Genomic DNA, 115343 nt, shown 5'->3' on the forward strand with positions numbered 1-115343 from the left:
ATTTACCGTTCGTAACCCGGGAGACAGTGGATTCGTGCATGTCGATCTCTTCGGCAATGTCTCGCAGTGTCAGAGGTTTCAGATAGCGCACACCCAGTTCGAAGAAGCGTTCCTGCTTTTTGACGAGCGCCGTTGATACTTTCAAAATGGTTTTTGCACGCTGGTCCAGCGCTTTGACGAGCCAATTGGCGTTTGAAACACATTCAGAGACAAACGACTTGGCTTCTTTATTGCCGCTGACACCTGACAGTTCTGCCATATATTGCGAGTTTACAAGAACCTTTGGCAACGTGTCTGAATTCAGTTCAACGGTCCACAAACCTGCTCGGCTTTTGGTCACAAAAATATCCGGCACAACAGGTTGTATGTCGCCAGAAGAGTAGGCGGTACCGGGCTTGGGGTTTAATTCCCGGATTTCCCGGATCATGTCGGCCAAGTCTTCACTATCGACACCGCAGACACGTTTCAGAGCAGCCATATCGCGTTTGGCAAGCAGGTCCAGATTGTCCAGAAGGGCTGCAATCGCCGGGTCGTAGCGGTTAAGTTCTTTTAACTGTAAGGCCAGACATTCGCTAAGCGACCGTGCGAAAACACCTGTTGGCTCCAGTGTTTGAAGGGTTTCCAGTACGTGCGCAACCTGATCCAGTGGGCAGTCAAGACGATCTGCGATCGCGGCTACTTCCTCTTCGGGGACATAACCAGCCTCGTCAACAAGGTCAATGATGTGGGTTGCAATCAGCCGGTCTGCCGCGACGGTAATTTGCATGGCCATCTGGCGTGTCAGAAAGTCATGCAGATTTTCTTCACTTTCCAGCGTTTGGTCCAGCCCGCGGTCATCCCCGCTGTAGCTGCCGCCACTACCACTTACAGCGCCCGCGCCGGATAAGCTCAGGGAAGAACTGGATGGTCCCTCAGTTTCCACCTGGTCAGAGACAGCATCATTATTGAAGACGTTATCATCCAGGCTGGTGTCAAGCGCAGAATTATCCCCAGCGCCGGTGTCCATGGATGACGCCATACTGGTATCGGCCGCGATCAGACCGTCATTACTGCTTTCATCCGAGCTACCTTCGTAAAAGCCGTCATCGCTTGCGGTGCCGCCCGCTTCGCCGCGGTCAGCTTCGATCCCGCCATCACTGGCGTTGGGGTCGCCAACTTCCAGAAGGGGGTTTTTCTCAACTTCCTGAGAAACATAATCGGCAAGTTCAAGATTGTTTAATTGCAGCAGTTTAATCGCCTGCTGCAGTTGCGGCGTCATGACCAACTGTTGGCTTTGTCGTAAGTCCAGTCTTGGGGTCAAGGCCATCAGATTACATCCTACAAACTAAACTTTTCACCAAGATATACGCGCCGCACATCCGGGTCGGTCAGAACTTCGTCGGGCGTTCCTTCAAACAGGACATGCCCATCATAAATGATGTAGGTGCGGTCGATGATATCCAGTGTTTCGCGTACGTTGTGATCTGTGATCAAAACCCCAATACCCCTGTCCTTCAGGTGTGCCGTAAGGTCCCGAATGTCCGCAATGGCGATAGGGTCAATCCCTGCAAATGGTTCATCAAGAAGCACAAACGATGGCCGTGCAGCGAGCGCGCGTGCAATTTCGCAGCGGCGGCGTTCCCCGCCCGACAGGGCAAGGGCAGGGGTATGACGCAGATGGGTGATGGAGAATTCTTCAAGAAGCTCATCCAGCATTTCATTCCGCCGATTGCTGTTACCTTCCACCACCTCGAGAACCGCACGGATATTCTCGGATACTGTCATGCCGCGGAAAATAGATGTTTCCTGCGGCAAATATCCAATACCAAGGCGTGCGCGCCTGTACATTGGCAGATGGGTGATGTCAGCACCGTCCAGAATAACCCGGCCATGGTCGGGTGCAATAAGCCCGGTAATGCTGTAAAAACAAGTGGTTTTCCCGGCTCCATTTGGCCCTAAAAGCCCGACAACTTCGCCCCGGTTAAGGCGCAGAGAGACATCAGCGATGACCACACGTCCGTTGTAGGATTTACCCAAGTCATCAATAATAAGCCCTTGATCAGTCATTCTTTTTATATCGTCCTTCGAGCATTGCTGATCGCATTTCCGGAAACCGGTTTACCCTATTAAACAGGGGAATATGTTAACAGTTTCCTAAATTGGCGCAATTCATGCATAAAATAAAACATACTCCACCGGCGCATACCAGCAGAAAGCGACATAGCTTTGTAAATTTGTTGGTGTTGAAGGTTAGTCGTTCGGTGTGTCCGGTACCTTGAATGTGCCGGTTACGCGGCCATCATCATCCGGGTTGCCGTCCAGTTTTGTCAAACCGCTTACAAGATCAAGTTCCAGCCGTTCCCCTTCAAGGCTTGAACCCTTGCGGCTTAGTTTAACGGCACCACCCATAGTGACCAGACGGCGGGAGACGTCATATACGCTCCACTCACTTGAAACGGATTCCGTCTCTGACGTCAGTTTGACATTACCACGGGCGTCCAGTCGTTCAATCGTCGGATTGTCCGTACCGTCTGAAGTGTCATAGTAAACGGTTAGCGTGTCAGCCGCGAAGGTCATTTTGCCCTGCGAAACAATGACGGTTCCCTTGAAAATCGCCTGTCCGGTCTTTTGTTTAACTTCCAGACGCTCGGCAGAAATATCAATAGGTTGTTCGGTGTCGTGCCCCTTCAGGACAGATTGCCCAAAGGCCGAAGCCGAGACGGCCAAACTGACGACAAGCGCGCATAAAGTTTTTCTAAGCATACCCATTTTCTGTTTATGATCCTTCTTGACCGGGTGTGGTATTTTGCTGTCTTTTCGGGGTAATCTGAATGTGGACCCCACCATCAAAGATACCCTCGCGTTCGTCAACCCTGATTTCCATGCTGCCAGCGTTTAGCGTGCCAAGTGGGCTAACGCCTTCCACCTGTCCCTGGCCAGTGGCTGTGTGTCCTTTAAGGTCGATTTCTGCGCCGGCCATTTTCAGGCTATATCCGTTGTCAGTTTCAATCGTAACACCGCCAACAAGAGACAGCGTGCCGTCCCGGTGGCGGTAAATACCTGTTCGCGCAGCAACACGCGCCTGATTATTGTCTTCAATATCCATATGGGCCTGAATGTCTTGTAGTCTGACCCGTGGTGACGCCGGGTCATCCTGCGTCCCGGAAGAGGCTTCAACTACAAACAGACGGTCCACCGCATCCGTACCAGTATAACGCAGGTTTGTCATACGGATACCACTGTCGCTGCGGGCGACATCTTCGCGCGACAGGGTAAAGCTGACTTCCCTGTCATTGATAAAGGGCCAGCTTAGAGTTATGGCGCCCAATATGACAGAGACAACAGGCAGGCCGACACGCATAGCGAATACCCAGCGGTCCCACAAGGGATCTTCCTTATAGTGACCGGTTGGAGCAAGATTATCGAAAGTATGCTCCCGGTCGGATGTATGGTGGGTTACTGGTGCCATGTCTTCTGCCGTATGTGACTGTGTCTACTATTTCATCCCTAGCGGTGCGCAAAGATATCCATTTCTTCAAAGCCAATCAGATCAAGCTCTGCCCGGACAGGCAGGAAATCGAATGCCTTCTGTGCCAGATGGCGTCTGTTTTCGCGGTCCAGCATGATATCCAGCTTATCTTTTAATCGGTGCAGATACAGGACGTCAGAGGCCGCATATGCCTGCTGCGCGTCACTGATAGTGTCCGCGCCCCAGTCACTGCTTTGTTGTTGCTTGTCGAGTTGCACGTCAATCAGTTCAGAGCAAAGGTCCTTCAAGCCGTGCCTGTCGGTATAGGTGCGCACCAGTTTGGAAACGATTTTAGTGCAGTACACTGATGTAATATCCACCCCGAGATAGGCTTTCAGCACAGCGACATCAAACCGGGCGAAATGAAAAATCTTCAAGACGGCCGGGTCTGCCAGCAATGCTTTCAGGTTTGGGGCATCATATTGGCCCTTGGGAAACCGGACCAGATGTGCGTCCCCGTCGCCGGACGATAGCTGTACAACACACAGCCTGTCTCTGTGCGGGTTAAGGCCCATTGTTTCGCTGTCAATAGCGACACTGCTACCAAAAGAAAGTCCAGGAGGCAGGTCCCCTTCATACACGTGGATGGCCATAAAATCTCCGGTATAGTTTGTGTTAAAGCCTGTGATTGATTTGTCTTACAGTATAGGACGCAGTTGGGCAAAAGAAAGGCCGATGTACGCCTAATTTTTTCGGCTTCTGTTGTTTCAGGTGTTCTGTAACTGGCGAAAATACGCCGGTGTTCAGGCTTTGGCGTCTTTGGGCAGGGTAAAGGAAACGGTGGTACCTTTATGAAGCGTACTGTCAATTGTCAGTATCCCGCCGTGCAGGTCCACAAGTGATTTGACGATGGCCAGCCCAAGTCCGATACCTTCAACCGCTGTGAAGGGGTCCTGATCACCGCGATCAAATCTGTTGGTGATGGTAGCCAGCTTTTGTTCCGGAATGCCTTTCCCCGTGTCAGAGACAGTTAACAGGTGATCGCGGCCAGCGTCCTCAATGGTAAGGCGCACTGTCCCACCCTGCGGTGTAAATTTGACGGCATTGTTCAACAGGTTGATAAGTATCTGGCGTACAGCCTGAGCATCCCCATAGATTGTTCTGACAGGGCCTTGAATATCATATTGGACATCAATGGTTTTGGCATCTTTTTGTGTTGCGATCATGCGGAAGCAGTCCTCAACAATCTCGCGGACCTTCAGCGGCTTTTGGCTGATTTCTTTTTCATCAGCATCAATCGCAGCAAGATCAAGAATATCATTGATCAACTGCAGCAGGAATGTCCCTGCTTTTTGAATATCCTCGGAATATTCTTTATATTTTTTGTTGGCATGGGGGCCCAGCTGTTCGTTGGCCATCATATCGGAAAACCCGATGATAGCATTCAGCGGCGTTCTGAGTTCGTGGCTCATATTTGCCAGGAAATCAGACTTGGTTCGGTTTGCCGTCTGGGCATCAATCAGCGCCTGTTTGATGGACCTTTCCGCAATGGTTCTTTCGGTAATGTCACGACAAATGGCGAAAAGGGCGGTTTGACCATAATGGGGAACACGGGTTAAGCTCACTTCGACAGGGAAATCCTCGCCGGTCTTCTTGCGGTGTATCCAGTCAAATCGGTGATACCCTTTCTCCATTGCAATCGCCATCATTTGATTGGCTTTGTCTTCTGACTTCTGGCCATCAGGCTGGAAAGGTGGGGAGACTTCCGAAGGGTGAATAGATTCCATTTCCTCGGTAGAGTCGAATTTAAATACCCGTGCCGCCGCAGCGTTACAGAGCTCAAATTTATTTTCCGATGCCAATATCATGGCGTCGTCGGACTGTTCAAATAACAGGCGGTATTTTTCGTCGCTTTCAGTTTTGCCTTTTTGGCTGACTTCCAATTGGCTCAGGACATCCCACTGGGCCAAACGGGACGCCAGCATCCCCGCGATACTGGTGAATACTTCCAGGTGGCTTTTCGAGAAGAAGCCTGGTTCCGGGTGTTCACTATCAATCACACCGTAGAGCTTGCCGCCGATATGGATGGGGGCTGCCAGTTCGGAGCGCATCCCGTGCAGGTCTTCAACATATCGGGCGTCTTTTTTTATGTCTGGGACGATTTCTGCCGTTCGGTTCAGCGCAACGCTGCCAGTAACACCAATACCCAGGGGTATTTCGATCGCGTTTTTTATGATGTGATCTTTGGAAGCTTTGTCACCGAAGGCCGCTTTCTGGACCAACCTGCCTTTGTCTTCTTCATACAGATAGATAACACAGTCGACAAACCCCAGCCGGCCAACAATCTCCTGTGCCGTGTACCACAGCAGGTCATCCGCCGAATGCATACGAATAAAGTCCTTGGCAAATTGCGTCAGGACCTGCAGGTGGTCTTCTGTAAGGTTTGTTGGTGTTCTCATCAGGAGTGTACTAATCCGCATAATCTATGATCATGCATTTAAAATAAATACTCGTCCCCAATTGTAAATATAGCGGCGTAACTCTTAAAAAACCGTAACTATGGACACGAAGCTACCGGGTGAACAAATGCAAGATTGTGCTGGTCAGGACTGATGATTTTCAAAGAGGTATCAGGACAAATTGGCGCGCAGTAGCAGTTCGCGAAAATCGATCAGGGCTGTTTCCTGTTGTTTTCTATCCAGGCCGGTAATCAGGCCTTCTGTAAACCCGTCTTGTTTCATATATAGTTTTACCTGAGCCTCTGCCTGCGTTTTTGAGGCACCGTCTGTAAAATACCCATCTGTAATCATATGAAGAATTCGGATAGCTTTATCCTGAATAGAGCTGTCCATCTGATGAATTTTTTTCAGAATCTGGGTGTTTTTCATGATGGTTTTGGCAAAGCTGTCGAGCTTTTCAGCAATTTGTCTTTTATGCATTTCAGTCAGGCCGGAATCGATGACACGGTGCTGCAGTGATACAAGTTTTTTCATACACTCCAGCGGGTGTCCGTCCATGCCGATGAAAATTCCCTCATAATTGGAGCGGGTTAAAATAGGCAGGATGAAATTGGCAACGGTTCTTTTGTTTGAGTTGCCCCGTGCGAGCTGTTCAAGATCCAAGAGTAAGTTCATCTGTGCGAAAGGGTTCTTGGTATCATACAGAAGTTCGCCAATAACCTGTGAGTTTATTAACCTGCCTGACCGTGTTTTAATGGCGTCATCAATTTGATCCATAATGCCTTCATCGGTGATGAGGACTTCAGCAGCATTCATTATTTTATTCAGGGCTTCCAGCTGTTTGACGATACCAGCCGTATTGATTGGGCGGGTCGAAGAAAGCTCTGCCACAATCATTTCAACCAGCCGTTTTTGACAGCGCGGCAGAATGCCCTCGCCAAGATATTTGTCGAACTGCTCGGTGTCCTGGGGCAGGCGCAGTTGTTCCTCAATTTCATAGTAGGCTTCGATCTTGCCAGCCTGGAGATACATCAGGCGCAGCATATAATCACCGCGATCTTTGTTGCCTTCATCATTCAGGAGATAACTAACAAGCCGTGCATGCAATAAGCATTCTGCCAGCATCTGATCAAGAATTTCAGCTGCCCAAACGGGCCTGTTTGAACTGGCAAACATGATCAGGCGACCGAACTTATCAATGATGGTGGTCGCAGGTGCGATATATTCAACGATAGAGGCAGTTAGCAAAAACGTTTTGTTTTGCTTGTCTTCCAGTTCGGTGATCAGCGGCGCAAGGCGCCCCATCGCCAGGGAAGGGACGTTGGCCGCTTCGGCTTTGATAATGCTGACGGCCATATTGATAACAGTATAGAGCTTTCGCATGCGTTCTTGCACGCTGTCGCTGTTATCTTCGATACTGATAGCGACACGCTGTACGGCGTTTTGCATCAGGGTGCCTGTGTTATCAAGCTTGTTGAAATTGTCGATATTATACAAAAGCTCGGTGACAGTGATCGACCAGCTTTCAAGGGTGTTTCCAAGAAGGTCCCATATGGAACGGCGCCCATCAGCAGCATAGAGGTCGTCTGGTGTCAGGCACGGTGAAAGACTGCCAGATTCGTCATACTTGGATTTTTTTCGCTGGATACCCCGGGAGAAAATTTCAACGGTGGCAAACTCGTTCGTTGCCCGGTCGAAACTTTCCTTTAGAATGCGAACACCGTCATACCTGCCGGTTGCCCAGAGGTTTTCGGCTTCTCTGATTGCTTTGTCACGCTGATCTATTACCCCCAGGATAGTCCAGTTGTGACCTTTTTTTCCAAGAATTTCGAAATGTACTTTGGTTGTTGCCACTTTAGTGTGCCTTTATCGTGTGCCGCCACGCCGCCATAGTCGGATCGTATTATCCATTAATGTATCAGCCTGACTGGTGTCATTTCGCCAGCTATGGGAGAATTCAGGGTCGTCACTTGCCGGACGTCTGGTTTTATCCAGATAATCCAGTCGCACTCTGACGGGACAGCCCACCCCTTCGCCCGCGACAATACATTCACGGTTTTGCAGAGATGGCAGTGCCGACAGGAAGCTTTTAGAGCCTTCAGGCATCGCGGCTTCCACATAGCGGCGGTCCCGTTCGTTATTCATGCGCATCGACAGGATGGTGCCGCACTGGGACAGAACGGCTTCTGATAAATCTGAGGGCCGCTGGGATACCAGTCCCAGTGAAACACCGTATTTTCGACCTTCTTTTGCAATACGTTCCAGATTTTTTCTGGCAGCGTGGATTTTCATTTCCGAGCTGACATGAGGCACATATCTGTGCGCTTCCTCACAGATCAGAAGAACCGGTGTAGCCCCGGTGTTTTTGTGGCTCCAAAGCGAGAAGTCGAAGATTATGCGCGATACAAGAGACACCACCACGTCAACAATCTCGGTTGGTACACCAGACAGGTCAAGGGTGGTCACAGGTCGGCCGTCCACTGGAAAACGCAAAAGCTTGGACATGAGTGTGTGCATGCTGTCCTGCACCAATAACCCGGAAAACATAAAGGAAAAGCGTAAGTCGTTCCGCAGTTCCTCCGTGCGGGCAATAAGCCGCAGAAACGGTTTAACGCTTTCGGCTTTATTGAGCTTGCCCATCTCGTCATCAAAAAGGGCAAGCAGGTCGGACAATTTATAAGGGACCGGTGTATCAACGGTAATTTTGCCCACACCAATCTTCATGTTGGACCGTTTTCGTGCTTCTAAAAGGCTGCGTCGCAGAATATCAACGTCTTCTTCCCGGCCTTCTGTATTGTGACCAACGAACATCTCTATATGCTCTTCAAAATTCATCAGCCAGTATGGCAGCGCCAGATTTTCTGTTGATAAGTGAATGCCGTTGGTGGAGAAGGCTTGTTCATATTCATTGTGGGGATCCAGGATCACCACATGGGCGGCAGGGTATAACTCGACAATCCGGTGGACAGTCAGTGCCAAGGTGCTGGATTTACCGGTACCAGTACTTCCCAGAATGGCAAAGTGCTTGGATAAAAGCGCTTCGGCGGTCAGGCCCGCAACCGTCGTATGGGTAGGGGCGATGGTGCCAATTTTAATTGTCTCGTCAGATACAGGGGCATAGATGGTCGCCAGGTCTGTTTCGTCGGCTGACAAAACGGTTGCGCCGGGCATCGGATATATCTGCACACCCCGGCTGAATGTTTCGTCATGCAACTCCCCCAGGAAGTCAATTTCCAGAAGGATCGCGCCTGTATCATGGGGCAGGACATTATTGATCAGGCCGTAAACAAGTCTGCCTTCGACCAAAACTTTGACAGTTGAGCCAATCCGACATTTCGAGGAAAGCGTATCATCTGCCAGATTTTCCTGGCTGACATAAGCGGTCAGACCCGACGCTGATACCTGATAAACAGTTGCGATAGCGTGTCCCTGCGATACCGGGGCCGAAGCCACAGGTGCCGTCTGGCTCCCGAACGTCTCATATGGATTTGTCACTGTACCCTCTTTTATGTTGTTTCAGGCGCCCCGGTGCTTGTATAGGCTGAAGTTGCTGTGGTTCTAATATAGTAACTCAGAGCCAAAATAGCTTATTAAATTTTATCTGGCGTGTCGATTACCATTACCTGGGTTATACAAAGTGAAAATTAAACAAACCTTTAAAGGCGATGGTCTTTTTCTGATGTTCGGTTTCATGCTGGCCATGTCGTCAAGCGTTGGGCAAACCTATTTTCTTGGGGTTTACAAACCAGCCATCCAGCAAAACTACAGCCTGTCTGAAACAGATTTTGGGTTTATGTATTTTGGGCTGACCCTTGCGGGCGCGGTCATATTAAACCGGATTGGGCACCTGATCGACACAGTGCCCCTGCAGAAATATACGCTGTCTCTGTGTGCACTGATGGTGACTGCCTGCCTGTTTGTGGCAGTGTCGCCGGGTATTATTATACTGTTTTTCGCGCTGTTGATGACCCGTCTTGTAGGGCAGGGCCTTATGACCCATGCTGCGATGACGTCCATGTCCCGCTACTTCACCCGTCGCCGCGGCCTTGCGGTCTCTTTTGCCTCGCTCGGCATGCCTGTGGGGCAATCCTTGTTACCGCCGCTTGCTGTGTTTCTGATGGTATCGTTCAGCTGGCAGGCCAGTTGGGCGCTGATTGCACTCTTGTATGCGTGTGTGCTGGCGCCGGTGACACTGTTTTTCCTGCGCGGGCACACACAGCGCCATGCAGCCTGGCTTGCCGCACAGCAAGACGAAGAAGCCGCGAACACGAGTGGGTTCGTGACAAAACATCTAAAGCGCCGCGACGTGCTGCGGGATAAACGTCTGCCGCTGCTGTTCACTGTCACCCTTGCATGTCCGTTCTGGATCACGGCGATTTTTTTCTTCGCACAGAATATGGCAGAAATGAAAGGCTGGACGTTACAGGTCTTCACCGGACTATATTGGATGAATGCCCTTGGCGCCATGACGGTTCCCCTGATCGGGGGTATGATCGTTGACCGGGTTGGGGGGCTGGCTGCGGCTGCTCTCTATCCGCCGTTGTTGGCAATCAGTATCTGTTTTCTGATTTTTGGCGATACTATGCTCGCGGTCGGGGTGGGGCTAGCGTTTTTAGGTGTTGCAGGCGGGTTATCGATCCCCGTCAATACAACAATCTGGGCGGAACTGTACGGCACGCGGCACCTGGGTGAAATCAAATCCCTCAGTACCTCTGTGATGGTTTTTTCGACCGCACTTGCCCCGTATGTTTTGGGCATGCTTCTTGATGCGGGGATAAGGCTCGAGACCATCCTTATGGGAGGGGTAGTACATGGTATGGTAGCAACAGTGATTGCCTTTTTCATGCCGAGGTTTGCAAAGGCCTGACACCTAGTATCGGGTATAGTTGATAAAGTCGCAGAAATGCTGTGCTTAGCAGCCATACTAACCTTGAAATATGGTGCGAATAGCAGTACACGAAACCGTTATTTTTAAAAACTTGACCGTTATAAGGTGATTTGTCGTGCCATTTCGTAATTCCCGCCTGTTTGCTTTGATGTTGTTGTCTTCTGCCGCTTTGCCGTCTGCTGCCGTGCAGGCCGATGTACCGGCCGGAATAGAAGACTTGTTGAAAACCGCCGCAGCGAATGATGACAAGGCTACCTTTGAATCAATTCTTCTGACCGCATTTGTAACCTGGCCTGACGATCGTGTTACACTTCTGGAAACAGCCGAAGCAATCCGGGCGGAGTGGATGGCACCAGAAGAGGTGACTGAGCTGAAGCAGGCACGCTTTGATAAGGCAGAGGCAGAGCGCAAGTCGCGTGCCCGGGGTCTTGCCTATTATTTTGATCCCGCACTGTGGAACGGACAGGTTGAACTGGGTGCGGGTCAGGCGTCCGGTGATAGCGACGAACAATATCTTACCGGCGGCATGACCTTTAACCGCAGCTTTGGCCCGGCGTGGGAACATGAGTTTGATTTTGATATCAACTATAAGCGCAGCAGCGGCAAAACCACGGAAGAGCGTTTCATTGCTGATTACCGACTGCTGTGGAAGCCGTGGGAGCATCTGTATCTGGTGAATTTCGTTGAATTCGAACGCAACCAGCCGGGCGGCTATGACATGCGTATCGTCGAAACAGTGGGTCTTGGTTACCGTGTGTTGGATACCGACAAGCATCAGCTGAGCTTTGAAGCAGGCCCAGGTGTACGGTACAATAACGAAGTGATGGATCCGGATCGCGGCTTGCTTGGTCTGACAGATACAGAATTTATGGGGCGTTTGTCTGCCAATTATCGCTACCAGATTAACGAGACGATGAGCTTCCGTGACCGCACGAATATTGTTTTTGGAGGGTCTTCCACGACACTTGAAAATCTGTTTGAATATTCTGCGCGTCTGAACTCTCGCTTGGCGGCACGTTTGTCCTTTGAATACCGCTATGATAGCAATCCGCCTGCAGGCACTGCGAAAAGCGATACCTTGTCCCGGGCGACGATCGTATACGACTTCTAAAGACGGTTTGCCTGACCCTTAAGAAGGCAGCGGAACATTTGTACGCGTCGGGTTCTAGTCTCCCAAAAGGTGGACCAGAACCCGGCGCGTATGTGTTTGGGCTCTATGTTCAAAAATATAGATTCCCTGCCAGACCCCCAAAGCGGCTCGACCGTTTTGCACCGGAATGGATAGGGATACATCGGTCAGGGCAGATTTGATGTGGGCGGGCATGTCGTCCGGCCCTTCTGCCGTGTGCCGGTACAGGGTTGGGTCCGCAGGGGCCAGACGGGCAACGGCTTGTGTTAAGTCTGTTTGTACGTCCGGGTCTGCATTTTCCTGAATGGTCAGGGACGCACTGGTATGCTGGATGAAAAGTGTCAGTAAACCTGTTTGCATACCGCTTGCACGGCAGGCAGCCTGAACCTTGTCTGTAATTTCATACAGTCCCGGCCCAGACGTTTTCTGCGAAATTGTTTCCTGATAATGATACATAACGTTACCGAATGGTAATAACCTTACGGTGTTCTTCTGGCTTGGGCTTTTTGACGTCCAGATTTAACAGGCCGTTTTCCAGATAGGCGTCCACCACTTCCATATTGTCAGCCAGAACAAATTTACGCAGGAACTGACGGGCAGCAATGCCGCGGTGCAGATACTCCCGCTCTTTATCTTGCGCAGGAACCTTGCCCTTGACCGAAAGCTGGTTGCCTTCATGAATGACTTCGAGGTCGTCTGTTGTAAAGCCGGCCACTGCCAGACTGATGCGAATGACGTCGGTCCCGACATGTTCGATGTTATAAGGAGGGTATCCTTCAGACGCGCCTTTGCCAACACTGTCAAGGATGCTGGCCAGTTCATCAAACCCTAGTAGCAGCGGGTTGTTAAAGTGTGTTTGTCGGGTCATGTTTCATCATTCCATTGGACAAGTGCCCTGACCAGGGCACGCGCAGCCCGGTATGGCCATGTAAAAGGGCTGCACTGACCAGATCAAGCGCAGCCCGGTATGGAATGTATTTTTTCCTGCTTAACCGTTCGTGTCAAACACTTACTGGTCTGGCAGTTTGCCTTCTTTTGGCTCTGGTGGACGAATCCAGCATTCTGTGCCGCGTTCTTTCAGTTCCCGACAGATCGCACGGGCTTCGGCCAGTGTTTTCAGGGGGCCTGCATTCAGACGGTAATAAAATCCGCTTGGGCCATTATCCCGAGAGCCAAAATCAACCTCAGACCTTCTGGGTGGAATGCCTTCCAGAATATCTTCGTTCGCCCGGTACAGGATAGTCCAGCCGCGCATCAGATTTTCAATCGTGCGATATGCACCAATTTGCAGTGCCCAGCCTTCCGGTTCAACAAGCGGCGGAATTTCTGTCAGTTCGTAGGGTTCTTCTTCTGGTTCCGGCTCCGGCTCTGGTTCTGGCTCGGGCTCAGGTTCCGCCAGAAGGCGTTCTGCTGCCGCTTTGCGCGTATCAGAATCAGTGAGTTCCAGATTGGCAGCCTCTTCCCGTGTCCATTCCGGCTCGACAGATCCGGTGACCAAAGCCTGCATCCGGTCAGACGCTGGTAAAGACATCAGTGTGCGGTAGAATGTGAAGGTTTCTTCCACAGATACCATGTCCAGATCAAGCCGTGCCATACGGTAGGCTTCGTCTTCGCGGCCTGCCATAAGGTATGCCAGTGCAAGGTTTTGGCGGTCACGCGGTCCGGCGCCGCCAGATGTAATAATATCTTCAAATATTGTGATGGCTTCGTCTGTGTTACCAAGGGATGCCAGCACCAGCGCTTTATTCGAGCGGCTTTGTGCGTCGCCCAGGCCATCAAAGGCACTAAGAGCATCTTCCCCGCGGCCAAGTGCGGCGAGGGCAATACCACGACCGGCACGGGGTTTAGTGTCATCTGCCATACGGTTACTGGCTTCACCAAATGCAGCCAGAGCTTCATCAAACCGACCAAGAGCAAGCCATGATTTTCCAAGGTGGTACCAGGCTTCGCCAGGATATTCGCGCTGTTCAACAATCCGGGACAGAATTTCAGCCGCTTCGCGATGATTACCCATAGCAACCAAACTACGTGCCAGCTTCATTCTTGGTTCGGTACGGTCACCAAGGCCGGTGGCAAGATGGCGGTAAATTGGAATGGCGGCCGAGTGATTTTCTTCTTCTACCAGTTTATCGGCAATAGACATCATGCTGGACGAATCTTGCGCGTCTGCCTGCGAACGTGCGGCCGCAATGTTTGGATTGCTTTGTGCTGGTACACCGAAAACGGAGGAGCAAGCGCTAAGCGCAAGAACACTGACCCCCATCAGATAATGTTTAAAACCCATCGTTTTCATAATTTGTTGCCCGATCATTATGTTGGAACCACCATAGTTTAGTTTGCCAAATGGTTAACCGTTATCAAAGCTAAATCTTAACGGTGAACATATTATTAAGCGTTTGATACAATTTGCAGCATGTTTTGACACAAATATAACCCTAAAACAGACCAGAATGCAAAACCCTTGATTGTAAGATGTCTTGGATTTTGTCGTCTAAAAGCCAGTATTGTACTAATGCTGTTTGGGTGTGGTCAGCAACATTTAACGAAAAAAGGCAGAACATATGTCCTGCCTTTGACGGTGTGTTGCGTAGGATATTGGTCCAGACCTGTTTAACGGTTCGGGGAAAGCTCCCTTACGGCTTTAACAGGTCTTCAACAGCCTTCTGCATCAGGGCTTGCTGCGAAGTGCCCTTTTTCTCTGCGAGTTGAAGCAGCTCATTGTGCGTTTTAATTTCAAGACGCAGCGTCTTTTTGACACGACCATGATACAGCGTGGGTACCGCTTTTTGCTCTGTTTTGATAACAGGCTTCTTCTCTTCTGCCGGTGCTTTCATATTAAAGAAAGATGCTTCGGACAGATTTGCCTCTGATTTATTGCGGGCATAGTCCGTAAAACTGGCAATGTTCGCAAAAGAGTTTGAAGAAGAAAGACCGGACGCTTTTTTCGTGTCGTTCTTGTCGATATTGTCTTGCGGCAATAAGGATTTGCCGAACCCTGAACTGGGCGCGCTTGGGCGTGCTGTGCCCTTCCGGGCGATTAGGGATGATGTTAGTGATGCCATAGCCATTGTATTAATCCTACGTCTAAAACTTAAAACAAGGTCTTACGGTACAAAACGGACCGGAGCAGGTCTGTCTGTCATGCGGCGACCAAAGTTAACCCGTTGTGGTGCGGACGTCTTGAAAGACGTCTTCACAGGAAGACGTTTGATGCGATCTTCCATATAATCCCACAGTTTCTCGATTTCTGCTGCGGACTTTCCACCTGGGTTTGCTTCCATAACCGTGCGGCCATCAATCATGCTGGATGCGAAATCCTGACGATTGTGAACCAGTACCGGTGCGACCGTGCCATGCTGTGACAGGGCAATAGCTGCCTCGCCAGTCAGCTTGGAGCGAGCTGTACCACCATTTACGATAAAGACGAGTGGCTTGCCTGCCCGCTCGACCAAATCAACTGTTGCGCCTGCTGCGCGCAAATCATGCGGGCTTGGGCGTGTTGGAATAACAACCAAATCAGATTTGGCCACTACTGCCTGAATATTCCGTGTGATTGCAGGGGGTGTATCAATGATCACCAGCTTGAAGTTTTGCTCCCGCAGTTTTTGAAGGTCTTCATCAAGATTGACCACACTGGTTTGAGCAAATGCCGGCTCTTCATTTTCACGAGAGTTCCACCAGGCGGCCAAGCTACCCTGTGGGTCTGTATCGATTAGGGCCACTGGTCCCGCACCCGCACGCACTGCCTGTACTGCAAGATGACCGGAAATAGTGGTTTTACCTGATCCCCCTTTTTGGGAGCTGATTGCGATTACACGCATTGTTCTTCTCCATCTACCAAAAACCTGGCGTCTATGTTCACTATCCACCATGAAGTAGAGGGGTGAAAATAGCCTTAATGAATAGATAAAATTGAGAGCAACACCTTTTGCCGACCGTTTAGCACCTCTTTTATGGCTATTTTTACACTAACTGACTAGGCGAAGATATGTCGAAATACCATCAGACGGTAAATATCATCGATATTGAAAATATGTATTTAATAACAGTCACTTATTGAAATATTAGAAAGATAAATTGTGTAATTCTTTGAGGAAGAATCTGTTTCACTGGTCATAGAATGTCAGGCCCTGTGGTACAGAGCATTTCATCCTGCAGGCAGGTGGTGTTACTATTCGCTTTTGGTAAGGTCTGGCAGGAATTATTAACAATTGCGGGGGTAGATCGGGTGGATTCGCAGAGACTGAAGGCAATGTTGGAATCGGGTGTCACAGCGCTGAACCGAGGTGACCTGCCGTCCGCTGAAAAAATATTTACAGATATTTTGTCTATGGTGCCGCAGGAAGCCAACAGCCTGCATTTCATGGGGGTTATCTGTCGTAAGAAGGGGCATTTTGCCGATTCTGAAGCGTATTTTAAACGGTCTCTGGCTGTGAATTCTAAGCAGCCTGCCGTCTTAAATGCACTTGGAAATCTGTTTGCTGCCACAGGCAGGCAGGAAGAAGCATTGACGTCTTATCAGCAGGCAACCGCGATGCAGCCGTCATTTGCTGATGCCTGGTTTAATCAGGGATTGGTACTTCAGGCACTGGGAAACCATGAAGAAGCGCTGCCTGCTTTTGAAAAGGCAGTTCAGCTTAGTGGCGGTCGTGCTTCTCATTACAGCGCACAGGGAATATCGCTTCAGAAGCTGGGGCGGTACGAGGCGGCTATCGAGCGATTTCGGAAGGCGCTGGAGAGTGACCCCAGTAACGTCAATGCGCTTCATAATCTGGGTAGCGTGTATAAAGAAATGTACCGTGTGGACGATGCTCGTGCCTGTCTGGAAGAGGCTATCGCACGGGCACCGCGCTTGGCAGAGCCCCGCTATGTTCTCGGTAATATCTATTATGAGGCGGGCGATGTTGACCGTGCGGACACAGAGTACAGAACAGCCATTGCCATTAAGCCCGATTTTCGCGATGCACACAGGTCGCTGAACAAATTATATTGGGAGCATGGGCGCAAAGAGCTATTTGCTAAATCTTATGCGGTGGGACATCAGGCGGCACCGGACAATGCGGATTTATGCGCAGACCATTTGGAAGCGCTTGAAAATGCTGGCCGCGTGGGCGAGGCACTGTCACTGGCAGAAAACTATCAAAGCAAGTTTCCGGGGCACACAGGTTTGCAGAAACGCATGGGCCGTCTGAGTGAAGCGGTGGGTGACCTGGAAAAAGCAGTGTCTTTCTACCGTGCGTCGCTCGCTGGTGAGGATGGCGATGTAAGTACCTCAATTGATCTTGCCCGGGTTGAAATCAAAAGGGAGAAGTATGAAACAAGCCTGCAGGCGTTAGAGCCCTATGCAGCGGTGCGGCCTTTTGATCAGGAACTTTGGGCGCTTCGCGGTACCTGCTGGCACTTGCTTGGGGACGACAGAGATGCATGGCTGCACCGGTATGATCAGTTTGTGCAGCCCATGATGCTTGGCACGCCCGAAGGTTACAGTTGTCTTGAAGACTTTCTGGATGATCTGCAGACGGCGCTGATGAGGTTACATACGGCAGAAGGACAGCCGATTGATCAAACCCTGCGCGGGGGATCGCAAACGCACGGCACGCTCTTAGACCGGCCTGAGCCGGTTTTCCGTGCCTTTCGCGGGGCGTTGTCGGACTGTGTGCAGACCTATATTGATCAGTTGCCGGATGACCCGGACCACCCTTTGTTGTGTCGCAAATCTGACGGGTTTGATTTTTCTGCAAGTTGGTCTGTGCGTCTCCGTAAAGACGGATTTCATGTCAACCATGTGCATGCACTTGGCTGGATCAGTTCGGCATTCTATGTGGATGTCCCCGAAAATTCCCCAAAAGAAGATGCCGCCCACGAAGGCTGGATCAAGTTCGGGGAAAGCGGGCTGGGGCTGGGAGAGAGAGACACCATCCAGCGATGTATCAAACCGCAGCGCGGTATGTTGGCACTGTTTCCGTCCTACATGTGGCACGGCACGGTACCGTTCACACAGGATAGAGACCGCATGACGGCACCTTTTGATGTGGTGCCGCTATAATAATAGTAAACAGGAGGATATGTACTTATGACCAGACACAGTTCTAAACCGGGCTTTATGCCCGCTAGCGGGTTTGCAAACAGCCCTCGTTCCCGCCGGGCCCATTGCTATTCTTTGATAGTATCCGCAGCCGTGTTGATGGCAGCAGGGGGGCTGCATTCTGTGGCTGCTCAGTCGGAGTTAAAGACCTATCACACCGCAAAGGAGTGTCGGACCATTGAAAATGCGACGGTCAGACTGTTTTGCTATGACAGTGTTGTGGACGGCACACCTTATAGCCCAGAAGACCAAAGAAAGCTTGTTCAGGAAACATTTGGTAAATCTGCCCGGGAAGAAGAACGACTTGTCAAGGAAACGCCTGCCGATAAGGTTTTGGTCGAGATTGTCAGCGTGAAACAGCTGCGCACAGGAAAACGTATTTTTACCACAGCATCTGGGCAGGTGTGGAAGCAGACACTGTCTGATCATGTACCAATGGAGAAAACGCCCTATAAGGCAGAAATTAAAAAAGTGGCATTCGGGTACAGCCTGGTTTCCCTGGAGCGGCCCAAGGTGGTTAAAGTAGAACGGGTAAAGTAACCCTGATTTCGTAGCCGTATAAATCGCGGAAAGTTGCAGTTGTAGCGGTAAAAAAATAGCGGGCCATGGCCCGCTATTCTTGTTTGCCATAGTGGCATAAAGCCTGAAGTACTTTCCTTAGAAAGTAACTTTCGCACCCATGAAGTAGCTGCGACCGATTACGTCATAGAGAGACGGATCAGTGTTTGCCGCTACGTTCTGGAAGTAACCAATTCTAGGTGGCTTGTTGTTTGTAATGTTCTGCGCACCACCAGTCAGCTGTACATGGTCGTTCAGCTGGTAAGTGAAGCTCAGATCAACATATGCGTTAACCTTGATTTCTTCCTGTGCAACAAGTGCAGTTGGATCCTGTACAAGTGTGTCGTTCTTGATCTTACCGATCAAACGACCAGAAGCACGGAGATACCAGTCACCAATTGCATAAGAGAAGGTCTGGTTCATGCGCCACTCAGGTGCAGTAAAGTCACCAAGACCTGTACACTGGCCACCGAAGATGCCGTTACAGTCAGTTACCGGTGTGATTGGCGTAGACTGGAACTCGTTGGTGATCATGTAGTTACCAGAGTTGGTTACAGTCAGCTGACCTTCACCCAGTTCGAATGAGTAGTTGACCATCCAGTCAATACCCTTACGGCGCTGGTTTGCAATGTTGTCATTCGGTGCAAAAATCTGCTGAATGTCACCCAGTGAATCACGCTGTGCAGCCTGACAGAAACGGTCATTCAGATCACGTGAGAAGAGACACAGGTCAAGAACTGTAGAAGACGTCAGCGTAGTGATCGCATCCTCCAGTTTGATGTCATAATAGTCGACAGTCACTTCAAGACCAGGAACTTCCTCAGGCGTCAGAACTACACCGATAGTGTATGTTTCTGCAGTTTCTTCAAACAGGTTCGGGTTTGAACCAGATGTTGTGAAGATCTGTGCGTTTGGTGGCGTATAGCTGTTTGGATTTGCAACACCCCACTGCTGACAGAATGCAACCTCTTCAGGTTGTACCTGAGTAGAGCTACATGGATCAGTTGTTGAGGATGCACCAGAAGAAGTACCGCCGTACAGTTCACCAATGTTTGGTGCACGTGTCGCGCGCTGGAAACCACCACGGAAACGAACACCAGCTACTGGCTCATACTGCAGACCAGCACTCCAGGAGAAGACGCCGCCAGCAGTTGAATAGTCAGAGATACGACCAGCAAGTTCAAGGTCAAGACGCTGTGCAAACTCTTTGTCTGCCAGAAGTGGCATCACTGCCTCGGCAAAGAGTTCTTTCACATTGTATGAACCTTTTGTTGGGCTAGCGTTGTTACCAGCACCCAGCTCACCAGAGCGGATCAGGCTGTCTGGATTGTCTTCTGCTGATTCCTTACGGTATTCAACACCGACTGCCAGTCCAAGTGCGCCTGCACCCAGATCAAAGTTGTCAACAGTTCCTGAAACAGATGCAGAAACGATGTTTTGCTGCGTGTAGAAGTTACGGATTGCAGTTGGAGAAATCCATGCTGCTGCTGCATCGCTAACCGCACCGTCACCAAAGATGCTAAGTGGCACACAGCCAGGTGAACCACTGATACAAACAGGGTTACCGTTCGCATCAAGCGTGGAGTTCAGGCCGTCAGCAATACGAACCGCAGATACGCGGTTTGTCAGGACGTCTGTACGGTTTGCACGACCGTGAACATAGCTCACGTCATAATCCCAGCCGTTACCCAGATCGCCGCGGAAACCAAGTGCCGCACGATAGAAGTTCAGGTCACGAATATTTTCGCGAGGGCCGCCTTCAGTGAAACGACGGTTCACAGTTGGAAGTGTGATGATACCGTCACCAGCAACGGCATCTACAGCGCCGCCCAGGTCAAAGTTGTCTAGGAAGAACTGACGGGTTACAGGGTCCAGAAGTGGATTGTCTGCAGAGAAAGTCAGTGGGCCAACGGAAGGCAGACGACCAGCGTTTGGCGCCAGCTGCATGTCTACACGGTTTTGAGAGAATTGGCCTTCCCAGTATACTTCAACGCTGTCAGAGATTTCATAGTGACCCAGCGTGTTCAATGTGAAACGTTTCTGAGGCGTCTGAATGAACTGGTATGGTGCGAAGTTGTAGCGGTTGCCATTGTTTGAAATCGGCTTACCGTCTGGCGTAAAGCCAACACCGTCAACTGCAAAGCTACCGTCAGGAAGAACGATTTCGCCATTTGGACCAGCGCCAACACCTGTTACACGTGAACCAGGAATGTTAGAAGAACCAAAGGCAATAAATTCGCCCGTGCCAAAGTCAGCAATTGTCTGACCAGCCCATGAATCACGGTCAGACTGGAAAAGTTCGCTACGCTGAGTGTAGCTGCTGGAGAAGACGATGTTACCACGACCATCGGCAAAGTTACCGCCGGCTGTGAAGGATGTTGTCCATGTGTCGCCGTCACCCAGTTCAGAAATATTGTACTGACCACCGAATTCAACGCCTTCGAAGTTACTCTTCATTACGAAGTTAACAACGCCTGCTACCGCGTCAGAACCGTAAATTGCGGACGCACCACCGGTTAGTACTTCAACGCGCTCGATCAGAGCTGCCGGGATGTTGTTGATGTCAACGGCACCGTTTGTACCAGTACCAACCATGCGGCGGCCATTCATCAGAACCAGCGTACGAGTTACGCCAAGTTCGCGCAGGTCAACACGTGCCTGACCATTACCACCATTGTTGGTCGTAGAGGTCTGGTTCGGGATCAGCGCTGGCAAACGGTTCAGTGTTTGCTCAATGTTAATGTTACCCGCAAGGTTAAGATCGACAGAGCCAACAACAGAAACCGGGCTAACGGATTCGATGTCGGCACGTTTAATACGTGAACCGGTTACAACAACCTCTTCAAATTCTTCAGCTGCTGCATCCTGCGCATTGGCAACTGCAACCGGCATGGTTACAGCAAGGATGGCAGAAAGTGCACTTGCCCCTAGAAGCCGTTCGTGCAGTCTGGCTTTATTAGACTTAGTCATAGAGTTTCCTCTCTCTGAATTATTGTTCTCAGAATTATATATTCAGACGCCAATGGTCCCCCGGGAGCACGGACGTCCTTCATGGGACACCTCAGAAAGAGGCTTCCTCAAAAGCAGGGCGGGTTTTAATGGGGGCTGTTCAGAATTTATTTTGGAGGTGTGTTATTAATACAACAAATTATCTAGGTATAAGCCGGTGTACTTACGGCTTTGTGAGGATTTCTGTATAATTATTGTTTTATATCAATGGATTAATCAGCCATAAAAAAATGGCGAGACCTAAACATTAGTTAGCCTCGCCAAGTGTTTTGTCTATAGAAACGCAGAGTGCTTAAACTTTGCATATAGTAAGACACTACAAGTTGATGACCCCTCAAAAAAAACTTCAAAAAGTCGGCAATATTGCAAAAAACCCTTGTCTTCTGCGGCTCTTCGGAATCAGCATATTGTCGGATGTAGCGGCTTGATGGTATAAAGCACGTACATCAACAATAAAGATAATGGATGGCTATAGTGGGAATTTCCCCAACAATAGATTCAGTGAGGAAACGAAGAGTGCCTAAGGGAGTTTTCGCAGGGGATGACAGCGTTCGGCGTGTCGAGGAAGCTGCGAAGGAAAATAGATCGGTTTTGTATGCATGGTTACGCCGCAAAATCGGGGACCCGGAGCAGGCAGAAGACATTGTACAGCAAGTCTTCGTCCGTGCTTTGGGATATGCAAAGACTAATCATGTGGAGAATGCGCGCGCGCTTCTCTTTAAAATTGCGGCTAATTTAGCTGTGAATGAGTTCAGAAGGAAATCCAGAGAAGCAAGACATATTGTGCATCTGGATCAGGATGACCAGCCCATTTCGGAAATGGGCGCGACTGACACTACACCGGAAGGTGAACTGGAAAATAAACAGCGGCTATCGGAGTTAAAAGCAACGATAGACCGCATGCCGGAGCGTCAGCGCAAAGCTTTTGTTATGAACAGATTCGAAGGAAAGACGTATCAGGAAATAGCAGAGGTTTTTGGGGTGTCAGTAAGTACAATAGAAAAAGATTTTATTGGCGCCCTCCGCAAACTGCGGGAAGCAAGCAAAGAGGAAACAGGTAATGTTGTGCCACTGAATGCACGACGCCGGAAAAAGAAAAGGTGCTAGAGTATAAAATTAGACTGTAGTCTATCAGTCGCTTGGTTTGAATGGATTAGGAATGGATCCTGTAAGAAAAGATGACGGTGTTCTGACACCGGATGATGAGGCCTGCATCTGGTTTGCAGACCGCCAAACGCAAAATAGTTCGCCCGAAAGCCAAGCGGCTTTTGAGAAGTGGTATTCTTTATCGCCAGAGAACAAAGCAGCGTATGACAGTTTGGTGGAAATAGATTCCGGCCTTGCGTCACTTAGTGACGAGTTGCTGGAAGACCTATTTATTGAGGAACTGGAAGCAGAAGCCTCGATACGAGAAAGGCGGCAAACTCTGAAGTGGATATCGGGTGTTGCCGCTGCATTTTTGCTGGTAATCGCGGGAGCAACCTCGTTCTTCTTAGGGTCTGCCCCGCCATCCTTTGATGACTATGTCACGGGTAAAGGGGAATCGAGGACAGTCAAGCTTGCTGACGGGACACGTCTGGAATTAAATACGGATACGGCGGTTCGTGCCAGCGCAAAGGGTGATATCAGGCAGCTCGAAGTGCTGCAGGGCGAAGTGTTTCTGCATGTAGCACGGGATGAACAGCGTCCCTTCGTTGTGACAGCAGGCAACAGCCGTGTCACCGTTCTAGGTACGCAGTTTAATGTCCGGCGCACAGCGTCAGAAGACAAAGTGTCTGTGCTTGAAGGGCAGGTAAAAGTAGCACTTTTGAAGCAAACTATGGGTGTAGACGTTGTATATCTGACAGATGGGCAACAGACGATTGGCACCCAGGGAACGTTGTTCCCGGTTGTTGAGTTTGACCCGTCTTTTGATCTTGCCTGGAGGGACGGGTGGTTAAGATACCGGGAAGCCCCGCTTGGACTTGTGATACAAGATTTGAACAGATACCTTAATACGCCATTGGTGCTGGTTGCCAGTGATCTGGCAAATGCACCTGTAACAGCGGAGTTCAGGTTGACAAGTGACCAGGAAATCATTGCAGCTATCGAAGCAGCATTTGGGTTGAAAGCGGTGCGAAAATATTCCGGAGGCATTGAACTTGCCCCATTGGATCTCTAGCCCTTTTGTACGGTTAGGTTTTGGTCTGGCACCAGCCTTGATGGCTGGTGTTTTGCCTGCTTTTGCGACATCATCAGAAGCAGCTCCAGTTGCTGAGTCAGCGCCTGAACCAGCTGCCGCGCCTCAGATCAGGCAGGTTGAACGCATTAATGCTACGATTTTTACTATCGAAGCACAGCCTTTGGCTTCGGCTCTTGTGGAGTTTGCCCAGGAAACGGGTATCGGCATCATCGTAAGCAGTGATCTGATCTCCGGCATAGCTGCCCCCGATGTCGAGGTAACAGACAGGGTTTTTGCCGCGCTTGAAAGAATGCTGGAAGGGAGCGGCTTACAGTATCAACGTATTGGGTCTAGTACTGTAACTCTTGTCCCGAAGACAAACAAAGTCCGCTCGAACTCTGCCCCGTCTCCAGGCAGGTCACTTATTCCTGTCGCTGTTTCCAATCAGCCAATTGAAGAATTATTGATACTGGGGCAGCGCCGCCCCCAATATATTGCACCCCAAGGAATGCCGGTTAGTGACTTGGGGGGTAGGGCCCTTGCAGACGCAGGTGGGTTAACGGCTGCGAAAGCACTTCTTGGACTGCCCATGATTGAGGCGTCTCTCAGCCCTGAAAATAGTGCTGCACTGACAAACGCCACAGGACTATCTTTGGTGGAACTGCGCGGTTTAGGGTCAAACCGCACGTTAGTTTTGTTCAATGGCAGGCGGCCAACATCCACAATTGCAGGCTATGAAAGTCTGCAGGGGCTGGATCTGAATGGTGTTTCCATTGATGATATTGACCGAATAGAAATCATTCGCGGCAATATGGCAGCAGAATACGGGTCTGAGGCCATCGGCGGTGTGATCAATTTTGTGCTGGACCGGTATCCGGATGGGTTGACTGTGCGCGCAAGGGGTGGTCTTTCTGAAAAAGGTGATGGCGCATACCACAATAGTAGCCTGAAATATGGTGCTGGCTTTGCTGATGGTGCAGGGCAATTTAATTTCAGTTTTAATTATGGTCATTCAGACAGGGTGTTGCTGTCTGATCGGGATATAACGGCTAATCCTGGTGGGTTTAACGACAGTGGTGAGTTTGTTGCAGGTAACGGGGGCAGCAGCTTTGGTCAATCAGGGCAGCTTGTGGGCTATACAGGTGAAGACGGCATATTCAAACATTTTTCTGGGGGACAGTTCATTTACGTTAAACCGGACGGTTCAGGTGTTGAGCCATTTGCCGGGACCCCGGAGCAAAAGTATAATTATACGGTTTTTCAAAACCTGATTGCGCCTGTGGATCAATTTTCAGGACGGCTCTATTCGGATTATCAGTTTGATAATAATGCGGTAGTGCGTCTGGAGGCAGGGCATTCCGTTACAAAAGTCAATTCGGTTATGGCGCCGGGTATATTAGGCCCTTCTATCGATTATCTTCCCTTAAATCATCCTGTTTACCGCATCAATATTGATAGTGATGTGCTGTCCGATGATGTACGCGCGTTTTTACTGGAAGCGTCTGGTGGGGAGGCAGAATCCGTCTCTATCATGAGGCGACTAGTAGAGGTGGGGCCTCGGATACAGGATATTAAAAGAAATCAGTCCTACTTAAACCTGTCACTTGAAGGCTCTTTTGATCGTCAGTGGACGTACGGCCTGTATCTGCAATACGGCAAGTCGACTTTACGTAATGTCCATTCTGGTCTGTTTTCCCTGAAAAAACTGCTTACTGCCACTAACCCAGACGCCTGTTCCGTAACGCAAGGGTGTGTTCCAATCACATTATTTGGGCCAGGTGGTATCTCTGCAGAGGGTGCAAAATATATCACCGCAGAAGACCGGGTTAATCATGCATACGCCAAACAATATCTTGCCGAAGCAACCCTGGAAGGCAACCTGGACCTGCTCGGGCGTCCTTTCACGGTAAGAGGTGGGGTTGAATATCGGTCCCAGTCGATAAGGGACCAAATCAATGATGATAAAGACTTTCTGGGCTTCCCGTACGTGGCGGTACCTTTCAGCGGCAGTGTCGAACGTGTAAGCAGCTACGGCAGCCTGAGTTGGCTGGTTGCAGAGGACTTGCCTGCTGTGAAATCTCTGATGATTAGGAGCGCTGCAAGGGTCGACAACCAGTCTGGAAACATGACCAACCTGAGTTACAGTCAGGCGCTTGACTGGCAACCGGTGCAGGGAATGGCGCTTGTTGCGTCATTTCAGGAAAGCCGTCGGCAACCACTAATGGCAGAACTTTATACAACATCAACGGCGGTGAATTTGACATTTGATGACCCCTGCTCTCGTTTTCATATGAGCAATAATCCCATTCTTGTTGAAAACTGCCGGGCCGTGTTACCAGATGATGTAGAGGATGGGTTTGTCCAAAATTACAGTGATATACCTGCCCTGACTGAGGGTAACTCAGAACTGGAGGCCGAAAAGGTCAGATCATTTTCCGTGGGTGTTGATTTAAGTAGTGACTTATTTTGGCGGAACCGGTCAGTTTCAGCAAAATTTAGCGCCGACTATTATAATACCCGCATTCGTGATGCGATTACCCAAGCGTCTTTCTATGAAGTGCTGTCCCTGTGTTATACGTCAAAAAATTTAAGCCACCCTTACTGTGGGACCAGCCCCAATAGCGGCGCAGGCGTGATTGAACGCGACCCTGTTACAGGACAGCTTTCGGGCATAACGCGGATGCCCCTTGCGGCAGGTTATTTTGCTGTCGAGGGACTGGAAACAGAAGTGTCCCTTACCTACCAGCCAACAGCCCCGAGCGGAATATTCAAAGATTTACGATCGGTTCAGATGACTTTCATGCATCATTATTTGCTGAAAGCAGAAGGGACAACATCTAAGTCTGATACTGGCATGGCTAACATAACCCCGCAAGTTCTGCAGTATAAGGGGACGGTGAGCATGCCCAAACACCGCCTTTATGCGCGGCTTGATGCAAGTTTTAGTGATTGGGGTGTGTCTGCACGACTATCTGGGCGCGGCAGTGCAACGGCAACCTATTCAACGCATGGCATGGATTCTGCCCGTGTCCCCTGGGTTTTTTACACCGACGTTGGGTTTTGGTACCGTTTGTCTGACAAGATTGGTTTTGAAGCAGGCGTGCAGAACTTGTTTGACAAGGCCCCGCCGTTCTTTGCCTATAGCAGTGCATCCTCTACCTCGCCTGAGATATATGATGTTATCGGGCGGCGGTTTTCTGCCGGGATTACGGTAAAATTCTAAATGAAGGCTTTTGGTCGATGTTCTGTGGACGCCGGGGGTACCCCCGACGTCTCACATATTGGCTGCTTAGCGGTCCTTTGGACCGGCAGGTAGATGCGTCAGAAAATAGCGTGTCTGCGTTTCCATCAGGTGGCGCACCGTATTTTTCCCTTCTCTGATACCGTGTGTCCGGTTGGGGTACGACATGAAATCAAACTGGATATTTTCTTCGACCAGCTTGTTAATCAGGCGTTCGCTGCCTTGATAATGCACGTTATCGTCACCGGTGCCGTGGATCAGCAGTAAGTTGCCTTTAAGGCCACTGGCATAATTGATTGCCACTGCTTTTTCATACAAGTCAGCATCGTCTGGAAGAATGCCGGAATAGCGTTCCTGATAGATGGTATCATACAGGCGGATATCGGGAACAGGGGCGCGGGATACGCCAACACTGTATACGTCCGCATGGCGGAACATCGCGTGCAGGGTACTTGTACCGCCACCAGAGTGCCCCCAGATGCCAATACGGTCCATGTCGATATAGGGGCGTTCTGCAGCCAGTTTTTTCACCGCGTCTGCCTGGTCATTCACATTTGTCAGGCCCAGCGTTCGGTAGATGGATTTCCGCCAATCCCGACCTTTGGGCGCTGGTTGTCCGCGGTTATCTACTGTCGCAAATATATAGCCCTTTTGGGTCATCATAATGTGCCACAGCTCATTTTTGTCGGACCAGCGGTCGGCAGCAGTCATGCCGGCTGGTTCGCCGTAGACATAAAAGATAACGGGATATTTTTTGCGGGGATCAAAATCCGGCGGCAAACGCAACAACCCTTCAAGCGTGGTACCGTCATCCGCGGTTACAGTGAAAAACTCGCGTTTTCCTTTGTCCGCAGCGTCATAGGCAGCCTGCAGAGCTTTATTGTCGACAAATGTGCGCAGGCTTTTGTGATCAGGCAGGCTCACCAGATCAACAACTTCCGCCTTGTCCCGTGTTGAATAATGGTGGAAGGCAAATCGGCCATCTTCGCTTATGGAGTAGCTATGCCATCCGGGCTGATCGATTGGTGTTAGCCGTTCTGCAGGGGTGGAGCCGTCAACAGCAACCCTGTAGAGATACTGGCGCTGCGGATCATCGGGTGATGCATCAAAATAAATATAGCCGCCGGCAAGGTCAATGCGGCGAATACGGATCACGTCATAGGTGTTTTCCGTCAGGGCAGTCTCTGTCTTGCCGTCCCGGCTGATACGGTAAATCTGACGCCAGCCATCTTTTTCACTGACCCACAAGAACTCGTTACCGTCTTCAAGCCAGCGGAAGTCGGTAACAGGATCAAGCCAGGCGCTGTCTGTGTCTGTCAAAACAGTGCGGCTTTTCCCTGTTGATGCAGACGCCAGAATAAAGTGATTGGTGTTCTGGCGGCGGTTCAGCTGCTGGATGGCGACTTCCTCGGAATTTGATGCCCATTCCATCCATGCCACATACATATTCCGTGGATCACCACTGAGGTTCATCCAGGTTGTGTCACCGCCACTGGCAGAGACAACACCAATGCGAGCAGCCGAGTTTGTCTCGCCTACCTTCGGATAGCTGAATGTTGTCAGTGTTGGGTACAGGCTATCTGTGTTGTTAATCAGGGTGAAGTCTTTGACACCACTTGCATCAAGCTGCCAATAGGCGATTTTAGTGCCGTCTGGTGACCAGCGAAAACCGTCACGAAGGCCGAACTCTTCCTCGTAAACCCAGTCAAACGTGCCGTTGATAATCGTCTCTGACCCGTCGTCAGTCAGGCGGGTTAAGGCGCCTGTTGTTACAGATTCTATATAGATATCGTGGATTTTTTGGCCGGTTTTCTGAACATAGGCAACACGCGAAGAGTCAGGCGAGAACTTTGCAAACATCAGGGACGATTCTGGAAAGTTTTTTCCAAGTTTGCGCAGGTTTTTGGTCGCCAGGTCCATGACCCAGTAATCCCCCTGGGTGTTTTGGCGCCAAACGCGTTTCGAATTTGTATAAAGAAGGGCATAGGCACCATCTTCTGACCAAATTACCTTCTCGACTTTCAGGGGTTTGTCGTGGCCATCCGGGGTTAGGTCTGCAACATCAATCAGGACAGATTTGTCGCCGGACGCCGGATCATATTTGAAAACGCTCAGACGGTCTTTATCGCCGTCGACTTCTTCGATAATGCTGTATCCCAGTCCGTCTTCCAGCCAGACATTGTCACCAAGGCGTTTCGCCTTGAATTCATCGCTTGAATAGATGCGATCCAACGTCAACTGGGTCGAAAGCTCAGGGTTTTGCGCATCCTGCGCAACCGCTGCGCCCGTGGCTATCGTTGCCATAAAAACCAATCCTTGTAGTGAATTTTTGAGACCCATGATTCTCTCCGCCAAACTTTTAATCTCCTGAAGATGCCCTCTGATAAATGGAAACACAAGACCATATGATGCGGGAAAAGCACACCGTCTTTTAAGATAGTGCGCTATTTCTAATATTCCTTGAAAAAATGCCGATTTTTCGATATGGCATGTGTACCGGATAATGCCGGTAATGACTAAAATACCGGTTTGATGAACGATCTTGGCCCTGCCATTTAATATCCTCTACCTTTCCGGACTAACGCCAAAGGAGAGCAAAATGGCTACTGGCACAGTAAAATGGTTTAATGCGACTAAAGGTTTTGGCTTTATCGAGCCAGAAGAAGGCGGCAACGATGTATTCGTACATATCTCTGCTGTTGAGCGCGCTGGCCTGAAGGGTCTGAACGACGGTCAGAAAGTAAACTACGAGCTGACAGAAGACCGTCGCGGTCGTATGTCTGCTGACTCGCTTGAGACTCTTGACTAAGTATCGTCGGTTTTCAGCAAAAATTTCGAAAGCAGGGCTTTATGTCCTGCTTTTTTGTTTTGACGTGCCGTCCCTTTGCTGGGCAAAGGGGGGCACTGTTTTCCTGAAAGAATTTACGGCTACAGCGTCCCGTTAAATCCAATCCTTGTCCCTAAAGTTTTTCAGCGTTCGACAAAAGGCCTGCATTTCCTCGGGCGTGCCGATCGAAACCCTGTTCCATCCTGGCCCGGTATTCATATAGCGTCCTACCAGAAAGCCAGCTTCTTCCATGCGGTCTTTATAAGTTTGGTGATCGCCGGTGATTTGGTGCAGCACAAAATTTGTCTGACTTGGTATATGTGCCAGGCCAAGTGCATCAAGGGTTTCGGTCAAAATGGCTTTACCGTTGCTGTTGGACTTTTTACCTCTGGCGATAAAGTCGGTATCGTCAAGGCTGGCCATGGCGGCGGCAATGCTGGGCAGTGCCAGATTCCACGGGGCATAATAAGCGCTGATTTTTCCGGTGACATCAGCATGACCAAACCCGTATCCGACTCGCATACCTGCCATGCCGTGCAGTTTTGAGAAGGTTCTGGCAACAAATACATTCTTGTACCCTTCTTTCACAAGCGACACAGCGCTTTGGTAAGCAGGGTCATCGACAAAATCGTGATAGGCCTCGTCAATCAGGAAAAAGACATTCGCCGGGGCCCGTTTTATCCAGTTAAAGAGCGGGTTTGTTGGTACCAGCACCCCTGTCGGGTTGTTGGGGGTGACGATATAGACGATCACAGGGCCCGTGGTTTTGGCGGATAACCGTTCCAAGCCTTCGAGGTCGACTTCAAAACGGTCATTCACTGGTAGTGGGACATATGTTGCGCCGGTAACAGCACACTGTCTCTCAACTCTTGAAAAAGTGGGGGCGGGGGCAATAACGGTGGTGTTTGGGCCAGACATGGCAAACATTTGCGCGATGAGCAGCCCGGTAGATCCGGCGCCGATAATTACGCTATCGTTAGACAGCCCTTCAGTGTGTGCAATTTTGGCGGCCAAACTTCTAACCATCGCATCTGGATAGCGGTGCCCGTATGCAAGGGCAGCGTTCGCTGCTTTTTTTGCATGTGGCGACATGCCCAGCGGGTTTTCATTCTGGTTCAGGTAAATTGGACCAGAGGGCACCTCTTTTGGTACATCCTCAGCTGAAAGCCCGCTGCCCGTGGCCGCCGCAGTGCCGATCAGGCTTACGCTGCCCAGCGCGGAAATAAATTGTCTGCGATTAACCATGCCTTTTCCTTCCCTTTATACACCCCAGTGAATGCCAGCAGTGTACGCAGCAGACAGCATGCTGTCTACCGGGGCAGGTTTAAGGTAGGTGCAGGGAGGTATGTTGCCGGGCGGCAGAAAAGGCGATTAACCCAGATCTTCTTCGATGATGGCCATCTGGAACTGGTAAGAAATCTCGCCTTCGTCATCGTCTTTATACACAAGCCCGATAAATTCATTTGCAAGCATTACTTCCACGCTGTCGTCGGCTTTCGGGCGTCTTATCAGGCGAATGTTAGTATTGCTAAACTTAGATTGCAGATACGCTTGTAATTTATCAGTCTCATTGGCGTTCAAAGAAACCGCTCCTATTTATTTGCGAATTAAAAACTTTCAATGTTCCCTTTATCCGAAGGTGGTAAGCTTTTACAAGAAAAACTGTTCAAGGTCAAAGCCGACCAAGATATAAGTTAACAGGAAAGACATGACCCAAGATCACGATTTCGTTAGTGAGGAAAGAAAGGCGGCTTTTCAGGTCTGGATTACCAACAAGCTGGCAGAGCTGGATGGTATCCTTGATCAGCTAAGTGGGGTGGAAAAGCCGGCAGACAGTCAGGTTGACCAGTTGAAGGCAGTTGTTCATGATATCAAGGGTACGGGCGGCAGCTTTGGCTATGCAGAATTGTCCAGGCTGGCGGCAGATTTATACAGCCATCTGGACGCCAGTCAGGAAAACCACATCCCGCTGCAACCCCTATGCGGTCAGTATATCACTTGGATGCGAGCACTTTTTGTGTAAGCTGGCCATACTGGTACTGTTACTTGGTAAAATTTTTTCCCAGCAGAGGGTTTTTGATTGACGCAAACACCTTTCTGGCCTCTAACTTGCTTTCCGTGGGGGGTTTGGTTTGATTGAGGATTTTCAATGAGTCGTCCCGGCATCGTTCAGGATTTAAAAGAGTATCTGGCATCTTTGAAGCAGCACCGTAGTGGCCGTATTGCTGTGCATTTGCGGATATCCGGTTTAGAGAGGCACCTGAAACAGCAAAGTTATCGTATTGCTGCTGCAGCGCATTTGAAACCGCTAATTGATAAGTATTCAGCACGCACATTCACGCTAGAGAATGGTGATATTTTTCTGATCACTAATGGCGCTTCAATAGCGAACATTAACAATACCCTATGGAATTTGCGGGATGAATATAAGGAATCATCTTTCCTGCAGTCCGTCCAGTTTGAACCAGGACAGGATAATGTCTTTGTAGGCTGGTATCCTCTCGAGGACCGGTATGATCTTCTAATGGAGGTGGTTGGTGCCCTTGCCCGCGGCGAAGCTGCGCCGCAAGTCTCCTCTGCAGGAAATACTGTATCGACGCCTGCGGCACCACGATCAGTTCAGTCAGGCTCAGGTGACGGGTCTTTCAGTCGTCGTCCGAAGATGATTAAGCTGTTGCCTATTGATCCGCCGTCCAAGGATGAAAAAACCCTGACACTTGATCCGAACCTGTTCATGACGATTAGCAAGGCTTTGCACGGTGTGGATGTGGCGGGTATGATCCGGAAGCAGACCGTGGCTGTGCGTACACCCAAAGGGGATCAGGCCCCTGTGATGGTACACCGGTTTATCCCGATTGATACTGTGTTCGAGCAACTTCTTGATGGGGCAAAACTTATTCCCAACCGTTGGCTTGTTGGGTATTTGCGTGATTATTTGTCGGACCGAATACTAAGTAGTCAGCCTAACCTCTATAATGACGGTTCTCTTGCTTCCAGCCTGTCTGTGACATCGGGTGCTATTCTTGGCAAAGCGTTTGAGCCATTTTGTAGGTCTCTCGGCAATCAGTCGCGTAGCACGGTTATCCTGCAGTTTGACATACGGGATGCCATCAGCAGCCCTTCCCAGTATCTGGAAGCAGTGGCGCTGGCGACCGAGCAAGGGTTCCGAACCAGTATTGCCGGCATTGATGTGGTGTCTCTGCACTGGTTGGCGCAGGCGGATCTGAATGCCAATTTCATCAAGATTGAATTCCCGAAAGCTCCGATGGCAAACTGGCTGACCAAGGAAATTGAAACCTCGATCAAACGGTCACTGGATCATAACGGGGTTGCCCGGTTTATTCTTGATTGCTGTGATACGGAAGAAAGCGTTCAGTTTGCCCAGCGGGTTGGGATTAACCTGTTTCAGGGTAATGTTATTTCGCCAGTGACTATCTAGGGCAAGTCCGTCCTGATGGCGCATAGTCTTTTGTCATAGATAAAGCCGCAGTCACAAAGGGCTGCGGCTTTACTGTGTATCAGGTCTGGAATAGAGCAGGATATGCAGGATTACTGCGGTGACCGTTTGGCTAATATTCTTTGTAGGGTACGTCTGTGCATGTTCAGGCGCCGTGCGGTCTCTGATACATTACGGTCGCATAGCTCGTACACCCGCTGGATATGTTCCCACTTGACCCGGTCAGCAGACATGGGATTGTCAGGTGGTGGTGGGGACTGCCCTTCTGGTGTCAGGAGGGCCATTTCAATTTCTTCCGGGCCGGCAGGTTTGGCCAGATAATCAACGGCCCCTGCTTTTACTGCCGCGACAGCGGACGCAATATTCCCGTATCCTGTCAGGATCACAACACGAATATTTGGATTGATTTGCTGCAGTGTTGGCACCAGGTCAAGACCGTTACCATCTTCAAGGCGCATATCGACGACGGCATAATTGGGCGGGTTCTCTGCCGCAACGCTTGCCCCTTCTTCGATGCCTTCCGCAGTAAACACGGTAAAGCCGCGCCGTTCCATGGACAGTGCGAGACGACTTCTGAAGGCTTTATCATCCTCGACGATCAGAAGCGTCTTTTCCGGTATGCTATTTATACTTTCAGACATAGTTTCCGTCCTTATCGTTTTTTCGGAGTCTCTGATAAGGCCAGCATTGATCGCGACCACCGGATAGAGACACAGGCGCCATTAGGCGTCTTATTATCGAACTTTAACCGTGCACCGGTCCGTTCCAAAAGGGTTTTTGCAATAAATAATCCAAGCCCCATGCCGCCGTCCTTGCCGGGAACCGGCGTGCGGGTGGTAACATAGGGTTCACCAAGGGATTTTATCACCTGTGCATCAAAACCGATACCGTCGTCTTCGATGTTGACGGTAACTGTCTTGCTGTTCTGGCTGATTTTTATATCGACCCGGGACCGGGCATAGCCGGTGGCATTTTCGATTATATTACGCAGGGCATGAATAATTTCAGGGGATTTGCTCACAACCAGTGGGTCTTTCAACGTATTCTCATAAACCATCTGAATGGACCGTTTTTCAAACGGTTCCGCAGCTTCCCTGATCAGTGCTTCAAGGGAGACTTCTTCAAAATGTTTGGTATCGCCTGCATTTCTTGTTTCTCTGAGTTCCGAGAGAATGGCGCGGCACCTGGCGGTTTCATCGGCAATCATTTTAATCTCGGCTTTGACCGTTTCATCGCCTTCATAGGTATCCATCAGTTCGCTAGAAATCAGCATAATGGTGCCAAGGGGCGTTCCAAGTTCGTGTGCCGCTGCGGCGGCGAGTGTTCCCAGTTCTGCCAGTTTCTGTTCTTTCTCCAGGGCGATATTTGTCGCAGCCAGTGCCCGCGCGTGGGCGCGGCCTTCCCGCGCTACCCTTGCGATATAAATCGACAGAAAAATTGTTGTGAAGCTAAGCCCTGTCCAGACCCCCGCTTTATAAAGAGGGTTGAGCGGTTCGAACTGGCCAGCCCACGGCAGCGGGAACGGGGTGAAGGCAAGCGTGGTAATGGCCGTTATCGAGAGAAAATTCAGAAAGAAAACACTGGTTTTACCCATGATGGAGGCTGCAACGATCGTCGGCGCCAGCATCAGGACAGAAAAAGGGTTTGTCAGTCCACCCGTTACAAACAAAAGCAGGGTTAAGTTCAACAGGTCAAAAGCCAGTTGCAGACTGGCGGCGCGCTCGGTCAGTCGTTTGTTGGCCGGTCGCCAGAAGGTCAGCCACATATTAACGATGATGGAGGCAGAAATAATCACCAGAATTGGGATTTCAGGCAGGGAAAAGCCCAGAACATAATGAATGATCAGAATGCAGATGGTTTGGCCGGCAATTGCCATCCAGCGGATCGCCGTTAAGGTTCCGAGACGCACCCCTTCATTGCTGTCGATGATAATTTCGTTGATGTGCTTTGTGTCAATCATGGTGCTGGTGCGGGTAATTACTGCGTTTGGCTAACTAGTAGCATCACAAGTAGACCGATGAAAGCAATATAGACAGACACACTGACCCACAAAACCAGCAGAAGGCTTTTCAGATCTCTGGGGCCTTGTCTGGCTTTCCCTGTTTTTGGGCCAAGCCACTGTGTATGAATTTCCTTGAAGTTTCCCGCGAGTGTATCGGCTGAGCCGTCCGTGTATTTAAACACAAGGTTTCTGCCAAAGCCGTAGAGGCCAAGCGGTATAACAGCGGAGGGCATGGAATTTTTCAGGACGAGGCGGGTGCGGAACAGGGTAAAAGGCTTGCCCCCCGGGACGACCATCAGGGCGACGGCGAAAACCAGCAGGGTCATAAGCGTTGCGGGCAGTGTCAGAATTTCGTGTGCCCAGAAAGCGCAGCTGTAAAAGGGGGAGCGGGGACGTACCATGCCACCGGCAGCAAACCGCATCATCTCGTTCAGGAACAGATAGGGCAGTATCAGAGCAAAGCCGCCTAGTATAAAGAGTAAGCCGGTGGTCACCGTCCGGGTGAATGTCTGGATCAGGGTCTGGGTCAGCAGTCTGCAATTTGTGTGCATCGTATCGGCATCGTGGGGTTTGCCGCTGGCTATTAAAGACCCCAGGGACTGTATCACCTCGCGTGCATGATCCCATACAGACCGCTGGCGGACAAGAAGGGCCAGGACAGTTATGACACCCACATATACCAAGATGTCATTACTTGTAAAAAGAGCAGCCATTCCAATGTTGATGACGGTACCGGCGATAAAACTGAGAAAGAGAAAAAGTGCGGTAAAAGCAAAGCCGCGAAAAAACCGATTCTCCTGGCTGCGGGTGTCACGGTCGAGCTTAGGAATGAAACGGTGGACGGGAGCCGCGAAAAGCCGGGATACATCAGGCACCCGGCCCAAAAGGTTTTTGCCGCCAAACACCAGATCAAGCAAAATAGCCAGTGTCAGCAGAAAGGCAGAGACGACGGTCAGTTCGGTTGCTGACATCTGTGCGTCCTAGCTGGCACCTGCGTCTTCCAGGAGGCGGATCATGCGGGTACTGCGGCTCAGGCGCGCATATTCCAAGGCAGATTTGCCCGTCAGGTCCTGTACGTTCGGGTCTGCACCAGCCTCGAGAAGAAGGCGTGCTGCTTTGAACTTTCTGCCCCGTACGGCTTTCATCAGGGCAGTTTCCTGACCAATATCTGCTTTGTCCGGGTCCGCGTTGGCTTCCAGCAGCATTTTTATCATGGCTTCGTCGCCTGCAGTGGCCCGTACCATCAAAGCAGTCAGGCCCCGTTCACGGCCGGCCAGATCAGGGTTTGCGCCGTGGTCCAGCAATTCGCGCATAATTGCAGGATTGGCGACCCGTGCTGCAAGTAGAATGGCAGGTGTACCTTCCGTGCGGCTGCGCGTGTTGGGCGACGTTCCTTTTTTCAGCAAGTCTTTTACTTTGTCCAGCTCATTACGTTCGATCGCCTGCAAGAGGTCAAACTGCGGGTTAATAGCTTTCGCAGGGCCAGCAAGCAGGATGGCAGTTGTCACAAGAGACAGAAGTAAAAAAGCTAAACGTTGCATGGGATCTCCGCTGAGTTTTGCACTGAGTATTGCACTGGGTTTCTTCCCCTGTGTTATTCTAAATTTCGGGCACTGAGTCAAATGAACACTTTTTGATCGTGGCTCTGGGGGTGTGTTCACAGGTATTTTACCTCTCACTGTCTTATAATCGGCGCGTTTTAGCCAAAGATTTGGTGACATTGATACGCAGCCTGGCCTATATATCCTTTGACTGTAAGCTGAAGGAGTATCTAATGAAGCAGGTTCGTATCATTGCATGGATTCTTGTCCTGGGACTGGCTGTCCTGATGGGGGCGCGGTATTTTCTTGCCCCAAATTCTGGCCCGGCAACAGGTACGTCCACAGAGGACCCTTCACGTAATACGCCTGGCGGGCCATTCAGCCTTGTAAATCACTTTGGCGAACCTGTGACCGATGCCGATTTTCGCGGCAAATATATGATGGTATATTTCGGCTACAGCTTCTGTCCTGATGTGTGCCCAATGGAGCTTCAGAAAATGACATCGGCGCTTGGCAAGCTGGAGGCTGAAGGATATTCAACCGATGCAATTCAGCCAATTTTTATATCCGTTGACCCTGAGCGCGATACCCCCGAAGCCCTGAAAGACTATGTAGCCCTGTTTCATCCTAATCTGGTTGGCCTGACAGGCACCCCTGAACAGATCGCAGAAGCGGCCCGTGTGTACCGCGTATATTACAGCAAGCGTGAAGCAGAGGATGTGGAAGGGTATCTTATGGACCATTTGTCGGTGATATTTCTTATCCGGCCTGATGGCAGCTATGACAGGATTTTCACAGCGCGTGATACCCCTGATTCCATGGCGGTTGCGCTGAAACCTATTGTAAAAGGATAGCCGCGTGGCCTTTTGGCAAGAAAAATCACTGCAGGATATGACGCCGTCAGAGTGGGAATCACTCTGTGATGGTTGCGGTAAATGCTGTCTTCATAAATTAGAGGATGAAGACACAGGCGAGGTATATTTTACCAATGTTGCCTGCAGGATGCTGGACCTTGAAAGCGTCCGCTGTAAAAAATACGAAAACCGGCAGCGCTATGTTGCAAATTGTATGGTCTTGACCCCGGACCTGGGCGACAGATTTCGCTGGATGCCTGCCACCTGTGCGTACCGTTTGTTATCTGAAGGCAAAGACCTGCCCGACTGGCATCCGCTGAAATCCGGGGACCCTGCCGGCGCGGAAAAGGCTGGCTATAGTGTGCATGGCCGCGCAGTAGATGAACGCGACGCGGGGGATTATGAAGATCATATCGTTGACTGGCCACAAGATACTTGATGGTCTGCTATGCTGTTTAAATCCCGCCCCAAACCCGACACACTAACAGCAAATCTGGATGGGGATCTTGTTCCGGTCTCCGTCCGTCTTAATGCGCGCGCACGCAAGCTTATCCTTAGATTTGACGTAGAAACCGGCGGGGCGAAAGTAACGGTACCACCTGGCACGTCACGGCGCCGCATTCAAAAGCTTGTTGAAGACAATACAGATTGGCTGCTGGAACAGCGGTCCGCACGGTCGCTGAATGTTTTGGGGCACGGGGATGACGTGACACTGGGCGGTAGTCTTTACAGACTTCAATATAGTGATGCGCCGCCGCGCCGTGTTGTGCTGCACGACAGGGACGGGGAAAATATATTATGTGTTGGTGGCCCCGCGGATATGGCGCCGTCCCGATTGGAAGCATGGCTTAAGAAAGAGGCCAGACAGCGTTTAACACAGGCGGCCCATGATCATGCGGAAACACTGGGGTTCAGTTTTGAACGCATCAGCATAGGCGATATGGCAACCAGATGGGGGAGCTGTTCATCCCGGCGGACACTCAGGTTTAATTGGCGGCTGATATTGGCGCCCCCGCAGGTACTGGATTATGTTGCCGCACATGAAGTTGCCCATCTGGGGGAGATGAATCATTCGCCTGCCTTCTGGGCGCTGGTGACGGCATGCAGACCAGACTGGAAGCAGCACCGGCAGTGGCTTCGGGATAATGGCGCGGACTTGATGGCAATCAGGTTTGCGGGCAAGTAGGCTCCGGGTTTCCTGATGCGAGGGTATGTATTCCCTTGCAACGCTTGGAGTGATCCTACCGACAGGGTACGGGCATGTTAGTTTTCGCCGCCAAAAAGACGTTGCAGTAAACTCTTTTTCTTCTTTTCCTCTGTCCGGCGTTGATCAATAACCTTTTTCACATCATCGGCAGAGAAAGCGCCGTACAGCCCGGCATCAGCCAACAGCGGTCTGACCTGTTGTCCTGCATGTGCCTCAATCATAAAGTCACGCCAGATGCGCGCAGGGATACTGCCGCCTGTCACCCCCTTCATCGGGGAACCGTCGTCATTACCCAGCCACACCGTTGCGGTAATGTCGCTGGTGAAGCCGGTGAAAACAGCATCCCGGCTATCCTGACTGGTGCCGGATTTGCCCGCTGCCGGGCGATCCAGTTTGGCATTTTTGCCCGAACCATATTCAATCACACTTGTCAGCATGTGTGACATGTCTTTGACAACAGGGTAGGCAAGGACCGGTATGGGGCGTTCTGCAGTGCGTCTGTATAACACCTCCCCAGACAGGGTGGTGACCTCAAGGATGCCGTACCCGCGCGCAGAAAACCCACCGTTGGCAATACTTGCATAGGCACCGGAAAGTTCCAGCATGGTGACCTCTTCCGTACCAAGGGGCAGACTTGCCAGCGGGTCAACGCGGCTTGTGATGCCCAGTCTTTTGGCCATTGCGGCAACGCTTTCCCGTCCTGCTTCTTCGGAAATTTGAACGGCGATCGTGTTAATCGACCGTGCAAAGGCGTCTTCGGCTGTCATGCGACCACTGAACCGGCCCGTGTAGTTTTTCGGGGACCAGCCATCAATGGTGATTTTACGGTCGACATAGGTGTCGTCCGGCTTGACGCCTTTTTCCAAAGCCGCAAGATAGGAAAACAGTTTAAAGGCTGATCCGGGCTGCCGTTTTGCCTGCGTGGTTCTGTTATACTGACTGCGCAGATAATTCCGCCCGCCAACCATGGCCCGGATGGCGCCGTCATGATCCAGTGCAAGGATGGCCCCTTGCTGGATATTTCGCGTCTCCCCCTCGGTGGCCAGGCCGCGTTCAAGTGCAAGGGCTGCAGCGCGCTGGATACCGGGATCAAGCGTTGTGTAGACAACAAGGGATTGCCGCATGGCGCCGGGGGTCAGGCGGTCTAATTGCTGCAAAACCCAGTCCGTGAAGTAGCGCACATTGTTGCCGACTTTGTCGACCTGAATGGTTGGCGGCTGGTTTTTCAGTTTAGCTGCTGCTTCCGGTGTCAGGGCGCCATTTTCTGCCATGGCACCAAGGACAATTTTGGCGCGCTTCCAGGCTCCTTCGGGGTTAATATGCGGGGCGAGCCGGGAAGGCGACTGAACCAGTCCTGCAATCATCGCACTTTCACTGATCGACAGGTCTTTGGCGCTGTGGCCAAAATATTTCTGGGCGGCAGCATCAATACCGTACGCCCCACCGCCAAAATAGACCCGGTTCAGATAAAGACTGAGGATTTGTTCCTTGGTGAATTTCTGTTCAAGCCAGAAGGCCAGCAACAGTTCCTGTGCTTTGCGGGTAACGTTTCGTTTGTTTGACAGAAACAGGTTTTTGGCCAATTGCTGGGTAATGGTGCTGCCGCCAGCCCGCACGCCGCCAGCGCGAACATTGGTCACCAGTGCCCTTGCCAATCCTTTGATATCAAAGCCGGGGTGTTCGAAAAAATATCGATCCTCCACAGATACAAAAGCACGAACAAGGGCGTCTGGCGTTTCTTCAAAACTGATCCAGTCCCCGTAAATGGGGCCGCTACGCACCAGGGTGCTGCCGTTCGCTGCTTTGACGATGACGGCATTGTCGTTCACGCCCGGTGCTGCCAGGTTTTCAAGATCAGGCAGGTCGTGCGCAAGGTAGCCAAGGCCAATCAGCCCCAGCATAAAGCCCCAGACACCGACAATCATCAGGCCGTAGACGGCTTTTCTCCACAGAGGTTTTTGGGCCTTAATAGCTGTTTTTCTTGGTTTTCTGCGGGATCCATTCGAGCCGTGATTCTGGCGGCCCCGATCCTTGATAGGAAGTTTTTGATTCTTTTTTCCTGCCACCTGATCGTCCCGTCAGTCAATATCACAACAAAACCTGTGCGTCCGGTGATGTCCCCGGCAGGTACCTGTCTTTTTTTGCGGCTCTCAACTGATAGAGCTGCGATTGTTGTCCGCAACCATGTTCGCCGCACATAGTCGTTCGTGTCTATCAGTATAGACCCAAATATGGCAATGGTGTGTTTGCGATCAGGGAAAAATTTCGCGATTTCCGTACCGGTTTTTTATAATAACCGAACGTTCGGTATTTATTAATATCATGGAATATGTTTTACTCTTTCCATGCCAAGAAAACCTCAATATCGGCGCAGCGAACTGCTTAGCACCTTGTCACAGGCCTTCCGGTTGGATGGTTTTGATGGTGTGTCATTGAATAGTTTGTCGGCGCAAACCGGGCTTTCCAAAGCATCGCTGTATCATCATTTTCCGAACGGTAAGCTTGATATGGCGCTATCCGTGCTGGCGGATGAAGGCAGACTGTTCCAAAAAGCTGTTTTGGCGCCGCTACAACGTCCAGGTGGTGGGGGCGCGTCTGTGCGGCATATGTTCGACGGGGTGCGTGCTTACTATCGGGGTGATGTGCCGGTCTGCATGATGAATTTATTCATTCACTCCTCTATTGCCTCGGTTGTTGGTCCGCAGATCCAGGCCACGGTTAAACGGTGGGAAGAGCTACTGGCTGAAAGGCTGTATGATATTGGAATAGCTGAGGAAAAGTCGCGACGCCTGGCGACTGTGACAGTTTGCGACATACAGGGGGCCTTGATTTTATCGCGTGTTTTTGGCCAGCGAGAGCCGCTGGAACAGGCGATTAAAACAAGCCTTGAACGATTGAGTCTTGGATAAAGCTTGATATTTTTGGTATGACGCCCCACATAAGCGACACGTTATTCAGAGGAAAAAAGTCATGTTTATAGAAACCGAAGGTACTCCCAATCCGAATACACTGAAATTTCTGCCTGGGAAAACACTGATAGAATCGGGAACAGCGAATTATCAGGACCGGGATTCTGTAGCGGGCTCTCCTCTTGCTGAGGCTCTGTTTGCTGAGAAGGGCGTCGAAGGCGTGTTTATTGGCACCGATTTTGTAACTGTTACGAAATCCGGCGAGGATGACTGGGAAGATTTAAAGCCGGGCATCCTTGGTGCCTTGATGCAGTTTTTTGCGTCTGGCGCACCTGCTGTTGAGGCAGGAGCGGGTGCAAGTGAGAGCATGGACACGGCGGACGAAGATCTGGAAATTGTGGAACAGATTAAGACACTACTTGAAGAAAAGGTCCGACCTGCGGTTGCCCAGGATGGTGGTGATATTGTGTTCCACGGGTTTAAAGAAGGTGTCGTGTATCTACAAATGCAGGGTGCGTGCGCGGGGTGTCCAAGTTCGACCATGACATTGAAGCATGGTATTGAAAATCTGCTGAAATATTATGTGCCGGAAGTTGTCGATGTCCGGGCGGTAGAATAGGTTATTCCGCGTACTGTGAGCATCATGCGGCACTGGATACATTGACCGTATCGGTGCCGTTTGTGTTTATAGACGTCTCACTGTTGGCTGTGCCCTTAATCAAGGGCGCCGCCGGTCACCAGAAAATACTGACCAAGCCAGTACCAGCGGCCATTTTTACCAGGCAGTGTGCAATTGATTCTGCTGCGGCCCGCAGGGAAGGGCTTTTCGAAACGAACCTCAATCCGGTTGCCGCCGTTCAACGAGACTATGTCGGCGCGTTTGCCTAAATGACTTGGATAGCAAGCAAGGTTCTTAAGCCCTTCTACCGGCACATCTACAGTGAATCCAAACAGCGGTGGGTTCGTCGTTTCCGTCAGCACGGGATTTGCGGGTGTGATATCGCTTACCGGCAAGGCCTGTGAGTTGGCAATCAGCCGCAAGCGGTCCATATCGCCGTATCGTTCATTGATTGGAAAGCGCGGCAGGGCAAAGGTCTGAGACGAGAAGGAGGCGACACTGGAAAATTGAGCAAAAGCGCCTTCAAATCCCATGTCTGCTACAAGGCTGGCGATGTCCTGGCTATATTCTCCATAAGGATAGGCAAACAAGGTCGGGACACGGCCAATCTCTGCCTGAAACCTGTCGCTTGCTGCTTTGATATCGATTGCTGCCTTGTTGGTTCCGGCATGAACCATATGCAAATGGTCTTTGCCGTGATGTTCTATCTGCACGCCCTCATTTTGAAGGGTGCGTATATCGTCCCAGGATAAATAGTTTGGATGGCCTGCATCCACGGCACCAGTGGAGACAAAAAGAGTAACCGGAATACCCGCCTCTTTCAAAATGGGCCAACCGTGCGTTTGAAAGGACTTATAGGCATCATCAACTGTGATAGCGATTGTATGACTGGGTAAGTCTTCATGGTTTTTTAGCCGCCTGACAATCTCGCGCAGGGGCAAAAACTGATACTTGTCTTTTTTCAATTCGGCAATGTGGTTACGGAACTGATCCAACTGGATATTTGTGGACGGATAGTCATTTTCACCGAACCGGTGATACATTAAGATGACTGCAGAGGGGTCTGCGGACAAGGGTTTTGATGCACCCATCAGGGATGCACAAAATAACAGGCCCATAATAACCAGTGTCCGAAGGCTGGAAAAATGTCTTTCTGTCTGCATTACGTCTAATACCCTTGCATGCTAGTTTGTAATCACCGATATTGCCGGCAGTATCACCATAAAAGTGCCGGAAATATGGACGTGTCCCGGTATAACCATGTTTGTGTGAGAGGAGCAAGCAGGATGCACACCCCCCTGAGCCAGAACGCCCTAGATCAATTGTTTACATCTGCGCGTACGATCAATGTCTGGTCAGACCGGGAGGTCACAGAAAGTCAGATTAAGCACTTGTATGATTTGACAAAAATGGGCCCAACAAGTGCTAATTGTTCGCCCGCGCGGTTTATTTTTGTGCGCTCTGCCGACATGAAGCAGAAGTTAAGCGCAGTGATGATGCCGGGGAATGATGAAAAGGTGCTGGCGGCACCTGTGACGGTGGTGATTGGAATGAACCGGTCTTTTGCCGACCATTTGCCAGACCTTTTCCCGCATAATCCGGAGGCATCTTCCTGGTTTGCTGACCCGGAAGTTGCGGCAACAACTGCCTTTCGGAATAGCTCCCTGCAGGGGGCGTATTTGATGTTGGCGGCGCGTTCCTTGGGTCTTGATTGCGGGCCGATGTCCGGCTTTGACCAGAACGGGGTTGATGATCTGTTTTTCAAGGACAGCAACGTTGTGACGAACTTCATCTGTTCAATTGGCTACGGCACAAGCGAGGGAATTTTCCCGCGTAGTCCGCGCCTGCCGTTCGGCACGGCCTGCGACATTCTGTAGGGTCTCTAGTATGCTTGTACTGTCGATTGATACGTGTGAAGGCTTTTGTTCTGCAGCTGTTGTGGATGTCTGTGATGAGACGGGGATACGAGCCTTAGCCTCAAAGTCAGAGAACCTTGGGCGCGGCCATGCGGAACGGTTACTGCCGATGATCGAGGAGCTACTGCAGGCAGCAGATAAAAAATATGAAAATCTGGACCGTATAGCCGTGGTTGCCGGGCCGGGAACCTTTACGGGGCTGCGTATTGGGTTATCGGTCGCGCGCGGTTTGGCGCTTGCGCTTTCGGTTCCCGCCGTTGGGGTGTCGTCCCTGCAGGCGCTGGCTGCCAGTGCGAAAATGTCTGGGACTGTTCATGCGATCCTTAAGGGCCGCGGTGGACAGGTCTTTGCACAGTCTTTTACCTGCGCTGAAAAGGATGCTTTCGGTACGGCATGCACAGTACCCCTGTCGTTAGGGAAGCCAGTGAACGAAGATTTATCCCGTGTGATTGATGATACAGTCCCTCAGGGAGGACACTGGATCGGTAGCGGACTTGTGGGTGCAGGCGATCTGGGTGCTGGTATTAACCCAGAACAAATAAGTGACGTGAAAGCTGTTTGCCCGATTGCACTTGCCTGCGTTGGGGCATCCTTGAACCCGGGGGAAAATCCAGCAGAACCAAGCTACCTGCGGGAAGCGGATGCCGTGCGCGGCAAGGCGGTTTTTGAGATTGCGGAAAGCCGATAGTCATGACGACATCCAGGATGGCATATCGTCTGGAACCCCTTGATCCTGCCAATCCTTATTTAATGGAAATTGCTGCGTCCTTGCACGCAGATGCTTTCATCCATGTACCGGACAGTGTCTGGACAAGGGATGCATTTACGAAATTGATGCTTGGGGGCGGTACAATCGGTTGGCTTGCATTGCAGGATAATGACCCTCTGGGCATATTGTTGGTGCGAACGGTTCTTGACGAAGCGGAGATATTAACCATTGGGGTTGCGCGTTCAGCTCAAAAGAAAGGTGTTGCCTCATATCTGATGCATGAAGGATTGAAGGTGCTGCGCTCTCTTGGCATTCAGCAGGTTTTTCTGGAAGTGCGTCGGTCCAATCTCGCGGCACAGGCACTGTATAGGTCAATACACTTTGAAGAAATATCAACACGGCCCAATTATTACCAAAATAGTGATGGAAGTAGCGAAGACGCGCTGATATTCAGGCTTAATTATTGTTAAATAAAATTTTGTTCAACTTGAACATAAATTTTCTTCTCTATTTGCTATTTACTTGGGGTGTTATCCATATTAACTGTATTTTCGTTACATTATACGGCAGTCTCTGGCTTGGCGATTTTCGAGTACTGCAAGTAGAAGGTAGGATGCATGCAACTTACCGGCGTGATGGTACGGTCAGTTTGGTTGCTTGGTTTGGTATGGGGAAGTAATGAGGCTGTGGTATTTCGCGGTTAATTTTTCACGTTAAATAATACAACTACTGACAGGTGGGGGGCTGTATCAGTGGTGTGATGTCTGGGTTTTCCTCTGCGCTAATAAGAGGTGGATCATAACTCATATGAGTTTCTGCTGGTGTGATAATAGCAGGTTTGTCTGGAGAAATGCAGATCTCTTAAAGACGAAAGCGTAGGGAAGTAAAAGGTGTGGTTATGGATAAGATAACATTGGACAAGAAAGAATTGCTCTCGTTGACTACTGAAATAGTGTCGTCCCATGTTGCCCACAATGATGTTCAGGTAGGGGAACTACCAGCCCTTATAGAACAGGTTTTCACAACGCTTGATACCCTTGGTCACGCAGGCCAGTCTGCCCTGACCAGTCAGCAACCTGCTGTGCCGATTAAGGATTCTATTCATCCCGGTTTTATTGTCTGTCTTGAAGACGGCAAAAAACTGAAAATGCTGAAAAGGCATTTGATGGCGCATTATAATCTGACCCCCGAGCAATACCGTGAAAAATGGGGCCTGCCAGCCGACTATCCAATGGTGGCACCTGATTATGCAATTCAGCGCCGCGCGCTGGCGAAAAAAATCGGTTTGGGCCGCGCCAAAAAATAACTTTTTAATTCTTACAATTTTTCTCCTTAATAACTGTCCTTGTTTCCTTGCGCCGGGGCGGCAAGGCGTGTAATTGTCTTGGATATACATTCAGCAAAACAGTTTATGGTGGGAGCAGCGGAAGAAATGCCTGACACGCAGTCTAATATTGAAGCCCTTTGTCTTGAAAAAGGTATGCGGATGACCGAACAGCGTCGGGTTATTGCGCAGATTCTGGATGAGGCGGACGACCACCCGGATGTTGAAGAAGTATATCGTCGGTCAACAGAGGTTGACCAGGGCATCAGTATTGCCACTGTCTACCGTACGGTCCGCCTGTTTGAAGAGGCAGGTATTCTGGAGCGTCATGATTTCCGTGATGGTAGATCCCGGTATGAGCCTGTGTCTGACGAGCACCATGATCACCTGATTAACGTTGAAACGGGCGAGGTTCTGGAGTTTCATAATTCTGCAATAGAAAAGCTTCAGGAACAGATTGCCCAGGAACTGGGTTTCAAGCTCGTTGATCACAGAATGGAGCTTTACGGCGTTCCTCTGGACAACAAAAAGAAAGATTGATTCGCGGTCTTGTTGCACCTTTCTGTGACAGGCGGTTCAGTCGGGCAGGAGATGGAAAGTGACCCTAGACACCCCCCAACTTGATCTGGAAGGCAAGGATGCTGGTCTGTCACAGCAGGTCGGGGGCGGTGGTAAAGCGTCTGACACTTCCGCCCCGGAGTATGGCGGGCTGAAGTCATCGCTTGGCGGGGACGGCTGGACAAAGCTCGGTATGATCCGGGTCGCTGCAATCGCACTTTTTACGCTGCCCATGGTTTTTTCCCAGGTTGTTGTCCTGAAGGTAGCACCAAAAAAATGGTGGCCGCTTGTCGGCTTTTGGCACCGGTCAATTTGCCGGATTATCGGTGTTGATATCCGGGAATACGGCGAAAGAAAACAGGAAGGCCCTGTTCTTTTTGTCGCGAATCATCTGTCCTGGCTTGATATTGTTATCCTTGGTGGCCGTCTGAAAGGCGCCAGTTTTGTCGCGAAATCAGAGGTAGCCTCCTGGGGCGCGCTGGGCGCCCTGTCAAAGCTTCATAAAACCGTTTTTGTGAATCGGGAGCGGCGCACAGACAGCGCCAAACAGCGGGACGCACTGGTCGACCGTATCCGTGAAGGTGACAGTCTTATATTGTTTCCTGAAGGCAGTAACACAGACGGCATGCGCATAGCGCCTTTCAAATCTGCGCTTTTTTCAGTTGCCGAGCGGGCGAATGAGGCCTCTGACCATAAATTGCAGGTGCAGCCTGTCACTCTTGCCTTTACTGAGCTGAATGGTATTCCGCTTGTACGGGCGCAGAAATCCGGTGTTTCCTGGTTAGGGGATGTGGAATTAATGGCGCATCTGAGGCATGTGCTTGGTCACGGCAGGATTGTTGCTACGGTTGAATATCATGCTCCGATTTCCGCAGATGAGCTTGGGTGCCGCAAGGCAATGGCAAGCCACTGTGAAACAACGGTCCGTGCGGGGCTCGAACGGGCCTTGCGCCACGATATGACATTCGGACCCAGAAAACCATTCATTGCCATTGAGGAATAATGCTTCCTTCACACGGTCCGATAGTCGGATTTCGGCGCTTTAATGCTTGTCTGGCTTGACTCTGGCACGGTCAGTGATAGTTTCCGGCAACTTTATTGGATGCAGGTACCTTGGGTGCCTTTAGTCCGCAGGATCACAACGGGAGTTGGCCGTGAGTAAGAAGCTCTTTATCAAAACATATGGTTGTCAGATGAATGTCTATGATTCCAACCGGATGGCAGACGTGCTGAAACCTCACGGGTATGAAACAACAGACGAGGCAGAGGGTGCTGATCTGGTGATCCTGAACACGTGCCATATCCGGGAAAAGGCAGCTGAGAAAGTCTATTCCGAAATTGGTCGGCTGCGCCAGCAGAAGGATGCCCGCCCTGATGGCGGCAAAGATATGTATATTGCCGTAGCGGGCTGTGTTGCGCAGGCCGAAGGGGCCGAGATGATGCGTCGCGCCCCTGTTGTTGATATGGTTTTGGGGCCGCAAACCTACCACCGTTTGCCGGACATGCTGAAATCCGCCAGCGAAATGCGCGCCAAAACAGGCAAGTCGCGGGTCATGGATACTGATTTCCCGGCAGAAGCCAAATTTGATCACCTGCCTAAAGAATCCGACTTTAAAAGCAAAGCGGCGTTTCTGACCGTGCAGGAAGGGTGCGATAAATTCTGTGCCTTCTGTGTGGTGCCGTACACACGCGGTGCTGAATATTCACGACCGGTTGCTGATGTGCTTGCCGAGGCAAAGAACATGGCGGCCAAGGGTGTTGTTGAGGTCACCCTGCTTGGGCAGAATGTTAATGCCTATCACGGTGATAATGGTGCTGGCGGTACCACCAGCCTGGGCGAGCTGATCCGCCGGGTGGCTGATATCGACGGTATTGAGCGTATTCGGTATGTAACATCGCACCCACGCGATATGGATGAAGATCTGATTCTTGCGCACCGCGATGTTGAAAAATGTATGCCGTATCTGCATTTGCCAGTGCAAAGTGGGTCTGACGCTATTCTGGAGGCAATGAACCGCAAGCATACGCGGGACGAATATTTCCGCATTATCGACCGTCTGCGCGAGGTGCGTCCTGATCTGGCCTTGTCCTCTGACTTTATTGTCGGGTTTCCCGGTGAAACAGATGAAGATTTCGAACAGACAATGGATCTGGTGCGCCGTGTAAATTATGCACAGGCTTACAGCTTTAAATACTCACCGCGGCCCGGCACCCCTGCATCCCTGCACGAAACACAGGTAGAAGAAGCAGTAAAGTCCGAACGTCTTGCTGCACTGCAGGCCCTGTTGAATGAACAGCAAGTGGCTTTCAATCAGTCATTTATTGGTAAAACAATGGATGTACTGCTGGAGCGTACAGGAAAACAGGATGGTCAGTTGATTGGGCGCAGTGCCTATCTGCAGGCTGTTCATGTTGACCTGACAAAAGCAGAGAAGACGCTTGCCGAAAACGGCAAATCCACATACAGTGATTATATGGGCAAGCTTGTGCGTGTCCAGATTGCTGAAGGCGGGCCAAACAGCCTTCGAGGAGAGCTGATTTAACGCCTGATACCGTGTAGTTAAAAGGATTTCAGACCACTTGACTATGTATGCCAAGGCCAGAGCGACCCAGGATGAAAAATCATCCGGTCGCAGCACACCTTCCTCCACCCAGCCCATTGTGGTTGAGTTTGCAGATAACCGTCTTGCCGCCACTGTTTTTGGACAGCATGACAAAAATCTTGCCAGAATAGAACAGCGCCTTGGTGTTGTGCTTATCAATCGTGGTAACCGCATCGCGATTGAGGGTGCTCACGACCGTGCTGTTATGGCACAGAGAGTCCTGGAAGATCTGTATGATCAGGCGACACGTCGACCTGATCTGGATATTGGCGATGTGGACGGTGCGCTGAATATGGTTGATGTCCTCGACACACCGGCTGAACCGAGCCCTATCGTGGCACGCGGCAACGATGCACGGCCGACTAAAGTGGCGGACCTGAAAATCACAACCCGTAACCGGATTATTATGCCGCGGTCACCGGGGCAGGCCGATTATGTACGAAAACTGTTTCAGACTGAAATGGTGTTTGGTGTTGGCCCTGCGGGTACCGGTAAAACCTACCTTGCTGTTGCAATGGCTGTGTCGCGGATGCTTGCCGGTGAAGTTGACCGGATTATCCTGTCCCGACCGGCGGTTGAAGCTGGTGAAAACCTTGGCTTCTTGCCGGGGGATTTGAAGGAGAAGGTCGACCCTTACTTGCGGCCGCTGTATGATGCGCTGTATGATATGATGCCAGCCGAGCAGGTGGAAAAACGCCTGGCCAGCAATCAGATTGAAATCGCGCCCTTGGCTTATATGCGGGGACGGACACTGGCGAATGCCTTTGTAATTTTGGACGAGGCGCAAAATACGACCCCCATGCAGATGAAGATGTTTTTGACCCGTTTTGGGGAAAACAGTCGTATGGTTATCTGTGGTGACCCAAGTCAGGTTGACCTGCCGCGAGGCACGCGGTCGGGCCTTGTACATGCACTGGATATCCTGCGACCGGTAAAATCAATTGCTGTGACTAGATTTACAGGGGAAGATGTCGTAAGACACCCACTGGTGGCAGAAATTGTTGATGCCTACGGCGAAGATGACGGAAGATGACGGCCCCGACGATTGCGGCGCAAGCCATGAATGACAGTGATGATGATGACCCCCACCCGTTGCGGTATGGGGATGTTCAAATAGATATTTCAATCCGTTCTGCTGCATGGGACAGGACTGGTCTGTGCCATTCTCTAATTGAAAAAACGGTGCCGGCGGTCTTTGGTGCCATCGGCATCAAGTCCGATATACCGGGCGAGATTTCTTTTTCTTTCGTGGATGACGATGAAATCCAGCAGCTAAACGCTGAATATCGGGATAAAAACAAACCGACCAATGTCTTGTCTTTTCCTGGGTGTGACCCGGATATGCTCAATGACTATACGGCGCTTGCCAAGCGTGGCGGCCCACCGGTTATGTTTGGTGATATTATCATAACGTACGGTGTTGTGGCTGAAGAAGCGATGGCGCAAAACAAAAAATTCGTTCATCATTTGCACCATCTTTTGGTTCACGGTCTTTTACACCTTCTGGGGTATGACCATATTGAAGAAGATGAAGCCGAGGAGATGGAAGCGCTGGAAAAACGTATCCTGCAGTCTTTCGGCATTTCAGACCCTTATGCTGTGGTGGAGGCAGCTGTATGAGTACAGAGATCGAATCAGTACAGGACAGCGAGTCGCTGTGGAATCGGTTTATCAACCTGTTTAAAAGTTCGCCTGAGATCTCCCTGCGTGAAAGTCTGGAAGAAGCGATCGAAGAACATGAAGAAGAAACCAACTCTCAGGTTCTTGGTGATGGCGAACGGGTAATGCTGTTCAACATTCTTGAATATGGTGCCCTGCGCGTAAGCGATATTATGGTGCCGCGTGCTGATATTGTCGCCGTCAGCCTTGAGACAGAATTTGGTGATCTGATTAAACTTTTCTCTGGTGCAGGCCATAGCCGTATTCCGGTGTACCGTGATTCGCTTGATGATGTTATGGGGATGGTGCACGTCAAAGACGCCCTGAAAATCATCGCGGATGAAGGGGATGTGACGAGTTTTCGTGTATCCCAGATATCCCGTCCGGTTCTGTTTGTATCCCCTGCCATGAAGGTTATGGATTTGCTGGCGAAGATGCGCGCAAGTCGAACGCACATGGCAATTGTGGTGGATGAATATGGTGGTACTGACGGCCTTTTGACCATCGAAGACCTGGTTGAAGAGATCGTGGGTGATATTGAAGACGAGCACGATCAGGAGGAAGAGCCGGATTTTGTGACGCTTGGTAACGGCAAGTATGATGCCGACGCACGCCTTGAAATTGTTGAACTGGAGGAGGCGCTTGGCGTCGCCATTTCCAGTGACGAAGACGAATATTTCGATACGCTGGGCGGATTGGTATTTAGTCTCGCGGGCCATGTACCGGAAATTGGCGAAATGATTGATCACGAATCCGGATACCGGTTTGAAATTATTGATGCCGACCCGCGCCGTATTCGAAAGGTGCGAATTCACGCGCCCCATCAGGAATAGCGTGTGACGGATCAGGTAGGCAGACACCCGGACACTCAGTCACCAACCGGCATCATGGAAGCCATGGTTGATTTTTTTGCACGCAAAACGGTGGGGCTTTATTTCCTTAGTTTTCTGATGGGCGTGTTCCTGTCTCGGACCTTCTCGCCTTATAATTTTTTCCCTGCGGTTTTTCTGGTTTTTCCTGTCTGGATACTGTTGATCGACCGTCTAAAGTCAACGGCGCAGGCGTATGTTGTTGGTTGGTGGGGCGGCTTTGGCCTGTTCGCAACCGGACTTACCTGGGTTGGGTATAGCTTCACACAGCAAGATGCCGTGCCGGTTATGCTGGCACCGCTGGCTATATTATGTCTTGCCGGCGTGTTGTCTATATATACAGGGCTGCTTTTTGCCCTGTGTTGGCGGCTATGGCCCCGATCGGGTTGGCGTATCCTGTTGTTTGCTGTCCTGTGGACGTTGTTTGAAATGGCGCGCGGTACACTTTTTACCGGGTTTCCGTGGCATGTGGTTGGCTCCCTGTGGGCGGACTGGTCCCTGATGGCACAGGCAGCCTATATAGGAAGTGTATATGGTCTTAGCTTTGTGACGGTTCTGGCAGCAGGCTGTCTTATCTATGCCTTTCGGTCAGATATGGCGCTTAAAGACCGGCTAACCTTGTCGCTGTTTGCGGCGGCGCTACTTAGTGTGCAGTTCACATACGGCTATGTGCGCCTTGGGGCGGCGTCGGTCGATTTCCATAATAATGTGCTGATCAAGGTGGTACAGGCAAATGTGAAGCAACGTGAAAAATGGATTTCCTATCTGATTGAAGACCATTTTGACAAGCATCTGCAATTGTCGCGGGGCAATAGTGAAGAGGGTATCGCAGAGGGCGCCAAACTTCTTATTTGGCCTGAAACCTCTGTCCAGCGCGAAAACTTTGACCGGGAAGGGTCTGTTGTCCGTTGGCGGGTATCACAAGTACTGGAGGCAGGATCATACGCCCTGGTCGGCGCACCGCGGTATGAAGTTCAGAATGGCAATCTGACCTATTATAATAGTTTGTTCGCGGTAAATAGTAATGCCAACTTATACGCTCGGTACGACAAAACACACCTTGTTCCATTTGGCGAATACTTGCCCTTTGCTTCACTGTTGGAAAAACTGGGCATAGCACAGATGGTCGGTGGGGCTCCCTTTGCTGGTGGTCCCGGCCCGCAGACGATAAAACTGCCCGGCGTTCCATCCTTCTCGCCCCTGATTTGTTACGAGGCGATTTTCCCCGGGGCTGTGACCGACCCGTCTAATCGGCCAGAATGGTTGTTGAATATTTCCAATGATGGATGGTTTGGCCTGACTGAAGGCCCGTATCAACATCTGGCTTTGTCGCGGTTTCGGGCAATTGAAGAAGGGCTGCCGCTACTGCGCAGTACCAGCACTGGCATCAGTGCCATGGTTGATCCATACGGCAGGACACTGTCCAAGCTTGGTCTGAATACTACCGGCACAATGAATGTTAACCTGCCAAAAGCGTTGGAAGCTCCTTTGGTGCCTACGGCATCAAAAATTCTGATTCTGGCGGGTTTCTTAATATTTCTTTTGATTATTCTCTTTATAATAGAAAAAAGAAAAACAAACTAAATAAATAGTAAGTAATTCTGAGCGATTACATGGAAAAACAAATAAATATTGTGCTGACTCTAAATTAATCGTATTGCTCATGGTTAATTCTATAATAAAGATAGAATACATCTACCTGTAGTGTTGTTAGTAGAGGGGTGACATGCCAGATCCAATTGATGTTCATGTGGGGTCCAGAGTCAGGCTAAGGCGGACATTGTTGGGCCTTACCCAGGATGGTCTGGGTCAGGCATTGGGATTAACGTTCCAGCAAATTCAGAAATATGAACGTGGTACAAACCGTATTGGGGCCAGCCGTTTGGTTGAAATTGCCAATGTCCTGGGGGTAGAGCCTGCGTATTTCTTCGATGAAATGCCTGAGGAAATAGAAGGATACGGCAAAAAGGGCATGGCTGATGAAGCAACCCCTTTTGAGGCTGAGAGCGGATATTCAAAACGGGAAACCATTGAACTGGTGCGTGTGTTTGAGAAAATCACTGACCCTTCTGTCCGTGCCCGCCTTATGGATTTGGTTCTTGCGATCGGTGACGCAGAACAGGAAGAAGTCAACCGGTCTTCCGGTGCTGACGATTAAGTCTTCAGGAAGCGCCTGTTTCACAGGCCATATCACGACGTCATCAGAAGGTGATATCTAGCGCTGGACCCCTGCGTTTCAATAGGCTATAGGGGCACTATGAGCAAAGATACACCAGACACATCATCCTTTAAAAAGCCGGAACAACGTTTTTTCGGGCGCCGTAAAAGTCATGCCCTGTCAGACCGCAAACAAAGTCTGATGGATGATCTTCTGCCGTCTATTTCTGTGAACCTGCCGGAAGGAGACGCGGCATTTGATCCTGTTTCATTGTTTCCGGCCGCCAAGAAAATCTGGCTGGAGATTGGGTTTGGCAAAGGCGAGCATATGGCCTGGCAGGCAGAGCGTAATCCCGATGTTGGCTTTATTGGCTGTGAACCATATATCAACGGCACTGTTGGTCTGCTGAGTAAAATTGACGAGGAAGGTATCGATAATATCCGTGTTTATGCGGATGATGCCCGACATGTTATCTGGAAGCTGCCGGATGCCAGTGTTGACCGGGTGTTTCTGTTGCATCCCGACCCCTGGCGGAAAAGACGCCATGCCAGACGTCGTTTTGTAAATAAGCATAATCTTGACGATCTGGCGAGAATCATTCGCCCGGGCGGAGAGCTGCGGGTAGGGACAGATCACGCAGGTTACCGCGAATGGACCGCGATCCAGATGTCGCACCGGGATGATTTTGTCTGGCAGGCAGAAAGACCATCCGATTGGCGGATTCGCCCGGATGATTGGTGTGAGACGCGCTATGAGGCGAAATCCCTGCGCGAAGGCCGTCCGGCAGTCTATTTTCGCTATAAACGGGTCTAGAATATCCGTTTTCACGCTGTAAAAGCAGCTAAAGCTGGTAGACGGCTGAATTCGGGGTTGCTCCCAGCTCCACTTAAGAGTATATAGGGCTCACTTCTCCTTGAGTACCTAATCTATTCGAGGTGGGCGGTTGCCCACTTTTTTGTGTTGGCTCAGGTGTATTGAGCTTGGGAGAACAAAGAAAGGACTGCTCTTTTGAGTGATGCTGATTATGGTGTTGCGGGACTGATTGAGCCCACTGTCGAGTCGCTTGGCTTCGAGCTAATTCGCGTGACCTATGGTGGTGGCCGCAAGCCTACGCTTCAGATTATGGCGGAACGTCCGGACGGTACCATGAGCGTTGACGACTGTGCGCGGTTGTCGCGTGAGGTGTCTGCGCTTCTTGATGTTGAGGACCCGCTACCCGGCGAATATCTGCTGGAGGTTAGTTCCCCTGGAATTGACCGCCCTCTGACCAGACGTAAGGACTTTGAGCGCTGGCTCGGGTTTGATGCCAAGGTAGAGATGAAAACCCAGATTGCGGACCGGCGCCGGTTTCGGGGTATTCTGAAATCACTTGAGGGAAATGATCTTACGCTTGCACTGGAAGACGGCGATGTAATCTTGCCGTTTGACGATGTCCAAAAAGCAAAATTGTTGCTGACGGATGAATTGATGCAGGCAGTGGAGAATAAGCGTTCAGAGAGTGAGTAGTCAGGAACGCGAACTGATATATTGACCTTGTTGAGCCCGGGAGGTTCAACTGACGATGGAGTAAAGATGATGGCTACAGCTGTCAGTGCAAACAGGCTGGAACTCTTGCAAATTGCGGATGCGGTTGCGCGTGAGAAGTCGATTGACAAAGACATTGTTATCGAAGCAATGGAAGAGGCTATTCAAAAGGCAGCGCGGTCACGCTACGGTGCTGAAAATGAAATTCGTGCCCAGATTGACAAAACTAACGGCGATATTCGTTTGTTCCGGGTTTTGGAAGTTGTGGAAGAGGTGGAAGAGCCAGCGGTTCAGATCAGCCTCGTGGAAGCACGTCTTGACAAGCCTGATGCAGCGGTTGGTGATTACCTTGCCTCGTCTCTGCCTCCAATGGATTTTGGTCGTATCGCGGCACAAACAGCCAAACAGGTTATCGTACAAAAGGTTCGCGATGCAGAGCGTCAGCGCCAGTATGATGACTATAAGGACCGCGTGAACGAAACTGTGACAGGTGTCGTAAAGCGTGTTGAATACGGCAATGTGATTGTTGACCTTGGTAAGGCCGAGGCAATTATGCGCCGCGATCAGGTTATTCCGCGCGAACATATCCGCCAGAATGAGCGTATTCGCGGTATCATCTACGATGTGCGCCGTGAAAACCGTGGCCCGCAGATTTTCATGTCTCGCACCAAGCCTGATTTTATGGCTGCTCTGTTCTCGCAAGAAGTGCCAGAAATTTATGACGGCATCATCCAGATTAAGTCTGTGGCGCGTGATCCTGGTAGCCGTGCGAAGATTGCGGTTGTGTCAAACGATGCATCCATTGATCCGGTCGGCGCCTGTGTTGGTATGCGTGGTTCCCGCGTTCAGGCAGTTGTGAACGAACTGCAGGGCGAGAAGATTGATATTATTCCGTGGTCTGAAGATGTGGCAACCTTCATTGTGAATGCCCTGCAGCCTGCGGATGTATCCAAGGTGGTTCTTGATGAAGAGCGTTCCCGCGTAGAGGTTGTTGTGCCTGATGATCAACTGTCTCTGGCAATTGGTCGCCGTGGTCAGAATGTGCGTCTTGCATCCCAGCTGACGGGCTGGACTATCGACATTATGACCGAGGCAGAAGAGTCTGAGCGTCGCCAGGAAGAGTTCATGGCCCAAAGTCAGCGCTTCATGGATGCCCTTGATGTGGATGATACACTTGCGCATCTTCTTGTAGCAGAAGGCTTTACCGAGCTTGAAGAAATTGCCTATGTCGAAGCTGAAGAGCTTCTGGCTGTTGAAGGCTTTGATGATGGTCTCGTGGAAGAACTGCAGCGCCGTGCAACAGATGTACTGGAAGCAGAAGCCCGTGCCGCTGACGAGAAGCGTATCGAGCTTGGCGTTTCTGACGATCTTGCAGATATGGAAGGTTTGACGCCGTCTATGCTGGTTGCGCTGGGTGAAGCGGACATTAAAACGCTTGAAGATTTCTCTTACTGTGCAGCGGATGAACTGACCAGCAAGGAAGACGGTATCCTGAAAGATTTCGGTCTTGAAGAGCAGGAAGCAAGTGACATGATCATGTCTGGTCGAGTGGCGCTGGGCTGGATTTCTGCAGAAGAAGCGTTTGGTAGCGGTGAAGACGCCGAGACAGAAGCCGCACCCGAAGAAGGTGAGGCCTTGGCTGCTACTGAAGCAGCTGCAGAGGAAAGCGTCAGCCCAGAGGCTTGATAATGGTGGCAGCGTTGGGACGTGAAAAGCAGACAGAAAGACGCTGCATCCTGACGCGGGAAACCCTGCCGAAGGAAAGGATGGTGCGTTTCGTCCTTTCCCCGGATGACCAGTTGGTCCCGGATGTGGCAGAAAAATTACCGGGACGGGGCCTGTGGATACAGGCTGACCGTGACCTGATAGAAAAGGCCCTTGAAAAAGGGGCGCTTTTCAGTGCAGCCAGCAGGGCTTTGAAGCAAAAAGTCTCTGCCCAGCAAGTTGGAGACGACATGCTGGATGTGCTTGAAAAGCTTCTGCGCAAAAGAGTGATGGACCGTTTGGGTCTGGAACAGCGCGCAGGCAATGTGATGACCGGCTTTGATAAAATCAAGGCCGACCTTGGCAAGTCCGGCGCCAAAAAGCCGGTCCTTCTTCTGCATGCCAGTGATGGCAGCGAGGATGGTGAAAGAAAAATGCGGTCTACCATTGGCCTGGAGGTTCGAATATGCAGAATCTTCAACCGTGATGACCTTAGCTGCGCCCTTGGCAAGGACAATGTGGTCCATGCTATAGTGTATAAAAGTGGCGGAGCGGACGTGTTGTTGGCTGATTTGGGCCGACTGGAAGGAATAGGCAGAAATACTGCCGATGAAGACTGACCATCCCCCGACAGGACGGATGGGTGCGGTGTAAAGGAACGAAGACGACTATGACCGATGACAAGAAACTGACGCTTTCCGGACGCGCTACTTTGGGCGTCAACAAAGGTTCGGACTCTGGTAAAGCTCGGCCGAGCTACAGCCAAGGCCGTACCAAAGCGGTAGTGGTCGAAAAAAAGAAGAAGCGTATTCTGAAGAAAGGTTCTGCAGCTGATACAGCGGCGGCACCAGCCAGCACGCCTGCCAAGCCACAGTCTTATCAGCCGAAAAAGGCTGCTGAAGAAGGTCCGGGCACCCTGTCGCAAAAAGAACTGGAAATCCGGGCAAAGGTTCTCGAAGAAGCGAAGAAACGCGCGGAAGAAGAAGCCTTGCAGCGGAAGGCTGACGAAGAGCGTCGTGCCAAGGAAGAAGCTGAGCGCAAGAAAAAAGAAGCGGCCGAGAAAGCTGCTTATGATGCTGATGCTGAAGCCCGTAAGGCCGCAGAGTCCGCAGCTAAGGAAAAGGCTGCAAAAACTGCTGCGAAGAAAGCTGAAGAAGAAGCTACTAAAAAAGCTGAACAGGACCGTGCTGAAAAAGATCGCCAGGAAGCTGAAGCGAAACGCAAGGCTGAGTTGGAAGCCCGTGCGGTTCAGCTTCGTAAAGCAAATGAAGCGCGTAAAGCTGCTGATCCGGCGGCTACTGAAGATCGTCCTGCGGCTAAGAAAGGCAAGAAGGCCAAGGATAAGAAGCCAGGCCAGGCAGAAGTACGTCGCCCAGCGCGTGGCGCCGGTGATGATCGCCGCAAGGGTGGTCGCTTAAGCGTCAATCGCGCCTTTGATGATGGTGATGGTCGTCAGCGTAGTCTTGCAGCCTTTAAACGTGCGCAGGCGAAACAAAAACGTCAGGCAATGGGGCCTGTTGATACGCAGCCAAAGCAGGCACGTGAAGTAGTACTGCCAGAAGCAATTACCGTTCAGGAACTTGCGAGCCGGATGGCAGAAAAAGCAACGTCTGTTATCAAGACATTGATGGGGATGGGCGTTATGGCCACCATCAACCAGTCTCTGGATCAGGATACTGCTGAACTGGTTGTTGAAGAATACGGTCACACAGTTAAGCGTGTCTCCGAATCAGATGTGGAAATCGGTCTGTTTGGTGAAGAAGATGCGCCGGAGACACTTCAGGCACGGGCACCGATCATTACGGTTATGGGCCACGTTGACCACGGTAAAACGTCGCTTCTGGATGCTTTGCGGAAAGCAAATGTAGTGTCCGGCGAAGCAGGCGGTATCACCCAGCATATCGGCGCGTATCAGGTTGAGGTTGAAGGCGGCCAGAAGTTGACCTTCCTTGATACACCTGGTCACGCGGCCTTTACGCAAATGCGTGCCCGCGGTGCCAGTGTGACAGATATTGTGGTTCTTGTGGTTGCTGCAGATGACGGCGTGATGCCGCAAACGATTGAGGCGATCAACCACGCCAAGGCTGCGGATGTGCCAATGATTGTGGCCATCAACAAGATTGACCGGGAAGGTTCGAACCCTGATCGTGTGCGTCAGGAGCTGTTGCAGCACTCTGTTGTTGTGGAAAGCTATTCTGGTGATGTGCAGGAAGTAGAGGTTTCTGCCCTGAAAGGTATCGGTCTTGATGCCTTGAAAGAGCAGATTCATCTGCAGGCTGAACTGCTGGAGTTGAAAGCAAACCCTGACCGCCCTGCAGAAGGTGTGGTTGTGGAAGCAAAACTGGACAAGGGCCGTGGTCCTGTAGCAACAGTACTGGTTCAGCGCGGGACACTGCGTGTTGGTGATATCTTTGTTGCTGGTGCTGAATGGGGCCGTGTGCGTGCGCTGGTTAATGACCGCGGCGAGCAGGTACAGGAAGCTGGACCAAGTCAGCCGGTAGAGGTTCTGGGCCTGAATGGCACGCCAGGTGCCGGGGATGAATTTGCAGTTGTTGAAAACGAATCCAGAGCGCGTGAAGTTACTGACTACCGTCAGGGCGAGAAGCTCAAGAAGCGTCAGGCAGCAGGTGCAGCACCTAAAACACTCGAATCCATGTTCAGCCATATCAAGGAAAATCAGGCTACACAGTTTGATGTTGTCCTTAAAGCAGACGTGCAGGGTTCTGTGGAGGCAATTACCCAGGCGCTTGAAAAAGCGGGTAACGATGACATTGAATGTCGGGTTATTCACGGTGCTGTTGGTGGTATTACCGAGACAGATATTGCCCTTGCGGCGGCTTCTGGTGCCCTGATCGTTGGCTTTAACGTACGGCCAAATAAGCAGGCTCGTGACGCGGCAGAAACCGAAGGTGTTCCGATTAAATATTACTCCATCATCTATGAACTGATTGATGATGTGAAGGCGGCAATGGCTGGTCAGCTTGGCCCAGAATATGAAGAAAATGTTATTGGTCAGGCCGAGATTAAAGATGTCTTTACCGCTGGCAAGATCGGCAAGGCAGCTGGTTGTCAGGTGCTTGAAGGCTCGATCCGCAATGACTGTAAAGCGCGTATTCTGCGTGATAGTGTCATTATCTACGAAGGGCAGATTGATAACCTGCGCCGATTCAAGGATGATGTGAACGAGGTTAAATCCGGTCAGGAATGTGGTTTGACCTTTGAAAACTATCATGACTTCCGTACAGGTGATGTCGTTGAAGTTTATCAGCTGAAAGAAGTTCAGCGTACCCTCTAGGTGGGGCGCTGATCTTTCTGAATGATCTGGAAAGACAATGAGCAAGTCAGACCATGAATCCTCAGGCGGGCCATCGCTCCGCCTGTTACGGGTTGGCGAAAATATTCGTCACGCCATTTCTACAGTTTTGTCACGTGGTATGGTCCATGATGAAGCACTGGAAGGTGTTTCCGTCACGGTGTCAGAGGTCAGGGTCAGCCCTGACCTGAGGAACGCCACCGTGTTTATCATGCCTCTTGGGGGCGACCCTAAACTGGTTGTAACGAAGGCGCTGAATACAAATTCAGCCTTTATCCGCGGTCAGATGAGCAAGATGGTTCATATGAAATATATGCCTAAGTTGCGGTTCAAACTGGATGACAGTTTTGATGAGGCAACGCATATTGACCAGATATTGCGGGACCCGAAAGTTGTGCGCGATACAAAGGTTGTGCCTGCTGATTCCGACGATTCCACAGAATAAGTAGTACTTGCGCATGGGACGTCGCCGCAAGGGAGATAAGGTGGATGGGTGGCTTGTCATTGACAAGCCCCTGCACATGTCCAGTTCTCAAGTGGTCGGTAAAGTGCGCCGTATCACCCAGGCCCAAAAAGCGGGTCATGGGGGTACACTGGACCCGCTGGCGTCTGGTATTTTGCCTGTCGGTCTTGGCGAAGCAACCAAGACGATGCCCTTCATTGTTGATAGCACCAAAGTATATACTTTCCGTGTTGCATGGGGCACGGCGACCGATTCGGACGATTGTGAAGGCGAGGTAGTCGCAGACGGTGGCCGGGTTCCTGAAAAACAGGAAATAGAGGATATTCTGCCCTCCTTCATGGGGGAAATTGGACAAGTGCCGCCAGCCTATAGTGCGATCAAGGTGGACGGGCAGCGGGCCTATGCTCTTGCACGGGCGGGTAAGACGGTCGAATTGCAGGAAAGAATCGTGCAAATTCATAATCTTAGGCATGTTGGCTATGATAGGTCTGAGGGGTGGAGTGACTTTGAAGTTACGTGTGGTAAAGGCACGTATGTACGGTCACTGGCACGGGATATTGCGCTTGGTTTGGGGACTTTTGGGCATGTATCCATTCTTAGACGAACACGGGTTGGTCCATTTAGCGAAAAAGACGCAATTTCACTGGAAAAACTTGAGGAGTTGGGCCATAGTGCGCCCGCTGCTGCGTATATACTTCCTGTTATGACAGCGCTGGACGACATCCCGGCTCTTGCCATTTCGGAAGAAGACGCGATCCGCATTAAACATGGCGGATCAATTCTGGGCGCAGCAGACCGACCAGGCACGGTTGTGTTAACGGACGGAGCAACACCGATTGCAATCGCTGAGGCTCTTGAAGATGGGACGATTAAGCCGGTTCGGGTCTTCAATATGTAAACTTAAGGAGAAGACGATGTCGATTACTGCTGAACGTAAACAAGAACTGATCAAAGAATACGGCGTCAAAGACGGCGATACAGGATCTCCGGAAGTACAGGTTGCTGTACTGACTGAGCGTATCGTGAACCTGACCGAGCATTTTAAGGAACACAAAAAGGATAACCATTCCCGTCGTGGCCTTATCAAGCTGGTAAACCAGCGTCGTAGTCTTCTTGACTACCTGAAGCGCAAGGACGAAGCTCGTTACACGAAGCTTATCGGTGCCCTTGGCCTCAGAAAGTAAATTAGATCAAAGAATGGGCCAGCCTCATCGGGCTGGCCCAGGTTTTTTAGGGCCTTTGATTTTGTTTGTAGTTTCCTTTAAAACCAAACACTACATTTGACACAATGACGTGTCCGACAGGCGCCATTGGTGCCTGTATTTTATAAGCGGGGTATGGCCATAGGGGTCATGCCGGGATCATACTGGATGGAAACTGTTAACCGTGTGATCCGCAATAAGGTTTAAAATATGTTTGATATACATCGTAAAGAAATCGAGTGGGGTGGTCGCACTCTCGTACTGGAAACCGGCCATGTAGCAAGACAAGCAGACGGCGCCGTTATGGCAACTTACGGCGACACAACAGTATTGTGTACTGTTGTTGGCGCACGGTCAGTCCGTCCTGGGCAGGACTTTTTCCCGCTCACAGTGAACTATACAGAGAAATATTATGCAGCGGGTAAAATCCCGGGTGGCTATTTCAAAAGAGAAGCACGTCCAACAGAAAAAGAAACACTGATCAGCCGGTTGATTGACCGTCCGATTCGTCCTCTTTTCCCGAAGGGCTTTAAAAATGAAGTGCAGGTAATCTGTACCGTTGTCAGCCATGATATGGAAAATGACAGCGACATCGTTGCAATGGTTGGTGCGTCTGCTGCGCTGACGTTGTCCGGTATTCCTTTCATGGGCCCAATTGGTGCTGCGAAAGTAGGCTATAAGGACGGCGAATACATTCTGAACCCAACGCTTGACGAAATTCGCGAAAGCGAGCTTGAGCTGTCAGTTGCAGGTACCCGTGATGCAGTTCTGATGGTTGAATCAGAAGCAAAAGAACTGTCAGAAGATGTGATGCTTGGTGCTGTGAACTTTGGTCACGAAGAGCAGCAGAAAGTTATCAATGCGATCATCGAGCTTGCTGAAGTAGCGGCGAAAGATCCATGGGAACTGCCAGAAGAAAAAGACCTGACAGATCTGAAAGCAAAGATTGCTGAGCTGGCTGAAGCTGACCTGCGTGCTGCGTATGAGATCACAACAAAGCAGGATCGCGTTGCTTCTATTAATGCGACAAAAGACAAAGTCTATGCCGCACTGGCGGAGACGCTTGAAGCTGATGAAGAACTGACAGAACAAATGGTCGGTGATCTTCTGAAGAAACTTGAAAGCGACATCGTCCGCGGTAACATTCTGAAAACACGCAAGCGTATCGACGGTCGTAACCTGGATCAGGTTCGTGCCATCTCCTCTGAGGTTGGTGTTCTGCCGCGTACGCACGGTTCTGCGCTGTTCACACGCGGTGAAACGCAGGGTCTTGTGGTTGCAACACTCGGTACCGCTGATGACGAACAGATGATCGACAGCCTGGAAGGCACATACAAGTCGAACTTCATGCTGCACTATAACTTCCCACCTTTCTCTGTTGGTGAATGTGGCCGTGTTGGCTTTACCGGTCGCCGTGAAATCGGTCACGGTAAACTGGCGTGGCGTGCGGTAAATGCGGTTCTGCCGTCCAAGGAAGATTTCCCTTACACAATTCGTATTGTGTCAGAAATCACAGAATCAAATGGTTCTTCCTCTATGGCGTCGGTTTGTGGTGCATCACTGTCCATGATGGACGCTGGTGTTCCAATCACCCGCCCTGTGTCCGGTATTGCAATGGGCCTGATCAAGGAAGGTGACGAGTTTGCCGTTCTGTCTGATATTCTGGGTGACGAGGATCATCTGGGTGATATGGACTTTAAGGTTGCTGGTACAACAGAAGGTATCACTGCACTGCAGATGGATATCAAGATCACTGGCATTACCCGCGAGATCATGGAAAAAGCATTGGAACAGGCCGGTGGCGGTCGTGCCTACATCCTTGACGAAATGAACAAGGCTCTGACAGGTGCACGGGACGAGCTGTCTGCGCATGCTCCACGTATTGAAAGCATGTCAATCCCAACGGATAAAATCCGTGAAGTGATTGGTACAGGCGGTAAAGTAATCCGTGAAATCGTTGAAAAGACAGGCGCGAAGGTCAATATTGAAGATGACGGCACCGTCAAGATTTCTTCAAGCGACCTGGCTGAGATTGAAGCTGCGAAAGCATGGATCATCGGTATCGTTGCAGAACCAGAAGTTGGCACAATCTACAAAGGTAAGGTTGTTGGCATTAAGGACTTTGGTGCCTTTGTAAACTTCATGGGCGGCAAAGATGGTCTGGTTCATATCTCTGAACTGAAAGAAGACCGCGTAGAGAAAGTTACCGACGTTGTGAACGAAGGTGACGAAGTATATGTGAAGTGTCTTGAAGTTGATCCACGTGGTAAGGTACGTCTGTCCATGCGGGTTGTTAATCAGGAAACTGGCGAAGAAGATCCTGATGCACGCCCGCCAAAGGCGTCTCCGGCACCAAAACGCCGGGGTGGTCGCGACTAAACGCACGATCGTGATTCAACAAACAATGACCGGCATGATATAGTCGTGCCGGTTCGGTGTCCTGGTAGAGGGGAAAACCGGGAAGGGCTAACAGGGGATAACACCCCAGGAGTATAGAATGAGTTTTTCACTTGATTCCATCCGTGTGGGCGGGAAGGAAGTATTACCACTGATTGAAGGTGGTAAAGGTGTTGCGATATCAACAGCGGATAGCAGCGGGCCTTGGGCTGCTGCTGGCGGTATTGGTACGATTTCAGCGGTTATGGCCGATAGCTATGATGCAGACGGCAATAAAATTCCGCACGATTATTTTGGCAAAAACCGTCGTGAACGGCATGAGGAAATGATCCAGTATTCCATTCAGGGTACGATTGATCAGATTAAAAAGGCCTGGGAGTTGTCTGGCGGTAAGGGCCACATCAATATTAACATGCTTTGGGAGCTCGGCGGCGCGCAGAAGATTCTGCACGGTGTTCTGGAGAAAACCAAAGGCATGGTGCACGGGGTAACGTGCGGTGCGGGTATGCCGTTTAAACTAGGCGAATTGTCAGCAAAATACGGTGCACATTATTATCCGATTATTTCATCGGGGCGTGCTTTCCGTCTTTTGTGGGCGCGGGCCTATAAAAATTTTGGCGATCTGCTGGGCGGCGTTGTGTATGAAGATCCGTGGCGCGCAGGCGGCCATAACGGGCTTTCCAATGCTGAAGACCCGAACGAGCCGGGTGATCCATACCCACGGGTTCTTGAGCTGCGCCAGATTATGCGCAAGCTTGGTCTGGATAATGTGCCAATCATCATGGCTGGCGGTGTCTGGAACCTGAAAGAGTGGAAAGACTGGATTGATAACAAAGAACTGGGTCCGGTTATGTTCCAGTTCGGCACGCGTCCTCTTTTGACCAAAGAAAGCCCGATCTCTGATCGCTGGAAACAGAAGTTGCTGAGCCTTAAGCCAGGTGATGTTCTTTTGCAGACGTTCAGCCCGACCGGGTTCTTCTCCAGTGCTGTGAAAAACAGCTTCCTTGGAGAGCTTGTTGACCGGTCAGACCGGCAGGTTACATTTGGTCCAAAGCCGGACGAGGAATTCAATACGGAATTGACCATTCAGCGTAAGAAATATTTCGTGCGTGGCGAAGATGTTGAAAAGGCGAAAGCCTGGATCGCGGACGGGTATGACACGGTGATGAAGACACCTGACAATAGCCTGATCTTTGTTACGAACGATAAAGCGTCAGAAATCCGGCAGGACCAGACGGACTGTGTTGGGTGTTTGTCCCAGTGTCGTTTCTCTAGCTGGGCTGATAATGAAAAGAACAGCACGGGCCGGCTTGCGGATCCACGCAGTTTCTGTATCCAGAAAACGTTGGAAGATGTTGCCCATGACGGGTCTGTTGAAAAGAATCTGGTGTTTGCAGGGCATAACGCATTTCGTTTTGCCGAAGACCCATTCTATTCGAACGGGTTTATTCCAACGGTGAAACAGCTGGTGCACCGTATTGTCGAAGGTGACTAAAGACAGCACTGGAAATTACAGTGATTTCAAGGCCGGTTTTTACCGGCCTTTTTCATGGTGTGGGTGCTGCCTATAAAGGGCCGACACTTAGGGCTAAAATACGGGAAATATGGGCGTACGGACGGCCACTTTCCTGGTGCCAGGTGTCAAAGGCAGTCTGTACTTTTCTTAGGGCGGATTTAGACGTGGGGTTTTTGTCAATGACCCCTTCTCGTATGAGGGCCTTTGTTACATCCCGTGAAAATACCCAGCCGTCTTTCCCGATCGAGCGCAGGAAATACTGCGCAGACGTGCCGCCAAGCCGTGATCCCCGCTTTTTTAGCATGTCGAGCAGGCCGATAAAGTCCGTCATCGGCCAGTTAGCGATACAGGTAGCAGCCGACCCGTAAGCGTCTTCAAGATCACAGAGCAAAATGGCATTATCGCGCACGGTGATGATTTTCTGACCATTGCGGACGATCCGGGTATCTTTCAGAAGGCTGTCCAGATCATCGTCAGACATGAATTTCCAGCGTACTGGTACAAACCCTTCGAAGGCTTCTTCAAAACCGTCCCATTTATTGTCGATAACTTTCCAGCTGAAGCCTGCCTGGAAAATGGCACGGGTCATCGCAGCCAATATTCGGTCATCCGGCACGGCCTGCAGGGCGTCGGGGGTTTTGATTTGCGGCATCAGGGCGTCGATATCTGCACGGCTACCGCGGAAACTGGCCGCCATATCTATCAGTGTGTCTATGGTTTGCATTCATTCGCCCCTTTTTTTGTCGATATGATAGTGCTTCACATTGTTTTCAGACAATATTTTTGTTACACGGCGTTGCCTCTATATTGGTAAGTATAATAGATTGTTCAGATGCCCAGTGATCATTTAAAAAGTTTTGGATTCCCCAGGTGGGGTGAATACGGTCGTGACCGGGACGCTGAACCTGTGCGGATGTGTGATTATACCGGGTGTAGTGAACGGGGCGACCATCCGGCGCCCAAATCGCCAAATTCGCCGGAGCGTTGGTATTTCTGCAGGCCCCATGCCGCAGAATATAACAGAAACTGGAATTATTTTCAGGGCATGAGTGACGATGAAGTCAAAGAGGCAATGAACGATGGCAGCGAATCAGCCGATGCCTTTGCCCAGGCCCGTACCTTTGAATGGGGCGGCGCGGTGGATGCCGACGGCAATTCATCCACGGAATTGACGGCCTATGATGTTCTGGAGGTGGATGCAGGATCAAGCGCGGATTTGATCAAAAAGCAGTATCGGAGGCTTGCCAAAATTTATCATCCGGATTCCAACCCCGGTGATCCGGCTGCGGCAGAACGGTTTCACGAAATCCAGACGGCCTATGATGTCCTGCGCGCCAAGCACGGGTTCTAGCCTGCACGCTCCGTGTCTATAGGGGGTCGGCTGGCCTCTGACCCCGCATGTTTATGGTGGTTCGCAGGCCCCGCCAGATTATTTTCTCTCCATTTTCTGTCAGAATGGTCTTGACCCTCACGCGGCGTCAGACCCTACACTGTAGGCATGAAGACGAAAAAGACGACATATCAGGTTAAAGAAGTGGCGGCCCTGTCTGGTGTTACCGTCAGAACGCTCCACCACTATGACAAGATCGGCCTGTTACGTCCGACAGCGAGGACATCGTCGGGGTACCGACTATATTCAGAGGATGCTCTTTTTCGTCTTCAGCAGATTATCATTGGCCGTGAAATGGGACTTAGTCTTGAAGATATTCGGGCGTCGCTTGATGCACCTGATTTTGACCTGCGGGCGATGTTGGTGCGGCAGCGTCAGTGTCTTGAGGAGAAAAAAGACAGGACAGAGACCATGCTGAAGGCCATTGATACCGCGCTTGCGTCGATTGACGGCACGGCGCCACCACAAAAAACAGGTACGGATAGCGAGGAAAAGATAATGTCACAAAAAGCGAGGCCCGATAAAACAATGTTCAAAGGTTTTTCCCCTGATGCCTACGGCGCAGAAGCAAAGGAAAAATGGGGGCATACAGAAATGTATGCGGAATCACAGCGGCGTTCTGGGACTTATTCAAAAGATGACTGGGACAGATTGAACGCTGAGCAGGGTATGATATTTGATGCCCTGGCAACCGAGATGCGTGCTGGTAAGGCGCCTGACGACCCGGTTGTGCAGTCTTTGGTCCAGGATCACCGGGCCTATATTGATCGCTGGTTTTATCCTTGTTCCATGGACATGCATGCAGCTCTGGCTGATATGTACCGTCAGGATGCGCGTTTCCAGCGTACAATTGATACGCACGGTGACGGCCTGGCCCTATATCTGGCAGATGCCATACAAGCGCAGTCACCTTCGCCGGCATCCTAGCGGTTTTGCGGGGCAACTTTCTTAATCGGTGCAGAAAATTCGGCAAATTCAGCTAAATCTTTTGGCTTGTGATGTCGGTCTTTCTGTGCAGGCTGGTGATGCAGGCTGACACCCGGTCGCCAGCTTGTTTGGGGACGTACCGGGCGGGGTGAAAACCCGCCACCGCAGTTAGGGCAGACATTTTCAAAAATTGTTTCTGCGCAGTCTTTGCAGAAGGTGCATTCATAGCTGCAGATCATTGTCTGGGTGCTATCTGCCGGCAGGTCGGTATCACAATGTTCGCAATTTGGCCGCATATCCAGCATGGTCATTTCCTTAGCACATTGATTCTTTAGTGTTTTTCAGGGTATAGAGGGGAAAGGCATTGCACAATGGCATTGTGGCTATGTGGCGGGAAACATCTGCAATTTGGCAGATGCGCGGACAGGAGCCATCCTATGCAAGGAGGTCAGGCATGAAATACCGGCTTTTTCTGACGGGCAGTATCGTAGCCGCAGGGTTTCTGGGCGCGGTTGCAGCAGATACTACATCCGATTGGGGGTATGCGGGTGCTACCGGGCCCGATAATTGGGGTACTTTATCGCAAGCATACAGAACGTGCGCGACCGGATCCCTGCAATCACCAATCGATATTGAAGGTACCGATCCGGTTATCATGCATACGCTGGAACCCCAGTATAGGGTGACAGATCTTGATCTTGTAAATACCGGCAAAACCCTTCGTCAGTCATACGGGCGGGATAGCTATCTGAATGTTGGTGACAAGCGTTTCACCCTTCAGGGGTTTGAGCTGCGCAGTCCCAGCGAGCATACGGTCATGGGGCAGTCTTTCCCTATGGAAATTCAGTTGATGCACACTTCTGACAAGGGCGAGACAGCGATAGTTAGTGTGTTGGTCGAAGAAGGTGCTGAAAATGCGGCCGCAGCCGAGTTCTGGCAGTATCTGCCGCTTTTGAACGGTCAGTCCTTCCGGTCTGCGGACATCAAGATTAATGCGCGGGATTTGATGCCTTTTTCATTGTCCTACTACCGGTACATGGGGTCATTGACCACGCCGCCGTGCACAGAGGGTGTACACTGGTATGTGCTAAAAACACCGATAACGCTGTCCAAGGAACAGATTGACGCCGCGTACGGCATCATGGGGCGCAGTGCGCGCCCGGTCCAGCCGCGGTTTCACCGTATGATACTGGATACAAAATAGGGGCTTTTATATGATCAGCCGTTTTGTGCCATCACTGTCTTTGGGGTTTTTGCTGTCGGCGTGTGCTGTCTTTGGTGGCGGGGATGGTGGTAACACTTCGCCTGTGACCAGTGCGGCAGCTGCCGGGTTGGCCCCGATCCCGCGCGAGAGTTTTTGCCAGGCCGATGACAGGCTTGAGGATATCGCATCAGCCTATGAAGAGGCCTTGTCCAGCACGTCTGCTCCAGAGCAGGTTTTCTATACCGCACTTTTTTTAGAACGTGCGGGCCATCCCGTTCGGGCACGGTCGCTGTATGCCGGGCTGTTACAACAGGAAGCGGGACCATCAGTTGATGTGACGTGCGGCGATACCGTCTGGGCCCGTGGCCCGGTGGCGGCAGAGGCCGCAAGACGGCTTGCGCATCTTGCAGCTGAACTTCACAATATGGGTGTGCGCCGGGAAAGTGCACCGGCACTGCATGCAGGGTTACCGTCGAACGCCCGCCCAGAGGCAAAAGTACGTATGCCAGACGTTGGTAAATCCGGGGGACAGGCAAAAGCAGTAGCACCGCGGGCTCAGCCGTCGCGTCTAAAAAACGGCAATCAATCTGCTGTCGGGCGGCAGTCAGCATCAGCGGATATTCAAGTACCACAAACCGTATCCGCGGACGGGGTTTGGTTTGCACATCTGGCTTCTTATAAAACTGCGGAAAATGCCGTTAGGTACCGCGGGGAGCTTGCGGAGACATATCCTGCACTTGCGGGGCATATTGTTGAATGGATTGCAGCAAGCAGTACCGGCTCTGTCTGGCGGTTGGGTGTTCGCACAACAGAGTGGCAGGATGCTGACCGGCTTTGTATTGCCATTCGCAGTTCAGGGGCATATTGCCGGGTAATTGATAGCCGATAAAAAACGGTGGATAACTGATATGACTACCCCTATGATGGCCCGCTAATAATCATAACTTAGTAGGGGAAGCGTTCGTAATGGCTGTTAAACACGAACATTGGTCGTCACGTTGGGCGTTTATGCTGGCTGCGGTAGGGAGTGCCGTTGGTCTTGGGAATATCTGGAAATTTCCATATGAGGCAGGCTCTGGTGGCGGTGGGGCATTCGTCCTAATCTATTTGTTTTTCATTTTTGTTGTTGGTGTGCCGGTCATGATGGCTGAGCTATCACTTGGTCGCCGAGGTCAGATGTCGCCAATTGGCTCGATGAAGAAGATCGCAGCCGAGGAAAAACGAAGTCCTTTGTGGGGACTTGTTGGTTGGGGCGGCGTTGTTGGTGCCTTCATTGTCATTAGCTTTTATTCCGTTATTGGCGGTTGGACGCTTGCCTATGTGGTGAAATCCGCGATGGGGTTTGCAGGCATGACAGCCGAGCAGGCAGGCGTGGAGTTTGGGGAATTTATTTCTGACCCCTTCTGGCCCATTATCTGCCATGCGGCCTTTATGGCTATCACCATCCTGATTGTGAACAAGGGTGTTAAAGGTGGCCTTGAAAAAGCTGTGACCTATCTAATGCCGGCCTTGTTTGTGATGCTGCTAATTCTGGTTATTTATGCGGCGGTTGCCGGTGACTTTGCCAGCGCAGTTGAATTTCTATTCTATCCCGACTTTTCCAAGGTAACGCCTGATGTGACAATCAATGCACTTGGACAGGCGTTCTTCTCGCTGTCGCTCGCGCTTGGATCGATCATGACGTACGGGTCATATCTGTCGAAGGATGTGCATCTCGGTAAATCTGCCTTCACCATTGCCAGTGCGGACAGCGCCGTTGCTCTCTTGGCAGGTCTCGCGATCTTCCCGATTGTGTTTGCGTTTAATGTAGACCCTGCGGGCGGTCCTGGCCTGGTGTTTGTCAGCCTGCCAATTGCTTTTGGTGAAATGCCGTTCGGTGTTGTTGTTGGAACGCTATTCTTCGCCCTTTTGGGTGTGGCTGCGATTACAAGCTCTATCTCCTTGCTGGAGCCGTCCGTATCGTATCTGGAGCACAGCAAAGGTATCGACCGGAAGAAAGCAACGCTTTGGATTGGTGCTGCGGCCTTTGCGCTCGGTGTTTTGTCAGCCTATTCGCAAGGCGGGAACTTCCTGTCGGATATCAGGTTCTTCGGGCTCGATATCATGGGCGTGAAAGATTATCTGACCAATAATATCATCATGCCGCTTGGTGGTATGTTCACGGCACTGTTTGTTGGCTGGTTTGTCAGCCGTAAAACAATGATGGAAGAACTTGCGCTGACAGATGAAAGTTTCCGGATCTGGTATTTCCTTGTTCGGTTCATAGCGCCGGTTGCGGTCACATTGGTATTCATCAGCGTAACAATCGGATTTTAAATATCTGATCTAAACCGTAAAGGCCCCTTGCGAGGGGCCTTTTGGTATATTGGTGGCATAGAAGCAGTCACTGAGAAGGGGGAAAGTGTGAAAAAAGTATCGCCAGAAACTGTTGGTATGAACGCCGCAGGCCTTGACCGGATCGGGGCTCATTTGCGTAGCCGTTATGTTGATCCGGGCAAAGTGGCAGGTACGGCAACGCTTGTGGCTCGGCGGGGCCGCATCTGTTATCTGGAAACCGAAGGGGTTCGGGATATGGAACGCCAGACCCCAATGGCACTGGATACTATTTTCCGTATTTATTCCATGACCAAACCGATCACCTCAATTGCCCTGATGCAGTTGTTTGAACAGGGAAAAATCTCCCTGACGGATCCGGTTGAAAAATTTATTCCCCGCTTTGCTGGTCTACAGGTCTGGAAGTCGGGGGCATATCCGCTTTTTGAGACCGTACCGAGTGCCAGACCCATGCAGATACGAGATCTGCTGACCCATATGTCAGGGCTTACATACGATTTTATGCAGCAGAATAATGTCGATGCAGCATACGGTAGAAGCCGTATAGCCCATCCGAAGACCGGCTATACACTGGACCAGATGATTGATGAGCTGGCCGAATTGCCGCTGGTCTTTTCACCAGGGGAGCGCTGGAACTATTCTGTGGCAACGGATGTGGTCGGGCATATCGTCGAAGTGATATCGGGCAAGTCGCTGAAGGACTATTTCCAGGACCATATACTGGGCCCACTTGGCATGGTCGACACAGCATTTGAGATTGCACCAGACAAGCATGACCGGTTTGCCGCCTGTTACGAACGTCGTCCAGACAAAAGTGTCCGTTTGCAGGATGACCCTCACAAAAGCACGTATCAGGATCGGACATTCTGGTCTGGTGGCGGGGGGCTGGTGTCTACGCTGTCGGATTATTACCGTTTTTGTCAGATGCTTTTAAATGGTGGGACGCAGGACGGTGCGCGGATCATAGGACCGCGAACGCTCTCCTTTATGCGCAAAAATCATCTGCCGGGCGGTGTGGACCTGTCGCAGATTGCGGTCGGCAGTTTCAGCGAATCTGTTTATGAGGGCACAGGTTTTGGCCTGGGCTTCGGTGTGAAGGTCAATCCAGTGCAAAATGGATTGATGGGGTCAGAAGGAATTTACTTCTGGGGCGGCATGGCCAGCACCATTTTCTGGATCGACCCGGTCGAAGACATGATCGTGATTTTCATGACTCAGCTTATTCCGTCCGGAACGTATGATTTCCGGGGACAGTTGGAATCGATCATCTACGGTGCGATTGACGACTAGGCTGGCGGTACAGGGCTGTTATGCGGCGTGTTCTGCTGCCACGGTGCGGATACGTTCCAGCATGGAAAACAAGCCATTTGCCCGCATGGGGGACAGGTGCGCAGACAGGTCAAGCTGACCCAGAATGGCTTTCGCGTCGGTATCCAGAATTTGTTTGGGTGTTTTACCAGAGTGGATCAGGAGCATCAGCGCAACCAGCCCTTTAACGATATGGGCGTCACTGTCGCCGCGAAAGCTTAATGTGCCGGCATCATCCAGTTCCGGCACCAGCCAGACCTGGCTTTGGCAACCGCGGACACGGGTTTCTTCGGTCATTTCACTGGCGTCAAGCGGCGGTAGTTTCCGGCCAAGGTCGATGATAAATCGATATTTGTCTTCCCAGTCGTCGAGAAACTCAAAAGTATCAATCACATCGTCGATAGTAGTATCCAGATAATCCATTGTCAGCGTCCCTGTGTCTTGACATTGCGCGCTTGTCCGTTGCTAATAGCCCGACCAGCCAGGGGCGTAAAGAGGAAATACACATGGAAAACCGGACTGATGACTATCCAAGCAAAACCTATGCTTGGTATACAGTCTTTTTATTGTTGGTAGTTTACACATTTTCGTTCATTGATCGTCAGATTTTGGGGTTACTTGGTCCTGCAATCATTGAAGACTTTGAAATCAGTGACACTCAGTTCGGTATATTAACCGGTTTTGCGTTTGCGGTGTTTTATACGGCCTTTGGCCTATTGTGTGCGCGCATTGCAGACAGTCGCCCACGTAAGGGGCTGATTGCAGTTGGATTGGCACTGTGGAGTTTGATGACAGCCGGGTCTGCGCTCGCGCAAAGTTATCTGCATCTGTTCCTGATGCGTATGGGGGTTGGTGTCGGTGAAGCCACGCTGGCGCCGGGGGCCAATTCCATCATTGCGGATAGTTTCCCGAAAGAACGACTGGCAACTGCCTTGTCTGTTTATTCCATGGGAATTCCTGTCGGGTCAGCGATTGCCTTCATCATCGGCGGTAAGGTTCTGGAGATTTCCGAAAGCTTGCCAGATATCACCCTGCCTATGGTTGGGGCATTAAGTGGATGGCAGAAGACATTTCTGATCGTCGGTATCCCTGGTTTGCTGCTGACGGTTCTGATCCTGTTATTGAAAGAGCCAACGCGCAAAGGACTGACGGGCGATAAGGCGTCTTTACCGGTTAGCGAGGTTGTGGCGTTCCTGAAAACACGGGCCAGGGCGATGTCTGGTCTTTGTATGGGTGTGTCCCTGAATGCCTGCGTTGGGTTTGGTACGGCGACGTTCCTGACAATCTTCTTCATGCGGAAGCACGGCATGTCGCCTGCTGATGTGGGTATTACTTTTGGTGTTATGAGCCTGTTTACCGGTTCTCTCGGCCTGCTGGTCGGGGGATGGATTGCCGACAAGCTTGTGTTCAAAGGACGAAAAGATGCGCATATTCTGGCGTTGATGGTAGCGCCTTTGGGATATTTTATTCCGTCTGTTCTTTTCCCGCAGATGTCTGACCTAACGATGGCGTGGATCATTTTGGGGGTGGCTAACTTCTTCATTAACCTGCCGTCCGGTGTTGCCTATGCCGGTCTGCAGATTATCACGCCGAACCAGATGCGCGGGCAGGTTATTGCGCTCTATGTGTTGACGACCAGTATTGTCGGGTACGGTGGTGGACCGTTCCTGATCGGTTGGATTGTGGATAATGTTTTTGGCGATCCGATGCGGATTGATGATGCCATCAGTCTGGTGGTTTTAATCACCACCCCGATTGGTATTGCCTCGTTCCTCTGGTGCAGGAAGGCTTTTGCCCGTGCGGTTGCCGAGGAGGAGGCCCGGATCGCTGCCGGGGGCTAGGTGACCGGCCATCCTATTCCTTAGACAAAAAAATACGGCCCCGATGGGGCCGTAATTGGCAGGTACCAGACTTTACCCGGGATGGGCATCCCCTGATCAGTCTTCGAGTGCCCGCAACTCGCGTTCCAGCTTAAATCGTTTGCTGGTCATATAGGCTTCCATATCAGACGTCCGACGTTCGATATCGCGAAACCGCTTGCGCATTTCTGCTGCCGAATATTCGGGGGAAGTGCGCGTTTGTTTCCAGAACTCTTCCTCGGTTTCGTCTTCGTATAAATCCTCGGGTTTTGGATCAAGCACGAAGCCCAGGATTACATAACCGATGACGAAGAGCCAGATCCCTGTCATCAGGGCGCCGATTACTGATAGAACACGAACGGCGGTAACATTTATGTCCAGATAGTCTGCAACACCCGCACATACCCCCATTAGATTCCCCTGTGGGGGGATTTTATACAGGCGGGTAGGTCTGTTCTTATAGGTCATCGGTCCGGCTCCTCCAGTCTGGAACTTCACTGTCTAAGATGCGTTCCATTGTTCTTAGTCTTTCTTCCAGTTTGTCTGACGATCGTCTGAGGTCAGACAGCGACAGTTCGTCTTCTGCCGAGATGCCTTTCATCTGCTTCCACTTTGTCACATAGTGAAAAATGATCCAAAGGGGCACGACGATTGTCAGCATCAATATCATTAAAACTTCCATGGTGGTGTCCTCTCCCTTCGGGCTTTATTCAGCGGCCTTCTTTTTTGGTGAACCACCGTCGTTGGCTGTTTTTGCTTTCAGGGCAGCTAGTTCTTTTTCAATTTCCTCGTTTGATTCAAGGCTGTTGATTTCATCTGCCAGTGTCTGGCCTTTACCCAGATCAAAGGACTCGGCTTCGGCTTCCATACGGTCAAGACGGGTTTCAACTTTCTCAAACCGGTCAAAAGCATCCTGAATGCGGTTGTCATACAAATTCCTGCGTACGCGAACCTGGTTGGATACGGTTTTGTGCCGTGCCTGCAATGTTGCTTTCTTTGCTTTTGCTTCCCGCAGTTTGGCATCAAGTTTGATGACATCCTCTTCATGGCGGGAAAGGGCATCGGCAAGATGCTGTAGTTCCTCTTCCATGTGGGCGGCCATATCAGCAACTTTGGCTTTTTCGATCAGGGCACCCTTGGCAAGGTCATCCCGGCCTTTGGAAATAGCAAGCTCTGCTTTCTTTTCCCATTCAGCCTGGGCTTTTTCTAGCTTCTTCAGACGACGCTCCACGTCTTTCTGGTCGGCGATTGCCTTTGCTGCGCTTGACCGAACCTCAATCAGTGTGTCTTCCATTTCCTGAATGACCATACGAATGATTTTGTTCGGATCTTCAGCTTTTTCCAGAATAGCATTGATGTTGGAGTTAATGATGTCAGTCAGTCTGGTAAAAACACCCATTGGGATTTCCTTTCTCTTTACTGTCCTCGCAATTGTGATCGGGCTTTTGTTGGCCACTTTTTATATTGCTGTCGTTTATTCGTTATTATTTTTTAGTCCGTGGACGCCTCACAAGTCCGTGGGCCTCTCTTGTTGGGGTTCGGCTTATGCCGAACCCATACCATTAATTAAGACGACGCCGGCGCCGGTTTTCACGACGGGCCCGACGGCATGCATCGGGTACGCGGCTATCCGTATGGCGGTGATCGCCAAAGGCAGCCATCAGACCACCCGTTTGCACAACCGTATGGTCGGTGGCTTCTGAGGCCAGGGCTATGTCTATTAGTGTGTTCATCGTCTTAACTTTCCTCGCTTTTTAAAGTTTCTCGCTTTTTGCTGTCATTCAGCGTCTTGTTGCGCTGATGTGCTCTTACTTTGCATCGACCGTGCCAGTTTTTGAAAAAAATATAAGTACTTGTAAATAAATGACAAAATTTTTCACATAGACGTGCGGTGTGATTTATATTGCTAATGGTTGGTATATTTTGCTAATATATAGGATATGAAAAATAGACAAGATCAGATAATTGGCAGCTCCCCCGCTTTCCTTGACCTGCTGGACCAGATTTCCCGTGCGGCACCGCTGGATCGCCCTATGTTGGTGATCGGGGAACGCGGCACGGGTAAGGAGCTGATTGCGGCCCGACTGCATTTTCTTTCCAATCGGTGGAATGAAAATTATCAGAAGCTGAACTGTGCGGCATTGCCTGACAGTCTGCTGGAAAGTGAACTGTTCGGGTATGAACCCGGTGCGTTCACCGGTGCCACCAAGCGGCGTAAGGGCCGGTTTGAAGTGTCTGACAAAGGCAGTCTGTTTCTGGATGAAATTGGCACCATGAGCATGAGTGCGCAGGAAAAACTCCTGCGGGTTATTGAATACGGGGAATTTGAGCGGGTAGGCGGGTCTGAAACCCAGACGGTGGATGTCCGTGTTATTGGGGCCACCAATATTGATCTGCCGTCCGCTGCGGCGGTGGGTGCGTTTCGTCACGACCTTCTGGACAGGCTTGCGTTTGATGTTATCACCGTCCCTCCCTTGCGGGAAAGGAAAGAGGATATCCCGGTGCTTGCAGAAACCTTTGGTATGCAGATGGCGCGGGAACAGGAGTGGCTTCAATTCCCCGGATATACCAAAGGGGCGATGGATGCGATGCTTGATTATCACTGGCCTGGGAATGTGCGTGAACTGAAGAATGTGGTGGAACGGGCTGTGTACCGCGCCTGGGACGGCGAAGAGCCAATTGATGACATTGTTTTCGACCCGTTTGCCAGCCCGTTTCGGCCCAAAGGTGTTGCCGCACAGCCCTTGTCGTCGCCGCCAGGGTACCGGCTGCCTGTTTCTAAAGGCGATACAGTAGCAGTGCCGCCAGCACCAGAAGCAGCCAGTACCGGCAAGGGGCACGGTAACGGTCTTGGCCAGTCTTTATCGCAGTTACCTGAAGGAGACTTCTGTCTGCGGTCAATGACAGCAGAGTATGAACGGACGTTGCTCGGAGACGTGTTAAAACGTAATCGCTATAACCAGCGGCAGGCAGCGAAAGAAGCAGGTCTCACATATGACCAATTTCGCCATGCCTTGAAAAAGCATGATATTTTATCGGTTGACCCCGAAGCACAACCAGATGTCTAGGCTGATAGCTGTTAATCACAGGTACGCTGCAGAAAAGTATCCAGAGGGAATGCCAGACAGAATTAATGTCTGGTGCATTGTCAGGCTTTGACGCGGCTAACCTTTGTGTCATAGTGCCGCCATGTCAGAGAATATTCATATAAAACGACGCCAACGGAAGCGGAATAAACCGGTCCTTACTACGCGTCATATCATTATCCTGCTTGTTTTGTGCCTTGGGGTTTTCGCCGGATTTCGTATTTGGGTGGGTAATCCGACAGAAGGCTTATGTGAAGGCGACTGCGAGTCCCTTTATAGTTTGAATGCACTGGTCATCGGTTTTTTTATGATGATCGGTGCTGCAATTGCAGCAGGGGGGCTTGTGGGGGCCTTTTGGGCTTTCCTGCGTCGCCGGCGACAGGCCGACGGCTTTGAAGCCATGCTGCGTGACGGCAAGGATAAGGATCAGGGGTCTACTGGGACATAAATAGTATCTGTTTGTGCACCTGAGATCACAGGGATGTACAGCCAGAAGTGTTATCACTGGGGAGAGTAAAATATGCGGAGCCTGTTATCAGTTGCGGTTGCAACAGTACTTAGTTTCGGTGCTGCGGCGCAGGACATTGCGGACATGGTTATATGGGGTGGGCCTATCTACACGGCCGACGATCAGCAGCCTACAGCCGAAGCGGTTGCCATTAAAGATGGCCGGTTTATTTATGTTGGGGCCAGGGCGGGTGCCGAGGCATTGGTGGGGGCACCTACTACAGTATTATCCCTGGACGGAGCTGCATTGTTTCCGGGATTTGTTGACGGGCATGCGCACTTGTCGGGTATTGGTGAGCGTGAGCTGACCCTTAACCTTGAAGGCATTGATACGCTGACGGGTATTGTGTCTGCCGTTGCGGCCCGCAACGAATCTGAGCCGGATCAGCCTGTGATGGTTGGTAGAGGCTGGATTGAAACGCACTGGCCGGAAAAACGGTTCCCGTCGCGTTGGGATCTTGATGCGGTGGTTGCAGATATCCCTGTGATTCTGTGGCGTGCGGACGGCCATGCGCTTGTCGCGAACTCCAAGGCGCTGGAGCTCGCCGGCATTACGGGCGAGACGGAAGTGCCGTTTGGCGGCGATATCCTGAAAAATGCCCTTGGTGAACCAACGGGCATGTTGATTGATACAGCGATGGCGCTTGTCGGCGGGCTGTTGCCGGAAAGCACCCCTGATGTTGCAGCAAAACAGTTGGTGACGGGCGGTACTGTCTATGCTCGATACGGCTGGACAGGGCTGCATAATATGTCTGTGCCGTGGTCAGAACTAGGGATTATGGAACAATTGTCCGATACGGGCGATCTTGGTATCCGTGTGTATAATTCCGTGGATATGGGCGACAGTGCGTCCTTGTTCCAAACGGGTAGCCGGTCCAGTCAGAATGGACGTATCGTTACACGTGCCATTAAAATGTATATGGATGGTGCGCTTGGCTCGCGCGGGGCTGCGCTTCTTGAAAAATATAGCGATGCTGACACCTCTGGTCTTGTTATGATGAAGCCAGAAGAAACACTGCCGATTATGGAAGAAGCCCTGCGCCGCGGTATTCAGATTAATACCCATGCGATTGGGGACCGCGGCAACCGTATGGTTCTTGATTGGTATGAACAGACTTTTCCAAAAGTGGCGATTGCAGACCGCGTCGTTGCGGATCCGATGTGGCGCATCGAGCATTCGCAAATTGTAAACCCGGCAGATATCCCGCGTTTTAAATCGCTGGGTGTTATTCCAAGCATGCAGCCAAGCCATGCGATCGGTGATCTGCATTTTGCACCGGCACGACTGGGCGATGCACGGTTGATAGGGGCCTACGCGTGGCAAAGTCTGATAAGTAGCGGTGTAATCGTTGTAGGTGGGTCTGATGCTCCTGTTGAACGCGGTGATCCCCTTATTGAGTTTTATGCCGCGGTGGCGCGTACCGACCTGAATGGGTACCAAGGCGAAAACTGGCATGCAGAAGAAGCCGTCAACCGGGAAAATGCTCTGAAAATGTTCACTCTGTGGCCGGCTGTCGGCTCGTTTGCGGCAGACCGCCTTGGGTCTATCACTGTTGGCAAGGCGGCAGACCTGACGGCGTTTGATATTGATATTATGACCGTACCTGCTGCGGAAATACCAAAAGGCAAGGCGATCCTGACGATGGTCGCGGGGGACGTCCTGTTTATGGAAGAATGATAGCGGTTGCTATTTGTATGATCTACCAGAATGTAAAAAGGGGCCATTTGGCCCCTTTTTCCGTAGTCATATCTGGTTACAAGAGTTTATTCAGCGCCCTTATATTTGTCGAACCATGCAAGGATGTTACCGATCTTCTGAACAAGATTGCTTGGTTTTGCATAGATGCCGTGGCTGGCACCAGGAATGCGAACCATTGCCGTGTCAATCTTGCGAAGTTTCAGGGCTTGGTAATATTGCTCTGTTTCGGACATTGGGGTTCTATAATCAACCTCGCCTGTCAGTAACATGGTCGGTGTCGATACATTGCCTACAAGTGATAGGGGCGAACGCTTCCAATAATGATCCGGAATATTCCACGGCATGTCCGGGAACCAGTATTTGGTGAAATAGGGGGCCCCGTCAGCCGTTAGCGAGAAGCTGGCCCAGTTGATGACGGGTTTGGCCACAACGGCAGCCCGGAACCTGTCAGTGTTGCCAACAATCCATGCTGTCAGGACACCGCCCCCGGAACCACCTGTGACATACAGCTGATCTTCGTCGATGTAGCCTTTGGCAACGACCTGATCGACCGCATCAATCAGATCATTATAATCTTCTGATGGATAATTATGATGGATCAGATTTGCAAACTCTGCACCGTACGATGTACTGCCCCGCGGGTTCCCGTACACAACTACATACCCTTTTGCGGCATACATTTGCACTTCTGCTGAGAACGTTGGTCCATAAGCGGAATGGGGTCCACCGTGAATTTCCAACAGCAGGGGATATTTCTTGGACGGGTCAAAGTCAGGCGGAGTGGCAATCCAGAATTGAAGGTCGCGACCATCATGGCTTGATTTGAAAGTAATTTCACTTATCGCAGCCATTTTCTTGTGGGCAAAGACATCTTCATTCAGGCTTGTCAGTGGTGTGACACGGCCAATCCGGTCAACCACAGCCAGATCTGCCGGACGATCGGTTCTGTTCTGCGTGAAAACGATGCGGCTGTCCCCGGCAACCGTAAAGTCACCGCTTGTATATGGACGCCCAAGCGACGTGCCGCCTACCTGATTGGTGATGATACGGCTGGACCCTGCGGTTGATGCATAGGCAACCAATGTTTTGCCGTGATCGTCGTAACTATAGTAGATACCGCGGCCATCAAGGCTCCATTCAATGCCGCTGACGCCTCTGTCCAGATCATCCGTCAGGCTTCGTTTGCTGGACCCGTCTGCATTCATTACATACAGGTTGGCATTCTGGGACGACATTAATGTGTCATCAAAGCCAAGATAGGCGATTTTGCTACCGTCTTTTGAAACTATCGGGGCTGCATCCGGGCCTTTACGGTCAGTCAGGGCACGGTAGTCACCGGTCAGGGTATCAACAGCATAAATCTCGCTGTCGGTTTCATATTCCCAGTCCTCACTGCGGTTTGCAGACAGCACGATTGTTTTATTGTCAGCCAGCCAGCCAATAGATCCGCGGTGATGGAAATCGCCGGATGTTACCTGGCGCGGTGTGCCGCCGTCAGCCGGGACAACAAATACATGGGAAAAACCAGTGGGTACATAGCCTGACCCGTCCCGGCGGTAGGTAACGCTGTCAATAACCTTGGCGTTGCCGGCCCATGTTGCACCCTTGGGTTTTGGTGGCAGGGTAAATAGGGATGTTTGTTTGCCAGGCACGAACATGCTGAAGGCGATATGTCTGCTGTCAGGCGACCAGGACAAAGACGAGGGCGCCATTTGCAAGTCGGTCACGCGTGCTGTTTGGCCGCTATCAAGCCAGCGAACATATATTTGTGTTTTACCTTCTACCGCAGACACATAGGCCATGCGCGTTCCGTCAGGCGAAAACCGCGGCATTCTGTAACTGGCTTTGCCAGACAAAACTGGCGTGTGTTTCGCGCCGTCCAGTGTAACGGACCAGATGTTCGACCGGGTGCTGTCGGTCATAATGTCCATGGAACGCCGTTCATAGACAACGGACTTTCCATCCGGTGCCAGCTGGGCGCCAGTTGCATATTCAAGATTGAAAATATCCTGATAGTCCATCGTTGCCGTTTCGGCAGTCGCTGCCGCAGAAAAAGCAATGGTCAGCGCCGTGGCACCTGCAAACAGGTTGCGTTTCACCATTTGTCTCCCCATGTAATTATTGTTTGAAGCCGTAACCCTACTCAATCGCGGTCTGAAATGCCAGTTCTATGAACCAGATAAATGCGAATGAAAGTCCTGTGAATACTATTTGAAAATCGCTATACAGGGGCGCACGTAAATATAGGAATGCCACAGAATGCCACTGCCTTATTCAATTCTTTGTCTTGTCCTGACTTTATCCGCCGGGGGTTGGGCCTGGTACCGTGACCGGAACTATCAGCCGGGTAATCCGTCTTTGGTTTCACCAAGTTTCGTTCTGACCATGGCCACTATTATTTCTGTTGTATTGATTGCTCAGATTTTTTCACAGCTTACAGGGATAACGTGGGATTCGCCCTATATGCGCAGATAAGATAGCTCCGTGCATCTCTGACATGCGGTTGCGCGCTTTCTAAATCTCGGTGGAACTTATGGTTATTTGAATTTTGTGAGGGGGGGCGGAACCGCAGAATGGGGGGGGAGGTCTACGGTTCCGCTGTGATACAGTTAGATCAAGGGAGCTAATTTGCTGTATCTGGAATCACTTATACCTTACCCCATCTTAATAATGGGTAAACGGCATGGTTAAATTCAGGACGGTTGTCCAACTTTTTAAAACTGATAGGTTTTTTCCCGAATCCATTTGGATGCAAGCCATTTAACACCCCCGGTGACAGGGCATCCTTCATGCAGAGATTGCTCGTCAATGGTGCCGTCGTCGAGGACATTGTCAAAGACAATTGCATCCCCTGTTTCGCCCTTATACTGATACTCGCTGCGGACAAACCGGGTTTCACCACCGTCGTATTCCTGATTTAGATATACCAGAACGGTTCGTGGGCGTTGGCCGCTGCGTTCCAGTTCGGGATTTTTGCCTTCTGCATCAGGGATCAGGCAGTCATAATGGGCCCCGTACTGCATGCCGGGTTCATAGGCAAGAATAGAGGTCATTTCGCCGTGGTCAGATGGCGCATCCCCTGCCGCGCACATAATGGCACCAGCGGCAAAGAGCACAATATCCATATCTACGGGCCACAGGGTAACAGTGTAGGATTTTCTGTATGGGTCTTCACGCAGCGCCCCTGTTTGCGGATCGATAATGCGTGCCGGTGCAAGGCGGGGTGCCGACTGCGCGATCAAATAGTTACAAATTTCGCGCGGGAACAGGCCCTTGATGGTCTTCACCCGTGGTCGGTCAAGTACATAGGTGGCGTCCGGTACTGGCAAACTGTCAGGTTCTGCCAGCAAGGCTTTTATGTCATCTGTTGTAATGTCGGGAATGTCGGTTACCGCAACTTCGGAAAAGTCGGGCTCCGCACTGATTTGTGGTTCGAACTGGAAAGCAAGGGGGTGGCCCATTTGCTTGGCGTGGGCACACCATGCTTTCGCTAGGCCCGGTGTTAGCAATGTTTCACCGTGAAGAAACCGTTCAACCAAAATCATCGCGGAAATAATATCCTTACGGCTGGCAGCGGCCATAAGGAGTTGCAAAGACAGGTCATCCTGCGTCCGGTATAAGATCAGCAGAAGCGCCAGATCGCGACACGCGCCCGCATGTCCTTCCTGAACGGTCGTCATAACGTTATTGATGGCAGCAGGCCAATTTTTTTCGCAACCGTGCCCCATCGCCTGCAAAACGGCGTAAAGCCGGGCAGAGGCTAAATGACCTTTCGCGGCTGTGGGGGCCAGAATATTGGCGGCATGTTCAGGATTTCTGGGCACATTCAAGCCCAGCAGCGTTGATGTTGCCAGCGTATAGCGGGCATCGGCATGCCCGTTTGCGGCGGCTTTCTTCAGCAAGGCTACCGATTGCTCCCGGTGCCCTTCACCGGATAAAATGGCGGCCATTTTATACTGGGCATCGGGGTCCCCGGCTTTGGCCGCTGTGGCCAAAGCCTGCATGTCGACAGCTTGCTGTTCCATCAAATCTCCTTAATCGGATCAGTCCTGTTAGACTTCGCGCATTTTCAGGGCTGCGATGAAGGCATTGTGGGGGATTTCCACCTTACCGTACATGCGCATTTTGGCTTTACCCTTCTTCTGCTTTTCCAAAAGCTTCTTCTTACGCGTTACGTCACCACCATAACATTTAGCTGTAACATCCTTACGCATGGCAGAAATTGTCTCACGTGCGACCACCTTGCCGCCGATGGCAGCCTGAATAGGAATTTTAAAGAGCTGTCTTGGGATCAGGTCTTTAAGCCGCTCACACAGTGCCCGGCCGCGGCTTTCTGCCTGTGAACGGTGTACCAGCATTGATAACGCATCGACGGGCTCAGCGTTCACCAGAATAGACAGTTTCACCAGATCAGACTTTTCGTAGCCTGCCAGTTCATAGTCAAAGCTCGCATACCCGCGCGAGACAGATTTCAAGCGGTCATAAAAATCATAAACCACTTCGTTGAGAGGCAGTTTATATTTCAGCATGGCACGGTTGCCGACATAGGTCATATCCTGCTGCACGCCGCGTTTGTCTTCGCACAGTTTCAGAACGGCGCCCAAATGCTCGTCTGGTACCAATATGGTCGAATCGATCCAAGGTTCTTCGATATAGTTGATTTTCACGACATCAGGCATGTCGGCCGGGTTGTGTAATTCAAGAAGCGTACCGTCTGTCATGTGAATTTTGTAAATCACGCTTGGGCTTGTTGTGATCAGTTCCAGATCAAACTCGCGGCTCAGACGTTCCTGAATAATCTCTAGGTGCAACATGCCAAGGAAGCCGCAGCGGAAACCAAACCCAAGAGCTGCTGAGTTCTCTACTTCGAATTCAAAGCTGGCATCATTGAGACGCAGTTTGGGCAGAGCGTCCCGCAAAACTTCATATTCAGAGGTGTCGGCAGGGAACAGACCACAGAAAACAACAGACTGACTTGGCTTAAAGCCCGGTAGGGCCTGGGCACAAGGACGTTTCACTTCTGTGATGGTGTCACCAACCTGTGTGTCGGCTACTTCCTTGATCGAGGCTGTGATAAACCCAACTTCACCTGGCCCCAATGACGGCACCATTACACCTTTAGGCGTGAACACGCCAACACGGTCAATCTGATGGGTGCTGTCTGCGGCCATCATTTTCACTTGCTGGCCTTTTGTCAGCGTACCATCAATGATGCGAACAAGAACAACAACACCCAGATAACTGTCATACCAGCTGTCGACGAGCATGGCTTTCAGCGGCGCATTTGGGTCGCCCTCTGGTGCGGGCAGTCTGGTTACAATTGCTTCCAGTGTTTCCTTGATGCCGATACCAGACTTGGCAGAACAGGCAATTGCCTCTGATGCATCAATGCCGATTACATCCTCGATCTGGGTGCGGACACGTTCAGGGTCTGCGGCGGGCAGGTCAATTTTATTCAGAACCGGTACAATTTCGTGGTTATTGTCAATGGCCTGATAGACGTTTGCCAGTGTTTGTGCTTCTACACCCTGTGAGGCATCCACAACAAGTAGCGACCCTTCACAGGCAGCAAGGCAGCGGCTGACTTCGTAGGCAAAATCAACGTGTCCGGGGGTGTCCATCAGGTTCAGCACATAACTTTGACCGTCATCGGCCTTATACTCCAGGCGCACCGTCTGGGCCTTGATGGTGATACCGCGTTCCCGCTCAATATCCATGCTGTCAAGAACCTGGCTTTTCATTTCCCGGTCAGACAGGGCACCGGTGTTTTGAATAAGCCGGTCAGCCAGTGTGGATTTGCCGTGGTCAATGTGGGCAATGATGGAAAAGTTTCTAATATTTTTTTGGTCGGTCATAGCCGTAATTTCAAACTACATAATAGGGTTATGATAGGGGTGCCGTACTGTTGGTTCGGCTGATTTGTTCGGTGCTAAAGCGGCAATACCCGGTCAGGTGGCCTGTGGCCATCGGTGTAGGCGCGAATATTGATCAACACTTTTTCACCCATGGCTTTTCTGGCCTCAATCGTTGCAGAGCCCATGTGCGGCAAAAGAACAACATTATCCAGTTCCAGTAGTTTTGGATTAATGGTTGGTTCTTCTTCGAACACATCAAGCCCGGCCCCGGCCAGACGTCCAACCTCAATGAGGTCGGCAAGTGCTTCTTCGTCGATAATTTCACCCCGTGCCGTATTGATGATAATAGCGTGGGGCTGCATTTTCTTTAGCCGGTCCCGGTTCAGAAGGTGATGGGTTTCTGCCGTCAGGGGACAGTTTATGGATACAAAGTCCATCCGCGACAGCATCTGGTCCAGATCATCCCAGTATGTTGCCTCCAGTTCGGCTTCTACTTTGGCCGGCAGTCGTGACCGGTTGTGATAATGAACCGAGATGTTGAAAGCCTTTGCCCGGCGGGCGATAGACTGGCCAATACGGCCCATGCCTACAATCCCCAGACGTTTGCCCTGAATGCGGTGCCCCATCAGGAATGTCGGAGTCCAGCCGGTCCACTCGCCGCCTCGCAGGATTTTCTCACCCTCGAAAATACGGCGCGGAACTGACAGCAACAGTGCCATCGCAAGATCGGCGGTGTCTTCGGTCAGAACGCCCGGTGTATTGGTGACGGTTATGTTCTTTTCCCGTGCGGTTTTCAGGTCAATATGGTCAACGCCCGCGCCAAAGTTGGCGATCAGTTTCAACTGCTCTCCGGCCTCGGCAAGAACATCGGCATCCAGTGTATCTGTAACCGTTGGCACCAGCACGTCAGCGATCTTCACAGCTGCGACCATTTCTTCTTTTGTGAAGGGCTCGTCTTTAAGATTAAGGGTCACATTAAAAAGTTCAGCCATGCGGGTTTCAACATCATCCGGCAGCTTGCGGGTGACGATGACTTTCGGCCGATTTGAAATTCCTGTTTGACTCATGCTTTAAAATAACCTTTTCTGACGGGCAATGATAGGTCGCCTGCCCATATTTATCCGCTTCTCTAGCAGATGGGCGCGTCTGTTTCAAATGTCTAATGATACGGATATCTGCGGGATTGTAAGCGACAATGCTGAAATCACTCACAACAATATTTACACTTTTGCTTTTTAGCTCCTCTGGGCTGTTGGCACAGGAGATCGGCGCCAGCGGAAATCCGATACCGCGCTTCGTGTCCCTGAAGGCAGAAAAAGCCTACATGCGAACAGGGCCTGGGCGTCAGTTTCCTATTGAATGGACATATAAGCGTAGCGGCTTACCCCTTGAAGTTGTTGGGGAAAACGGGCCGTGGCGGAACGTACGAGATCACGAAGGTTCGACGGGCTGGATGCATCTGCGGTTACTGTCAAGTGCCCGTACCGCCATGATTCGTGGTGGTGCTGCCCGGCTGTATGCAGACCCGAATCCAACAGAGCGGGTGACGATTCTTGCCGATGAAGGAGTTATCGGTGACATATTGGAATGCGAAGCAAATTGGTGTGAACTGGAAATCGCAGGTGAACACGGCTGGATACAGCGGGGGCGTTTGTGGGGCGTGTACCCCGGTGAAGTGATTGACTAGTAGCATGACAGATATTCCCGGTTTTGAGTTTATCCCGTATCAGAGCGCGTACCGTTCCGATTTCGCCCGGCTGAACATTGATTGGCTGGAAGAGTTTTTTGTCGTCGAACCCATTGATGAATTGGTGCTTCATAACCCGGAGGACTATATCCTCAACAAAGGGGGCGATATTTTCTTCGCGCTTAAAGACGGCCAAGCAGTTGGCACTGTTGCGATGAAGGCGACAGACCGTACAGGAGTGTTTGAACTTACCAAGCTTGGTGTGGACAAAAGCTGTCAGGGTGCCGGCGTTGGCGAGGCTCTGTGCCAGATGGTGTTCGACCGGTTTATAGAGGTCGGCGGCGCGCTTCTGTTTTTGGAGACCAATACCAAACTGCAACCGGCTATTCGGCTTTATAAACGGTTGGACTTCGTCGAAAAACCTCTTCCTTCTGACACCCCTTACGAGCGGGCAAACTATTATATGGAATGGCAGGGTGCGGGGCTTACAATCCATTCGGCAACATCGCGCCGGGATATTGCCATTGTGCGGGACTTCTTTCAGGAATACGCCCACTGGCTGGAGGCGGAAACGGGCCTGTCTCTGGCTTTTCAAGGGTTTGAGGAGGAAATGGCCGGGTTTCCAAGCAAGTATGAAACCCTGTTGCTGGCAAAATATAACAGCAGGCCTGTCGGGGCGGTTGCTCTATTGAAGCATGATGATGCTGTGTGCGAAATGAAACGCTTGTTTGTGACACCGTCCGGGTGGGGCAAGTCTGTTGGCAAGCATCTTAGTGTTGCGGTGATGGAAGAAGCCCGCCAGCGGGGGTTCACTGTGATGTTGCTGGATAGCCTGCGCCGCCTTGAGAATGCGGTGGCGTTATACCGCGCGCTTGGGTTCGAGGAAACGGACCCCTATAACGAAAACCCGGAAGCCGATGTGGTCTATATGAAGCGGGATTTATAGGAACAGTACCGGCAGCGTCTGTAGACACAAAAAAGCCCCCGCTAGTGCAGGGGGGGGTATAGTGATATCTCACAAAAAATAATTCAACGTGCATCACTGTAAGATTAAAGCCGCTTCTCTGAAATGGAGGCGGCTTTTTCTAGTCGGAACGAATTAGATAACAGCTTTACTTACGATTTGCGAACGCAGACTGTTGCAGTACTGAGCGATATTCTTTTGCCAGTTTTTCCTTCATTTCTGCCTTCAGCCGTTTTGTGATTAACCTTTTGTATTTCCACCTTTTGAGCCAGTTTATCCCGTACCCACGCAAGAACATTGAAGCTTCACCTCTTGCGGCATTTAGCAGATCACTTGGAGCACAATTCACTTCTAGTAATTGTTCTCGTACATGCCATGCCTCCATTTTATGTGGATTGGGGGGAGAGCAAAGGTGGTTCACTATTCTTAGTCGCCATTTTACGCTGTCGTCAAAAGCAATGACAGCGGCCCTTAGTGCATCAAGTTCAGCCTTGGCAGCATTCAATTTACTTATAAATGGTTTTAAACCGCTAATAATTTCCTCAAGCAATTTAACAAGTTCATTTTCAAGCTGTTGATCATAAGGTTTGCCTGATGTGTATAGACTGACAAGTTCATCCCCCAACTTTTTCGACATAGAGATCGATAGTATTGTCTTATCTTTAACATCAGTGTCCAAATACTCAAAAACCGCTGTTGCCAAATCAATTGACGCTTGGCCTCGGTTTTTAAATAACCAGTAGTCTTTAATCCAAACAATCCAGATTAATATTATACCTCCAATTATTGAGGCTATAATTGCGCCTATCGTTAAGCCTTCCATTTGCACCCTCATCCCAATTAGATCAAGTTTAACTCTGAGCAATCAATCTTGCCAACTCAGGTCCAAGTCTGCAAACACCATCTTCCTGCAAGATAAAGTCTGCCCCTGAGAAGGTTTCTTCCTGAACCAGCTTTAATATAGCCCTGTCAGCTATTGGCCGCTTGGGTTCCATCAGGTCGTAAATAAACGAATGCCGTTCAGCCACCATCCGGTCGTGCATGATACCAATTGAGGGGTCATAGCCATCTGCGATTGCTTCGATCCTGACACTACTTTCCAGCATCGTATAAGCATAATTCAGCATGGCATTCACAGGATGTGTTGCATTGCGGTTTGACGGGGTTGTGAGTACGGCTAACGATGACCGTGAGAAGAAACGCTTCCATTCATCAGGGATAGGATATTTCCCCTGAGCCTTCCATTTAATATCTAGTGCGCGCCAAGCGAAAAAATAGCCCTGCGCGACCTGTCCTTCATACGCGAGAAGCTTAGATATATCCTGCGGCGGTTCTTCCTTGAGAAGCTTCAAGGTCGAATGTGCCTGATCAATGGCCTTGTCCCGCGAATGGGAAGCGGGGAGAATGTTTTCGAGATTGTAGAGCGTTTCCTTGATCTTGCCTTCAATGAGGGGTTTTGCAAACTTCAGCCTGTTTTCCTCGTTGGCCCGTGTCGCAATCTGCCACGTTACTTTCTGACGGTCAGCGGCATAGCCTGATGCACAGTGAACGGAAGCAATACGTCCATCCCACCGGAGCCTGATAAGGTCAACCTTCTGTTCGCTGAGCCAATCAAGGGCATCAAGGGTGATATTGCCAGACCCGTCAACGAGGACAATGCGCGACGGTAAGGACAAATCTCCTTTGAAGAACTGGAACTCCCTGACCTGTTGAGGGAAGTGGGTAAAGCCACCACGGACTATCAAGGTTCCTCTATCCACATGTAGGGAAACACCGTTCCCGGTCAGCACTAGGGGGGTCTGTTGTCTCTGCCTTCTTTTGCGTTTGGGGATGCCAGCTTCACAGGCGGCAATCCAGTATTGGCAGCGTTCAGACCATTCATCAATCTGAGCTTCAGAGTCGCTTTTTTGAGATAACTGGTTCAATATGCCCCCTACATTCAAATACTAATAATATCATATTGGATTCTAGCAAAAGATGCAGATTAAGCCACGGAAAATATGGGAAAAAGGCACTGATTTAAATAAGGCTTGGCTGGAATATGCAACTGAAAATGAGCGTCAGAAGTATCTGGAATTAAATAACCATAAAATGGAATTTGGTAACGATATTGGTCGTAATATTCAGTTAGTTGGCAACCTTCTTAATAGGCCAAATCAAATTGAGAATTTAAAAGATGAATTACGCAATTCCCTAATTCAGAAATTGAAGAAAGGTGATTTACTTGCATTTGGGTATTCGATTTATCCCACTCTTGCGGGTGTGGCATCCCGAATAGAGAATGAATTCTGGATGCTGGCTACATGCAAATGGGAAAATGATGAAGCCCATAGCCGCTTTAAAGCATACCACCGAATTAAAATTATAAATCCAGACCTATTTCCAGATTTGGATTTAATTCCTGAAATTGGCCGACCATCCAAAGCGGCTATTAGGGAAAAAGCAATATTGAGATGTATTGATAAAATTCCTGAATTTGAATTATTAACACATAAAGAAAAAGCCGAATTAATTCGTGCGGAAATAAAAGAAGAAAATCCAGACATAGACCCTTATGGTCCAGGGTATGGGGATGACGTTATTAAAAAGCAGGTAAATAAAATTCTGAAATCAATTTAATTGAATTAATTAATTTTAATTGGAATTAAGATCAGGAAATCATTTTCAAATAAGTAATTAGAATCAAATAGTTTTTCCCTTTATCCCGACTCCACAGCAACGCAAATTCGCGCAACGCTTCCTTCAAGTGACGAATCATTTTGAAAGGACGTTAGCGTGTCTAAGAAACGCGATTACAAAGCAGAATACAGGAGACGCATTGAGCGTGGCTTAGCCAGAGGGTTAAGCCGGTCTCAGGCCAGAGGCCACCCCAAAGCTGGGGAGCGTGGCATCACCTCGGGCGTAACAAAACCCACAAGCACCCCGGAGCTTGAAACAGCCCTGATGCATTTACGCGATGGGCAAACCCAAAAAGATGCTGCCAACAAGGCTGGGGTCTCCACTGACAAGTTCCGGCGGTTTCTTTACGGTAATAAGTTGGCTACCCACCAAGGTCGTAAATGGATACTCACAGATGACAGACCAAGACGGGTGGCGGCAATTACAGATGGCCGCATTAAGGCTGTGACTGTCCCGAACTATTCGGAAGCTGAAAAAGCTGGGTCATTTTACCATGCTGTCAGCAAATTCATTAGTACCAATCAACCAGCCTACCTTCTTCCTTTTCTTGAGGATGGTGTCAACGACATTAAGGGCAATTTTATTCCCTTTGAAACTAACCCCAATGAACTCCACCGCATCGCGTCGATGGACACCCCAGACTTTGCTGAAATTTATCAAATTATTTCCAATTAAGGACTTTACCCATGACCAAATACAAACCTGATGCTGAAGACCGCAGAGAACAAAGAATTAGACGACTAGGCTTTGATGATCCCATGTGCGTTATCTGCGGAGAAGATTATGTTCTCTGCCTAGAGAAGCACCATGTAGCGGGGCGGAAGTATGATGATACAGAGGTTCCCGTCTGCTGCAACTGTCACCGCAAGCTTAGTGATAACCAGCTTGATTATCCTGACAGCAACCCCAATCAGGACCGTAACCTTCTGACTATCGGATATTTCCTGATGGGCCTCTCTGATCTATTTAAACTGCTTGCCGAGAAACTTATGGAGTTTGGCAATCACCTGATCGTCAATGCACACAGTCAGGAGCAGATTGATGAATAGTCACGATATTCAGGAGATTGCAGTTCGTGCCTATACGGAGACACCGGACAGGCAACCCCTTGGCACCAAACCCCGAACGCGAGAGCAACGACCATCTGCCTACTCCCTCATCTTTGACTGTGAAACAACGGTTGATGCAGCACAGTCACTCAAGGTCGGCTTTTATCAAATCAGGAACAAAACAAGGCTGGCTGAGGAAGGACTATTTTATGCGGCAGAGGCGTTAAGCTGCCGTGAAGTTGATCTTCTGGAAGCCTATGCAGAAAGGCATAGCCTACCCCTCAAAACCATTGAGGAGTTCAGAACGCGGGTTTTCCTCAAGCATGCCTATTTCCGCAGGGCTTGTGTCGTGGGCTTCAACCTGCCTTTTGATATCTCCCGCATTGCCCTTGGCCACGGTGCCGCCAGAGGATCGTTCCGGGGTGGCTTTACGTTTAAGCTTTCTGAATACAAAAGTGATCCCTTTGTCCGGGTCAAGCATCTGAGTGCCAGAGCCGCCCTGATGGATTTTGCTAGACCCGCCAAGCAGGAAACCACCCGCGGCATGCGGAAGAAAGGTCAAAAGACGCCAGCCTTCCGGGGCTATTTCACCGACCTGAAAACCTTGGCCGCAGCTCTCACGAGCCGGTCCTTCAGCCTTGATACGCTCGGCAAATATTTAGGCGTCAAAACTGGGAAAATGGAAACCGCAGAACACGGCCAGGAAATCACTACTGACTATCTCGACTATGCCCGGACAGACGTTCAGACAACATGGGAATGTTACGAGAAGCTGTTAGATATGTATGCAGCGCACAATCTGGAAACCCCAGCCCATAAAATCCTCAGTGAAGCGAGCCTTGGCAAAGCCTATTTGCAGCTTATGAATATCAAGCCGCTTTTGGCCTCAAACCCCGACTTGGACAGGTCCATCTTCGGCACCATTATGTCGAGCTATTACGGGGGCCGAGCCGAGATCAGGATAAGGAAGGAAATCCGGCAGGTTCTCTATGCTGACTTCAAATCCATGTATCCAACGGTTAGTGCCCTGATGGGGCTTTGGGCCTTTGTGACCGGGGATGACCTGACTTGGAAAACGTCAACCGACGAAACAAGAAACTTCCTAAAGACTGTCATCCTTGATGACCTCAAAACAAGAGAGACATGGAAGAAGCTGACAACCCTTGTTCGGGTCAAGCCGGCTGATGATATTTATCCGGTCCGGGCCAAATACAATAGCCGCGTTCACACCATTGGCTTGAACAAGTTAAGCACAGACCATTCCTTGTGGATGACCCTTGCTGACTGTATTGCCTCGAAAATCCTTTCTGGCAAAACCCCGGAGATTATTGAGGCCATCAGCTTTGAGCCGGGACAGCCACAACAGGATATGGAGCCGATATGCCTGTTTGGGTCAAATGAGTTTGCGGTTGATCCATACAGAGATGATGTCTTCACCAAACTGATTGATTTGAGGGACAGGGCCAAGGCTGACAGAAACCCTCTAGAGAAGGCCATCAAGATTGTCGCCAATTCCACTGGCTACGGCATCTTCATTGAAATTAACCGGGATGACGCCCCAAAGCCCGAACCCGTTAAGGTGTATGATCAGTTTGGCAGCGCAAGCCTTCAGGACATGAAAGCAATTGAGGAACCCGGCAAATATTTTCATCCGCTTATGGGGACGCTGATCACGGGAGCCGCACGGCTAATGCTGGCCCTAGCGGAACAGCTAACGCTCAATGAAGGACTTGGTTGGGTATTCTGTGACACTGACAGCATTGCTATGGCCAAGCCAAAGACGATGGCACAGGATGCATTTATCACCAAAGCCGAAAGGGTCATCAAATGGTTTGAAAGCCTGAATCCCTACCAGAAGCCCGGATCAATCCTGCAAATGGAAGATACCAACTTTGATAAGGTGACAGGAAAACACCTACCTCTTTACTGTCTCGCTATCTCAGCCAAACGCTATGCCCTGTTTAATCGGGACGGTAAAGGCAACCCTGTTCTCAGGAAAGCATCAGCCCACGGACTAGGGCACTTGAGGCCCCCATACCGCAATGAGGACACTTCAGACGCTGTTCCAGCCCCAACAGTCCCTTTAGGTGAGATTGGGGTGCAACGCTGGCAGCATGACCTATGGTACAAGATTATTGAAGCGCATCTGTCAGGCCATCCCAATCAGGTGGCTCTCAATTGGCACCCGACTTTCGACAAGCCCGCTGTTAGCCGCTACGGAGCCACAAGCCCCCACATGCTTAAATGGATGGACCACTGGAATGCAGGACGGGAATACCCGCAGCAGGTAAGGCCCTTTGGCTTTATGGTATCCTTCTCAGCCAAGACCGGACCGTTTGCACCACCCCCAGAGGTTAGTCTTGTTGATCCTTCCAAGCGGGGCCGTCCCACAAAGGCTGAGACACCCAAGCCGATTGCTCCTTTTGCCAGTGACCACAATGAAGCTGTTGCCAATGCCTTTGACCGCATAAGTGGGGAAGCGGTTGAACAATGCCAGCTTAAAACCTACCGCGAAGCCCTGTGCCAGTATCACCTATCAACAGAGGATAAGTTTGATAATGGTGATTTCTGCGACTTCGGGGAGACGACACGACGGCATATCACTGCAACCTCAATCAGGCTCGTCGGCAAGGAAGCAAACAAGGTGGGAGAGAGTGGGGAACTGCATCCATTAGCGAGAACTGCGGAGTTTTTCTAACTCAGCTTTGGTCCTTCTATGACGTTTTCTGGATGGAGGTTTATACCTAATGCTACATACTGTTGTATTGGTTCTCTGTTAGCAAATAAATCCTTAGGGTTTTTCAATCAATTTAATATCTTCTGTCGTTAATCCGTACAGCTCATAAACCATTTTGTCGATTTCACAATCAGTCTGATCAATCTCACTTTTAATATCTAGCACTCTAGCCTTTTCCTTTTCAAAATACTCCATCCATTCAGACTTTTGAGAAAGCGATAGCTTTGCAGGCTTTATAGACTTTTCAAGTTCCGCTATAAAATCGAAGAAAGACAATTCGTACCAGATTTCTAGCTTCTTGGACATTCTATCTATTCTGAACTCAGATTTAATCAAACGTCCTAGTTTCTCTCTTGTAGAATTTAACATCTCATTATTTTTTATGATCGAATTTGCTTTATTTACAAATTTTGTCTGTCTTTTTATATCAGTTCTAGGAATGGGATAATTATTTACGTCTTTAATAACAGCTTTAGGAAACATGCTGCGATTTCCTTTTACTGCTCTTCTGGAATGGTAAAAACCCATCAAACTAGAATTTAATATGCAAAGCACAAACTTCAACAAGTAGTCGTTATCCAGAGCAAGAATATTAATAATACTTTTGTTGTTTAAAAATGTGCCCTCAACATATGTAGCTTGTAATAGCTTTGGATATTTCCCAGTTATCTCTCGTATTAAAACTCTTGGCCCAGAAAACATAGAAATATCTCGAGGTTGAGATAACCACTTTCCGTATCTTAACCACTTTCCAGACCAGCTTACATCATACCTAAGTACATCTTTTCCTTCTAAATATTTAAAAGTATCTTCATCGTATTTATGGTCATAATCATAAATGTGGTCTTTGACGTCTCGGGCAGTTTGTTTAGGCGTTCCCTTACCTTTCTCGTAAGCCTGCAAGCCAGCTTTTACTTCATAAAAGTTTGATAGTGGCGCATGCGCTTCAATTTTTTTTATTGTCTCTAACTCTGCACCTGAACTCTGGAGGTCGAAGATATAAGATTCAATTTTCTTCCATTCCTCCTGAGGAGCAGACAAGCATGGTGTTTCCAGTTCTGTAGCCGAATAGATATTTTTGAAGTTAACTATATTTTTTTTGTTAATTGTGTTTGATGCGCAAAAAATAGCAGCCTCAACATTAGCCCCATCAAATGTATTTCCTAATAAATTCAGCACTGTATTTAAAGATACTTTTTCCAAGAGAAATTCTCTGGTCAGCATAGCTGAATCTGTTCCTAAGACAGAATTAGGTACAATATATGATAAGTAGCCTTTATCTTTTAATAGAGAAAACCCTAGCTCGATAAAAAGGATGTAGAGATTAATTTTATCCCTCACTAAAGAATAGTTAGCTCCTACATAATCCTTAAAATTGTCAAATATATTATCTCTTGACAAAACATATGGAGGATTTCCAACAATTACATCGAATTTACCAGTTTGTATGATTTCGGAGAATTCTGAGCTCCAATTAAACGCTAAATCTCCGGCAATTTTGTGGTCGTCAATTAGCGAGTTTCCAACTTTGATGTTATCTTCTAAATATGTGAGTTTTTCCTGTCTGTTAGCTGTTTTAAGCCACAATGATAGCTTCGTTATTTCCACGGATTCGCTATTCAAATCCACTCCATAAATATTATTCGCTAGTATGTGTGTGTCCCAACGAAAGAGCGAGATTTGTTCATTCTTCAAATAGGCTAGCTGACTGTTTACCGCTTCACCTTCTTTTTTTAGATAATCAAAAACCTCATTCAAAAATGCCCCAGAACCACAGGCCGGATCGAGAACCCTTATTTTTGAAAGCGTATTTTTATATGCTTCCCAGAAGTCAATATGTCGCCTAACTTTCTTGGCAATCTGTTGCCGCTTTGTTTTAAATTCTTGCGTAGTTTTTTTTGTGAAACTTTTGCTTTTAGTATCGACACGGTGAAGATCGAATTCTTCTTCTGTTATCTCAGGTAAGCTATCCCCGGCGAGTTCTTTCTTCCGGTCATTTAACCAACCACCTACAGCCAGCTCTACAATGTAGCGGGTTATGTATGGAGGAGTATAAAAAACACCGTCCTTTTTCTTTTTACTTTTTTTCTTGTCTAAAGGTTCTTCTATACCCTCTGCTTTTGCCTTGATCTCTTCAAGGTCGCTAATTGACTGTTCGAAAATATGACCAAGAATATTAACGCTTACATCACTCTCAAAATCGTAATCCCCAATCCTCTTGAAGCCCTGACAGAGTTCATCACTAATATTTAGGGTGTCTAGTTCAAGGGTTTGTTTAAAGAGACCACCATTATATGCAGGAATATTGAGTTCAGAATTGCCTTTATCAATCGCGTGAAACAGGCCTTTAAAATTTTCCCATATCGGCTGTGGATTATAAGGGTTTTTCGTCGCATAAGCTTGTTTTAAAGTGTCTTTAGGTAATAGCCCTTTGTCTTCTGCAAAAGCGATAAAAAGAACACGATCTAAGATGGTTTGGGCAAATTGGACTACCTCAATTGGTTCTTGATGAGGATTATCGTCTCCAATTTTTTTGATCAGGTTTGCTCTCAGGTCTTTGTAATCTGAATATAACTGGTCGGTAATTTCTTTATCAATTTTTTCACTTTCTTTGAGCAAATCATATGTCGTACCCCCCAATAGATTTTTTGCGGAAAGTAATAAAATAAAACGCGCATAATCTTTTGGATTGCTTAAGTTGGATAAATCAAAGACCTCATAATCTTTCCGGCCATAACCTACGGCATATAGTCTGAGTTCGCGGTAATTGGAGACGCAAACCCATCGTGCACCTTTTGCGTCCATTGCATATTCCCATGCTTATTGGACTGGTGTTTTATAGCGACCCGGCATTATACTATCGAGGTCTTTTGTCTTGGCACCTTTTAATTCGAATGGTACTTGAATTTTTGTCTCAGTTTCGCTGAACTCCCCTAATGCAACGTCTACATTTCCGCGTCCAACAGGTTGGTTTTTGGCTACGGTCCAACTATGAGTATCGCTACTTCTTGTATACCCTAAAACCTCAACGAGAATTCGCTGTATGAATACGTCATCGTTCTGAATTTCACTATCGTATCTTCCAAGTGATAAATTAGTAGCCCACGCCTTAAGTATCTCAGCATGGTTTTCAGGCACTTCATTAATATGTTGTGCGTGTTTCTCAACAATTCTTGGATGGAGTAATGCCATAAAGAAAATTCAACCAATACTATTGATGGATTTTATTGATTGAACGGTAGCCTACAACATTAATGTTCTCAACTCTTAATGGATATTATAATTCTAAGACGAAAAGCTCCCCCAACGTTTTAGGAGAGCCATTTATTTTTTGTAAGATATCACTATACCCCCCCCGCTAGTGCAGGGGCTTTTCTTAATTCTGGAGATCAGACTAGCCGAGTTTTTTCGGCGCAGTCGCTTTTACCGAATCGTCAACATGTGATTCGAACTTTTCAAAGTTCGCAACAAACAGTCCAGCCAGGTGATCTGCTTTTGCGTCGTATGCATCTTTGTCCGCCCATGTTTCGCGCGGCGTCAGAATTGCAGAATCAACACCGGCGATCGCTGTTGGTACTTCAAAGCCGAATCGCTCATCAACACGCATGGATACGTCATTCAGGCTACCGTCCAGCGCAGCATGAAGCATCGCGCGGGTCTGCTTGATAGGCATCCGGTGTCCTGTGCCGTACTCGCCGCCGGTCCAGCCAGTGTTAACAAGCCAGCATCTTACGTTACCTTCTGCGATTTTCTTGCGCAGCAGGTCACCGTAAACAGCAGGGTGGCGCGGCATGAACGGGCCGCCAAAACATGCAGAGAAAGTCGCCTGCGGCTCTTTCACGCCAATCTCGGTACCCGCAACCTTGGCCGTGTAACCAGACAGGAAGTGATACATTGCCTGTTCCGGAGAAAGGCGGGAGATTGGAGGCAGGACACCAAAGGCATCAGCGGTAAGCATGATGATGTTTGTTGGCTTGCCGCCGCGGTTTTCCTCGGACGTGTTAGGAATAGACGTCAATGGATAGGCCGCGCGCGTGTTTTCTGCCAAACTATTGTCAAACAGGTCCAGTTCGCGGGTTGCTTCGTCCATCACCACATTTTCTACAACTGTCCCGAACATGTGGGTCGTTGCATAAATTTCCGGTTCTGCTTCGGCGCTGAGGTTGATCAGCTTGGCGTAACAGCCGCCTTCGAAGTTGAAGACACTGTCATCAGACCAGCCGTGCTCGTCATCACCGATCAGGGTACGGCTGCTGTCCGCGGACAGGGTTGTCTTCCCGGTGCCAGACAGGCCAAAGAAGATCGCTACATCACCGTCCGGGCCGATGTTGGCGGAACAGTGCATTGGCATGACACCCTTTGGTGGCAGCAGATAATTGAGGATGGAGAAGACAGACTTCTTATTTTCACCGGCATATTCAGTGCCGCCGATAAGAACCAGTCCTTTGGAGAAGTTCACCGCGATAATTGTTTCAGAACGGCAACCCATTGTTTCAGGATCAGCGCGGAAACTTGGCAGGTTAATGATTGTGAACTGCGGTGCCATATCCGCCATTTCACCGGCTTCCGGTTCGATCAGCATAGTCCGGCAAAACAGGCTGTGCCATGCATATTCGCCGACTGTCCGTACCGCAATACGGTGGGTAGGATCGCTACCGCCCCAAAGGTCCTGAATGAACAGTTCCTTGTCTTTCATATGATCCTGGAAAGCAGTGTAGATACGGTCAAAGTTTTCCGGTGTCATTGGGCGGTTAACATCGCCCCACCATACAGTATCTTCAGTGGTTTCATCCCGAACTGTAAATTTGTCATTCGCAGAGCGACCGGTATGCTTGCCTGTTTTTACAACAAGTGGACCGTCTTTTGCGAGAGAGCCTTCGCCGCGGCGGATGGCTTCTTCATACAGTTGTTCGGTGGTCAAGTTCCAATATTGGTTGCCAGTCTTCGTGATGCCCTGAGCATCCAAGTCGACTTTACTATGGCGGGAGCCGTATACTTGCACGGTAATTGTCTCCGTTGCTATCACGCTACTGGAGCGTGGTTAGTGGATAAATTCTGTGTTCCGGGGGGCGACGCGCGTTCCCGGTGTTTGTCCCTTTCTGGGGAATGGTATTATTGCCAGCCTTCAGACAGGTGGCTTAAAATTGCTGAATTTAATTTGAAAATCAACCTGTTTCTGGTCATGGGTGGGGACAATTGGTATTATGCCATTTCATGGTCGTGTCTCTGTCACTTTTTTGTCGTATTCTTTTTTCAATCTCATTTGTGGTAAGCTACACATATTACTGAATTAATTGATGTATCAGCGAGGAATTTCATGACAGCAACTATTGCCCTGGTAGACGACGACAGAAATATTCTGACGTCTGTGACAATCGCGCTTGAAGCAGAAGGGTACCTTGTTCGGACTTACCCGGACGGCCAGAAGGCATGGGATGCATTAAGCAAAAAACCCGCTGATCTGGCAGTGCTGGACATTAAAATGCCGCGCATGGACGGTATGGAATTGTTGCGTCGCCTTCGGGAGCAAAGCGATATGCCAGTTATTTTCCTGACGTCAAAAGACGAGGAAATTGACCAGTTGCTGGGGCTTCGCATGGGGGCGGATGACTATATTGGCAAGCCTTTCTCCCAGCGATTGTTGATCGAGCGAATCAGAGCGCTCTTGCGCCGGGTGGAGATGTCCAAGGCCCGCGATGAAGGTCCGCAGGAAGTGGCCGAAGAAGATGAGGTGATGATTCGCGGTCATCTGCAGCTTGATCCTGTGCGTCATACAGTTACCTGGAAAGGTAAGGATGTGACACTAACGGTGACGGAATTTTTGATATTGCAAACACTTGCACAGCACCCTGGCCACGTGAAAAGCCGTGATCAGTTAATGGATGCCGCTTATTCAGATGATGTTTATGTGGACGACAGAACCATAGACAGCCATATTAAACGCCTGCGCCGTAAATTCAGAAGCGCGGATGATGATTTTGCTGCAATTGAAACACTTTACGGTGTTGGGTATCGCTACAGAGACATGGGTGGTGACTGAGACGTCAAAGAGCACACGCGGATATGATGAAGGGGCAAGACAGGCTCCCTTGAGACTATTGTCCCCTTTGATGTTCCGAATATTGGCTGTGAATGCCATGGCGCTCCTGATTTTGGTCGGGGGCGTTTTATATCTTGGACAGTTCCGGGATAACCTTATTGCGCAGCGGGTCGAATCGTTACAGGTGCAGGCAGAAATCATTGCCGGTGCACTTGGGGAAACCACACCCGAGGGGCCCGAGGCAACGGATATTGATATTGCGCTGGCCCGGCCCATTATTACCCGTCTGGTCGGGCCTACGGAAAATCGTGCCCGCCTTTTCTCGGTCAGTGGCACCATGGTCGCAGACAGCAGATTGTTGGCAGGGCATAAACGTGTTGTAGCAGAACCACTGCAGACTCCTATGTCAGAACGCCCCTTTGGCGAACAAATCCAGAATTATATCTACGAGTTTCTGGATATGTTTACCCGGCGCCCTGAAATGCCGCCAAATGTGGACAAACCTGGCATGCGGGCTGTTGATTTTCTCGAAGTGGCCACTGCGCTTGAAGGCGAGGCTATGACCCAATTACGCGTGCGGGATGACGGTCGGGCGGTTATCAATGTCGCTGTACCCATCCAGCGGTTTCGCCGTGTATTGGGTGCTTTGTTGCTGACGGCCCAGACCGAAGATATTGAAGCGGTTGTCCGTGCCGAGCAAATGTCGACAGTGAAGATCTTTGCGGCGGCGATGGCGGTGACCATGCTCCTGTCTTTCTTTCTTGGCAGAACTATTGTGCGGCCGATTGGTATTCTTGCGCGGGCAGCAGAGCGTGTCCGGCGCGGTATCGGGCGCGAGGAAAGCCTGCCAGAATTCTCGGAACGTAATGACGAGATCGGCGATTTGTCCCGGTCTTTGTCGGAGATGACGACGGCACTTTATAATCAGATCGATGCTGTGGAACGATTTGCCGCCGATGTTGCGCACGAACTGAAAAACCCGTTATCGAGCATGCGCAGTGCTCTGGAGACCTTGCAGAATAGCGACAGGCAGGATGTTCGGGATAAATTGATGCCAATTCTGGTTGAGGATGTGAAACGATTGGACCGGTTGATCACGGATATCTCGGATGCATCAAGACTGGATGCTGAATTGACCCGCGGTCAGATGGACCCCATTGATCTTGGTATTATGATTGCCATGCTGGTGGACGGCTACAAAACGATTGATCTACCAGAGGGCCGTTCTGTGACGTGTGAAGACTTTGAAGCCGGTGTATATATGGTGCAGGGGATTGACGGCCGTCTGGGACAGGTCTGGCGAAATTTGATTGATAACGCGCTCAGTTTCAGCCCGCAGAACGGAACAGTAACTATCACGCTTGCTAAAGACGGCAAATATATTGTGACGGAAGTCACAGATCAGGGCATTGGTATTCCTGAAGGTGCCGAAGAGAAAATATTCAGACGCTTTTATTCGGAAAGACCGGAACAGGAAGCTTTTGGCGGTCACTCTGGTCTTGGTCTCGCTATTTCCAAGCAGGTTGTGGAGGCCCACGGCGGGTCTGTTACGGCCAGTAACGTCCTGAATGATGATGGCGCGGTCTGCGGGGCATGTTTCCGAGTTCGCTTGCCGGCGCTTTAGGGGGATTTAATGGGTCAAAAGCCAGAATATCTGCATGCAACAGCCGTGTCTGTGCGCGGCGCAGGGGTGCTGCTGACAGGGCCGTCCGGCAGCGGGAAGTCAGATTTGGCCGTGCGGTTAATTGATCGGGGCGCGCTGCTGATTAGTGACGATCAGTGTCTTTTGGTGCGCGGCGACAGCGATGAGGACCGTTTAATTCTGCGGGCACCAGATAGGCTTGTGGGTAAAATTGAAGTCCGGGGAATAGGAATTCTTGATTTTCCTGTCACGCGGGATGTGCCCTTATGGCTCCATGTGGTGCTGGATCCGGCCGACCCGCCAGAGCGCTTACCGTCCAAGCGTTTTGTCCGGTTGGGCGGGGTGGATGTTCCTTCGGTCCATATTTCCCCGTTTGAGGCATCCGCACCGATTAAAGTCGAATTGGTGGTGAAATGCCTTGCAAATGAATGCCGAGCTGTAGCAACCTTTCTTGACTGATTGGGGGGGTGCCGGCAGCCCAGCATGAAAGCTTGGCTGGTGGCAAGAAATGAAGCAGGTTGGTGCGGGGAATATATATGGGCGATACCGTCGGCCAGAAATCAGCAGATAAAAGAAATATTGTTATCGTGACAGGTTTGTCCGGGGCTGGAAAATCTGCGGCGCTGAATGCGCTGGAGGATATCGGCTATCAGACCGTCGACAATCTTCCGCTTACTATGGTTGGGCAGCTACTGGCTGAAACCGGGCCGGATATGCAGGTGGGCGGCAAGGTACGTCCGTTGGCGATCGGACTTGATAGTCGGACGCTGTATTTTTCACCACAAGAGCTGCGAACTATCCGGGACCAGCTGAATGCAGACCCTGATATTGCGCTGCACGTCCTGTTTATGGATGCGTCGACGCGGATTTTGACGGCACGCTTTTCAGAAACACGGCGCCGGCATCCGCTGGCACGTAATCAGCAGCTTTCGTCCGCCATCAAGCAGGAGCGCGAGTTGATGGCAGGGCTTCGTCCTTATGTGGACGGGATAATCGATACAAGCGACAGAACAACAGCCGACACAAAACGACTGATATTGGGGCGCTTTACGGCTGATGCGTCTGCGCGGTTGATTGTGACCTTTATGTCGTTTGGCTTCTCTAAAGGTGTGCCGCGTGATGCGGATATGGTCATTGATGTACGCTTCCTTAGAAACCCACATTATACACAGGATTTACGGCCACTGACGGGGCGCGATAAACGGGTTGCCAACTATGTCCGTGCAGACGAGGGTTTTGAGGAATTCATAGAAAAACTGAAAAATCTTATGGATTTTCTGTTACCGCGATATATTGATGAAGGTAAGTCCTACCTGACATTGGCTTTTGGATGCACAGGGGGACGCCATAGATCGGTAATGGTCGCAGAGACAATGGCAAGTCATCTGTCGGAAGACGGGATGGCGATCAACCTGTTTCATCGGGAATTGCCGGCAGATGAAAGAGTGTAAAAGTAAAAAGCTGGTAAGGCTATTATAGGGTGTTCAGATGATTGGAATGGTACTAGTCACACACGGGCGACTTGCGGAAGAATTTATCGCAGCGACCGAACATGTTGTGGGTGCGCAGTCAAATATGCAGGCCATATGTATTGGTCCTGATGACGATATGGAAATTCGACGTCAGGAAATTATGGATGCAGTTGCTTCTGTTGAAGCCGGTGACGGTGTTGTGTTGCTGACAGATATGTTTGGGGGAACGCCGTCTAACCTTGCGATCTCGCTGATGGAAAAAGGCAAGGTGGAAGTTATCGCAGGCATTAATCTGCCGATGCTGATCAAGCTTGCCAGTGTCCGGTCGGAAATGTCTCTTGAAGATGCGGTCGAGGCTGCTCGTGATGCGGGCGTTAAATATATTAATGTTGCCAGCACACTGCTTGGTGCCTGACCATAGTATGAGTTATTTTCAGGAAACGGTGGAAATCGTCAATAAACGTGGTTTGCATGCGCGGGCTTCAGCACGTTTGGCCAGAGAAGCGGGGCAGTGCGGTGCTGCTCTTTTTATCGAGAAAGACGGCACTAGGGTTACGGCTACGTCCATCATGGGGCTGATGATGCTGGGTGCTGCCAAAGGTGACAGCATCACCGTCATTGCAGACGGCGAGTCTGCTGACGAGGCTGGTCAGATTATTGTGGATCTTGTTCGGGACCGGTTTGGAGAAGACGAGTAAAACAATACACTTAATACATGTATTATTCTTTATATAAAGATTTCTTTATCTTTTGACTTTGACCTGCTATAAGGGCCCCAACAAATTCCAACATGGAGGCTATTGTGGCTGATTATAAAATTGCAGATATTTCGCTCGCGGACTGGGGTCGTAAGGAAATCACCATTGCAGAAACCGAAATGCCGGGTCTAATGGCTCTGCGTGAGGAGTATGGTGCATCAAAACCCCTTAAGGGCGCCCGTATCGCTGGCTGCCTGCACATGACAATTCAGACAGCTGTGTTGATCGAAACGCTGACCGCGCTTGGCGCCGAGGTACGTTGGTCCAGCTGTAACATTTTCTCAACTCAGGATCATGCGGCGGCCGCAATGGCAGCGGCGGGCATTCCTGTTTTTGCCTGGAAGGGTGAAACGGAAGAAGAGGCTGAGTGGTGCATTCATCAGACGATCAAGGGCCCGGACGGCTGGGTTCCTAATATGATTCTGGATGATGGTGGTGATTTGACTGTTATCATGCACAATGATTATCCGGACCTGATGAAAGACGTAAAAGGTATTTCAGAAGAAACAACAACGGGTGTTCTGCGTCTTTATGAAATGGCGAAAGAAGGCCGCCTTGCCGTGCCTGCGATCAACGTCAATGACAGTGTGACCAAATCTAAATTTGATAACCTGTATGGTTGCCGGGAAAGTCTGGTTGACGGTATCAAACGTGCCACAGACGTTATGATTGCCGGCAAAGTAGCCGTGGTTGCCGGGTACGGTGATGTTGGTAAAGGCAGCGCGGAAAGCCTGCGCAGCCAGGGTGCCCGTGTTATGGTCACGGAAATTGATCCGATTTGTGCGCTGCAGGCTGCGATGGAGGGTTATGAAGTCGTCACCATGGATGATGCTGCCAAGCTTGGTGATATTTTTGTGACCACAACAGGCAATGTTGACATCATTACCCTGGACCATATGCGTGATATGAAAGATCGCGCGATTGTTTGTAACATTGGTCATTTTGATAGTGAGATCCAGATTGCGTCGCTTTCAAACTATGCCTGGGAAGAAGTAAAGCCGCAGGTGGATGAAGTTGTGTTCCCTGACGGCAAGCGTTTGATCATTCTTGCTAAAGGGCGTCTTGTTAATCTGGGATGTGCCACCGGTCATCCATCATTTGTGATGTCTGCAAGCTTTACCAATCAGGTTCTGGCCCAGATCGAGCTGTGGGAAAATTATGCGAACTATAACAAGGATGTCTATGTTCTGCCGAAACACCTTGATGAAAAGGTGGCAGAACTGCATCTGGCGAAATTGGGTGTAAACTTGACCAAGCTGACAGAAAAGCAGGCAAAATACATTGGTGTTGATGTTGCAGGACCCTTCAAGCCTGATCATTATCGTTACTAGGAGGTTCTGATGAAAGAATATCTATTCACCAGCGAATCGGTGTCTGAGGGGCATCCGGATAAGGTTGCGGACAGAATCTCTGACGAGATTGTTGATCTGTATCTTGGTGCTGACCCGGAAGCACGGGTAGCGGCAGAAACCCTGGTCACCACAAACCGTATTATCATTGCGGGTGAGGTGCGCGGGCCCGAGACTATCACCACGGACGATATCGAGCGGGTTGCCCGGAATGCGGTGAAGGAAATTGGCTACGAGCAAGAAGGCTTTCACTGGAAAGAGTCGGCGTTTGAATGCTACCTGCACGAACAAAGTGCGCATATCGCGCAGGGTGTTGATGCATCAGGCAACAAGGACGAAGGTGCAGGCGATCAAGGCATTATGTTTGGGTATGCCTGTGATGAAACCGAAAATCTGATGCCTGCTCCCATTGATTTCTCACACCGAATTCTGCGCTCTTTGGCGGACGCACGCCACTCTGGTGAATCGCCCTGTCTGGAGCCTGACAGCAAAAGCCAGGTGACGCTGAAATATGTGGATGGTCGCCCGGTCGGTGCAACAAGCGTTGTTGTGTCCACCCAGCATACCGAAGGAACGTCGCAAGACGACCTGCGCGAGCTGGTTCGGAAACATGTGACCGGTGTCCTGCCGGATGGCTGGATGTGTCCGGAAGACGAGTTTTATGTCAATCCGACAGGAAATTTTGTCATTGGTGGACCTGACGGCGATGCGGGTTTGACGGGCCGCAAGATTATTGTGGACACGTACGGCGGTGCAGCCCCCCACGGTGGCGGTGCATTCTCCGGTAAAGACCCGACCAAGGTTGATCGGTCTGCCGCCTATATTTCACGGTATCTGGCAAAGAATGTTGTCGCTGCCGGCTTGACCAGCAATTGCACCATCCAGCTGTCTTATGCGATTGGTATCTCTAAGCCCTTGTCGGTGTATGTGGATATGTGGGGCAATACAGAGGTTGATCCTGTGCGGGTTTCAAAAGTACTGCAGGAACTGGTTGATCTGTCGCCTCGCGGTATTCGGGAACATCTTGGCCTGAACAAGCCGATCTATGCACGTACTGCAGCCTACGGCCATTTTGGCCGGACACCGGATGCGGATGGTGGTTTTGCATGGGAACGCACGGACCTCGTTGAAACGCTGAAATCAGAATTCGGCAATAAATAAACTATCCTGCACATATCTGACTTGTGAGCAGGAAATGCACGCGCTAGTCTAGCCGCAACAAGGGAGACCTTTTGGGGCATGAACTGGCGCGTTTTTTTTGATGTAGGGGCAGCATATCTGGTGCCGGCGGCTATTGTTGCCTGGGTACTGGTGACATTCTATGCGCTCTGGCGTGTCGGCAAAATTACGGACCGTGCCAGGTCCCTTGAATCCATGACAGGTTTTTTGGAGGCGATGATCCGGTCCGATCACCGCTTGCCAATCTGGGTCTGGCGGTCAGGTGCCGTCCAACTTGGTGACAGTGTCATGGCGGTTTTAAGTCTGCAAAAACGGCCAGAGGTTCTGACAGATCTTTTCCCCGGCGACGAGGGCATTGGGGGGCTGCCTGTTACTGTTGTAGAGGATATCGAGGCTGAACTTCGCGGGGAGAAATCCACCGAAGGCGCGATCGTTGCAGAAATTCCAGGAACAGACGAAAAAATCCTGATTGATCACCAGCATTTGATTCCCTTATCGGACCAGTGGCCGGTTTCTGTCGTCTGGATTGAAGAGGCTGCAGGCCTTGGGCTTGCACAGCTTGCCGCCGGTACGGCCCGCGCAAGCTACAGGTCCATGGATTACAGACTGAATGAATTGGCTGCCGCCATTGACGGGATGCCGTTCCCTGTATGGATACGGGATAAGTCATTGCGTTTGGTGAATGTTAACGCGGCCTATGTTAAGGCGGTGGACTGTAAAAATGCGGGGATGGTCGTTGAAAGCGAGACGGAATTATTTGAACGTCGTCCGCTTCGTGCGCCGATGCAAGCGCTTGAAACAGATCAAGCTGTCAGAGAACGTCAGTATGCCGTCGTCGACGGACAGCGCCGCGCTTTTAATGTCACGCACGTTGTTGTCGGCAAGGAAGATCATGTTCTGGGGGTTGCTGTTGATGTCACCGGTGAAGAAGAAGCCTTATCAGAGCTTGCCCGTGTTCTTGATTCCCAGTCCGAGACCCTAAACCGTCTGCGGAGCCCGGTAGCGATCTTTGGGCCAGGCAAAACACTGCGGTTCTACAATAGTGCTTTTTCAAGGCTAACCCATCTTTCCGAGGATATATTGTCTGACGAGATATCCCACAGCGAACTGCTGGAGTTGATGCGGGAACACAGACGCTTGCCCGAGCAGGTTGATTTCAAAACCTGGAAAGAAAATGTGCTCAGGCAATATACCGCCTTATTGGAGCCGTTTGAGGAAATGTGGCATTTGCCGGACGGGACGACCCACAGGGTTGTTACTCAGCCGCACCCTCTAGGTGGTCTGTTGATTCTGTTTGAGGATGTCACCGATAATCTGGCGCTGGAACGGTCTTATAATACGCTCGTTGAGGTGCAGCGGGAAACGCTGGAAAACATGCGCGAAGGCATTGCCGTGTTTGGCTCTGACAGTCGGTTAAAGCTTTATAATCCTGCCTTTGTCGATATCTGGCGTCTTCATGCAGATATGCTGAAAGAGGAGCCGCATCTTGGGGAATTGATCGCCTTGATCAAGGAAAAACCGGGTCAGGCCAGGGAAGAGGGGGCGCAGTCATTTCAGGGTAACCTTCCCGTGTGGATGTCTGAACGTAAGTCCCGCACAGGAAGCTGGGTTCGCGACGATGCCCGGGTGATTGACTTTGCTATCGTGCCACTGCCTGACGGTGGTATGATGCTGACCCAGCATGACGTCACTGAACGCTATCAGGTGGAACAGGCTCTCAGAGAACGGTCTTATGCGCTGGAAGCTGCCGACCGGTTAAAGAGCGAATTTATCACCAATATGTCTTATGAACTGCGGACGCCGCTGAACACCATCATTGGTTTCGGTGAAATGCTGGATCACAAAATTGGCGGTCCGTTGACAGATAAGCAGTCTGAACAGGTTGGGTCTATTTTGTCGGCTGCCAGTGAACTGAAAGATATGATTTCAGACGTGCTGGACCTTGCGGTTATCGAAGCCGGGGAGATGGATATAGACCGGGTTCCGGTTGATCTGCTGTCCCTGATGGATGCGGCGTGTGCAAAAATGACGGACAGGGCGCAGGTTAAATCTGTTGTCCTGGAAGCAAGCGCCGAAGATGCGCCGATTTCTGTTATCGGGGACCCGAAGCGTCTACGCCAGGTAGTGGTGAATATGATTTCCATTGCACTTGCCTATGCACAGGTGGGAAGTACGCTGAAAGTGATTGCCGATAAGCGTGAAGGCTGGACTGCTCTGACTGTTTCTGTTGATACAGTAAGTCAATCTGAACATGACAGAGACAGAACCATAGCGGATATAGAGCGTGGTGCCCGTTTAAGTGGTCGCCGGTCTGCCGGACTTGATCTGACACTGGTTAAGAGCATCACGGAATTGCATGACGGCATCTTTGAGCTAACGGGTTTCGGTGACTGCGGCATAACCATAAGTTGCCTACTACCTGATGTACCGAAAGGCACGTAAGCAGGACCCCATTATGGCCCATGACGAAATTGTAGCATGTGAAAATTTAACCGAGCGCGACATGACGGCGATTGCCGCCCAGTTAGCACAGTATGTCCGTGCGGGGGATATGGTGCTGTTGTCAGGTGACCTTGGTATGGGAAAGAGTACTTTTGCCCGGGCCTTGATCAGGGCACTCCTTGATGACCCTGGAGCAGACGTACCCAGTCCTACTTTTACGATCGTGCAGTCCTATCCTCTCGAAGATGGGACAGAGATCTGGCATACAGACCTGTACCGCCTTTCAGGGCCGGAGGATGTCTATGACCTTGGATTTGACGACGTTTTGGACGATACCCTGTTTTTAGTGGAATGGCCGGACCGTCTTCCTGAGGATATGCAGGACACAGCGCTTCAGATACGCTTTTCTGCGCCGACACCTGATGACAGAACAGTGTCTTTTTGTGGGAATGCTGACTGGCAGGAACGCCTGCGGGGAGCGTCTCTTTCGTGATAGATATACCTCAAAAAGCAATGGTGCTGGCGGCGGGCAAGGGTACCCGTATGGGCGACTTGTCATTAAGAACTCCCAAACCTCTTGTGTCAGTTGCCGGGCGTAGTCTTCTGGACCGGATACTGGATCATCTGGCACCACACGGCATTCATGCGATTGTTAATGTGCACCATCTTGCCGACCAGATTGAAGCGCATTTACAGGCGCATATTGGGCGCGGTGCAGCAACGGTATCTGACGAACGTGCCGCGCTTCTGGAAACCGGGGGCGGGGTGAAAAAGGCTCTCCCGCATTTGGGGACGGGGCCATTTTACGTGATAAACAGCGATGCACTGTGGTGTGACGCAAGTCCAGAGGGCGGTGCCCTTAGCCGTTTGGGAAAAGCGTTTGACCCTGCAACGATGGATGTACTGCTGTTGCTGGTACCTACAGAGAAGGCAACTGGCTATGACGGGGCGGGGGATTTCTTCCCCTCAGTAGACTTTCAGGAGCCAGATGACACACGCACGCTTTCTTTTCACGGGGAAAGACCTTCTGCGCCCTTTATGTACGGCGGCATAATGATCACACATCCGGGCATGTACAGAGATCAGCCCGCCGGAGCCTGGTCCAATATCGAGATATTCAGACAAGCCAGCAAACAAGGTAGATTGTTTGGCCTTGTGCATACCGGACACTGGATGCATGTGGGAACCCAGGAAGGGATACAGTCTGCGGAATATATCCTGCAACAGCTAGAGGAAAAGATCCTGCCATCAGATGTAGCCCGTCTCGCCTCAGCGGAACAAAAGACATGACTATGGATACGCAGCGGACCTGTGTTTATACCGTTTCGCCAACCAATGATTTCGCAGAAACGTTGGTCGCGGGTTTGATTGCGCGCCTTGATGGGGATCTGTTCCGCCTGCCGTCGGTTACAATCTATGTACCAAATCGGCGTGCCCAGCGCAGTCTGCGGGATGCTTTTCTGCGGCGATCGGCAGGAAAACCTACCCTTCTGCCGGTTATGCGCCCTATTGGCGAAGTGGATGAGGATGAGGTCACTTTCCTCGGCGCTGGTACGGGGATTGATCCGTCTGCTATACCCCCGGCAATCGCTTCTGTTCGTAGAACGGCGCTTCTCGCCCGTCAGATTGTTCACTGGGTCGCCCATTTGCCACACGTTCGGGACGTTGCACCGCCACAGGCATGGCGGCTTGCGACAGAATTGGCCCGGTTGATGGATCAGATTGATACTGAAGGGCTGGATTATAAAAACCTGAATAATATCGTTCCAGACGACTTTGCGCAGCACTGGGGGATAACCACGGATTTTCTGTCGATTATCTTCCAGAACTGGTCCCTGATTCTGGATGAGGAAAAAGCGGTAAACCCAGCTGTGCGTCGTAATAAAATGATGGCGCTACTGTCGGAATTACTGGAGACAACGAAACCAGCTGGCATGATTATCGCAGCTGGCACCACAGGCACCCTGCCTGCAACACGGCGATTGTTGAAGGCAATTCAGTCTTTGCCGGACGGTCATATCATTTTGCCCGGGTTTGATACTCATATTACGGATGATACCTGGAATACGCTTGATTACACGCACCCTCAAGCTGCGATGAAGGACCTTCTTGGGTATTTGAAGATCGACCGGTCGTTTGTTCAGGCATGGAGCCAGATATCCGGGCCAGTAACGGAGATGGAGAACCAGCAAGCACGTCTGTCGGTCTTGTCCGATGCGCTTTTGCCGGCGGCGCAAACTGCGCTGTGGCAACAAGCATCTGTTGATCAGGACAGGATCAACCGTGCCCTAGAGGGGTTTGAATTATTGATTGCCCCAACACGGCGCGAAGAGGCTGAAGCGATTGCCTTGATGCTGCGTGAGGTGCTCGAAACACCGGGTAAAACAGCAGCGCTCGTGACACCTGACCGGGTATTGGCCCGGTACGTTCGGATGGCGTTGACGCGGTTTGATATTGTGATTGATGACACGGGTGGTGACAGGGCGTTAATAAGTATTCCCGGGCGACTTTTGTCGTTGGTTGCGGATCTAACTGCGGGTCATTTTGCCCCTGTGTCGTTGCTGGCGCTGTTGAAACACCCTTTGGTGCAGATGGGTATGGCCCGTCGTGACTGGCTCAGGCTTGTACGAAAGCTGGACCGGTTCATTCTTAGGGGACCGCGACCGGCATCCGGCATTCAAGGCCTGTATGACAGGCTGCAAGCGGTAAGAAAAACTGACACACGCGTGCGAAATGGTTCCCGCTATATCAAAGGCAGTAGCATTTTCAGTGCAGAGGAACTGCAATCCCTGTCTGAACTGTTTACTATTCTGAAGCCCCTTGACGGGGCCATTCGGGATAATGCCCCCCTTGGAACCATACTGGAATGTCATCTTGCGATTGCAGAAACACTGTCCAGGGATCAGGACGGGGTGTCCTCTCTGTGGAAGGGAGAAGCGGGGCAAGCGCTTGCGGACGCCTTGACAGACCTTCTAGAACATGCAGCAGACATGCAAACGGGCGGTGCAGATGGCTATGCTTCCCTATTTCAGGAAATGTTGTCGCCCGTTATCGTACGCCCTGTTTGGGGACGGCACCCAAGATTGTTCATCTGGGGTCCACTTGAAGCGCGAATGCAGCGTGCTGACCGTATGATTCTTGCAGGATTAAATGAAGGCACCTGGCCAAGCGAGACAAATCCGGACCCGTGGCTGAACCGGGAAATGCGCGTGGCATTTGGCTTACCGCCCGTTGAGCGCCGAATTGGCCAATCTGCGCACGATTTTGTGCAGGCAGCATGCGCACAGGAAGTATTCCTGTCCCGGTCAGAGAAAGTAGATAGCAGCCCGACTGTGGCCAGCCGCTGGCTGTTTCGGCTGGAAGCCTTGTGCGGACCTTTGCCGTCAGCAAAGCGGTATCTGCACTGGAGTAATCAGGGGTATAGCGATCTGAAAGTGACTCCCTGTAAGCCGCCGGAGCCAAAGCCCCCCGTCACTGCTCGTCCTACTGAATTGTCGGTTACGCAGGTGGAAACATGGCTGCGGGATCCTTATGCACTGTATGCTGCAAAGATCCTCGACCTTAGCCCACTGGACGCCCATGAAGAGACAGCAAGTGGTAAGCATAAAGGGGTTTTGATTCATGATGCGTTGGAAAAGTTTTTAAAGTTGGATGGCCCAACTAAAGGGCAGGCGGGCTATGAACGGCTGCTTGACCTGGGGCGGGAGGCTTTCGAACCTGTTGTAACCCAGCCAGGTGTCTATGCCTTTTGGTGGCCGCGTTTTGAGCGAGCTGCGAAATGGTTCATAGAACACGAAATGCAGCGCCTGCAGAGGTTTGAACCGCTTGTACTGGAAGAATTTGGCAGCATAGTAATCGCGGACACGGGCTTCACAGTGAAGGCAAAGGCAGACCGAATTGACCGCAATCTGGAATCCGGGGCACTCGCAATTATTGACTATAAAACTGGCACAGTGCCATCTGTCAAACAGGCCACTGCAGGCTATGCACCACAATTACCGCTCGAGGCATTGATTGCACAAGAAGGCGGGTTCAAAGCTATTCCAAAAGGGTCAGAAGTCGAATCGTTAGAGTTCTGGAAAATATCAGGCGGCACGCCCGAGTATGAGATCAAGAACAAGCAGTTCAAAGACATTGATGATGCGGTTGAGCTGGCCTATGACCGCTTGTTGACCATGATCACGACATTTGCGCGGGAAGATACAGCCTATCTATCACATCCAAAACCGGCTGAAGTATCCTATCATGATTATGACCATCTTGCGCGGGTGAAAGAATGGCAAGGGTCAGGCTTGGAGGATGACACATGACGGCTACTTCTAAGCCCAGAATGACCGCACACCAGGTGCTGGCAACGGATCCGGGATTGACGGCATTCGTTGGGGCATCGGCCGGAACAGGGAAAACCCATGTTTTGACGGCGCGAGTGCTCCGCCTGATGCTGACGGGGACCCGTCCCGAAAATATCCTGTGTCTGACCTATACAAAGGCGGCAGCAGCGGAGATGACCAACCGTATCTATGCGGAACTGGGTAGTTGGGTCTCAATGCCGGATGACCAGCTAGTGGCTGAGATTAATCGCAGAACGGAAGAAATAGCAGACGCGGACATGGTCATACTCGCCCGTCAATTGTTCGCGCGGGTGCTGGATATTCACGGCGGCATGAAAATTCAGACCTTCCACAGTTTCTGCCAGTCCCTGTTGGGGCGGTTCCCGCTTGAGGCCAATATATCCCCTGGTTTTGGCGGTATGGAAGAAGCCGAAGCGCGGGAGATTATGGCCCATGCCCGGGATGAAATGCTGGCTGGTGTCGGAGACGGCAAAAATGAACCTTTGCGTAAGGCAGTTGCGACGGTTGCCGGTTTG

105 protein-coding genes (2 of these 105 cut by a window edge) are annotated in these 115343 nt (G+C 50.5%); 66 read left to right on the forward strand and 39 right to left on the reverse strand.

Annotation, left to right across the window (positions count from 1 at the left end):
- The 8 genes from rpoN to IE181_RS03920 form a co-directional block, all read right to left on the reverse strand.
- Window positions 1–1306, reverse strand: partial view of an RNA polymerase factor sigma-54 gene (rpoN, locus tag IE181_RS03885; RefSeq protein ID WP_191250228.1) — the 5' portion only. The gene continues 284 nt to the left of window position 1, outside the view; 1306 of the gene's 1590 nt are visible here — the first part of the coding sequence; its start codon is at window positions 1304–1306; its stop codon lies off the left edge, out of view.
- An 11-nt stretch (window positions 1307–1317) separates the two neighbouring features.
- Window positions 1318–2046, reverse strand: a complete 729-nt coding sequence (lptB, locus tag IE181_RS03890) for an LPS export ABC transporter ATP-binding protein (protein ID WP_191250229.1) — start codon at window positions 2044–2046, stop codon at window positions 1318–1320.
- Between the two features lie 183 nt (window positions 2047–2229).
- The gene (lptA, locus tag IE181_RS03895) at window positions 2230–2742 is read right to left on the reverse strand and encodes a lipopolysaccharide transport periplasmic protein LptA (RefSeq protein WP_191250230.1); all 513 of its coding nucleotides are present in this window, start codon (window positions 2740–2742) and stop codon (window positions 2230–2232) included.
- 13 nt (window positions 2743–2755) lie between these two features.
- On the reverse strand, window positions 2756–3448 hold the full coding sequence (lptC, locus tag IE181_RS03900; RefSeq protein ID WP_191250231.1) for an LPS export ABC transporter periplasmic protein LptC: 693 nt from the start codon (window positions 3446–3448) through the stop codon (window positions 2756–2758).
- Between the two features lie 38 nt (window positions 3449–3486).
- Window positions 3487–4101 carry a ribonuclease D gene (locus tag IE181_RS03905; protein ID WP_191250232.1) on the reverse strand — a complete coding sequence of 205 codons (615 nt, stop codon included), beginning with the start codon at window positions 4099–4101 and terminating at the stop codon, window positions 3487–3489.
- Window positions 4102–4251: 150 nt separating this feature from the next.
- The gene (locus IE181_RS03910; protein ID WP_191250233.1) at window positions 4252–5907 is read right to left on the reverse strand and encodes a GAF domain-containing sensor histidine kinase; all 1656 of its coding nucleotides are present in this window, start codon (window positions 5905–5907) and stop codon (window positions 4252–4254) included.
- A gap of 171 nt (window positions 5908–6078) precedes the next feature.
- Window positions 6079–7761, reverse strand: coding sequence for a hypothetical protein (locus tag IE181_RS03915; protein WP_191250234.1), 1683 nt, complete (start codon window positions 7759–7761; stop codon window positions 6079–6081).
- 12 nt (window positions 7762–7773) lie between these two features.
- Window positions 7774–9402 (reverse strand): ATP-binding protein, encoded by a 1629-nt coding sequence (locus IE181_RS03920; protein WP_191250235.1) that lies wholly within the window; start codon window positions 9400–9402, stop codon window positions 7774–7776.
- 142 nt (window positions 9403–9544) lie between these two features.
- Here IE181_RS03920 and IE181_RS03925 point away from each other — a divergent pair, with 142 nt between their 5' ends.
- Window positions 9545–10774 carry an MFS transporter gene (locus IE181_RS03925; RefSeq protein WP_191250236.1) on the forward strand — a complete coding sequence of 410 codons (1230 nt, stop codon included), beginning with the start codon at window positions 9545–9547 and terminating at the stop codon, window positions 10772–10774.
- A 136-nt stretch (window positions 10775–10910) separates the two neighbouring features.
- The gene (locus IE181_RS03930) at window positions 10911–11906 is read left to right on the forward strand and encodes a DUF481 domain-containing protein (protein WP_191250237.1); all 996 of its coding nucleotides are present in this window, start codon (window positions 10911–10913) and stop codon (window positions 11904–11906) included.
- Between the two features lie 54 nt (window positions 11907–11960).
- On the opposite strand, the gene IE181_RS03935 is transcribed toward IE181_RS03930, so the two are convergent.
- From IE181_RS03935 to IE181_RS03955, 5 genes are all read right to left on the reverse strand, one after another.
- A complete protein-coding gene (locus IE181_RS03935; RefSeq protein ID WP_191250238.1) occupies window positions 11961–12380 on the reverse strand; it encodes a secondary thiamine-phosphate synthase enzyme YjbQ in 420 nt (139 codons plus the stop codon).
- Window positions 12381–12384: 4 nt separating this feature from the next.
- Window positions 12385–12792, reverse strand: coding sequence for an Hsp20 family protein (locus IE181_RS03940; protein WP_191250239.1), 408 nt, complete (start codon window positions 12790–12792; stop codon window positions 12385–12387).
- 141 nt (window positions 12793–12933) lie between these two features.
- Entirely contained in the window at window positions 12934–14217 is a 1284-nt protein-coding gene (locus IE181_RS03945) for an SPOR domain-containing protein (RefSeq protein ID WP_191250240.1), read from the reverse strand.
- A 340-nt stretch (window positions 14218–14557) separates the two neighbouring features.
- The gene (locus tag IE181_RS03950) at window positions 14558–14992 is read right to left on the reverse strand and encodes a hypothetical protein (protein ID WP_191250241.1); all 435 of its coding nucleotides are present in this window, start codon (window positions 14990–14992) and stop codon (window positions 14558–14560) included.
- Between the two features lie 36 nt (window positions 14993–15028).
- The gene (locus tag IE181_RS03955; RefSeq protein ID WP_191250242.1) at window positions 15029–15745 is read right to left on the reverse strand and encodes an AAA family ATPase; all 717 of its coding nucleotides are present in this window, start codon (window positions 15743–15745) and stop codon (window positions 15029–15031) included.
- 407 nt (window positions 15746–16152) lie between these two features.
- Between IE181_RS03955 and IE181_RS03960 the strand changes: the two genes are divergently transcribed.
- Both IE181_RS03960 and IE181_RS03965 read left to right on the forward strand, forming a co-directional pair.
- The gene (locus IE181_RS03960) at window positions 16153–17970 is read left to right on the forward strand and encodes a tetratricopeptide repeat protein (protein WP_191250243.1); all 1818 of its coding nucleotides are present in this window, start codon (window positions 16153–16155) and stop codon (window positions 17968–17970) included.
- A gap of 27 nt (window positions 17971–17997) precedes the next feature.
- Entirely contained in the window at window positions 17998–18549 is a 552-nt protein-coding gene (locus IE181_RS03965) for a hypothetical protein (RefSeq protein WP_191250244.1), read from the forward strand.
- Window positions 18550–18666: 117 nt separating this feature from the next.
- Here the strand turns inward: IE181_RS03965 and IE181_RS03970 are convergent, their stop codons facing one another.
- On the reverse strand, window positions 18667–21537 hold the full coding sequence (locus IE181_RS03970; protein WP_191250245.1) for a TonB-dependent receptor domain-containing protein: 2871 nt from the start codon (window positions 21535–21537) through the stop codon (window positions 18667–18669).
- 555 nt (window positions 21538–22092) lie between these two features.
- Here IE181_RS03970 and IE181_RS03975 point away from each other — a divergent pair.
- From IE181_RS03975 to IE181_RS03985, 3 genes are read left to right on the forward strand one after another with little or no spacing between them, the layout of a single operon-like run.
- Window positions 22093–22683 carry an RNA polymerase sigma factor gene (locus IE181_RS03975; RefSeq protein WP_191250246.1) on the forward strand — a complete coding sequence of 197 codons (591 nt, stop codon included), beginning with the start codon at window positions 22093–22095 and terminating at the stop codon, window positions 22681–22683.
- 52 nt (window positions 22684–22735) lie between these two features.
- Entirely contained in the window at window positions 22736–23737 is a 1002-nt protein-coding gene (locus IE181_RS03980; protein ID WP_191250247.1) for a FecR family protein, read from the forward strand.
- On the forward strand, window positions 23718–26960 hold the full coding sequence (locus tag IE181_RS03985; protein ID WP_191250248.1) for a TonB-dependent receptor: 3243 nt from the start codon (window positions 23718–23720) through the stop codon (window positions 26958–26960). The genes IE181_RS03980 and IE181_RS03985 overlap by 20 nt, the downstream gene beginning before the upstream one ends.
- A gap of 66 nt (window positions 26961–27026) precedes the next feature.
- Here the strand turns inward: IE181_RS03985 and IE181_RS03990 are convergent, their stop codons facing one another.
- Window positions 27027–29282, reverse strand: a complete 2256-nt coding sequence (locus IE181_RS03990) for a S9 family peptidase (protein ID WP_191250249.1) — start codon at window positions 29280–29282, stop codon at window positions 27027–27029.
- A gap of 295 nt (window positions 29283–29577) precedes the next feature.
- Here IE181_RS03990 and IE181_RS03995 point away from each other — a divergent pair, with 295 nt between their 5' ends.
- The gene (locus IE181_RS03995; protein ID WP_191250250.1) at window positions 29578–29787 is read left to right on the forward strand and encodes a cold-shock protein; all 210 of its coding nucleotides are present in this window, start codon (window positions 29578–29580) and stop codon (window positions 29785–29787) included.
- A gap of 132 nt (window positions 29788–29919) precedes the next feature.
- Here IE181_RS03995 and IE181_RS04000 read toward each other — a convergent pair whose 3' ends face one another.
- Together IE181_RS04000 and IE181_RS04005 are read right to left on the reverse strand one after the other, a co-directional pair.
- Entirely contained in the window at window positions 29920–31050 is a 1131-nt protein-coding gene (locus IE181_RS04000; protein ID WP_191250251.1) for a pyridoxal phosphate-dependent aminotransferase, read from the reverse strand.
- Window positions 31051–31176: 126 nt separating this feature from the next.
- Window positions 31177–31386 (reverse strand): DUF3126 family protein, encoded by a 210-nt coding sequence (locus IE181_RS04005; protein WP_191250252.1) that lies wholly within the window; start codon window positions 31384–31386, stop codon window positions 31177–31179.
- 127 nt (window positions 31387–31513) lie between these two features.
- Here IE181_RS04005 and IE181_RS04010 point away from each other — a divergent pair, with 127 nt between their 5' ends.
- Both IE181_RS04010 and IE181_RS04015 read left to right on the forward strand, forming a co-directional pair.
- Window positions 31514–31828 (forward strand): Hpt domain-containing protein, encoded by a 315-nt coding sequence (locus IE181_RS04010; RefSeq protein WP_191250253.1) that lies wholly within the window; start codon window positions 31514–31516, stop codon window positions 31826–31828.
- Between the two features lie 126 nt (window positions 31829–31954).
- Window positions 31955–33244 carry a hypothetical protein gene (locus tag IE181_RS04015; RefSeq protein WP_191250254.1) on the forward strand — a complete coding sequence of 430 codons (1290 nt, stop codon included), beginning with the start codon at window positions 31955–31957 and terminating at the stop codon, window positions 33242–33244.
- 110 nt (window positions 33245–33354) lie between these two features.
- Here IE181_RS04015 and IE181_RS04020 read toward each other — a convergent pair whose 3' ends face one another.
- From IE181_RS04020 to IE181_RS04035, 4 genes are read right to left on the reverse strand one after another with little or no spacing between them, the layout of a single operon-like run.
- The gene (locus IE181_RS04020; protein ID WP_191250255.1) at window positions 33355–33903 is read right to left on the reverse strand and encodes an ActR/PrrA/RegA family redox response regulator transcription factor; all 549 of its coding nucleotides are present in this window, start codon (window positions 33901–33903) and stop codon (window positions 33355–33357) included.
- A gap of 11 nt (window positions 33904–33914) precedes the next feature.
- Window positions 33915–35222, reverse strand: coding sequence for an ActS/PrrB/RegB family redox-sensitive histidine kinase (locus IE181_RS04025; protein ID WP_191250256.1), 1308 nt, complete (start codon window positions 35220–35222; stop codon window positions 33915–33917).
- Between the two features lie 17 nt (window positions 35223–35239).
- A complete protein-coding gene (locus IE181_RS04030) occupies window positions 35240–36235 on the reverse strand; it encodes a hypothetical protein (RefSeq protein ID WP_191250257.1) in 996 nt (331 codons plus the stop codon).
- 9 nt (window positions 36236–36244) lie between these two features.
- A complete protein-coding gene (locus tag IE181_RS04035; protein WP_191250258.1) occupies window positions 36245–36805 on the reverse strand; it encodes an ankyrin repeat domain-containing protein in 561 nt (186 codons plus the stop codon).
- Window positions 36806–37038: 233 nt separating this feature from the next.
- Here IE181_RS04035 and IE181_RS04040 point away from each other — a divergent pair, with 233 nt between their 5' ends.
- From IE181_RS04040 to IE181_RS04050, 3 genes are read left to right on the forward strand one after another with little or no spacing between them, the layout of a single operon-like run.
- On the forward strand, window positions 37039–37659 hold the full coding sequence (locus tag IE181_RS04040; RefSeq protein WP_191250259.1) for an SCO family protein: 621 nt from the start codon (window positions 37039–37041) through the stop codon (window positions 37657–37659).
- Between the two features lie 4 nt (window positions 37660–37663).
- A complete protein-coding gene (locus tag IE181_RS04045) occupies window positions 37664–38098 on the forward strand; it encodes a YcgN family cysteine cluster protein (RefSeq protein ID WP_191250260.1) in 435 nt (144 codons plus the stop codon).
- Between the two features lie 9 nt (window positions 38099–38107).
- A complete protein-coding gene (locus IE181_RS04050; RefSeq protein WP_191250261.1) occupies window positions 38108–38845 on the forward strand; it encodes a M48 family metallopeptidase in 738 nt (245 codons plus the stop codon).
- A gap of 77 nt (window positions 38846–38922) precedes the next feature.
- Here IE181_RS04050 and IE181_RS04055 read toward each other — a convergent pair whose 3' ends face one another.
- The gene (locus IE181_RS04055; protein WP_191250262.1) at window positions 38923–40932 is read right to left on the reverse strand and encodes a transglycosylase domain-containing protein; all 2010 of its coding nucleotides are present in this window, start codon (window positions 40930–40932) and stop codon (window positions 38923–38925) included.
- A 279-nt stretch (window positions 40933–41211) separates the two neighbouring features.
- Here IE181_RS04055 and IE181_RS04060 point away from each other — a divergent pair, with 279 nt between their 5' ends.
- Both IE181_RS04060 and IE181_RS04065 read left to right on the forward strand, forming a co-directional pair.
- On the forward strand, window positions 41212–41775 hold the full coding sequence (locus IE181_RS04060; RefSeq protein WP_191250263.1) for a TetR/AcrR family transcriptional regulator: 564 nt from the start codon (window positions 41212–41214) through the stop codon (window positions 41773–41775).
- Between the two features lie 61 nt (window positions 41776–41836).
- The gene (locus IE181_RS04065) at window positions 41837–42394 is read left to right on the forward strand and encodes a NifU family protein (protein ID WP_191250264.1); all 558 of its coding nucleotides are present in this window, start codon (window positions 41837–41839) and stop codon (window positions 42392–42394) included.
- Between the two features lie 95 nt (window positions 42395–42489).
- Here the strand turns inward: IE181_RS04065 and IE181_RS04070 are convergent, their stop codons facing one another.
- Window positions 42490–43557, reverse strand: coding sequence for a polysaccharide deacetylase family protein (locus IE181_RS04070; RefSeq protein WP_191250265.1), 1068 nt, complete (start codon window positions 43555–43557; stop codon window positions 42490–42492).
- Between the two features lie 123 nt (window positions 43558–43680).
- Between IE181_RS04070 and IE181_RS04075 the strand changes: the two genes are divergently transcribed.
- The 22 genes from IE181_RS04075 to IE181_RS04180 all read left to right on the forward strand — a co-directional run bounded on the left by IE181_RS04075 (window position 43681) and on the right by IE181_RS04180 (window position 66288).
- Window positions 43681–44271, forward strand: a complete 591-nt coding sequence (locus IE181_RS04075) for a malonic semialdehyde reductase (protein ID WP_191250266.1) — start codon at window positions 43681–43683, stop codon at window positions 44269–44271.
- Between the two features lie 10 nt (window positions 44272–44281).
- Window positions 44282–44998 carry a tRNA (adenosine(37)-N6)-threonylcarbamoyltransferase complex dimerization subunit type 1 TsaB gene (tsaB, locus tag IE181_RS04080; RefSeq protein ID WP_191250267.1) on the forward strand — a complete coding sequence of 239 codons (717 nt, stop codon included), beginning with the start codon at window positions 44282–44284 and terminating at the stop codon, window positions 44996–44998.
- 2 nt (window positions 44999–45000) lie between these two features.
- Window positions 45001–45489 carry a ribosomal protein S18-alanine N-acetyltransferase gene (rimI, locus tag IE181_RS04085; RefSeq protein WP_191250268.1) on the forward strand — a complete coding sequence of 163 codons (489 nt, stop codon included), beginning with the start codon at window positions 45001–45003 and terminating at the stop codon, window positions 45487–45489.
- Window positions 45490–45917: 428 nt separating this feature from the next.
- The gene (locus IE181_RS04090; RefSeq protein WP_191250269.1) at window positions 45918–46325 is read left to right on the forward strand and encodes a Ros/MucR family transcriptional regulator; all 408 of its coding nucleotides are present in this window, start codon (window positions 45918–45920) and stop codon (window positions 46323–46325) included.
- A 105-nt stretch (window positions 46326–46430) separates the two neighbouring features.
- Window positions 46431–46883, forward strand: coding sequence for a Fur family transcriptional regulator (locus tag IE181_RS04095; RefSeq protein ID WP_229819134.1), 453 nt, complete (start codon window positions 46431–46433; stop codon window positions 46881–46883).
- Window positions 46884–46941: 58 nt separating this feature from the next.
- Complete coding sequence (locus tag IE181_RS04100) at window positions 46942–47904, forward strand: lysophospholipid acyltransferase family protein (protein ID WP_191250270.1); 963 nt, start codon at window positions 46942–46944, stop codon at window positions 47902–47904.
- Window positions 47905–48055: 151 nt separating this feature from the next.
- Window positions 48056–49444 (forward strand): tRNA (N6-isopentenyl adenosine(37)-C2)-methylthiotransferase MiaB, encoded by a 1389-nt coding sequence (miaB, locus tag IE181_RS04105; RefSeq protein WP_191250271.1) that lies wholly within the window; start codon window positions 48056–48058, stop codon window positions 49442–49444.
- A gap of 43 nt (window positions 49445–49487) precedes the next feature.
- Entirely contained in the window at window positions 49488–50537 is a 1050-nt protein-coding gene (locus IE181_RS04110; RefSeq protein ID WP_191251546.1) for a PhoH family protein, read from the forward strand.
- Window positions 50534–51124 carry an rRNA maturation RNase YbeY gene (gene ybeY, locus IE181_RS04115; protein WP_191250272.1) on the forward strand — a complete coding sequence of 197 codons (591 nt, stop codon included), beginning with the start codon at window positions 50534–50536 and terminating at the stop codon, window positions 51122–51124. Before IE181_RS04110 ends, ybeY begins: the two co-directional genes overlap by 4 nt.
- Entirely contained in the window at window positions 51121–51996 is an 876-nt protein-coding gene (locus IE181_RS04120) for a hemolysin family protein (RefSeq protein ID WP_191250273.1), read from the forward strand. Before ybeY ends, IE181_RS04120 begins: the two co-directional genes overlap by 4 nt.
- Before the next feature lie 3 nt (window positions 51997–51999).
- Window positions 52000–53616 (forward strand): apolipoprotein N-acyltransferase, encoded by a 1617-nt coding sequence (lnt, locus tag IE181_RS04125; protein ID WP_191250274.1) that lies wholly within the window; start codon window positions 52000–52002, stop codon window positions 53614–53616.
- A gap of 142 nt (window positions 53617–53758) precedes the next feature.
- Entirely contained in the window at window positions 53759–54190 is a 432-nt protein-coding gene (locus IE181_RS04130) for a helix-turn-helix domain-containing protein (protein WP_191250275.1), read from the forward strand.
- 99 nt (window positions 54191–54289) lie between these two features.
- A complete protein-coding gene (trmB, locus tag IE181_RS04135) occupies window positions 54290–55003 on the forward strand; it encodes a tRNA (guanine(46)-N(7))-methyltransferase TrmB (protein ID WP_191250276.1) in 714 nt (237 codons plus the stop codon).
- 195 nt (window positions 55004–55198) lie between these two features.
- The gene (rimP, locus tag IE181_RS04140; RefSeq protein WP_191250277.1) at window positions 55199–55696 is read left to right on the forward strand and encodes a ribosome maturation factor RimP; all 498 of its coding nucleotides are present in this window, start codon (window positions 55199–55201) and stop codon (window positions 55694–55696) included.
- A 66-nt stretch (window positions 55697–55762) separates the two neighbouring features.
- Entirely contained in the window at window positions 55763–57400 is a 1638-nt protein-coding gene (gene nusA, locus IE181_RS04145; protein WP_191250278.1) for a transcription termination factor NusA, read from the forward strand.
- Between the two features lie 2 nt (window positions 57401–57402).
- Complete coding sequence (locus IE181_RS04150; RefSeq protein WP_191250279.1) at window positions 57403–58038, forward strand: RNA-binding protein; 636 nt, start codon at window positions 57403–57405, stop codon at window positions 58036–58038.
- 50 nt (window positions 58039–58088) lie between these two features.
- Window positions 58089–60713 carry a translation initiation factor IF-2 gene (gene infB / locus IE181_RS04155; RefSeq protein WP_191250280.1) on the forward strand — a complete coding sequence of 875 codons (2625 nt, stop codon included), beginning with the start codon at window positions 58089–58091 and terminating at the stop codon, window positions 60711–60713.
- A gap of 37 nt (window positions 60714–60750) precedes the next feature.
- Window positions 60751–61176: a 30S ribosome-binding factor RbfA gene (gene rbfA, locus IE181_RS04160; RefSeq protein ID WP_191250281.1), complete on the forward strand. Its 426-nt coding sequence runs from the start codon at window positions 60751–60753 to the stop codon at window positions 61174–61176.
- 13 nt (window positions 61177–61189) lie between these two features.
- Window positions 61190–62092, forward strand: coding sequence for a tRNA pseudouridine(55) synthase TruB (gene truB / locus IE181_RS04165; RefSeq protein ID WP_191250282.1), 903 nt, complete (start codon window positions 61190–61192; stop codon window positions 62090–62092).
- Between the two features lie 16 nt (window positions 62093–62108).
- Entirely contained in the window at window positions 62109–62378 is a 270-nt protein-coding gene (rpsO, locus tag IE181_RS04170; RefSeq protein WP_191250283.1) for a 30S ribosomal protein S15, read from the forward strand.
- A gap of 228 nt (window positions 62379–62606) precedes the next feature.
- Window positions 62607–64775 (forward strand): polyribonucleotide nucleotidyltransferase, encoded by a 2169-nt coding sequence (pnp, locus tag IE181_RS04175; protein WP_191250284.1) that lies wholly within the window; start codon window positions 62607–62609, stop codon window positions 64773–64775.
- A 118-nt stretch (window positions 64776–64893) separates the two neighbouring features.
- The gene (locus tag IE181_RS04180; protein WP_191250285.1) at window positions 64894–66288 is read left to right on the forward strand and encodes an NAD(P)H-dependent flavin oxidoreductase; all 1395 of its coding nucleotides are present in this window, start codon (window positions 64894–64896) and stop codon (window positions 66286–66288) included.
- Window positions 66289–66358: 70 nt separating this feature from the next.
- On the opposite strand, the gene IE181_RS04185 is transcribed toward IE181_RS04180, so the two are convergent.
- Window positions 66359–67033 (reverse strand): DNA-3-methyladenine glycosylase I, encoded by a 675-nt coding sequence (locus IE181_RS04185; RefSeq protein WP_191250286.1) that lies wholly within the window; start codon window positions 67031–67033, stop codon window positions 66359–66361.
- Between the two features lie 321 nt (window positions 67034–67354).
- Between IE181_RS04185 and IE181_RS14595 the strand changes: the two genes are divergently transcribed.
- Both IE181_RS14595 and IE181_RS04195 read left to right on the forward strand, forming a co-directional pair.
- Window positions 67355–67660, forward strand: a complete 306-nt coding sequence (locus tag IE181_RS14595) for a J domain-containing protein (protein ID WP_229819136.1) — start codon at window positions 67355–67357, stop codon at window positions 67658–67660.
- 147 nt (window positions 67661–67807) lie between these two features.
- Window positions 67808–68626, forward strand: coding sequence for a MerR family transcriptional regulator (locus tag IE181_RS04195; protein WP_191250288.1), 819 nt, complete (start codon window positions 67808–67810; stop codon window positions 68624–68626).
- Here the strand turns inward: IE181_RS04195 and IE181_RS04200 are convergent.
- A complete protein-coding gene (locus IE181_RS04200) occupies window positions 68623–68931 on the reverse strand; it encodes a DUF1272 domain-containing protein (RefSeq protein WP_191250289.1) in 309 nt (102 codons plus the stop codon). The genes IE181_RS04195 and IE181_RS04200 overlap by 4 nt on opposite strands.
- 149 nt (window positions 68932–69080) lie before the next feature.
- On the opposite strand from IE181_RS04200, the gene IE181_RS04205 reads away from it, so the two are divergent.
- The 4 genes from IE181_RS04205 (at window position 69081) to IE181_RS04220 (ending at window position 73454) form a co-directional block, all read left to right on the forward strand.
- Window positions 69081–69830 carry a carbonic anhydrase gene (locus tag IE181_RS04205; protein WP_191250290.1) on the forward strand — a complete coding sequence of 250 codons (750 nt, stop codon included), beginning with the start codon at window positions 69081–69083 and terminating at the stop codon, window positions 69828–69830.
- 10 nt (window positions 69831–69840) lie between these two features.
- Entirely contained in the window at window positions 69841–70719 is an 879-nt protein-coding gene (locus IE181_RS04210; protein WP_191250291.1) for a hypothetical protein, read from the forward strand.
- A gap of 77 nt (window positions 70720–70796) precedes the next feature.
- Window positions 70797–72146 carry a sodium-dependent transporter gene (locus tag IE181_RS04215; protein WP_191250292.1) on the forward strand — a complete coding sequence of 450 codons (1350 nt, stop codon included), beginning with the start codon at window positions 70797–70799 and terminating at the stop codon, window positions 72144–72146.
- 87 nt (window positions 72147–72233) lie between these two features.
- Window positions 72234–73454 carry a serine hydrolase domain-containing protein gene (locus IE181_RS04220; protein WP_229819139.1) on the forward strand — a complete coding sequence of 407 codons (1221 nt, stop codon included), beginning with the start codon at window positions 72234–72236 and terminating at the stop codon, window positions 73452–73454.
- Window positions 73455–73472: 18 nt separating this feature from the next.
- Here IE181_RS04220 and IE181_RS04225 read toward each other — a convergent pair whose 3' ends face one another.
- Window positions 73473–73895, reverse strand: coding sequence for a SufE family protein (locus tag IE181_RS04225; RefSeq protein ID WP_191250293.1), 423 nt, complete (start codon window positions 73893–73895; stop codon window positions 73473–73475).
- Window positions 73896–73978: 83 nt separating this feature from the next.
- Between IE181_RS04225 and IE181_RS04230 the strand changes: the two genes are divergently transcribed.
- Complete coding sequence (locus IE181_RS04230) at window positions 73979–75313, forward strand: spinster family MFS transporter (RefSeq protein ID WP_191250294.1); 1335 nt, start codon at window positions 73979–73981, stop codon at window positions 75311–75313.
- Window positions 75314–75409: 96 nt separating this feature from the next.
- On the opposite strand, the gene pspC is transcribed toward IE181_RS04230, so the two are convergent.
- From pspC to IE181_RS04250, 4 genes are all read right to left on the reverse strand, one after another.
- A complete protein-coding gene (gene pspC, locus IE181_RS04235; protein WP_268245725.1) occupies window positions 75410–75799 on the reverse strand; it encodes an envelope stress response membrane protein PspC in 390 nt (129 codons plus the stop codon).
- Window positions 75789–76013, reverse strand: a complete 225-nt coding sequence (gene pspB, locus IE181_RS04240) for an envelope stress response membrane protein PspB (RefSeq protein ID WP_191250296.1) — start codon at window positions 76011–76013, stop codon at window positions 75789–75791. The genes pspC and pspB overlap by 11 nt, the downstream gene beginning before the upstream one ends.
- A gap of 24 nt (window positions 76014–76037) precedes the next feature.
- Window positions 76038–76730 carry a phage shock protein PspA gene (gene pspA, locus IE181_RS04245; protein ID WP_191250297.1) on the reverse strand — a complete coding sequence of 231 codons (693 nt, stop codon included), beginning with the start codon at window positions 76728–76730 and terminating at the stop codon, window positions 76038–76040.
- Between the two features lie 163 nt (window positions 76731–76893).
- The gene (locus IE181_RS04250; RefSeq protein ID WP_191250298.1) at window positions 76894–77064 is read right to left on the reverse strand and encodes a hypothetical protein; all 171 of its coding nucleotides are present in this window, start codon (window positions 77062–77064) and stop codon (window positions 76894–76896) included.
- A gap of 207 nt (window positions 77065–77271) precedes the next feature.
- Between IE181_RS04250 and pspF the strand changes: the two genes are divergently transcribed.
- The 3 genes from pspF to IE181_RS04265 all read left to right on the forward strand — a co-directional run bounded on the left by pspF (window position 77272) and on the right by IE181_RS04265 (window position 80602).
- Window positions 77272–78399 (forward strand): phage shock protein operon transcriptional activator, encoded by a 1128-nt coding sequence (gene pspF / locus IE181_RS04255; RefSeq protein ID WP_191250299.1) that lies wholly within the window; start codon window positions 77272–77274, stop codon window positions 78397–78399.
- A gap of 121 nt (window positions 78400–78520) precedes the next feature.
- Window positions 78521–78865, forward strand: a complete 345-nt coding sequence (locus tag IE181_RS04260) for a DUF2207 domain-containing protein (protein WP_191250300.1) — start codon at window positions 78521–78523, stop codon at window positions 78863–78865.
- Window positions 78866–78937: 72 nt separating this feature from the next.
- Window positions 78938–80602, forward strand: coding sequence for an amidohydrolase (locus IE181_RS04265; RefSeq protein WP_191250301.1), 1665 nt, complete (start codon window positions 78938–78940; stop codon window positions 80600–80602).
- 86 nt (window positions 80603–80688) lie between these two features.
- On the opposite strand, the gene IE181_RS04270 is transcribed toward IE181_RS04265, so the two are convergent.
- The 4 genes from IE181_RS04270 to IE181_RS04285 all read right to left on the reverse strand — a co-directional run bounded on the left by IE181_RS04270 (window position 80689) and on the right by IE181_RS04285 (window position 87545).
- Complete coding sequence (locus IE181_RS04270) at window positions 80689–82725, reverse strand: S9 family peptidase (RefSeq protein WP_191250302.1); 2037 nt, start codon at window positions 82723–82725, stop codon at window positions 80689–80691.
- Between the two features lie 612 nt (window positions 82726–83337).
- Window positions 83338–84648, reverse strand: coding sequence for a 2OG-Fe(II) oxygenase (locus IE181_RS04275; RefSeq protein WP_191250303.1), 1311 nt, complete (start codon window positions 84646–84648; stop codon window positions 83338–83340).
- Window positions 84649–84675: 27 nt separating this feature from the next.
- Window positions 84676–86478 carry a translation elongation factor 4 gene (gene lepA / locus IE181_RS04280; RefSeq protein ID WP_191250304.1) on the reverse strand — a complete coding sequence of 601 codons (1803 nt, stop codon included), beginning with the start codon at window positions 86476–86478 and terminating at the stop codon, window positions 84676–84678.
- A 74-nt stretch (window positions 86479–86552) separates the two neighbouring features.
- Window positions 86553–87545: a 2-hydroxyacid dehydrogenase gene (locus IE181_RS04285; RefSeq protein WP_191250305.1), complete on the reverse strand. Its 993-nt coding sequence runs from the start codon at window positions 87543–87545 to the stop codon at window positions 86553–86555.
- Between the two features lie 128 nt (window positions 87546–87673).
- Between IE181_RS04285 and IE181_RS04290 the strand changes: the two genes are divergently transcribed.
- Complete coding sequence (locus IE181_RS04290; protein ID WP_191250306.1) at window positions 87674–88165, forward strand: SH3 domain-containing protein; 492 nt, start codon at window positions 87674–87676, stop codon at window positions 88163–88165.
- A gap of 4 nt (window positions 88166–88169) precedes the next feature.
- Window positions 88170–89111, forward strand: coding sequence for a GNAT family N-acetyltransferase (locus tag IE181_RS14600; protein WP_229819141.1), 942 nt, complete (start codon window positions 88170–88172; stop codon window positions 89109–89111).
- 166 nt (window positions 89112–89277) lie between these two features.
- Here IE181_RS14600 and IE181_RS04305 read toward each other — a convergent pair whose 3' ends face one another.
- Both IE181_RS04305 and cas1 read right to left on the reverse strand, forming a co-directional pair.
- Complete coding sequence (locus tag IE181_RS04305) at window positions 89278–89952, reverse strand: hypothetical protein (RefSeq protein ID WP_191250307.1); 675 nt, start codon at window positions 89950–89952, stop codon at window positions 89278–89280.
- Window positions 89953–89980: 28 nt separating this feature from the next.
- Window positions 89981–91054: a CRISPR-associated endonuclease Cas1 gene (gene cas1 / locus IE181_RS04310; protein WP_191250308.1), complete on the reverse strand. Its 1074-nt coding sequence runs from the start codon at window positions 91052–91054 to the stop codon at window positions 89981–89983.
- A gap of 52 nt (window positions 91055–91106) precedes the next feature.
- Here cas1 and IE181_RS04315 point away from each other — a divergent pair, with 52 nt between their 5' ends.
- The 4 genes from IE181_RS04315 (at window position 91107) to IE181_RS04330 (ending at window position 95555) form a co-directional block, all read left to right on the forward strand.
- Window positions 91107–91748 carry a hypothetical protein gene (locus IE181_RS04315; protein WP_191250309.1) on the forward strand — a complete coding sequence of 214 codons (642 nt, stop codon included), beginning with the start codon at window positions 91107–91109 and terminating at the stop codon, window positions 91746–91748.
- Between the two features lie 156 nt (window positions 91749–91904).
- Window positions 91905–92483: a hypothetical protein gene (locus IE181_RS04320; protein ID WP_191250310.1), complete on the forward strand. Its 579-nt coding sequence runs from the start codon at window positions 91905–91907 to the stop codon at window positions 92481–92483.
- Between the two features lie 11 nt (window positions 92484–92494).
- Entirely contained in the window at window positions 92495–92857 is a 363-nt protein-coding gene (locus tag IE181_RS04325; protein WP_191250311.1) for a hypothetical protein, read from the forward strand.
- Entirely contained in the window at window positions 92850–95555 is a 2706-nt protein-coding gene (locus IE181_RS04330; RefSeq protein WP_191250312.1) for a DNA polymerase, read from the forward strand. The genes IE181_RS04325 and IE181_RS04330 overlap by 8 nt, the downstream gene beginning before the upstream one ends.
- Window positions 95556–95648: 93 nt before the next feature.
- Here IE181_RS04330 and IE181_RS04335 read toward each other — a convergent pair whose 3' ends face one another.
- The 3 genes from IE181_RS04335 to IE181_RS04345 all read right to left on the reverse strand — a co-directional run bounded on the left by IE181_RS04335 (window position 95649) and on the right by IE181_RS04345 (window position 100596).
- Window positions 95649–98399, reverse strand: a complete 2751-nt coding sequence (locus IE181_RS04335; protein WP_191250313.1) for an Eco57I restriction-modification methylase domain-containing protein — start codon at window positions 98397–98399, stop codon at window positions 95649–95651.
- A gap of 15 nt (window positions 98400–98414) precedes the next feature.
- Window positions 98415–98786 (reverse strand): hypothetical protein, encoded by a 372-nt coding sequence (locus IE181_RS04340; RefSeq protein ID WP_191250314.1) that lies wholly within the window; start codon window positions 98784–98786, stop codon window positions 98415–98417.
- 202 nt (window positions 98787–98988) lie between these two features.
- Window positions 98989–100596, reverse strand: coding sequence for a phosphoenolpyruvate carboxykinase (locus IE181_RS04345; protein ID WP_191250315.1), 1608 nt, complete (start codon window positions 100594–100596; stop codon window positions 98989–98991).
- A gap of 315 nt (window positions 100597–100911) precedes the next feature.
- Here IE181_RS04345 and IE181_RS04350 point away from each other — a divergent pair, with 315 nt between their 5' ends.
- The 13 genes from IE181_RS04350 to addA all read left to right on the forward strand — a co-directional run.
- Window positions 100912–101634, forward strand: coding sequence for a response regulator transcription factor (locus IE181_RS04350; protein ID WP_191250316.1), 723 nt, complete (start codon window positions 100912–100914; stop codon window positions 101632–101634).
- Complete coding sequence (locus tag IE181_RS04355) at window positions 101564–103258, forward strand: sensor histidine kinase (RefSeq protein ID WP_191250317.1); 1695 nt, start codon at window positions 101564–101566, stop codon at window positions 103256–103258. The genes IE181_RS04350 and IE181_RS04355 overlap by 71 nt, the downstream gene beginning before the upstream one ends.
- A gap of 9 nt (window positions 103259–103267) precedes the next feature.
- The gene (locus IE181_RS04360; protein WP_191250318.1) at window positions 103268–103735 is read left to right on the forward strand and encodes an HPr kinase/phosphorylase; all 468 of its coding nucleotides are present in this window, start codon (window positions 103268–103270) and stop codon (window positions 103733–103735) included.
- 77 nt (window positions 103736–103812) lie between these two features.
- On the forward strand, window positions 103813–104727 hold the full coding sequence (rapZ, locus tag IE181_RS04365) for an RNase adapter RapZ (protein WP_191250319.1): 915 nt from the start codon (window positions 103813–103815) through the stop codon (window positions 104725–104727).
- Window positions 104728–104764: 37 nt separating this feature from the next.
- Complete coding sequence (locus tag IE181_RS04370) at window positions 104765–105163, forward strand: PTS sugar transporter subunit IIA (protein WP_191250320.1); 399 nt, start codon at window positions 104765–104767, stop codon at window positions 105161–105163.
- 7 nt (window positions 105164–105170) lie between these two features.
- Window positions 105171–105446 carry an HPr family phosphocarrier protein gene (locus IE181_RS04375; protein ID WP_191250321.1) on the forward strand — a complete coding sequence of 92 codons (276 nt, stop codon included), beginning with the start codon at window positions 105171–105173 and terminating at the stop codon, window positions 105444–105446.
- A gap of 92 nt (window positions 105447–105538) precedes the next feature.
- The gene (gene ahcY, locus IE181_RS04380; protein ID WP_191250322.1) at window positions 105539–106837 is read left to right on the forward strand and encodes an adenosylhomocysteinase; all 1299 of its coding nucleotides are present in this window, start codon (window positions 105539–105541) and stop codon (window positions 106835–106837) included.
- 9 nt (window positions 106838–106846) lie between these two features.
- A complete protein-coding gene (gene metK, locus IE181_RS04385; RefSeq protein WP_191250323.1) occupies window positions 106847–108016 on the forward strand; it encodes a methionine adenosyltransferase in 1170 nt (389 codons plus the stop codon).
- Between the two features lie 78 nt (window positions 108017–108094).
- The gene (locus tag IE181_RS04390; protein ID WP_191250324.1) at window positions 108095–110476 is read left to right on the forward strand and encodes a sensor histidine kinase; all 2382 of its coding nucleotides are present in this window, start codon (window positions 108095–108097) and stop codon (window positions 110474–110476) included.
- Between the two features lie 13 nt (window positions 110477–110489).
- On the forward strand, window positions 110490–110969 hold the full coding sequence (gene tsaE, locus IE181_RS04395; RefSeq protein WP_229819143.1) for a tRNA (adenosine(37)-N6)-threonylcarbamoyltransferase complex ATPase subunit type 1 TsaE: 480 nt from the start codon (window positions 110490–110492) through the stop codon (window positions 110967–110969).
- On the forward strand, window positions 110966–111766 hold the full coding sequence (locus IE181_RS04400; RefSeq protein WP_229819145.1) for a nucleotidyltransferase family protein: 801 nt from the start codon (window positions 110966–110968) through the stop codon (window positions 111764–111766). Before tsaE ends, IE181_RS04400 begins: the two co-directional genes overlap by 4 nt.
- 2 nt (window positions 111767–111768) lie before the next feature.
- Complete coding sequence (addB, locus tag IE181_RS04405; RefSeq protein ID WP_191250325.1) at window positions 111769–114786, forward strand: double-strand break repair protein AddB; 3018 nt, start codon at window positions 111769–111771, stop codon at window positions 114784–114786.
- On the forward strand, window positions 114783–115343 hold the beginning of the coding sequence (gene addA / locus IE181_RS04410) for a double-strand break repair helicase AddA (protein ID WP_191250326.1). Its footprint extends 2913 nt past the window's final position; 561 of the gene's 3474 nt are visible here — the first part of the coding sequence; the start codon lies at window positions 114783–114785; its stop codon lies off the right edge, out of view. Before addB ends, addA begins: the two co-directional genes overlap by 4 nt.

Source organism: Kordiimonas sediminis (assembly GCF_014656395.1).
GTDB classification, from domain to species: Bacteria; Pseudomonadota; Alphaproteobacteria; order Sphingomonadales; family Kordiimonadaceae; genus Kordiimonas_A; species Kordiimonas_A sediminis.

What these genes read in the sequence shown, in the direction of transcription:
- IE181_RS04180 (WP_191250285.1), top strand. Translation starts at nt 64,894, where the DNA reads ATGAGTTTTTCACTTGATTCCATCCGTGTGGGCGGGAAGGAAGTATTA.
- lptA (WP_191250230.1), bottom strand. Translation starts at nt 2,742, where the DNA reads ATGCTTAGAAAAACTTTATGCGCGCTTGTCGTCAGTTTGGCCGTCTCG.
- IE181_RS04275 (WP_191250303.1), bottom strand. Translation starts at nt 84,648, where the DNA reads ATGGAACAGCAAGCTGTCGACATGCAGGCTTTGGCCACAGCGGCCAAA.
- IE181_RS04000 (WP_191250251.1), bottom strand. Translation starts at nt 31,050, where the DNA reads ATGGTTAATCGCAGACAATTTATTTCCGCGCTGGGCAGCGTAAGCCTG.
- IE181_RS03980 (WP_191250247.1), top strand. Translation starts at nt 22,736, where the DNA reads ATGGATCCTGTAAGAAAAGATGACGGTGTTCTGACACCGGATGATGAG.
- rbfA (WP_191250281.1), top strand. Translation starts at nt 60,751, where the DNA reads ATGAGCAAGTCAGACCATGAATCCTCAGGCGGGCCATCGCTCCGCCTG.
- IE181_RS03950 (WP_191250241.1), bottom strand. Translation starts at nt 14,992, where the DNA reads ATGGCTATGGCATCACTAACATCATCCCTAATCGCCCGGAAGGGCACA.
- IE181_RS04350 (WP_191250316.1), top strand. Translation starts at nt 100,912, where the DNA reads ATGACAGCAACTATTGCCCTGGTAGACGACGACAGAAATATTCTGACG.
- IE181_RS04025 (WP_191250256.1), bottom strand. Translation starts at nt 35,222, where the DNA reads ATGATTGACACAAAGCACATCAACGAAATTATCATCGACAGCAATGAA.
- rpsO (WP_191250283.1), top strand. Translation starts at nt 62,109, where the DNA reads ATGTCGATTACTGCTGAACGTAAACAAGAACTGATCAAAGAATACGGC.
- IE181_RS04370 (WP_191250320.1), top strand. Translation starts at nt 104,765, where the DNA reads ATGATTGGAATGGTACTAGTCACACACGGGCGACTTGCGGAAGAATTT.
- IE181_RS04270 (WP_191250302.1), bottom strand. Translation starts at nt 82,725, where the DNA reads ATGGTGAAACGCAACCTGTTTGCAGGTGCCACGGCGCTGACCATTGCT.
- IE181_RS04315 (WP_191250309.1), top strand. Translation starts at nt 91,107, where the DNA reads ATGCAGATTAAGCCACGGAAAATATGGGAAAAAGGCACTGATTTAAAT.
- IE181_RS03970 (WP_191250245.1), bottom strand. Translation starts at nt 21,537, where the DNA reads ATGACTAAGTCTAATAAAGCCAGACTGCACGAACGGCTTCTAGGGGCA.
- IE181_RS04195 (WP_191250288.1), top strand. Translation starts at nt 67,808, where the DNA reads ATGAAGACGAAAAAGACGACATATCAGGTTAAAGAAGTGGCGGCCCTG.
- IE181_RS03905 (WP_191250232.1), bottom strand. Translation starts at nt 4,101, where the DNA reads ATGGCCATCCACGTGTATGAAGGGGACCTGCCTCCTGGACTTTCTTTT.
- infB (WP_191250280.1), top strand. Translation starts at nt 58,089, where the DNA reads ATGACCGATGACAAGAAACTGACGCTTTCCGGACGCGCTACTTTGGGC.
- IE181_RS04050 (WP_191250261.1), top strand. Translation starts at nt 38,108, where the DNA reads ATGCTGTTTAAATCCCGCCCCAAACCCGACACACTAACAGCAAATCTG.
- pspF (WP_191250299.1), top strand. Translation starts at nt 77,272, where the DNA reads ATGAAAAATAGACAAGATCAGATAATTGGCAGCTCCCCCGCTTTCCTT.
- pspA (WP_191250297.1), bottom strand. Translation starts at nt 76,730, where the DNA reads ATGGGTGTTTTTACCAGACTGACTGACATCATTAACTCCAACATCAAT.
- IE181_RS03990 (WP_191250249.1), bottom strand. Translation starts at nt 29,282, where the DNA reads ATGGCAACGATAGCCACGGGCGCAGCGGTTGCGCAGGATGCGCAAAAC.
- IE181_RS04130 (WP_191250275.1), top strand. Translation starts at nt 53,759, where the DNA reads ATGCCAGATCCAATTGATGTTCATGTGGGGTCCAGAGTCAGGCTAAGG.
- ybeY (WP_191250272.1), top strand. Translation starts at nt 50,534, where the DNA reads ATGACGGCCCCGACGATTGCGGCGCAAGCCATGAATGACAGTGATGAT.
- IE181_RS04120 (WP_191250273.1), top strand. Translation starts at nt 51,121, where the DNA reads ATGAGTACAGAGATCGAATCAGTACAGGACAGCGAGTCGCTGTGGAAT.
- tsaE (WP_229819143.1), top strand. Translation starts at nt 110,490, where the DNA reads ATGGCCCATGACGAAATTGTAGCATGTGAAAATTTAACCGAGCGCGAC.
- IE181_RS04325 (WP_191250311.1), top strand. Translation starts at nt 92,495, where the DNA reads ATGACCAAATACAAACCTGATGCTGAAGACCGCAGAGAACAAAGAATT.
- IE181_RS04230 (WP_191250294.1), top strand. Translation starts at nt 73,979, where the DNA reads ATGGAAAACCGGACTGATGACTATCCAAGCAAAACCTATGCTTGGTAT.
- IE181_RS04040 (WP_191250259.1), top strand. Translation starts at nt 37,039, where the DNA reads ATGAAGCAGGTTCGTATCATTGCATGGATTCTTGTCCTGGGACTGGCT.
- IE181_RS04390 (WP_191250324.1), top strand. Translation starts at nt 108,095, where the DNA reads ATGAACTGGCGCGTTTTTTTTGATGTAGGGGCAGCATATCTGGTGCCG.
- IE181_RS14600 (WP_229819141.1), top strand. Translation starts at nt 88,170, where the DNA reads ATGACAGATATTCCCGGTTTTGAGTTTATCCCGTATCAGAGCGCGTAC.
- ahcY (WP_191250322.1), top strand. Translation starts at nt 105,539, where the DNA reads ATGGAGGCTATTGTGGCTGATTATAAAATTGCAGATATTTCGCTCGCG.
- IE181_RS04010 (WP_191250253.1), top strand. Translation starts at nt 31,514, where the DNA reads ATGACCCAAGATCACGATTTCGTTAGTGAGGAAAGAAAGGCGGCTTTT.
- IE181_RS04185 (WP_191250286.1), bottom strand. Translation starts at nt 67,033, where the DNA reads ATGCAAACCATAGACACACTGATAGATATGGCGGCCAGTTTCCGCGGT.
- IE181_RS03965 (WP_191250244.1), top strand. Translation starts at nt 17,998, where the DNA reads ATGACCAGACACAGTTCTAAACCGGGCTTTATGCCCGCTAGCGGGTTT.
- IE181_RS04335 (WP_191250313.1), bottom strand. Translation starts at nt 98,399, where the DNA reads ATGGACGCAAAAGGTGCACGATGGGTTTGCGTCTCCAATTACCGCGAA.
- IE181_RS04060 (WP_191250263.1), top strand. Translation starts at nt 41,212, where the DNA reads ATGCCAAGAAAACCTCAATATCGGCGCAGCGAACTGCTTAGCACCTTG.
- IE181_RS04260 (WP_191250300.1), top strand. Translation starts at nt 78,521, where the DNA reads ATGTCAGAGAATATTCATATAAAACGACGCCAACGGAAGCGGAATAAA.
- IE181_RS03910 (WP_191250233.1), bottom strand. Translation starts at nt 5,907, where the DNA reads ATGAGAACACCAACAAACCTTACAGAAGACCACCTGCAGGTCCTGACG.
- lptB (WP_191250229.1), bottom strand. Translation starts at nt 2,046, where the DNA reads ATGACTGATCAAGGGCTTATTATTGATGACTTGGGTAAATCCTACAAC.
- tsaB (WP_191250267.1), top strand. Translation starts at nt 44,282, where the DNA reads ATGCTTGTACTGTCGATTGATACGTGTGAAGGCTTTTGTTCTGCAGCT.
- IE181_RS04015 (WP_191250254.1), top strand. Translation starts at nt 31,955, where the DNA reads ATGAGTCGTCCCGGCATCGTTCAGGATTTAAAAGAGTATCTGGCATCT.
- IE181_RS04340 (WP_191250314.1), bottom strand. Translation starts at nt 98,786, where the DNA reads ATGGCATTACTCCATCCAAGAATTGTTGAGAAACACGCACAACATATT.
- pspB (WP_191250296.1), bottom strand. Translation starts at nt 76,013, where the DNA reads ATGGAAGTTTTAATGATATTGATGCTGACAATCGTCGTGCCCCTTTGG.
- IE181_RS04225 (WP_191250293.1), bottom strand. Translation starts at nt 73,895, where the DNA reads ATGGATTATCTGGATACTACTATCGACGATGTGATTGATACTTTTGAG.
- pspC (WP_268245725.1), bottom strand. Translation starts at nt 75,799, where the DNA reads ATGACCTATAAGAACAGACCTACCCGCCTGTATAAAATCCCCCCACAG.
- IE181_RS04250 (WP_191250298.1), bottom strand. Translation starts at nt 77,064, where the DNA reads ATGAACACACTAATAGACATAGCCCTGGCCTCAGAAGCCACCGACCAT.
- IE181_RS03995 (WP_191250250.1), top strand. Translation starts at nt 29,578, where the DNA reads ATGGCTACTGGCACAGTAAAATGGTTTAATGCGACTAAAGGTTTTGGC.
- IE181_RS04200 (WP_191250289.1), bottom strand. Translation starts at nt 68,931, where the DNA reads ATGCTGGATATGCGGCCAAATTGCGAACATTGTGATACCGACCTGCCG.
- addB (WP_191250325.1), top strand. Translation starts at nt 111,769, where the DNA reads ATGGATACGCAGCGGACCTGTGTTTATACCGTTTCGCCAACCAATGAT.
- IE181_RS04095 (WP_229819134.1), top strand. Translation starts at nt 46,431, where the DNA reads ATGGTGGGAGCAGCGGAAGAAATGCCTGACACGCAGTCTAATATTGAA.
- IE181_RS04150 (WP_191250279.1), top strand. Translation starts at nt 57,403, where the DNA reads ATGGTGGCAGCGTTGGGACGTGAAAAGCAGACAGAAAGACGCTGCATC.
- IE181_RS04360 (WP_191250318.1), top strand. Translation starts at nt 103,268, where the DNA reads ATGGGTCAAAAGCCAGAATATCTGCATGCAACAGCCGTGTCTGTGCGC.
- IE181_RS04290 (WP_191250306.1), top strand. Translation starts at nt 87,674, where the DNA reads ATGCTGAAATCACTCACAACAATATTTACACTTTTGCTTTTTAGCTCC.
- truB (WP_191250282.1), top strand. Translation starts at nt 61,190, where the DNA reads ATGGGACGTCGCCGCAAGGGAGATAAGGTGGATGGGTGGCTTGTCATT.
- IE181_RS03945 (WP_191250240.1), bottom strand. Translation starts at nt 14,217, where the DNA reads ATGAAAACGATGGGTTTTAAACATTATCTGATGGGGGTCAGTGTTCTT.
- IE181_RS04205 (WP_191250290.1), top strand. Translation starts at nt 69,081, where the DNA reads ATGAAATACCGGCTTTTTCTGACGGGCAGTATCGTAGCCGCAGGGTTT.
- IE181_RS04305 (WP_191250307.1), bottom strand. Translation starts at nt 89,952, where the DNA reads ATGGAAGGCTTAACGATAGGCGCAATTATAGCCTCAATAATTGGAGGT.
- IE181_RS04355 (WP_191250317.1), top strand. Translation starts at nt 101,564, where the DNA reads ATGATGATTTTGCTGCAATTGAAACACTTTACGGTGTTGGGTATCGCT.
- IE181_RS04070 (WP_191250265.1), bottom strand. Translation starts at nt 43,557, where the DNA reads ATGCAGACAGAAAGACATTTTTCCAGCCTTCGGACACTGGTTATTATG.
- IE181_RS04110 (WP_191251546.1), top strand. Translation starts at nt 49,488, where the DNA reads ATGTATGCCAAGGCCAGAGCGACCCAGGATGAAAAATCATCCGGTCGC.
- metK (WP_191250323.1), top strand. Translation starts at nt 106,847, where the DNA reads ATGAAAGAATATCTATTCACCAGCGAATCGGTGTCTGAGGGGCATCCG.
- pnp (WP_191250284.1), top strand. Translation starts at nt 62,607, where the DNA reads ATGTTTGATATACATCGTAAAGAAATCGAGTGGGGTGGTCGCACTCTC.
- nusA (WP_191250278.1), top strand. Translation starts at nt 55,763, where the DNA reads ATGATGGCTACAGCTGTCAGTGCAAACAGGCTGGAACTCTTGCAAATT.
- trmB (WP_191250276.1), top strand. Translation starts at nt 54,290, where the DNA reads ATGAGCAAAGATACACCAGACACATCATCCTTTAAAAAGCCGGAACAA.
- rapZ (WP_191250319.1), top strand. Translation starts at nt 103,813, where the DNA reads ATGGGCGATACCGTCGGCCAGAAATCAGCAGATAAAAGAAATATTGTT.
- IE181_RS04065 (WP_191250264.1), top strand. Translation starts at nt 41,837, where the DNA reads ATGTTTATAGAAACCGAAGGTACTCCCAATCCGAATACACTGAAATTT.
- IE181_RS03955 (WP_191250242.1), bottom strand. Translation starts at nt 15,745, where the DNA reads ATGCGTGTAATCGCAATCAGCTCCCAAAAAGGGGGATCAGGTAAAACC.
- IE181_RS04035 (WP_191250258.1), bottom strand. Translation starts at nt 36,805, where the DNA reads ATGCAACGTTTAGCTTTTTTACTTCTGTCTCTTGTGACAACTGCCATC.
- IE181_RS04210 (WP_191250291.1), top strand. Translation starts at nt 69,841, where the DNA reads ATGATCAGCCGTTTTGTGCCATCACTGTCTTTGGGGTTTTTGCTGTCG.
- IE181_RS04285 (WP_191250305.1), bottom strand. Translation starts at nt 87,545, where the DNA reads ATGAGTCAAACAGGAATTTCAAATCGGCCGAAAGTCATCGTCACCCGC.
- rimI (WP_191250268.1), top strand. Translation starts at nt 45,001, where the DNA reads ATGACGACATCCAGGATGGCATATCGTCTGGAACCCCTTGATCCTGCC.
- IE181_RS04020 (WP_191250255.1), bottom strand. Translation starts at nt 33,903, where the DNA reads ATGTCTGAAAGTATAAATAGCATACCGGAAAAGACGCTTCTGATCGTC.
- IE181_RS04375 (WP_191250321.1), top strand. Translation starts at nt 105,171, where the DNA reads ATGAGTTATTTTCAGGAAACGGTGGAAATCGTCAATAAACGTGGTTTG.
- lptC (WP_191250231.1), bottom strand. Translation starts at nt 3,448, where the DNA reads ATGGCACCAGTAACCCACCATACATCCGACCGGGAGCATACTTTCGAT.
- IE181_RS04090 (WP_191250269.1), top strand. Translation starts at nt 45,918, where the DNA reads ATGGATAAGATAACATTGGACAAGAAAGAATTGCTCTCGTTGACTACT.
- IE181_RS03935 (WP_191250238.1), bottom strand. Translation starts at nt 12,380, where the DNA reads ATGTATCATTATCAGGAAACAATTTCGCAGAAAACGTCTGGGCCGGGA.
- IE181_RS04075 (WP_191250266.1), top strand. Translation starts at nt 43,681, where the DNA reads ATGCACACCCCCCTGAGCCAGAACGCCCTAGATCAATTGTTTACATCT.
- IE181_RS14595 (WP_229819136.1), top strand. Translation starts at nt 67,355, where the DNA reads ATGAGTGACGATGAAGTCAAAGAGGCAATGAACGATGGCAGCGAATCA.
- IE181_RS04215 (WP_191250292.1), top strand. Translation starts at nt 70,797, where the DNA reads ATGGCTGTTAAACACGAACATTGGTCGTCACGTTGGGCGTTTATGCTG.
- lepA (WP_191250304.1), bottom strand. Translation starts at nt 86,478, where the DNA reads ATGACCGACCAAAAAAATATTAGAAACTTTTCCATCATTGCCCACATT.
- IE181_RS04265 (WP_191250301.1), top strand. Translation starts at nt 78,938, where the DNA reads ATGCGGAGCCTGTTATCAGTTGCGGTTGCAACAGTACTTAGTTTCGGT.
- IE181_RS03940 (WP_191250239.1), bottom strand. Translation starts at nt 12,792, where the DNA reads ATGACCCGACAAACACACTTTAACAACCCGCTGCTACTAGGGTTTGAT.
- IE181_RS04330 (WP_191250312.1), top strand. Translation starts at nt 92,850, where the DNA reads ATGAATAGTCACGATATTCAGGAGATTGCAGTTCGTGCCTATACGGAG.
- IE181_RS04030 (WP_191250257.1), bottom strand. Translation starts at nt 36,235, where the DNA reads ATGTCAGCAACCGAACTGACCGTCGTCTCTGCCTTTCTGCTGACACTG.